This window comes from Burkholderia contaminans (genome assembly GCF_029633825.1).
GTDB lineage: Bacteria > Pseudomonadota > Gammaproteobacteria > Burkholderiales > Burkholderiaceae > Burkholderia > Burkholderia contaminans.
On the sequence record NZ_CP090641.1, the window covers coordinates 2,743,010 to 2,858,352 of the forward strand.

Below are 115,343 nucleotides of genomic sequence, written 5' to 3' on the forward strand. Positions count from 1 at the left end.
GTAGTGCAAATATATTTGGAGTGAATGCCCGTGCTTTGCCGAAACGTGGGCTGCTCGATGCGCGCAAGGGCGCGCAAACAGGAAAACGAAACATGAAAGACCAGGCCGTCATCTCCCCCACGTCCCGCACCACCATCCGCCGCCTGCCGGAACTGGCGAGCCACGATCGCGAGATGCTTCATCGCATCGTGGACGAGGCCTACGTGTGCCACATCGCATTCGGTACGGGTGAGGACACGCACTGTATCCCGACCGCGCACTGGAGACGGGGCGATGACCTCTATATCCACGGGTCGAACGGCAGCCGGATGATCAAGGCATTGGCGGCGGGTGCACAGGCTTCGGTCGCGATGACGTTGCTGGACGGTCTCGTGTTGGCCAGGTCGGCCTTCAACCATTCGATGAATTACCGATCCGCGGTGATCTACGGGCGATTCGAGACGGTGGAGGGCAGTGCGGACAAGCTGGCGGCCCTGGATGCATTGATGGACAAGATCGCGCCCGGTCGCAAGCATGCCGCGCGGCCCGGCAACGAGAAGGAAATCAATGCGACCAGCGTGCTGCGAATTGCGCTTGCGGAAGCAGCGGTAAAAGTCAGCGATTCAATGCCGTCCGACAAGGAAGAAGATCTCGCGCTTGCTGTCTGGACGGGGATCCTGCCGCTGAAGATGACGCGCGGTGCGCCGGTCCCTGCCGAGGGCAACGTGCCGGTACCGGATTATGTCCGGAACTGGGAGGAGTAAGTTGCGCGGCAAGGCCGTGCTGCGTTCGCACGGCAACGAGACGCGTTTTTGCCGGCCGGCAGTGCGAATGCCGCGCTGCCGTCACGGCGTGCATTTCACTCGGTGCGATGCTCATGCGTCTCGTGCGGCGGATGCGACTCCGCAGGGTGCGGATGCGGTGCGGGCGCGTGCTCGGGGGCCGGTTGCCGAGGTTGCGGTGCCGCGTGTTCTCGCGGTTGCGCTTCGTTGTGCGGTGGCGCCTCTTTATGCACTTGCTGCGGAGTCTCGTTGCGTTGCTGCATGGCTTCGCGCTGCCGTTGCTGCTCCGCATCGTGTTGCTGCAACGCCTCGCGCTGCTGTTGCTCCGCTGCGTTGTGTCGCTGCATTTCCTCGCGTTGCTGCTGCTGTACGGCGTTGCGCTGTTGCATCGTGTCGCGTTGCTGCTGAGCCTCGTTGCGCTGTTGCTGCTGCTGGGCGGCTGCACGATTTTCCTGCGCGGTGTGCTCCTGCTGCATTGCCTGCTGCCGCTCCTCGCGCATCGCACCGGGCGCATGTTGTCCCGGTGCTTCGGCATGCAGTTCATTCGCCCGGTTCTGCGCGAACGCGTCCGGCGACGGCCGCGCGCCGGGGCGCGCGTCGTTCGCGCCGAAGTGCGGCATCGTCATCGGCCCGGCGCCCGGGTGTTGCTCCATGGCCTGCCCGCGCATCGGCTCTGCGCCCGGCTGCATCGTGTTGCGTTCGATCGTCGTATTCGTCGTGTTGTTGGTGACGTTGCCGCCGTAGTTGTTCGTGATTCGCGTGTTGCGGATGTTGGTGATGTTGTTGATCACGGTGGTCGACTTCGACACGTACGTGGTGTGGTTGTACACCACCGCGGGGCGCTGCCAGCCGCCATGCCAGCCGGGGCCTTCCGGACGAGGTGCGCCCCAGTTCATGCCCCATGCATGCCAGCCCCAGTCGTGGTGCCCGAAGATCGCGGCGCCGACGGCGATGCCGACGCCGAACGTGATCACGCCGGCGGTAACGATTTCGCCCGTGCTGTATGAAGGCGGCCGGTACACGTAGCCGGGGTAGGCCGAAACCGGCTCGCCGTAGACGACCGTCGGGTTGTACGACGGGACATAGACGACCTCCGGCTGTGCCGATTCGATCTCGATGGCCTGCGCGGGGGGCGGCACGATCGCCGGCCCGGCGTAGACGACGGGCGCATCGGTAGCCGGGGTATAACCGGTCGGTGCGGCCTGCGCGACTTGCGTGACCCGCATCTGGCCGCTCGAGCGGAGATGGCCGGACGTCTGCGCGCGTTGGCGCATCACCTGGATCGCGTTCATCACGTCGGTCGGATCGTTGTAGTACGCCTGGCCGAGCGACGTGGTCCAGGCCGGGTTCGACGCCATCTGCGACAGCACCGCGGGGAACGCGGTCAATGCCTTGACGGACGGATCCCACGGCTGCGTATCGGCGGCGGTTGCGAGTGCCGGTCCCTTCAACGATGGATTCTGCGTGACCCAGTTATTGGCGGCCGTGACCTGGTCCGGGTACGTTGCCCCCGCCAGCACGAGTGCGACGAGCTTGTCGGGGAACAGTGCGATCGGCGCGACCATCTGGTAGAGCTGGTCGGCAGTCGGCGGCGTGTAGGCAATGGGTGCCGACGCGGGCTGCGCCGCCGCGGCCGCGCTCGCGTCGCTGGCCGGAGCGGGGGCGCTGCTGTCGCCGTTCCTGTTGCAGGCCGAGAGGCCGAGCAGCGACACGATGAGGGACGACGCGATCAGCGTTCTGACGGGGCGGTGTGCACGTGTGTTGTTCATGTTGTTCGTTCGGTGTTGTGTCGGCGTTGGCAGGCACGCGGGCCGCGCGACCGGCTTGAGCCCGGTATCGCGACCGTTGTCGCATGCTCCGGGGGCATCGACCGGGGCAGGCGGTGAGGCCGTGTTCGCATGGTGGTCGTTCCGCGACGAATCGATATACCCAGTTAAACGCACGACACGCACGGAAGTTGTCTGCGTGTTGTGTAACAGTGTGTGTGCCTTGCAGTTCGTAAGCGGGCGGTGCTGCCGGGGTAATGAACATGAAAGTTGCTTGCGCAACGATTGCAAGGTCGGTGAGGGCGTCGTCGCACCGGGAACTGCTCCGCGACAGTAAGCGGAACGCAAAAAACCCGCGAAGGCCTTGCGGCCCTCGCGGGTTGCTCAAGCGATCACATCCGGTTCCCTGCATGCGCTGCGGTGCGCATGCGGAACCGGAGCAGTCATCGATCCATCAGCGTGCGAAATCCGACGTGCCCTGGATGAACGTGTTGAGCTTCGAGATGTTCACGCTGCCGAAGCCCGTCGTCGCGTCCCAGCCGGCCTTCGCCTTGTAGCCGTAGGTGCCGCTGCCGTTGTTGCCGGACGTGACGTCGTGCAACAGTGCCGCGTTGCTCGGGAAGTACTTGTAGAAGCTCGACGCGGGAAACCCGAGCGCATTGTTGTTGGCGGACTGCAAGCGCGCCCAGATGCCCGTGAAGATCGGCGCGGCGAGGCTCGTGCCGCCTTCGTTGTTGAGGTAGCCCGAGCCCCACAGCGTGTCGGACGTCTGGCCGTTGACGACGAGAATCGCGCCGGTGCGCAGGTCAGCGTCGAAGCCGACGTCAGGCAGCGCGCGCTTGGTCGATCCCGTGAGGCTCGACGATTGCCAAGCAGGCGCGGCTTCGTACTTGCTGTACCCGCCGCCCGTCGACCACACGGTGCCCGGCTGCCAGCTCGGATCGTTCCAGACGATCTCGCTGTTGTAGGCGTTGGTCGACGTATTGGTGAACAGCGTCGTGCCGCCCACCGCGATCACGTACGGCGACGTTGCCGGCTCGCTCACCGTGTAGGTCGAGCGCGACGGCGTGCCGCTCGCACATTCGTACGCGCCGTGGTCGCCGGCGGATACCGAGAAGGTCTGCCCCTGCGCGACTGCCTGCTTGAAGATGGTGTCGTCGGTGGCCTGCGAGCCGGTGCTGTTCGCGGACGATTCGCACACGCCGAGCGACACGTTGATCACCTTTGCGACGTTGTCGGTTACGGCCTTGTTGTACGCGGCGGTGATCGCCGTGAGCGTCATCGACGGCGCGACGTAGAACACGACCTGCTTCACGCTGCCGCCGGCCGCGCCGACGATCGACTGGCTGTCGAGGTTCCATTCAACGGTGCCGTCGGTGTCGGTGTACGAACTGCCGGACGGGCCCGTCTTCACGATGCTGCTGCTGATCGTGCCGAGGCTGTTGTTTGCGGCGAACGTATTGAGGTCGCTGACCGTCTGCGACAGGTCGCCTTCGGAGATGATGCCGACGGTGGTCTGCGAGGCGGTCGGCGTACCGTCGCCGCCGTAGATCGACGAGAATTCGGTCGGGTTGTGCGGCACCGCCGACGCGCCGGCCGGAATCGCCAGGTTGCTGGTGTTGCCTTGCGGCTGGCTGCCGGCGCCCGTATGCATCAGTTCGACGTTCTGCAGGCCCAGCACCGAACCCACGACGCCGCCGATCGCATTCGGCACCTGCGCGGCGTCGGTATTCGCGTAGACGCTGCGGCCGTTGCGCGTGAAGCGCTTGAGCGTCGTGCGGAACGCGGACTTGATGGTGGCCGCGGTGCCCGACGCGGAAACCAGCAGACGGTTCGGCGCGACCACGATGTTCACGAAGCCTTCCTTGCGCAGATGCGCGACGACCGAGGCGACCTGCTGGTCGGTCGGCGCATATTGCGCCGCGAACTGCGCCGGCGTGAGGAACTGCCGGTAGTGCGGCGAACCAGGCGTATGCAGGTCGTGCAGATACTGGTCGAGTTGCGCCTCGTTGCGCAGGTTCAGCCCGAGCACGATGTCCACCGATTCGCCCGGCGCCATCTCGACGGCTGCTGCTGCAGCGGCGGCCGTGCTCGCGGCGGGCGCCCCGGCCGTACCGGCTTCGCTTTGCTGCACGAGCGGCAGGAAACCCTTGGTGTGCGTTTCCGTCCAGCCGGCCGCAGGCGCGGCGTGGGCGGTCGCCATGCCGAACGATGCGGCGGCTGCGGCGGCGAATGCGAGTTTGACGAAGCGATTGTGCTTTTGATTCTTGTCTGCAACCTGATTCATTTGAATTACCCCTCCGGTTGAACATCGAACAGCACGAACAACAACGGTCGACAGCGGTGCGGGTCATGCACCGCCGAATTCTGTCGCACGCATGCGGATGGCACGGACGCGACAGGGCCTTTCGCCCGATCCGGAAAGGTGTTTTTTCTCCGGGGGCGAAATACGGAAAACGCGGTAACAGGAAGGCTGCGCCTCGACGCGACGCAACTGCGCCGGACGTGACGCGGGCGGGATTGCTAGAGCAACAGTTTCGTTGTCCTGCTCATTTTATTCGGTCCTTCGGCCCGCTGCCGGATGGCAGTCGTCCAATGAGATGCATCGGGATGTTGCATGCGCCGGCGCGCGAACGATACAGCCGGCGGCGAGCACTGCGGTGCGGCGGAAGCGAAAAACGTGGAGCGGAAGCGGGTGCGTCGTGAGCAATTCGTCAGATTGCATCGGACGGTATCAAGAACGAAAGCGAGGTGTCAAACTTTTTTTGATTATATGAAACTAAATTAAAGCGAATATGTGAAATGTTTTTGAAAAGATTGGCGGTGTTTTGTAATATTCGAGGCCGCCAAAGAAAGTAATTCGGAATTCGTTTTGCCGATCGTTTCTGGTTTGATGCGTAATGGGTGCAATTGGCCGATCGGGTTCGAGGCGGGACTCGAATTCCAGGGGCGTGCCGGAGAATGACCAATCAGCGGGCGGCGGCACGCGAAGCATGAAGTCGCGAAGTGTCCGACGTTGCGCATGTCGGCCGAGTCAACGAGGATCGAACCTGACGTGAGTCGCGCCTTTCTTTGCCCGGTATGGAATCGGTCAGCCCGATCCGGGCCGGATCGTGTTCTACCGGCTGCTCGACGAGTTTTTCTGATACCTCGGGGCTCGCGGGTGATGCACGAAACAGATTTTCTGTCCCGCGCATCATCCTTTTTCGTAGTACTCCTGCTTTTCAGGCGAAAATTTTCACGTTCTCTACGTATCTCCTTCGTCAGTCGCGCTCGCGCCCTGTGTAGGCGAAACGGAGGCCGTCGCCGAGCGTGCACTGGAAGACCTGGGCCGGCGCGACCGGCTGATACGTCGTTGGTGAAAGCGAGCGCACCGTCACGGTCGCGCTTTCATCCTGCATGACGCGGTACTGGATCAGCTCCAGCACCGGCGAGCCGCTGGGCTGGACGGTAAGGTGCTGGTTGGCGAATGCGAGCGTATTGCCACCGACTTCCATGAAGTCGCGTATCGCGAAGCCGCCCGATACGGTGGGCACCGTTACCTTCGCTTGAGCCGGCTGCGCGTTCTGGCACTGGGTCGGTGAAAAGATTGCAGTCACGGTCACGCCGGCAAACAGCCGCGTGCGCAACTGTCGATACGAATTGACGTTGTCAGGCTGGGGGCTCGCGGCTGTTGCCGCGAGACTGGTTGCCGCACCCGCGGCAACAAGAACAATGGCGAAGCGATTCAGCATTTTCCTGTCTCCGTGCGATGAAACCACGGGCACGATAGCACGGTGCGCAGGCATTATTCAGACGGTTCGGTCACGGCAGCTACTGCCTCGCACCTGCATGCCGCAGCGCGTCAGCGGCTTCCGTGTTGTCGTGCGACCGCGCGAGCTGCAGCAGCGACTGGCCGCGCCGATCGACATGATTCGGATTCGCGCCACGCGCGACGAGGAGCGGAATCAGGTCGAAACGATTGAACAGCGTGGCGAATCCCAGTGCGGTTTCTCCGGCGCCGTTCGTCTGGTCGATCGGGCATGGCGTGTCGATCAGGCGCCGCGCGATGTCCGGTTCGTTCCTGAAGAGGGCGCCCATCAGCGCCGTGTTGCCGTGACGGTCACCGGTGCACGCGTTGGCGCCGGCCGACAGCAGATAGTCGAGCGCGGCGGGCTGGCCGTCGTAGGACGCGAGTATCACGGCCGTATAGCCGTGGCTGTCGGTGGCGTCGACGGGATAGCCGGCTTCGTGCAATGCGCGCAGGATGTCGACGCGTCCGACACGGGCGGCGTCGAACCAGTCGCCGTCGTAGCGGCGCAGCGCGGCAGGGTCGGCCGGCGAGTATGCCGGCTGGTCGGGAAGGTGTGCGCAACCGGTGATTGCGGCCAGAGCCAGGACCGTTGCGGTCGCGCGGATCGCGTGTGTCAGGCGTTTGGATTGCATGAGGATGTCCTGATGAGGGGAGGGTCGACGTGCGTGGTACAACCCCGCACGTCGACGGCAACCTGAATCGCGGGATCAGTTCTCGCTCAGCTTTGCGGCGAGCGCTTGCACTTGCCCGACGTCGGCGTGAACGGCCTGCGCGAGACGCGTGCCGTAGTCGGCATCGGCCTTGTAGAAGTACGACAGCATCGCGTACTGGTTGTGCGCGTTCGTCACCTTGCCGAGATCACCGGACAGCGCAGTGATCAGGTCGTCCTTGTCCTGCTGCGACAGGCCGCGGTAGTACTCGCCTGCCTGGCGGAACCTCAGCTTCTTGTGGATCGCTTCCTGCTGCGTCGTGCCGTTGAGCGCCGTGCGAACGGATTTGTACTGCGGATCCGGTGCGAGTTCATGCAGCGTGGACGGTTCGTAGTTCACCTCGCCCTTGCGGTCGCCGGCGTTCATCTTGCCGTCCTGGTTGTTGTTGGCCACCGGCACGACGGGCCGGTTGATCGGCAGGTCCATGTAGTTCGCGCCGAGCCGGTACATCTGCGTGTCGGCGTACGCGAACAGCCGGTCCTGCAGCATCCGGTCTTCGGACGGTTCGATGCCGGGCACGAGCCGCGACGGCGCGAACGCCGATTCCTCGGTCGACTGGAAGTAGTTGTCGGGCACGCGGTTCAGCGTCATCGTGCCGATCTTGCGCTCGGGCACACCGGCCCACACCTTCGTGTCGTCCAGCGCATCGAAGTCGAAACGGTTCAGGTCCTGCGGCGTGAGCACCTGCACGTACAGATCCCACTTCGGGAAGTCGCCTTGCTTGAGTGCGCCGTACAGGTCGTTCGTCATCATGTTCCAGTCGCGCCCGATCGATGCGTCGATCTCTTGCGGACGCAGTCCGTGCACGCCTTGCTGGCTTTTCCAGTGGAACTTCACGTAGTGCACGTCGCCGCGCGCATTGACGAACTTGAACGCATGCACCGCGAAGCCGTCCATGTGACGATACGAATCGGGCATGCCCGCATTCGTGTACAGCATCGTCAGCATGTGCGTCGCTTCGGGTGTATGCGCGAAGAAGTCGAATGCGAGGTTTGGATCCTGCACGCCGGTCACGGCGCTCGGCTTGTTCGCGTGAACGAAGTCGGGGAACTTGATGCCGTCGCGAATGAAGAACACGGGCCAGTTGATGCCGACCATGTCCCAGTTGCCCTGTTGCGTATAGAACTTCACCGCGAAACCGCGCGGATCGCGCGCCTGTTCAGGTGAGCCGCGATAGCCCATCACGGTGGAGAAGCGCACGAACACGGGTGTGCGGGTACCGGGCGTGAAGACCTTCGCTTTTGTCAGGTTCGAGATGTCGGCGGTGGGCACGAACTCGCCGAATGCGCCGGTGCCGCGTGCATGCACGACACGTTCAGGAATGCGCTCGCGATCGAAGCGCTGCAGTTTCTCGATGAGTGCGGAGTCTTGCAGGAGTACGGGGCCGGCAGGGCCCGCCGTCTGCGAATTCTCGTTGTCGCCGACGGGGGCACCCGTGTCTCGCGTGAGTTCGGCGGCATGGGGGGACGCGGAAAGTGCAACGCAGATCGCAGCGATTGCGTGTCTCAGCACGCGATGGGAGGATGAGGACATGACGATGGAACTCCTTGAATCCGATCGGTGGTGGGGAAGCCGACTGAATTAGAAGAGATCGTCAGACGATTGGCTAATTGATATTGGATATGTTTCCGATAGCGGCGGCGTCGATGCGGCGTGAGCGCGGCTTTCATCGGCGCAGACGATGAATATTGTTGCGTGCGCAATGGGGTTGTTGCGTCGCGCATCGTGAAGCGGGCCGTGAGCGTCGAACGTGGACGCATTGAAGTCTTGCGATTCGCATATCGAGCGTCGGCGCCGCAACAGCCTCGACCAACCCGGCCGTGCGGCACCGATCAACTCGGCATCAACCCGCGCCCGCTTGCCACCCGAGCCCCAGGTTCTTCTGCAGCGACACGTAGTCCTTGATCAGCTCGGCCTGCCCGGCGATCACGTTCTGTTGCGCGGACAGCGCTTCGCGCTGCGTATCGAGCAGGTCGATCATCGATGCGACGCCCGCGCGATAGCGCTCGTCCATCAGCGCCCGGGAATGCACGGCCGACGTCTGCACCTTGGTGAGCGCAACGACGTGTTCGCGCTGGTGCCCGTAACGCTGTAACGCCGTGTTGGCATCCTGCAGGGCGCCGAGCACCGCCTTCTGATAATTCGCTTCCGCTTCGTCGCGCGACGCTTCGGCCGCGCGCACCGCTCCGCGCGTGCGCCCGAAGTCGAGAATGTTCCATTGCAGATACGGTGCACCGACCCACGTGAAATTCTGCTTGCGGAACAGGTGGCCGGGGTCGGTCGCGCTGAAGCCGAGATCGCCGAGCAGCGTCACCTTCGGGAAATAATCGGCGACGTGCTCGCCGATTTGCGCGTTGCTCGATGCAAGCCGGCGTTCGGCCGCGCGAATGTCGGGGCGCTGCTTCAGCAGCGTGGCCGGATCGCCGATCGCGACGCTGCCGGGCAGTGTCGGCAGCGGCGCGTCCGGTGTCGACAGTGCTGCGTCGAGTGCACCGGGCGCGCGGCCCGTCAGGATCGCGAGCCGGTCGAGCGACTCCGTGACTTGAGCGTCAAGCGGGATCAGCGACGCGCGCGTGGTTTCGACCTGTGTGGTCAGGCGCTCGAGATCCACGTCGGCCGCGACGCCGCGCGCACGGCGCTGCTGCGTGAGTTCGAGCATCCGTTGCTGCAACTCGGCGGTGCGCCGCGACAGCGCAAGCCGCTGCTGCTGGTCGCGCAGGTCGACGTATGCATTCGCGACTTCGGCCGCGATCGACACCTGCGTGTCGGCGAGATCGGCATCGACCGCTTCCGCCTGCGCGGATGCTGCTTCGACCGCGCGGCGCGTGCCGCCGAACAGGTCGATTTCCCAGGTTGCGTCGAAGCCTGCCGAATACAGCTGTAGCGGGCCCGAGCCACCCAGCGACGGCGAGGTGCCGCTCGATTGGCTCGAACCGTTCGACGGCAGCAGCGAACCGAGCGCGCTGACGTCCGGCTCGCGCATGCGGATGGCGGCGACGGTGGCCGACGACTTCGGCAACTGGGCCGCACGTTGTTGCGAGAGCTGCGCGCGCGAGGCGCGCAAGCGGGCCTGCGCCGCGTGCAGATCGGGGTTGTACGCGAGCGCGGCGGTGATCAGGTCGTCGAGCTGGCGATCGTTGAGCGCATGCCACCATGCGCTCGGCGCGGGCGCAGCGGGGTCGACGCCGGAGGCAGGCGCGCGCACGAAGGTCGGCGCATCCGGTGCGGCGGGCGCGCCGCGGTAGTCGGGGCCGACCGTGCAGCCGGCGAGCAGGCACGCGGCCGCGCACAGCGTGAGCGCAGGGCGGCGGGGCAGGGAGAAGGGTTTCATCGCGTAAGACGGTTCAGTGGCCGGACGACATCGGCTGCGGCCCGCGCGGCGTTCTCAGCAGCAGCGCGAGCGGCACGCAGGCGAGCAGCGCGAGGCCCAGCAGATAAAAGGTTTCGGAATAGGTCATCACGACGGCCTGGATCTGGATCTGCTGCGCCAGCTGTCCGAGCGCGCGCATGTTCGAATACGCGAGATCGCCGGTGTGCGAGAACCAGTTGGCCGCGTAGGCCGACAGCCGGTCCTGCCCGATCAGCGAGTTCGCCGTCACCGATTCGCGCAGCGCGGCCGTATGGAAGGTCGTGCGCCGGTCGATCACGGTGCCGATGATCGCGAGCCCGATCGAGCCGCCGAGATTGCGCGCCATGTTGTAGAGCCCGGCTGCATCGCCCGAATCTTCGCGTGCGACGGCCGCCATCGATGCCTGGTTGAGCGGCATCATCGCGAGCATCTGCGCGACGCCGCGGATGAGCTGCGACCAGACGAAATCGTGGCCGACGCTTTGCGCAGTCAGGCTGATGTCGAGCATGCAGCTCAGGCAGAACAGCAGCAGCCCCGAGATCACGAGAATGCGGAAATCGACCTTGCCGAGCAGGCGCGGCAGGATCGGCATCACGAGAAACGCGGGCAGCCCCGACAGCAGCATGATCGCGCCCGCCTGCTCCGCGTTGTAGCCGGCGACGATCGCAAGGAACTGCGGCAGCAGGTAGGACACGCCATACAGCCCGGCACCGACCGCGGACACGATCACGATCACGCTCGCATAGCGCGGGTTGCGCATCAGCGACAACCGCATGATCGGCCGCTTCGCAAAGATCTGCGACAACGCGATCAGGATCATCCCGGCAAGCGACACGACGCTCAGCGTGACGATCATCTGCGATTCGAACCAGCGTTCGCGCTGGCCTTCCTCGAGCACGACGGTGAGCGAGCTCAGGCCGATCGCGAGACCGCAGATCCCGAGCCAGTCCGCGTTCAGGAATGAATGCCATTGCGGGCGGTCCGACGGCAGCCCGAATATCAACAGCGCCATCAGCAACAGGCACACCGGCAGGTTCAGGAAAAAGCACCAGCTCCAGCTCACGTTTTCCGCGAGCCAGCCGCCGAGCACGGGGCCGAACAGCGGCCCGAGCAGGACGATCAGGCCGAACAGCGTCATGCCGACCGGCAACTGCGACAGCGGCAGCCGCGTGCGGATGATGGTTTGCGCCGTCGGGATCAGCGCACCGCCGGTGAAGCCCTGGCCGATCCGACCGGCGATCATCATCGGCAGCGAATGCGACCAGCCGCACATCATCGAGAAGGCAATGAACAACGCGGAGTTCGTCAGCAGGAAATTGCGCAGCCCGAACACGCGCGTGAGCCACGCGGCGAGCGGGATCATCACGATCTCCGACATCAGGTAGCCGGTCGAGATCCACGTGCCTTCGGTGCCGGTCGCGCCGATTTCACCCTGGATCTGCGGCAGCGCGGAGTTCGTGATCGAGATGTCGAGGGTCGCCATCAGCGCGCCGAGCGCGCCGGCCGCGACCGCGATCCAGTCGGTCACGCTCGCGCGGCCTTCGTGCGGCGGCGTGGGCATCGTGGCGGACGGCTCAGCCATGATGCGTCTCGTCGCGGGCCGAGCGCGTATCGACGTCGACCGTCACCGACAGCCCCGGCAGCAGCATGCGCTGCGCGCGGGCGTTCGCGGCGAGGCGAATGCGCACCGGTACGCGCTGGACGATCTTCGTGAAGTTGCCGGTCGCATTCTCGGGCGGCAGCAGCGCGAATTGCGCGCCCGTGCCGGGGGCGAAGCTGTCGACCACGCCGGACAGCGCGCCGTCCGGCAGTGCGTCGACGTGCAGTTCGACGGGCTGGCCGATGCGCATGTTGCCGATCTGCGTTTCCTTGAAGTTCGCGACGAGGTAGATCGCGTCCACGGGCACGACGGTCAGCAGTCGCGTGCCGGGCTGCACGTATTGACCGACGCGCACCGTGCGATCGCCGACGCGGCCGGCGAGGGTGCTGCGCACGATCGTGTTGTCGAGGTCGAGCTGCGCCTGGGCGGCGCTGGCCTGCGCGGCTTCGAGCTGTGCGCGCGCCTGCTGGAGCTGCGCGGTGTACGACGCGATCTGCGTGCGGGCGGCAGCGATCGACGCATTGTTCGCGGCGAATGTCGCGGCCGCCTGATCGCGCGTGCTCTTCAGGTCGGCCACGCGTTCGTGCGTTTCCGCGCCCGTCGCGGCGAGCGGCGCATAGCGCGCGTATTCGTCGCTGGCGTGCTGCGCGTTGATGCGCGACACCTTCGCCTGTGCGTCGGCCTGCTCGAGATTCGCATGCTGCTGGCTGATGTCGGCCTCGGCGCGTGCGATGTCGGCACGGCGCGCGTCGACGGTCGCAAGCGATTGTGCAAGTGCGACCTGGTACTGGCGGACGTCGAGCCGCACGAGCGGGTCGCCGGCTTTCACGGCCTGGTTGTCGCGCACATACACGTCGGTCACGTAGCCAGCGACCTTCGGCGCGGCGGTCATGCTGTCGGCCTGCAGGTACGCGTCGTTGGTGCTTTCGATGAAGCGGCCGACCGTCCACCAGCGGCCGAGCCAGACTGCACCGCCGATGGCCGCGAGCACGGCGACGACGAGCAGGACGCGCCGCTTCGTGCCGTTGCCGTTTCGCGGCGTTGTTCCGTTTTCCTGACGATTTGCTTTCTGTGGCGAGTCTTGCAGCGTCGACATGCTGGCGTCCAATTTATTCCAAGTGGAAGAATTATTCCAGTTGATAAAATTGTGTCAAGTAGAATGTCGATCGATCGAATGACGAGGAAGGCATGAACGAAGCGAAGAAGCTGCGCCGTACGTCGGCGGGCGGCTACGCCCGCGGCGACGAAACGCGCCAGCGGATCATCGAGGCGGCGATCGAACTGTTCGGCGAGCGCGGGTTCGCGGGGGCATCGACACGCGAAATCGCCGCGATGGCGGGCGTGAACGCGCCGGCGCTCCAGTACTACTTCGAGAACAAGGAAGGCGTGTACCGCGCGTGCGTGGAGACGATCGCGGAGAACGGCTGGGAAGTGTTCGCACCGGCAGTCGGCCATGCGTGGGCGATGCTCGACGCGGACGCCGACGTCGACGCGCTGATCGACGCATTCGTCGGGCTGCTGCGTGCGCTCGCAGACCGGATGTTCACGGCGCCGAAGACGATGAACCAGCGGATGTTCTTCGCGCGCGAGCAAGGCGGCCAGGAGCCGGCGAGCGCGAGCGAAATCCTGATGAAGCGCATGCGCAAGCCGCTCAACGACGTGAGTGCCGAGCTGATCGGCCGTATTTCGGGGCGGCCGGCCAACGATCCTGTCACGCGGTTGCGCGCGCTGAGCCTGTTCGGGCAGATCACGGTATTCCACATCGCGCAGCGTTCGGCACTGCAGTTGCTCGAATGGGAGGCATTCGAAGGCGAGCGCGCGGCGCTGCTGACCGACACGATCGCCGAACAGACGCGCGTACTGCTCGAGCAATGGCACGCGCAGCGCGACGTATCGGCTGACGGCCCTCAACGCTCGAAGCGGGGGCAGGGCGCGGCGGAGAAGCGCAGCGCAAAGGCGAAGGCATCGCCGCCCGCCGTGAAAGGCGCCGGGCGCCGGAACAAGCCCGCCGCGCGTTGAGCGCCGCGCGCCGTCGGCACCGGCCGGTCAATCCGGCTTGCGCGCCGGGTCGGCGGGCGACGGCGGCCGGGCCGATGCTTCGGCAGCTTGGCCGTTGTCGCCGCTGCTGCCGTTTGCCTCTTCGACGACAGGCCGCGATCCATCCGCGTATGCAACGACGCTGCGCTGCGGATTGGCGATCCGGATGCCGCGTTCGCGGAACGTCTCCGCGATCCGCCGGTTGAATTCACGCTGCACGCTCCAGCGCGTCGAGTCCGTGCATTGCATCTGTCCGGACAGCACGAGCGTCGCGCCGTCGACCTGGTCGATACCCCAGTAGCTGAAGTCCGACAGGATGCCGTCGCGGTACTTCGGATCGTCGCGCAATGCGGCACCGATCTCCTTCAGCGTCGCGATCGCGCGATCGATGTCCTCGCCGTAGGCAATGCTGATCTTGACGGCCGCGTTGCCGAGCCCGCGATTCGTATTGTTGACGGTCGTCACCGAGCTGAACGGGATCGTGTACAACGACCCGTCGCCGGCGCGCAGCCGCACGGTGCGGATCGACAGGTACTCGACCGTTCCCGACACGCCGGCGAGCGTGACCCAGTCGCCCACCTGCATCGCGTTTTCCATCAGCAGGAAGATCCCGGTGATGAAATCCTGCACGAGCTTCTGCGAGCCGAAGCCGAGCGCGACGCCGAAGATGCTGGCGCCGGCAAGCAACGGGCCGACGTTCACGCCGAGCTGGCTGAGGCCCGTCAGCACGACGACGAGCGCGATCATCACGAACAGCAGCGAGCGCAGCATGGGCAGCAGCGTGCGCAGGCGCGCCGCGCGCATGAGATTGCCTTCGCGCGTCCATCGTTGCAGGCGGCGCTCGATGGCGATGTTCGCGGCTTCCCACACGATGAGCGCGACGATGGCCGCAATCGCGATCGTCACCAGCGCCGACGCGAGCCGGTGGCCGATCGTGCCGGTTTCGAACGCGCGGAAGATCGGCACGCCCCAGATCTGCAGCAGCAGCACGAAGGTCACGATGCCGATCGCGCCCGACACGATCTGGCGCAGCAGCGGGTAGTAGCGGTACGCGTGCGCATGGACGAGCGTGCGATCTTCGTCGCGGCCCTGGAACAGCCGCGCGAGCGCGCCGAACACGACGATCGACACGATCCGCATGCCGATCATCACGGCGATCGAGCGGCCGCCGAGCGTGATCAGCACGCGGTAGCCGTTGTGGACGTCGAGCGCCCACACGAACCACAGGGCCATCACGATGAAGACCGATACGGGCGCCCACGCGTCCGCGAGCGCATTGGCGATCATCGTGAACGACGGGCGATCCTCGCCGGCAGCGCGGATTCGCGCGGCGACCGGCAGGCGGCACCGGAGGATCAGCGCCGAGATCATCAGGTGCCCGATGAGCGCGACGGCTTTCAGCAGCGCGACGTGACCGGCGTCGCTGAGGCCGAAGTTCGCGGCGATCTCGACCGCGGCCGTGCACGCGCCGACCACGATCACGATTCGCGCGATCGAGCGTTGCGCGAAGTCGGCCCATGCGTCGCTGATGTGCAGCAACCGCAACTGCCGCGCATCGGGCTGGAAGAACAGCCGGCTGACGATCGTGACGAGCCGGCAGATCATGTAGATGTCGATCAGCGCTTCGAGCGCGGATTCGATCGGGGTGCTCGTATCGTCGATCACCGACATCGTCAGGCTCGCGACGCCGACGAACACGAGCAGCGGCACGGCACGCAACGCAAGGCTGACGAGCGCGCGCGGCATCCGGTGCAGCAGCGTGGTTTGGCGGCGCGCGTGGCCGCGGCTTTGCGACGACGCGGGCGCGGCGTCGGGAGCGTCGGGAGCGCTCGGCGGGGCGGTCGTGCCCGGTGGCGCGTTGCCGTCATCGAGCGTCGCGGAGCCGGGTGTAACGGACTCGGACTCGGATTCGGGTTCGGGCGTGGTGCGGCGCCACGTGTCGGCGCGCCGAGCGGCCACCGCGGCCAGCGCACGTCGCAGCAGCCGCTTCGCGAACCATTCGACGAGGAGCGCAGGCACGAGCACAGCGATGATGATCCAGAGCGCGTGTGCAAGATCCGCGCGCTCGTCGGCGCGCACCAGCTTGTCATGCCACCAGCTGCCGACCGAGCCGACGTCGAGCAGCGAGTGCAGCGACTCCTTCAGCGCGCCGCCGATTTCGATGGTCCAGCGCGACCCCTGCCGGACGAGCATCGATGCGAGCCCGTTCGAGGTCAGTGCGGCCGGGGTCGCGGTGGCCGACGCGGCGCTGGCTGCCGCTGCATCGCTCGCCGCGATCGCGGGTGCACTCAGCGCACCGACGGCCGCGATCGCACGCAGCGTCGTTTCGACCTGAGCGCGCTCGCGCGGATTTTCGAGCACGTTGAGTGCCTGCTGCGCCTGTTGCGGCGTCAGCGCGGGCGCGGCGCCGGAAGCGGCCGACGCGGCGGTCGGGGCGGGAACGGCCGCATGGGCGGCCGAGACGACGGCGGCCAGCAGCCAGCCGAGGAGGAAATGTCGCATGGAGTAGGCATGCGGGCGCGCATCGGCGCGCGGCCCGCCAGGCTGAACGATGGACGGAAGTTAACATGATTGCGATTGGAACCGAATAGTTCCACCGACGGCCATTCGAATCGGGCATACCCGACGCGGCGCGGGCGTTTGCGGCGCGTTTGCGCAGTCATGTGTCCGACGCAGACTGCAGGTCGTCGGACAGGTTGGGTCGTTTCAATCGTCAGCGCGTAAGGCATTTGTAATGCCTGCTCGTCTGCACCGATGAGCCGCGCACGCGTCGGATCGAATTAATCTGGAATCCTGCGGAATCACGCTCGCTCGTCGTGAAAAACCGGCAGAACGTGTTCCGCGATTTCCTCGATGACTTCGCGCACGGGCCGGTCCGAGCCCGGATTCAGCGTGACGTGATGCGTGCCTGACGCGCGCATATCCCGCAGGATGTCGATCAATGCGCGGCGGCCGGTTGCATAGCCGAGCGGCAATGCGATGGCTGGCGCGTCGGGATCCGCGACGAGATCGAGCCGCATCGACACGCCGAATGCGCGAAAGGCCGGCGATGCGAGCCGGTCGACCGCCGCGCGCCACATCGAATAGCGCGCGCGCTGCGTGTCCGGATCGCGGTGGTACGTCATCCAGCCGATCGAGTGCCGTGCGATCCAGTCGACGCTTTGCCCGCCCGAGCCGACCGCCAGCATCGGCACCGCGTCGGCGCCGCGCGGCAGCAGCGTGAATTCGGGCGCATCGGGCGGCGCTTCGTCGGGCAGGACGCGCGACGGCACGCCGAGCGCGGCAGCGACGACGTCCCAGTGTGCGCGGTAGCGGTCGCGCCGCGTCTGCGCATCGACACCGAACGCCGCATATTCGGGCGGCCGGTCGCCGGAGCCGAGCCCGAGGACGAAGCGGCCGCCCGACAGCGTCGCGACCGACAGCGCGCCTTTCGCGATATGCAGCGGATGACGCAGCGGCAGCACGATCGCGCCGCTGGCGAGCGCGATCCGCCGCGTGCGTGACGCCAGTGCGCCGAGCAGGACCCACGGGTCGAGATGGCCGACCGGATCGGGGTAGTCGGCGCTGTTCAGCGGCACGTCGCGAATCCACAGCGCGCGAAAGCCGTGCATGTCGGCCAGCGCCGCGAGTTCGAGCTGCTCGTCGAAGTCGGCGACGATATGGCCGGTGCGAAGCAGCGGAAGCGTGAGGCCGATCGACAACCGTCCGTCCGAAAAGACACGATGCGCGACATCGGGGCGGGCAGGAGCGGGCGTGGTCATGTCGAGTCCTTGGCGGCGGCGTGAAGCGAACGTGCGACGTTGCGTGTCCGAATGCTAGCGTGTTTGCACGACGGTTGCGCGGCACGGCATGCGCGGTGACCGGTCGACGTCGAGGCAACGCAGGTCATGCGGGCAGCGGGCCGTGCATAATCGGTGCCTTTCGTCATTGAACACAACGAATCCGGATGAACACGCTTCAACGCATGGCGATCGGTCTGGCGGCAAGCGCGATGCTTTTCGCGGTCGCGTCGGACGCGCTCGCGGACGATGCCGAGCGCGCCGCTATCTGCAAGACCGCCGAGCAAACGGGTTACACGGCCGACATCCGCAATTGCCTGGCGCTGAAATACGAAGCGGCCGACAAGCGCTTGAATGCCGTCTACAAGACGAAGATGGCGAACCTGGACGAGCAGGGCAAGGCGAGGTTGCGCAACGACGAGCGCCGCTGGCTCAAGGCGCGGGATGCCGCCTGTGCGGAATCGCGGCAGCCCGATGCGGGCGGCACGCTCGGGCTCGTGGAAGTCGACAGTTGCTTCGTCAACGAAACCGAGCGTCGCATCAGGGCTATCGAAGCCTTTCGTTGAGGTGTCGCGCCGGCCCCGGCACTATCCCACCCGCAGCGTCGTGCCACGCAATGTGAGGCCGAGGCGCGACGCCACGCGTTGTGACGCGCGGTTGTCGCTGTCGGTGCTGTAGAACAGCGTGCGCGTTTGAAGCGACGGCAGGCGCGACCACGCGGCGGTCACCGCCGCCGCGAGGCCGCGCCCCCGAAACGCAGGGGCCGTCGCGAGACCGAGTTCCGCACCGACGTCGGACAGCCGTGCGGCGAACGCGACCGAGGCGACTTCTCCGTCGACGACGGCCGCGCACCACGGCGCCCACAGGTCGGCGACGCTCCGAAACCCCATCGAGAACAGGCCGCCGGGCATCCCGCGTGCGGACAGCGCATGCAGCAGATGCCGGCCCGCGTCACTGTCGCCGTCGATCAGCGCGACGCGTGCGTCGGTGTCGAAATCGAGTGCGTGCGGCAGCGGGTAGACGAGGCCGATGTTCCAGTGCGGAACGGGCGCGAGCAGCGTGAGATAGCGTTCGAGATGCGCGGGTTGCATGCGGCCTGCCAACGGCGGTTCGCTGCTGGTCAGGCGCGCGAGTGCGTCGGCGACAGCGGGAGGCACGTCGGCGCGTACGCCCGCCAGGTTGCCGTCCGCGCATCGGCCGAGCCAGAAGCGGGGAGCGGGCGAGCGGTCGGGATCGTTCTCGCGTTCGATCCGGCGGTCCGGATGCAGGCAAAACAGCGTGCGGTAGTCGATATCCAGCCAGTCGTGTGTGTCGGGCATGCGGTGGGTAGGCGTCTCCAGTCAGGTGGGGGAAGCAGCACGAGGAATGCCGGGGCGGGCCCGCACGTCCATTCGCGCAAACGCGGCACTGTGGGGCGATTGTAAGCCGTTCGGCAATCGCGCGCGGATGCAACGCCGCGCCACCCGCGCGGGCCGGGCCGGCGCCGCGTGACGGCATGCCCGGCCAACGGCAGCCGCCTCGGCCCGCGTTTCAGTTTCGAAACGTTCGCGCTGCTTGCCGGGGCCCGATGCGCGTCGATGGCCCCGTATCGGCCCGCGCGGCCTTGCGGCATGAAGCATGGTGCGCTCCTTGCATATCTGTGCACGCCGTGAGCGCGGTCGCGGACGCAGTCGGTCCGGCGATCGCTTCAGTAGGTCGGACGTATCGGAGACGGGGACAAGAGAATGAAAACAGACCGAATCGCAACGTGTCGTGTTGCAAACATGAATCGTCGACCTGCCGGGCTATTCGCTTCGCCGTTTATCGAGGCGACGTGAGCGCGCGGCTTTCCGTTCCGTCCGAGCAATCGGGTTTGTTCTGAACGACGACGTGCTGGCATGACGCACGAGGCCGACTGGTGCCGGTCGGCCGTCGGGGATGAACCGTGAATGCCTGCGGATGGCCGGCCCGGATCCCGGATCGTCAATCTGCCGCGCGCAACGCGAGTCGTCGCGCGGCGTAGGTGTGTGCGCGCCATACATCGTGGCGGCGCGACCGGGCGAACCGGAATGCGCCGGAAAGCCGGCAGCGCATCGATGCATTCGGCATCGCGGAACACATGGAGTCCAGGGGAAGCGTTCACCAGCCGCAGCAAGGCGGACGCCGCGAAATTGTGCTGTCAGTTGATCCACTACCCCGATGGATCAATTGTTGAAGCGCCCATCGCCGAATGGCGGATGGGCGTCTTTTTTTATGCGCCGGTGTGCGACGCGGGCCATCGGCCCGATCGCGCGGCGTTCTGTATCATGTGCTGGCGTGCCTGGCCGCCCGTGCGGGCGCACGGCTTGCCGGCGCGCCCGATCACGCGTTGCCAACATGAACGACAAAGCTCAGAACGACCCCTCAACCGCCGACGTCGATCCGGCCGCACTCGATGCGCTGCACACGTTCGTCGAGCGTCATCCACGCCTGCTGGTACTCACCGGCGCGGGCATCAGCACCGATTCCGGCATTCCCGGCTATCGCGACCGCAATGGCCAATGGATGCGTTCGCCGCCGATCCAGCTACACGAATTCCTCGGCTCCGATGCCGCGCGGCGGCGCTATTGGGCGCGCAGCATGATCGGCTGGCCCGTCGTCGGCCGCGCGCGGCCGAACGGGTCGCACGTGGCGCTGGCGCGGCTCGGCAACGCGGGACGGATCGAGCGTCTCGTCACGCAGAACGTCGACGGCCTGCACCAGCGCGCGGGCAGCGGCGACGTCATTGAACTGCACGGCGGAATCGACGGCGTCACGTGCCTCGGCTGCGGCGCGCATCATGCGCGCGCGACGATCCAGGTCATGCTCGAGGCCGACAATCCCGAACTGCTGGGCGCGGAGGCCGAGCCGGCCGCGGATGGCGACGCGCACCTCGAATGGGCCGCGCTCGACACGTTCCGCATTCCGGCGTGCCCCGCGTGCGGCGGGCTGCTGAAGCCGGCGGTCGTGTTCTTCGGCGAAAACGTGCCGCGCGAGCGCGTGGCGCTCGCGTCGCAGGCGCTCGAAGCGGCCGATGCGCTGCTGGTCGTCGGCTCGTCGTTGATGGTGTATTCCGGCTACCGCTTCTGCGTGTGGGCGCAGGCACAGAACAAGCCGGTCGCCGCGCTCAATCTCGGCCATACGCGCGCCGATCCAATGCTCACGCTGAAGGTCGAGGCGCGCTGCGCACCCGCGCTCGACGCGCTGACTGCGCGGCTGGGCCTCGCGGGCCACGCACCGGAGCTGGCATCGTGACCGATCCGATCTCTTCTCCCGATCCGTCCGCGCGGCTGTCGGCGCCGGCAGCCGAACGCAATCGCGGGCCGATCCTCGACGTCTTGCGCCGTGTGCTCCCGGCAAGTGGCCGCGTGCTCGAAATCGCGAGCGGCACGGGGCAGCACGCGGTCCACTTCGCGCAGGCGCTGCCGGGCCTGCACTGGCAGCCGAGCGATCCCGATGCGCAGGCGCGGCGCTCGATCGCCGCGTGGGTTGCCCATGCGGGCCTCGCCAACGTTGCCGGGCCGCTCGCGTTCGACGTGCGCGACGCGTCGTGGCCGGTCGACGCGCTCGATGCAATCGTCTGCATCAACATGATCCACATCTCGCCGTGGGCCTGCACCGACGCGCTGTTCGCGGGTGCGTCGCGCCTGCTGAGGCCGGGCGGCGTGCTGTTCCTTTACGGGCCGTATCGCCGCGAGGGCCGGCATACGGCGCCGTCGAACGAGGCGTTCGACCTGCAATTGCGCAGCCGCGACCCGTCGTGGGGCGTGCGCGATCTCGAGACCGTCGTTGCGCTCGGCCTCGATCGCGGGCTCGACTGCATCGAGGTAGTCGAGATGCCGGCGAACAACCTGAGCGTCGTGTTCCGGCGGCTGCCGCACGCGGAGCAATGACACGCAAGCGCGCATCGCCGCCGGGTTTCCACTATCCTTTCGCCTGTGCGCGCGACCCGGTTCGGGTCGCGCCCCGTTTTTTCCGGAGAATTGACTAATGGGCAAACAAGCAATCGGTGTGATCGGGCTCGCGGTGATGGGCCGCAATCTCGCACTCAATATCGAGAGCCGCGGTTACGCGGTGTCGGTGTACAACCGCAGCCGCGAGAAAACCGACGAACTGATCGCCGAATTCCCCGGCCGCAATCTGGTGCCGACCTACACGCTCGAGGAGTTCGTCGCGTCGCTCGAAACGCCGCGCCGGATCCTGATGATGGTGAAGGCCGGCGAGGCGACCGATGCGACGATCGCGTCGCTCAAGCCGCTGCTCGAGAAGGGCGACGTACTGATCGACGGCGGCAATACGCACTTCACCGATACGATCCGCCGCAACCAGGAACTCGCGCAATCGGGCCTGCACTTCATCGGCACCGGCGTGTCGGGTGGCGAAGAGGGCGCGCTGCGCGGCCCGTCGATCATGCCCGGCGGCCAGCGTGACGCATACGACCTCGTCGAGCCGATCCTCAAGCAGATCGCCGCCAAGGCGCCGTCGGACGGCGAGCCGTGCGTCGCCTACATGGGCCCGGACGGTGCAGGCCATTACGTGAAGATGGTCCACAACGGCATCGAATACGGCGACATGCAACTGATCGCCGAAAGCTATGCGGTGCTGAAGGACGTCGCGGGCCTGACCAACGACGAACTCGGCGCGGTGTACACCGAGTGGAACCAGGGCGAGCTCGACAGCTACCTGATGGAGATCACGTCGAAGATCTTCGGCAAGAAGGACGAGGAAACCGGCAAGCACCTGGTCGACGTGATCCTCGATCGCGCCGCGCAGAAGGGCACCGGCAAGTGGACGAGCCAGAATGCACTGGATCTCGGCGTGCCGCTGCCGCTGATCACCGAATCGGTGTTCGCGCGCGTGCTGTCGTCGCTGAAGACCGAGCGCGTCGCGGCCAGCAAGGTCCTGTCGGGCCCGGCCGCCGCGCCGTTCGAAGGCGATCGCGCCGCGTTCGTCGAAGCGGTGCGTCGCGCGCTGTACCTGAGCAAGGTGATCTCGTACGCGCAGGGCTTCGCGCAACTGCGTACGGCGTCGGAAGAGTACGGCTGGAACCTCGATCTCGGGACGATTGCGAAGATCTTCCGTGCGGGCTGCATCATCCGCGCGCGCTTCCTGCAGAAGATCACGGACGCGTATGCGAAGGATTCTGCGCTCGCGAACCTGCTGCTCGATCCGTACTTCAAGGACATCGCCGCGAATTACCAGGCATCGCTGCGCGACGTCGTGGTCGCCGCGGTGAAGGCCGGCGTGCCGGTACCGGCGTTCGCGTCGGCGGTCGCGTACTTCGACAGCTACCGCTCCGAGCGGCTGCCGGCGAACCTCGTGCAGGCGCAGCGGGATTTCTTCGGCGCGCACACGTTCGAGCGTACCGACAAGCCGGGCAGCTTCCACGCGAACTGGTCGTAACGGGCTGGCGGCGGCAACATTGTTGCGAAAATCTATTCTTTGAATAGGGTTTTTCTATCCCGGATGCCGACATTGTTGGCTCCGGGGAAACAGTGTTTTCGTTCTTTCATGGTTTTCCCTAGGTGCTGCCGGGACTAAACTCTGTTCCATCGCTGCAGACATGGTGTGTGCGGCGGAGCAAAAAAATCCCGGAGGTAATCATGAAATCGCTGATCGCAACGTTCGCCGCAGCTGCCGTCCTCGCCGTTCCCGCCGTCTCGTTCGCCCAACAGAACGCGCCCGTCACCCGTGCACAAGTGAAGGCCGATCTGGTCGCCGTCCAACAGGCCGGCTACAAGCTGGGCAGCGACCGTACGAACTACCCGGAAGGCATCCTGGCTGCTGAAGCCCGCCTGAACCCGCAACAGAACGTCGCCGCTGCCGACACGACCGGCTACGGCGCGCAACCGGCCGCTGCGCAAGAATCCGGCGCACCGGCCAAGGCCAAGACCGGCTGGCAAGTCAAGCGCATCGCTGACGACGCCCCGATCTACAAGGGTCGTTAAGGGTTGGGCCGCCCCGGCGGCCTGATCCGGCCCCCGAAGTACGAACAGCCCGCCGTTCCGTCATCCGGAACGGCGGGCTGTTTCCATTGGCGGCGCGCGTGTCGCGCGAGCCGTCAGTTCAGTGCAGTGCGCGCCGGCCGCGCCCGATATCCCGGTACAGCGCTTCGGCCGGTTCCAGCACCTGCAGCCACGTTTCGTCGTAGCCGCTCAGCGTATCGAGCGCATCGCGCAGCCGCTCGATCGCAAGGATCGGCAGCTCGACGCTGTGGCGCGTGGCGCCGGTCATGTGCGCGACGCTCGCCAGCTGGACGAGCGCATCGGCCGCCTCGGCGACGTCGGTCGCGAACAGCAGGTGCCGGTTGAGCAATTCGACCAGGCCGCTGGAACCGGAGAAGTCGTCGGCGTCGAGCTGCACGGAAAGAAACGTCGCGTTGTTCATTGTCATGCTCCTCGTTGTCGTTGGGTCGCGCAGTGCATCACCGAGTATAGGTGGCGATCGAAGGGAAGAATGTGACGGGATCGGTACTGCCCGCGAGGGCGGCACGGCATGCGGACGAGCCGCTTCAGGCCCGCCTGACGGCCCGTGCGGGGGGGCTTGCCGGCCACAGGAGCGCCGGGGCGATGCCGCAAGATTGTTGCCGGATCAGGCGCCTGACGCGGCCTTGACCGCCACAAATGGTATCTTTGCCGATCGGGACACGCGAAAAAGGGGCCGATGAGTCCATTCGCACCAACGTCCCGCTGTGGAAACTGACGGCCGCAAGCGCGGTCGGATACTGATTGGTCCGGCCGTTCGGCCGGACATCGTGCGTCGCGCGCCGGGGGGCGGTGGGCGGCGCAACGACGCAAATCCGGGAGGACCTTTGAGAGAAACTATTCCCATCCACGATGCGCTGACGCGCCGGCTGCCGCAGGCGGTGCTCGTCGCCGCAGCCATCGCGCTGACGGGCTGCACGATGACGCCGTGGACCGACAGCTGGCAGCCTGCACGCCAGCCGGCACCCACGTCGGCCGCGACGCCGGGCGTGATCGCCGGCTATTACCGCGTGAATCCGGGCGATACGCTCGCGGGCGTCGCGAACGCGTACGGGCAGCGCGTCCAGGACGTGGCCAGCTGGAACCACATGGCGCCGACCGATGCCGTGTATCCCGGTCAAGTGCTGCGCGTCGCGCCGCCGCCTGCCGCGACGTCGCTCGGGCAGCCGCCCGCGGCGGCCGCGCAGCCGGGCTCGCTCGCCCGGCCGGCCACCGGTGCCGTGGCGACGCCGTTCTCGGCCGGCAAGACGCGCGGCATCGTGATCGTCGCATCCGGGCCCGACCATTCGGTGCGGGCCGCGGCGGCCGGGCGCGTGGTTTATGCCGGGTCCGGCGTCAAGGCATACGGCCCGCTCGTGATCCTGAAGCATGAGAACGGGCTCATCACGGCCTACGGACACAACGGCAAACTGCTCGTCAACGAGGGCGACGCGGTGCGCCAGGGCCAGCCTGTCGCCGAAATGGGCGCGGACGCGAGCGGCCGCTCGACGTTCGAGTTCGAAGTCCGCCAGAACGGCAAGGTCGTCGATCCGATGAACTTCCTGCCGCGCAACGGCGGCTGACGTCTCTCTTCACCCCGTGTGCGCCGGGCGGCGCACACGCTCCCGCCTTCATCCTTTCCTGAGCGTCACCGCACCGGACTGTCTCGCGTGATTGCCGAGCCAGCGAATACCCATGGCGAGCGCCGCCGCGCCCAGCGCGATCAGCGAACACTGGATCGCGACCGGCAAGTAGCCGTGCGGCCGCGGATCGACGAACGGGTACGGATACCAGTTCTCGAATGAGCCGCGCACGAGCGTATAGCCGAGATAGACGATCGGGAAGCCGAGCCACACGAACGCGCTGCGCCGCGGGATCGGCAGGCGCGGCTCCACATACAGCCAGTCGCACAGCATGACGAGCGGCACGATCCGGTGCAGCACCCAGTTGTTGAACGCCGGCGTGACGTGGCGCAGCGCATCGAGCCGCGCGAGCAGGAGTTCGTAGACGATCGCGGTGATCAATACGTACAGCACCGCGGCGCCGCGCATCGATTCGTAGCGGGCCGAGCCGGGGCGCGCGATGCGCCAGAGCCCGACGGCGAGCATCGCGGCCGCGTAGAGACTGCTCAGTTGCGTGAAGTAGCTGAGGTAGTTGCCGAGATGAAAGCCCGGCAGGTGCCAGTAGTCGGCGACGCTGTGCAGCGTGGTGGATACCGCGAGCAACGCGGCGATCAGCCGATAGGCCGCAACGAAGAACGCCTTGCTCATGATGCCCGCGCGCCGTCGCACCAAAGCTTCATCGTGCCACAGCCGTCCCGGCGCGCGATGCGGATTTTCCATATGGTGCGCTGCACGGCGTGCGTGGCCGATTCGTCGGATATTTGCGCGCGTCGTGCAAAACCGTGCGCCCGTGCAGCTACAATCGGGGCAGTTTTGCCGGGCGCCGGCCGGTGGCCGCATGCGCCCGTCCCCGCATACAACACGAGACGAAGCATGAGAAACATCCTCGCGAAACAGACGCGCTACAGCTCGCCCGCGATCTTCTTCCACTGGGCCGTCTTCCTGCTGGTGGCGCTGGCCTACCTAGCCATCGAAATCCGCGGGCCGAAAGGCAGCGACAGCCGGGTGTTCTGGATGAACGTGCATCTCACCGCGGGCACGCTCGTGCTCGTGCTGTCGGTGCTGCGCGTGCTGTGGCGAGCCGTCAGCCGTGTGCCGCAGGCCATTCCGCAAGCGGCGCTGCTGCGCTGGCTCTCGAAGCTCGCCCATTTCGCGCTCTATTTGTTCATCCTCGCGCAGCCGCTGCTCGGCATCATGATGATCAACCTGGGCGGCAAGCCGGTGTCGCTCGACTGGCTCGGTATATCGTTCACGCTGTTCGGCCCCGACAAGGCGCTGCGGCCGACGATCAAGGAAGCGCACGAACTGATCGGCAACGCGTTCTACTTCGTGATCGGCCTGCACGCGCTGGCCGCGCTTTACCATCATTTCATCCGGCGCGACGACGTGCTGCGGCGCATGGCGCCCTGAGCGGCACGTTCCGGAAGCCTGCAGCAGGCGGGGGCGCATGGTTGTGCTGACAACCATGCGCCCCCGGTTCGTTTACCGTCATCCGCGCTGGCCATCGCGTTGAACATTCTGTAACATCTCGGCTGTTTTTACATTCCGCTTACTCGTTGCCGAGCATGCTGCACCGACATCGTCACCTGACCGCCTGGCTTGGCGTGCTCGCGATCTGGTTTGCGATCGCGGCGCCGCTGGTGTCGCAGTGGCGCGTCGCGCAGGCGGCCACGCCCGACGCGATCGTCTGCAGTACGGAGCATGGGGCGCATCCGTCGCCTGGTGCGGGCCGCATGCACGATCATGCGCTGCATCTCGATGCATGCGGCTACTGCGGCTTCTTCGCGCACAGCCCCGCGATCGGCGGGCCTGCCGCCGCGGCACTCGCTTCCGTTCCCGTCGTTTCCGTTTCCGCCGCCGCGCCGCCTGCCGTCGCGGCGCGCGCCGACCGCTATCCGCGCGCGTACCCGCGCGCCCCGCCCGAGCGCGCCTGACGCGCTGTTTCCGTTCCATTCACCGCCGATATCCGTGCGGCCCGTCGAGGCCGCGTGGAGGGCGTCACTCGGGCTTTCGATCATGACCATTTTCCAGTTGCGTGCGCCGCGGGCGTCACGCAATGCCTGCGCGCGGCGGTTGCCGCGCGTGCTGAAACTCACCGTTCCCGCACTTGCTGTCAGTGCATTGGCTGCGAGCGCTGCGGCTGCCGAAACGACGACGCGCGCGCCCCGCGCGCCGACCGACGAGTCGGCCGCGCCGCTGCCGGCCATCGAAGTCGTCGCATCGCCGCTGTCGACGCCGCTCGTCGTCGTCACGGATCCGAAGACGCCGCGCCAGCCGCTGCCCGCCAGCGACGGCGCGGATTACCTGAAAACGATCCCCGGTTTCACGTCGATCCGCAGCGGCGGCACCAACGGCGATCTCGTGCTGCGCGGGATGTTCGGCTCGCGGCTGAACATCCTCGCGAACGGGATGTCGACGCTCGGCGCATGTCCGGGCCGGATGGATGCGCCGACGTCGTATATCGCACCGGAAAGCTATGACAAGGTCACCGTCGTGAAGGGGCCGCAGACGGTGCTGTACGGTCCCGGCGCGTCGGCCGGCACCGTGATGTTCGAGCGCGTGACGCCCCGCTTCGACAAGCCCGGCATGCGCTTCGAGGGCAGCCTGGTCGGCGGGTCGTTCGGCCGCAACGACCAGAACGTCGACGTGACGGCCGGCACGCCGGACGTCTATGGCCGCGTGACCGCGAACCACGCGCATTCGCAGGACTACAAGGACGGCAACGGCAACACCGTGCCGTCGCAGTGGGACAAATGGAACGCCGATGCGGCGCTCGGCTGGACGCCGGACGACCACACGCGCGTCGAGCTGACCGCCGGCACCGGCGACGGCTATGCGCGCTACGCGGGGCGCGGGATGGACGGCGCGCATTTCCGCCGCGAGACGTTCGGGCTGTCGTTCGACAAGCAGTATCTCGGCGACGTGCTCGACCGGATCGAGGCACGCGTGTACTACAACGAAGCCGATCACGTGATGGACAACTACACGTTACGGCAACCGGATCCGACCAGCAGCATGCCGATGCGGATGGCATCGGAAGTGCGGCGTCGCACGTTGGGCGCGCGCGCGGCCGCGACGTTCCGCTTCGCCGACGACTTCAAGCTCGTGACGGGAGTCGATGCGCAATCGAACCGGCTCGACTCGCGCTCGGCGATGGGGCGGCAGAACTATGGCGACAAGCCGTGGGATGCGCAGGCGACGATGTGGAACGCCGGCGTGTTCGGCGAGCTGACGTGGTATGCGAACGACGTGTCGCGCGTGATCGGCGGTGCGCGCATCGACTATGCGAGCGCGCGCGACAAGCGCGCAACGGCGAGCGGCATGATGAAGAGCAAGCCGAACCCGACCTTCGATGACGATCGCACGCGCGTGCTGCCGAGCGGCTTCCTCCGCTACGAGCGCGATCTCGCGTCGCTGCCCGTCACGTGGTACGCGGGCGTCGGCCATACGGAGCGCTATCCCGACTATTGGGAGCTGTTTTCCGCGAAGCGCGGGCCGGCCGGGTCGGTCAACGCGTTCTCGGCGGTGCAGCCGGAGAAGACCACGCAGCTCGACATCGGCGCGCAATACAAGAGCGAACGGCTCGATGCATGGGTGTCGGCGTATGCGGGTTATGTTCAGGACTTCATCCTGTTCAACTATGCGGCCGGCATGATGGGCCCGACCACGCAGGCAACCAACGTCAACGCACAGATCATGGGTGGCGAAGCGGGCGTCTCGTGGAAACCGGTTTCGCCGCTGCGCGTCGAGACGTCGCTCGCGTATGCGTGGGGGCGCAACGTGGCAACCGGCGATCCGTTGCCGCAGATGCCGCCGCTCGAGGCGCGCATCGGGCTCGAATACACGCGCGGTGCGTGGTCGGCAGGGGGGCTGTGGCGCATCGTTGCGCCGCAGCATCGCTATGCGCTGAACGAGGGCAACGTGGTCGGCAAGGACTTCGGCCCGAGCGCCGGATTCGGTGTGCTCTCGCTGCATGCGCAATACAACGTCAGCAAGACCGTGCAGATCTCGGTCGGCGTCGACAACGTGCTGAACAAGGCCTACACCGAGCACCTGAACCTCGCCGGCAACGCGGGCTTCGGCTATCCGGCGAACTCGCCGGTGATGGAGCCGGGCCGGACCGCATGGTTGCGTGTGAGTGCGAAGCTTTGACGAATCGCGCGTGTGCATTGCAGCATGTGCACGCATGAACGCGGCCCCGCCCGAACGGGCGGGGCGCGTCAACCGATTAGAGAACCGTGTCTAGTCAGGGCGCAAACGTTCGCGACTCGTGATTCACTCCCGCATTCGACGCACACGGTGGTCGCGATGTTGGCGACGCATAGTGCGTGTCGATCCGGCTTCATTCGCACCGGCAGCACAATAATCAGGAGAACATGCATGGCCAATACGATGCGTTCCAGGGTGGTGGCAGGGGCAGTGGCATGCGCGATGAGCATCGCGCCGTTCGCGGGGACGACTGTGGCAATGACGCTCGCGACGACGCACGCGGCGATGGCGGCGACCGCGCCCGCCGATGGCTACGCGGCGACGCGTTATCCGATCATCCTCGTGCACGGGCTGACGGGTACCGACAAGTACGCCGGCGTGCTCGAGTACTGGTACGGGATCCAGGAGGACCTGCAACAGAACGGCGCGACCGTCTACGTCGCGAACCTGTCGGGGTTCCAGAGTGACGACGGCCCGAACGGGCGCGGCGAGCAGTTGCTCGCTTACGTGAAGACGGTGCTCGCGGCGACGGGGGCGACCAAGGTCAATCTTGTCGGCCACAGCCAGGGGGGCCTCACGTCGCGCTATGTTGCGGCCGTCGCGCCCGATCTCGTTGCGTCGGTGACGACGATCGGTACGCCGCATCGCGGCTCCGAATTCGCCGACTTCGTGCAGAACGTGCTGGCATACGACCCGACCGGACTTTCGTCATCGGTGATCGCCGCGTTCGTCAATGTGTTCGGCATCCTGACGAGCAGCAGCCACAACACGAACCAGGACGCGCTCGCCGCGCTGCAGACGCTGACGACCGCACGCGCTGCCACGTACAACCAGAACTATCCGAGTGCGGGCCTGGGTGCGCCCGGCAGTTGCCAGACCGGCGCGCCGACGGAAACCGTCGGCGGCAACACGCACCTGCTGTATTCGTGGGCCGGCACGGCGATCCAGCCGACGCTCTCCGCGTTCGGCGTGACGGGCGCAACGGATACGAGCACCATTCCGGTCGTCGATCCGGCGAACGCGCTCGACCTGTCGACGCTTGCCCTGTTCGGCACGGGTACGGTGATGATCAATCGTAGCTCCGGGCAGAACGACGGGCTCGTGTCGAAGTGCAGTGCGCTGTACGGCAAGGTGCTGAGCACGAGCTACAAGTGGAACCACCTCGACGAGATCAACCAGCTGCTCGGCGTGCGTGGTGCATATGCGGAAGATCCGGTCGCGGTGATCCGCACGCATGCGAACCGGCTGAAGCTGGCGGGCGTGTAATCGATGACGGTACATGAAGGACGCGCGCCGCTGGCGCGGCGCGCCATGATTTATGGTGTCGTGGGGCTGGCGGCGATTGCCGGCGTGGCGATGTGGAGCGGTGCGGGCTGGCATCGCGGGACAGGCGCTGCCGGCGATGCGCCGGATGCGCCGGTGGCAGGCGGATTGGCTGCCGCACCGCCGCAGGCCGCCGTGCCGGCAAGCGCGGGCCTGCCGCCGTCGCTGGCCGGCTCCAGTGCGCCCCGGTTGCCGCTCGATGCCGGCGGCCATCTGGCGAAGTCGCGCGCGGTGCGCGACTTCTTCGACTACTGCCTGACCGCGCAGAGCGACCTGGGCGCGCCCGCGCTCGATGCGTTCGTCGTGCGCGAGATTGCCGCGCAACTCGACGGCACCGTTGCGCAGGCTGAAGCGCTCGACGTATGGCATCGCTATCGCGCCTATCTCGACGCACTCGCGAAACTGCGCGATGCCGGCGCGGTCGACAAGTCCGACCTCGGCGCGCTGCAGCTCGCGCTCGACCAGCGCGCGTCGATTGCATATCGCACGCTCGGTGACTGGAGCCAGCCGTTTTTCGGTGCGGAGCAGTGGCGGCAGCGCTACGACCTCGCGCGACTGAAGATCACGCAGGACCGGACGCTGACGGATGCGCAGAGGGCCGAGCGGCTCGCCGCGCTCGAACAGCAGATGCCGGCCGACGAACGCGCGGCGCAACAACGCATCGACCGGCAGCGGGCGGCGATCGACCAGATCGCGCAATTGCAGAAGAGCGGGGCGACGCCCGATGCGATGCGCGCGCAACTGACACAGACGCTCGGCCCTGAAGCCGCTGCGCGCGTCGCGCAGATGCAGCAGGACGACGCGTCGTGGCAGAGCCGCTATGCGGACTATGCGGCGCAGCGTGCGCAGATCGAGTCGGCGGGCCTGACGCCGCAGGATCGCGACGCGCAGATCGCCGCGTTGCGGCAGCGCGTGTTCACGAAGCCCGGCGAAGCGGTGCGCGCGGCATCGCTCGATCGCGGGGCGGGCAGCGCGCGGTAACGCGGGAGGCGCGGGAGGCGCGGCGCATGAGCGCCGCTATGCCGCGCGCGTGAGGTCCTGCGGCAGGTGTCGCTCGATGGTATTCGCGAGCGTGTCGAACGCAGGGCCGATGCCTTCGTGCGGGACGCACGCATAGCCGAGCAGCAGGCCGCGCCGCGCGGTATCGAGGCTGCTGTAATAGCTGGTGAGCGGGCGCACGATCACGCCCGCATCGAACGCGCTCTGCGTGACCGCGCGATCGTCGCAGGCGTCAGGCAGGCCGAGCACGAGATGCAGGCCCGCCTCGTCGCCCATCACGGGCAGCGCGTCGCCGAAGCGCGTGCGGATCGCGTCGATCATCAGTTGTCGACGCTCGCCGTACAGCGTGCGCATTCGTCTGACGTGCGAAGTCAGGTGGCCGTCCATGATGAATTCGGCGAGCACGGCCTGCTGCATCAGCTGGCCCTCGCGGTACAGCTCCGACAGCCCGGTGCGGAACGTGTCGACCAGGTGCTCGGGCACGACCATGTAGCCCATCCGCAGCCCCGGGAACAGCATCTTGCCGAGGCTGCCGACGTAGATCACGCGGCCGCCGTCGTCGAGCCCCTGCAGCGATGCGAGCGGGCGGCTGCCGTAGCGGAACTCGCTGTCGTAGTCGTCCTCGATGATCCAGCAGCGGTGCTGGCGCGCGTATTCGAGCAGCATCCGGCGTCGCGCAAGGCTCATCACCATCCCGAGCGGGTACTGATGCGACGGCGTGACGAGCACGAGCCGCGGCGGATGCTGCATGTCGCTGGCACGCGGGTCGAGCCCTTCCTGGTCGACCGGCACCGGTGTCAGCGTGAGGCCGGCCGCCTGCAATACGCTGCGCACGCCCCAGTAGCACGGCTCCTCGACCCAGGCGCGATCGCCGATGTCGGACAGCAGCCGCACCGCGAGATCGATCGACTGGTGGATGCCCGTCGTGATGATCACCTGGTCCGGCGAGCATTTGACCGAGCGCGCGACGCGCAGGTAATCGGCGAGCGCCCGCCGCAATGGCCGGTAGCCGCCGCCCGGCGCATAGGTCAGCAGTTCGGGATTCGCTTCCTTCCACAGCCGCGCCTGCAGGCGGCTCCACGTCCGGCTCGGGAATTCCGACACGTCCGGCACACCCGGCATGAACGCGCCCCACTGGCGCCGCGACACGCCCGCATGCTCGATCAGTTGCCGGCCGCGCATCGACAGGCTGCCCTGCGCGTCCGGCAGCGGCGGTTCATCGGCGCTCGACGGCGGCGGCGCGGCGCCCGGCACGAGGATCGCGGCGGCGTCCGGCCGCGTGTCGGCGACATAGGTGCCGCTGCCGGTGGTCGTCAGCACGTAGCCTTCGGCCGTCAGCTGGTCGTACACGTGCAGCACGGTATTGCGCGCGATCGACAGGTCGGCCGCGAGCGTGCGCGAACTCGGCAGCTTTGTTCCTGGCCCCAATTCTCCGGTCAGGATGGCCTGCTGCATCTGCTGCAGCAACTGCCGGTACATCGGCTCGGGCGAGCCGCGGTCGAGGCGGGCAGAGAGCCAGTCGGCGAGGATCACGGTATCCAAAGTGGTCCTACTAGTAATATTGAAATGGTTCCCTATTGTAGAACCGTGGGCGCCGTATAGTGGCTCGCATCTCAAAATCAATTGTCGCGAAGCAAGGGGACAGCCACGATGAAGTCCGATGATGTGATCGTCAGCTTTCGCGGCGTGCGGAAGACCTACGACGGCGAAACGCTGGTCGTCAAATCGCTCGACCTCGATATCCACCGCGGGGAATTCCTGACGCTGCTCGGGCCGTCCGGCTCGGGAAAGACCACCTGCCTGATGATGCTGGCCGGCTTCGAATTCCCGACCGGCGGCGAGATCCGCCTCGACGGCGAGTTGCTGAACAACGTGCCGCCGCACAAGCGCAACATCGGCATGGTGTTCCAGAACTACGCGCTGTTTCCGCACCTGACGGTCGAGCAGAACGTCGCGTACCCGCTGACCGTGCGCAAGCTGCCGGCGGGCGAGCGCGCGGAACGCGTCGCGCATGCGCTGAAGATGGTGCAGATGGAGCGCTTCGCGAAACGCTACCCGGCGCAGTTGTCGGGCGGCCAGCAGCAGCGCATCGCGCTGGCGCGGGCGCTCGTGTTCGAGCCGAAGCTGGTGCTGATGGACGAGCCGCTCGGTGCGCTCGACAAGCAGCTGCGCGAACACATGCAGTACGAACTGAAGGCGCTGCACGAAAAACTCGGCGTGACCTTCGTGTATGTGACGCACGACCAGGGCGAGGCACTGACGATGTCCGATCGCGTCGCCGTGTTCGACAAGGGCATCGTGCAGCAGCTCGACACCGTCGACCGCCTGTACGAATCGCCTTGCAACGAATTCGTCGCGAACTTCATCGGCGACAGCAACCGGCTGCGCGGCACCATCGCGCGCGTCGACGGCGAATTCTGCGAATTCCGGCTCGACGACGGCACGAAACTCGTCGGCCGCCGCATCGGCGATGCAGCCGAGGGGGCGCCGGCCGTCGCGTGCATCCGCCCCGAACGCATGAGCCTCGCCGCGCACGGCGCGAACGGGCACGCGAACGGCGCGGCTGCCAACCAGCTGAGCGGCGAGGCGCGCAGCCTCATCTATTTCGGCGACCACGTGCGCATGCGTTGCGCGCTGCCCGGCCAGGACGAATGCTTCGTGAAGGTGCCGCTCGGTACCGGCGCGCTCGATGCGTTCTCGCCCGGCGCACCGGTCGCGCTCGCGTTCTCGCCCGAACACCTGCGCGTGTTCGCATGAGCCGCGTTTCCCCCGATTTTCCGTAGCACGTCGTCAACAACAACTGCCCACTTCCACCACGAGAGGAGAGGAACCATCATGAACCGAGCACGCATTACCGCACGGCGCACCGCGCTGGCTTTGGCGCTCGCCGTCGTCGGCGCATCGGCATCGGCTGCCGAACTCACGGTCGTCAACTTCGGCGGCGCGAACGGCGACGCACAGAAGGCCGCGTTCAACCAGCCGTTCGAGAAGGCGACCGGCAACAAGGTCACGGCCGTCGAATACAACGGCGAGCAGGCGAAAGTGAAGGCGATGGTCGAGGCGAAGCACGTCAACTGGGACGTGGTCGAAGTCGAATCGGGCGACCTGAACCGCGGCTGCGACGAAGGGCTGTACGAGAAGCTCGACTGGTCGAAGATCGCGAAGAAATCCGACCTGATTCCGGAATCGCCGCAGGTGTGCGGCGTCGGCTTCTTCGTGTGGTCGACGGCGCTGTCGTACAACGCTGACAAGCTGAAATCGGCGCCGACCGGCTGGGCCGATTTCTGGAACGTGAAGAAATTCCCGGGCAAGCGCGGCATGCGCAAGGGTGCACGCTACAACCTCGAATTCGCGCTGATGGCCGACGGCGTCCCGACGAAGGACGTGTACAAGGTGCTCGGCACGAAGGCCGGGCAGGATCGCGCGTTCAAGAAGCTCGACGAGCTGAAGCCGTACATCCAGTGGTGGGAAGCGGGCGCGCAGCCGCCGCAGTTCCTGGTGGCCGGCGACGTCGTGATGTCGACCGCGTACAACGGCCGCATCGACGCCGCGCAGAAGGAAGGCAAGAACCTGAAGGTCGTGTGGAACGGCAGCATCTACGACCTGGACTACTGGGCGATTCCGAAGGGCTCGCCGAACAAGGCGCTGGCCGAGCAGTACATCGCGTACACGCTGACGCCGAAGCCGCAGCAGGGCTACGCGCAGCATATCGCGTACGGCCCGACGAACATCGCGGCGATCAAGTCGCTCGACGCGAAGACGCTCGCGAACCTGCCGAACTCGCCGGCCAACGGCAAGAACGCGGTGCTGGAAGACATCGGCTTCTGGACCGACCACAGCGACGAGCTCGAGCAGCGTTTCGCCGCGTGGGCGACGAAGTAACCGTCATTCAGGCATCCTGATGCAACCCGCCGCGCGACGCGTCGATCGTGTCGCGCGGCCTTCCGCCGGATCGTGCCCGGCCGGAGAGAACCGTTGAATACGATGACGATCGCGCCTTCCTCGCCGTCGAACGCCGCGCTCAAGCGCGAGCTGAAGGCCGCCGAGGCCCGCAAGCGCACGATGGCACTGCTGCTGGTCGCGCCGCTCGCGATTTTCCTGTTGCTGATTTTCGTCGTGCCGATCGGCGCGCTGCTCACGCGCGCGGTGCAGAACCCCGAGATTGCCGCGGCACTGCCGAACACGGTCAGGGCGCTGTCGAGCTGGGACCGCAAGGCGCCGCCGGCCGACGCCGCGTATGTCGCACTCGCGGCCGACATGACGAAGGTGGCCGACAGCGAGGCGATGGGTGCGCTCGCGCGGCGGTTGAACACCGAGATTCCAGGCTATCGCTCGCTCGTCGCGAAGACGGCGCGCGCGATGCCGCTGAAGGGCGACAACGATGCGGCGCTGACACCCGCGCAGACGCGCGACAAGCTGGTCGAGCTCGATTCGCGCTGGGGCGATGCCGCGTACTGGCAGGCGATCGCGAAGAACGGCAGCACATATTCGCCGTTCTACCTGCTCGCCGCGCTCGACCACAAGCAGGACGGCTTCGGTCACGTCGTGCAGGCCGACCCCGACCAGTCGATCTATCTGGCGATCTTCGGCCGCACGTTCGTGATCGGCGTCGCCGTCACGCTGTTCGCGCTGCTGCTCGGCTATCCGCTCGCGTACTGGATCTCGACGCTGTCGGAGCGGCGCGCGAACCTCGTGATGATCCTCGTGCTGATTCCATTCTGGACGTCGGTGCTCGTGCGCGTCGCCGCGTGGATCGTGCTGCTGCAGAGCGAAGGGCTCATCAATACGGCGCTGATCGGCAGCGGGCTGATCTCGCATCCGCTGACGCTGCTGTTCAACCGCGTCGGCGTGTACATCTCGATGACGCACATCCTGCTGCCGTTCATGATCCTGCCGCTGTACAGCGTGATGAAGTCGATCCCGCCGACCTACCAGCGCGCGGCCGTCTCGCTCGGCAGCCACCCGTTCGCCGCGTTCTGGCGCGTGTACGTGCCGCAGACCTATCCGGGTGTCGGCGCGGGCGCGCTGCTCGTGTTCATCCTCGCGATCGGCTACTACATCACGCCCGCGCTGCTCGGCGGGCCGAACGACCAGATGGTCAGCTACTACGTCGCGTACTTCACGAACGTGACGATCAACTGGGGCATGGCGTGCGCGCTCGGCGGGCTGCTGCTCGCGGCGACGCTCGTGCTGTACGCGGTGTACGGGCGCTTCACGCGCACCAACGTGAGCCTCGGCTGAGCGCCGCGTGCAACGATACGGGAAGGGGATTCGAACCATGAAACTCGCCAGGCCGCTGTTCGCGCCGCACATGTCGTTCGTCGAGCGCGCGTGGTACGTCGCATTGCGCGTGCTCGTCGTGCTGACGCTGCTGTACCTGATCCTGCCGGTGCTCGCGATCGTGCCGCTGTCGTTCTCGTCGAGCACGTTCCTCGTCTATCCGATCCCGGGCTTCTCGATGCGTTGGTACGAGAACCTGATCGCATCGGACGAGTGGCGCATGGCCGCGAAGAACAGCTTCATCGTCGCGCCGTCGGCGACCGTCGTCGCGACCGTGCTCGGCACGCTCGCCGCGATCGGTCTCACGAAGGCCGACTTCCGCGGCAAGGGGCTGCTGATGGCCGTGCTGCTGTCGCCGATGATCGTGCCGGTCGTCGTGGTCGGCGTCGGCATGTACCTGTTCTTCGCGCCGCTCGGGCTCGCGAACACCTACACGGGGCTGATCGCCGCGCACGCGGCGCTCGGCGTCCCGTTCGTCGTGACGACGGTGGCCGCGACACTGCAGGGCTTCAACCAGAACCTCGTGCGCGCGAGCCTGTCGCTCGGCGCGAATCCGGTGTCGACGTTCTTCCGCGTGACGCTGCCGGTGATCGCACCGGGCGTGATGTCGGGCGCGCTGTTCGCGTTCGCGACGTCGTTCGACGAAGTCGTCGTCACGCTGTTCCTCGCGGGCGCGGACCAGACGACGCTGCCGCGCCAGATGTTCACGGGCATCCGCGAGAACATCAGCCCGACGATCGCTGCGCTCGCAACGATCCTGATCATCTTCTCGACGAGCCTGCTGCTGGCGCTCGAGTGGCTGCGCGGTCGCAATGCGCGGCGCGCGGTGAGCTGATCCATCACGTTCGGCACGATGCGCCGCCGTGCAGCGGCGCATTTTCTTTCATTTCGCTGACTGACGAGGCGGCCGCCTGCACGTTCGGTGCGGCTCTGCAACAATAACGGGCGCGGCGGCGCGCGTTCCGTGCGGTGCGTCCGGAACGCCGCCGCGAGTCCAATCCGCGACGCGGCGCAACGCGTCGCTCGTCAGCCGAGCCTCATCTTGTCCGAATTCGCTTCCCCCGCCGGCGCGCATGAGCCGGCCGTCAACTGGCGTGCGATGTCCGCCGTGCTGCTGGCCGTCGCGCTCGCGACGCTCGACACCGCGATCGCGAACACCGCGCTGCCCGCGATCGCCGCCGACCTGCATGCGTCGCCGGCCGCGTCCGTATGGATCATCAACGCGTACCAGCTCGCGATGGTCGCGACGCTGCTGCCGCTCGCGTCGCTCGGCGACATCGTCGGCCACAAGCGGGTGTACGTCGCAGGGCTCGCGGTGTTCACGCTCGCGTCGCTCGGTTGCTCGCTCGCATCGACGCTGCCGATGCTGACGGTCGCGCGGATCGTGCAGGGCTTCGGCGCGAGCGCGATCATGAGCGTCAACGTCGCGCTGATCCGCGGCCTGTTTCCCGCGCACCGGCTCGGGCGCGGCGTCGGCTTCAACGCGCTTGTGGTCGGCGTGTCGTTCGCGGTGGGGCCGACCATCGCGTCGCTGATCCTGTCGGTCGCCGCATGGCCGTGGCTGTTCGCGGTGAACGTGCCGCTCGGCGTGTTCGCGCTTGCCGTGGCGATTCCGTCGCTGCCGCAGACGGCGCGCGGCAAGCATGTGTTCGATCCGGTCGCCGCGCTGTTCAACGTGATCACGTTTGCGTCGCTGATCTTCGCGCTCGGCGAATTCGCGCAGCGCGGGCCGCTTTCCATCGTGTTCGCGGCGGCGGCGGTCGCGCTCATCTTCGGCTGGCTGCTGATCCGCCGTCAGGCCGGGCACCCGGCGCCGATGCTGCCGGTCGACCTGTTTCGCCGGCCGGTATTCACGCTGTCCGCGCTGACCGCCGTGTGCGCGTTCGCCGCGCAGGGGCTCGCGTTCGTGTCGCTGCCGTTCTATTTCGAAACCGTCCTGCATCGCAACGCGGTCGAGACGGGGTTCCTGATGACGCCGTGGTCGGCGATCGTCGCGCTCGCCGCGCCGATCGCGGGGCGCTTGTCGGATCGCTATCCGCCGGGCCTGCTCGGGGCGATCGGTCTGGCATTGCTGAGCGCGGGTATGGTGTCGCTCGCCGCGTTGCCGGCGGCGCCGGGCGTCATCGACATCGGCTGGCGGATGATGCTGTGCGGCGCGGGCTTCGGTTTCTTCCAGTCGCCGAACCTGAAGGCGCTGATGTCGAGCGCGCCGCCCGAGCGCAGCGGCGGCGCGAGCGGGATCATCGCGACCGCACGGCTGATCGGGCAGGCGACGGGCGCGGCGCTCGTCGCATTGTCGTTCGGGATCGCGGGGCGCCACGGGCCGACGCTCGCGTTGATGCTCGGTGCGGGTTTCGCCGGAGCGGCGAGCGTCGCGAGTGGGTTGCGGCTGTTTGCGCCGTCGCATCGCGCGGGCGTGCCGGCCGCGTCGGAACGCGTGAAGGAGCCGGCTGCGGAGTAGGAGAGACAAGCCGGCGCGCGGCGACCACCGCCGCGCGCCGGCCTTCACGCTTCGCTCAGAACCCGCCCGACTTGATCAGCTGGTTGAGGTTCGCGATGTTCAGGCTGCCGAAGCCGGTCGTGTAATCCCAGCCGGTGCCTGCGTTGTAGCCATACCCCTGATAGCCGTTGTTCCCCGACACCACGTCGTAGCGCACGAGCGACGGATGCGACGGAATGTCCGCATAGAAGTTACCGGCCGGGAAACCGAGGCCCGTGCCGTTCGCCGCGAGCAGGCGCGCCCAGAAACCCGTGAAGATCGGCGCGGCAAGGCTCGTGCCGCCGATCTGCTGCAACTGGCCGTAGTTGTAGATGTACGCGCCGGTGCTTTGCGCGGCGTCGAACGCGACGTCCGGCAACTGGCGGTTGCTGCCCGACTGCCACGACGGCGCGGGCAGGATCGTGCTGACGCCGCCGCCCGTCGCCCACAGCTTGCCGTTGCCGTCGAGCCCTTCGTTCCACACCGTCTCGTTCGAGAACGCGCCCGACGACGTCGTGTAGAGCGTCGTGCCGCCGATCGCGAGCACGTGCGGCGACGATGCCGGCCACGATACGGTGTAGTTCGAGCCGTCCGGATAGCCGCGGTTGTTGCACTCGTACACGCCTTCGTCGCCCGACGAAACGGAGAACGTCTGGCCTTGCGCCGCGGCGGTCGTGAAGATCTGCTCCTCGGCGTCGATCGTGCCGTCCGCGTTCGCATCGGTCTCGCACCAGCCGAGCGACACGTTGATCACCTTCGCGGTGTTGTCCGACACGGCGCGGTTGAACGCCTGCGTGAGGCCCGTGTTGCCGCTCGCATTGAGGTCGGCCATGTAGAACACGAGCTTGCCGACCTGGCCGCCGGCCGAGCCGACGATCGACTGGCTGTCGAGATCCCACTCGCCCTGGCCGTCCTGGTCGTCGGTGTAGCTGCCGCCCGAGCCGTTGGTCTTGATGGTCTGCGTCGTGACCGCGCCGTAGCCGTTGCTCGACGTGAACTGCTTCAGGTCCTGCAGCGTCTGCGACACGCCGCCGATCGTGATGATGCCGACGGTCACGCCGGCCGCGGTCGGCACGCCGGTCGCGTTGTAGAGGCCCGGGAATTCCTTCGGATAGTGGCCGGTCGCCGTGCCGGCCGCGAGCGCTTGCGGCTTCGACACATTGCCGATGCGCAGCAGCGGCCGCGCCCGTGCGACGCTCTGCAGCCCGAGCACCGAGCCGACGACGTCGCCGAGCGCGCGCGGCACCTGCGCAGTCGACGTGTTCGCGAAGCCCGAGCGACCCGCGTACTCGAAGTGCACGAGCGACGTGTTGAACGCGGTCTTCACCGTGGCGGCCGTGCCGCTGGCGGAAACCAGCAGGCGGTTCGGCGCAACCTCGACGTTCACGAAGCCGCTCTTGTGCAGATAGTCGACGACCGACTTGACCTGCGCATCGGTCGGCGCGTAGTTGGCGAGGAACTGCTCGTGCGTGAGGTACTGGCGGTAATGCGCGCTGCCGGGCCGGTTCACGTCGCGCGCCAGTTGCTTGAGCTGCGCGGCGTTGCGCAGCTTCAGGCTGACGACGACGTTGGTCGTTTCACCGCCTGCCAGTTCGAGCGACGGCGCCGCACTGCGCGCCATCAACTGCGGGCCGGTCAGAAAGGCCTTCGTATGCGTATCGACCCAATCCGTCGTCGCATGCGCCGCGGCGGCGGCGAACACGAACGGTGCCACGCACGCGAGGCGGCGGGGCGACGGAAGGGGAAGGGCAAACCAGGTGTTCCTTTTCATCGGGAGTCCTTTTTTAGGAGAGGCGACGTTACTGGAACCCCCGGCCCTTGTGGGGCCGCGAGCGGTGACGAGCGTAGGGCGTCGGTGTCGTTCGGGTAGCTGCCATTTTCCACAGCTGTCAGTTCTGACATCGGCGCGTGCGGATGCAGGCGGGTTGCCGGAAGCGCGTGCGATGGTGAGCACAGCGAACGGAACCGGTTCGCGGCACGACAGCGCGGCCACGCGCGACGTTCGCACGCACGAGTTGCTCGTCGCGGCATCGAAACGTGCGCGATCACGGAGCGGATCGCCGCGTGAGCGCATCGCGCGCGACCAGTCGTTGTTGCGTGCCGCGTCGCACTATGTGGTCAAACGCAGCGACCCGGCAGGAACGGATGCGCGTGTGCACAAGAAAGGGGTCGGTCGATCGCAAACGTTTCCCGAACTGTGGAACGGTGCTTCCGGCAGTCTTGCGGGTGTCTTTCGGATCGCATGCGGCATTTGCGGATTAGAGGAAAGGCTCGAATTCGGGGGCATGGACACCCCGGCGAGGCGGACAGCCGGCCCGCGCAAGTTCGCGCGGCGTCGTTCGCGAAATTCCGCCTTGACGCGTGTCGATCAGCGGATATGCTTTAATCCATAACCATCGGGTTATGGATTTTGGACGATATGCAGAACGCTCACGACATGCTTTTCCGGACGCTTGCCGATCCGACGCGCCGCGCGCTTTTCGAGCGGCTGTGCGAGGAGGGCGAGCTGACGGTAGCCGCGCTGACGGCCCATGCGGGCGTCTCGCAGCCGGCCGTGTCGAAGCACCTCGGTGTCCTGAAGCAGGCCGGGCTCGTGAATGACCGTCACGAAGGCCGGCAGACGCACTACAGCGCGCAGCCTCAAGCGCTGGCCCCGTTGATCGACTGGACGAGCCAGATGGCCGGCTTCTGGCAGAACCGGTTCGATGCCCTCGAAGATCTTCTGAAAAGGATGGATCAGTAATGAACCAGGCCACTACCGAAACGCGCTCCGTCGTCGTCGAACGGGAACTGCCTCATCCGCCGGAGAAGATCTGGCGCGCGCTCACGCAGCCGCACCTGATCGAGGCGTGGCTGATGAAGAGCGACTTCGAGCCCGTCGCGAGCCGCGCCTTCAGCTTCCGCGCGGACTGGGGCTCGGTCGACTGCACGGTGCTGGCGATCGAACCGCCGCGCACGCTGTCCTACACGTGGGCCGCGTACGGCCTCGAAAGCGTCGTCACGTGGACGCTTACGCCGACGGCGGCCGGTACGCACCTGCGCATGGAGCAGGTCGGCTTCCGCGCGGGTCAGGAACAGGCGTACCGCGGCGCGCAGCATGGCTGGGTCCGGTTCTTCGAGTCGCTCGAACAGGTGCTGGCGCGCCCGGACGAAGGCACGGAGGCCCGCGCATGAGCACAACGGACCTCACGCCGTCGGCGCGCATCGACGCGCTGATTGCCGGCATCGCCGACTGGCGCGGCAAGACCTTCGCCGATCTGCGCCAGACCATCCTCGCGTCCGACGACGGCATCGTCGAGGAATGGAAATGGATGGGCAGCCCCGTGTGGGAATGCGACGGGATGATCGCGGTCGCGAACGCGCACAAGGGCAAGGTGAAGCTGACCTTCATGCACGGCGCGCAGCTCCCTGATCCCGACAAGCTGTTCAACGACGGCCTCGACGGCAATGCGCGACGCGCGATCGATTTTTTCGAAGGCGACCGGATCGACAAGCGGGCGTTGAAGAACCTCGTGCGCGCGGCGATCGAATACAACCGCACGCATCTGAAGAAGAACGCGCGGCGAGCGGGCCCAGGCACGAAGGCGCGGGCCGGCAAGGCAGCATGACGCGCCGCACGACCGGTCACGCGGCGTAGCGCAGGCAAAAAAATGCCCGACACGAGGTCGGGCATCCAAATCGGCCGCAACCGCCCGCGAGGCGGCTGCGGCACCTGCAAGGTGCAGGGCTTACGCTGCGAGCAGCGAGCGCAGCACGAACGGCAGGATCCCGCCGTGCTTGTAGTAGTCGACTTCGATCGGCGTATCGATGCGCAGCAGCACCTGCACGCGCTGCGATTCGCCGTTCTTGCGGTGGATCACGAGCGTGACGTCCTGCTGCGGCTTGAAGTCGTCGCCGAGGCCTTCGATGTCGTACGTTTCTTCACCGGTGATGCCGAGCGACTGGACGCTGTCCGAGCCCTTGAACTGCAGCGGCAGCACGCCCATGCCGACCAGGTTCGAGCGGTGGATGCGCTCGAAGCTGCGTGCGATCACGGCCTTCACGCCGAGCAGTTGCGTGCCCTTCGCGGCCCAGTCGCGCGACGAGCCCGTGCCGTACTCTTCGCCCGCGAACACGACGGTCGGCGTGTCGGCTGCGACGTACTGCATCGCCGCGTCGTAGATCGACTGCTGTTCGCCGCTCGGCTGGTGGATCGTCAGGCCGCCTTCGACGCGCGTGCCGTCTGCCTTCGCCGGGATCATCAGGTTCTTGATCCGGACGTTCGCGAACGTGCCGCGCATCATCACGTCGTGGTTGCCGCGGCGCGAGCCGTAGCTGTTGAAGTCGGCCTTCTGCACTCCGTTCTCCTTCAGCCACTTGCCGGCCGGCGAGTCTTCCTTGATCGAGCCTGCCGGGCTGATGTGGTCGGTCGTGACCGAGTCACCGAAGATACCCAGTGCGCGCGCGCCCTTGACCGTCGGGATCGATGCAGCCGGTTCCATCGAGAAGTCGTTGCCGAAGAACGGCGGCTCGGCGATGTACGTCGACTTCGGCCAGTCGTAGACCTGGCCCGATTCGCCCTCGATCTTGCTCCAGAGGTCGCCCTTCTTGGTCAGCTTCGAGTAGTTGTCCTCGAACTTCTTCGGGTCGAGCGCGAACTTGAGCAGCGCGTGGATTTCTTCGCTCGTCGGCCAGATGTCGCCGAGGTAGATGTCGCGGCCGCCCTTGCCCTTGCCGACCGGCTCGGTCATCAGGTCGCGCGTGATGTTGCCGGCGATCGCGTAGGCGACGACCAGCGGCGGCGACGCGAGGAAGTTCGCGCGGATGTTCGGGTGGATACGTGCTTCGAAGTTACGGTTGCCCGACAGCACGGCCGCCGCGACGATGTCGTTCTTCGTGATCGCTTCGTTCAGCTCCGGCGTCAGGTCGCCCGCGTTGCCGATACAGGTCGTGCAGCCGTAGGCCGCGACTTCGAAACCGAGCTTCGACAGGTAGGGCAGCAGGCCCGTCTTCGTCAGGTACTCGGTGACGATGCGCGATCCCGGCGCGAGCGAGGTCTTGATCTTCGGATCGACCGTGAGGCCGGCCTCGACCGCCTTCTTCGCGAGCAGGCCGGCGGCCAGCAGCACGCTCGGGTTCGACGTGTTCGTGCACGACGTGATCGCGGCGATCAGGATGTCGCCGTTCTTCACGTCGACGCCGTTGCTCGTCGTGTATTGCGCGCCGAGGTCTTCCGCCTTCTTCGCGAAGCCGTTTTCCGCGACCGGCTTCGAGAACAGGTCGGTGAACGTCGACTTGACGTGGCCGATCTCGATGCGGTCCTGCGGGCGCTTCGGGCCGGCCAGCGACGGCGCGACCGTCGTCAGATCGAGCGTGACGACCTTCGTGTAGTCGATGTCGCCGGCCTTCGGGATGCCGAACAGCTTCTGCGCCTTGAAGTAGTTTTCGAACGCGGCGATTTCGGCCTTCGTGCGGCCCGTGCCTTCGAAGTACTCGATCGTCTTTTCGTCGACCGGGAAGAAGCCCATCGTCGCACCGTATTCCGGCGCCATGTTGCCGATCGTCGCGCGGTCCGGCAGCGACAGAGACTTCGTGCCTTCGCCGAAGAATTCGACGAACTTGCCGACGACCTTCTCCTTGCGCAGCATTTCGGTGATCGTCAGCACCAGGTCGGTGGCCGTCACGCCTTCGCGCAGCTTGCCCTTCAGCTCGACGCCGACGACGTCCGGCGTCAGGAAGTACACCGGCTGACCGAGCATGCCGGCTTCAGCCTCGATGCCGCCCACGCCCCAGCCGACCACGCCGATGCCGTTGATCATCGTCGTGTGGCTGTCCGTGCCGACGAGGGTGTCCGGGTAGTACACGGTGTCGCCGCCGTCCGCCTTCTTGTGGACGCCGCGCGCGAGGTATTCCAGGTTCACCTGGTGGACGATGCCCACGCCCGGCGGCACGACCTTGAACGTGTCGAACGCCTGCATGCCCCACTTCATGAACTGGTAGCGCTCGTTGTTGCGCTGGAATTCCAGTTTCATGTTCAGGTCGAGCGCGTCCTTTTGGCGGAAGTAGTCGATCTGCACCGAGTGGTCGACGACGAGATCGACCGGGACCAGCGGCTCGATCTTCTTCGGGTTCTTGCCCGTGCGCTCGGCGACGCCGCGCATGGCCGCGATGTCGGCGAGCAGCGGCACGCCCGTGAAGTCCTGCAGCACGACGCGCGACACGACGAACGGAATCTCGTCGACGCGCTTGTCGTTCGGCTTCCAGTTCGCGAGCTGCTGGATGTGCTCTTCGGTGATCTTCTTGCCGTCGTAGTTGCGCAGCACGGACTCGAGGACGATACGGATCGACACCGGCAGGCGTTCGATCTTCGTCTTCAGTTCCTTGCCGAGCTGCGGCAGCGAGTAGAACTTGCCTTTGCCGGAACCGCTGTCGAATTCCTTGAGGGTCTTGTGGAGATTGTGGGCCATGGTGATTTTCCTGGGTTTAAGGCTAGGAAACTACGTGTCCTGTAGATGACGGCTATATCACATACAAGTCGACGTACTCATCGACCGGCATCGCTTCGAGCTTTGCCTGGTCCAGCGACACGTCGAGAATCGCTTGTTGCTGCTTGGCCGGAAAGCGGCGGGCAAGGTTGGTCCTGAACTTCTCGACCAGGAGCGGGACGCCTTCCGTCCGGCGCCGCCGATGGCCGAGCGGGTATTCGACCGCCACCTCGGCAAGCTTCGACCCGTCCGTGAACTCGATCGTCAGCGCATTCGCGATCGAGCGCTTGTCCGGGTCGTGATAATCCTTCGTGAACTGCGGATCCTCGACGCACACGGTTTTCGCGCGCAACGCGTCGATGCGGGGATCGGCGGCGGCCGAATCTTCGTAGTCGGCCGCGGTCAGCCGGCCGAACAGCAGCGGCACGGCGACCATGTACTGGATGCAGTGGTCGCGGTCGGCCGGATTGGCGAGCGGGCCCTGCTTGTCGATGATGCGGATCGCGGCCGCGTGCGTGCGGATCGTGATCCGGCTGATGTCGTCCGTCGTGCGGCCCGCGGCGGCGAGCTGCGCGTGCAGCTGCAGCGCGGCCTCGGCGGCCGTTTGCGCGTGAAATTCCGCGGGGAACGCGATCTTGAACAGCACGTTTTCCATCACGTACGTGCCGTACGGGCGCTGGAAGCGGAATGGCTTGCCGTCGAACAGCACGTCGTAGAAGCCCCAGGTCCTGGCCGTGAGCGCCGACGGGTAGCCCATTTCACCCGTTTTCGCGATCAGCGCGAGGCGCACCGCGCGGGACGTGGCGTCGCCGGCCGCCCATGACTTGCGCGAGCCCGTGTTCGGCGCGTGGCGGTAGGTGCGCAGCGCGTGACCGTCGATGAACGCGTTGGATACCGCGTTGACCAGCTCGTCGCGCGTGAGCCCGAGCAGCCGGCCGACGACGGCGGTAGACGCGACCTTCACGAGCAGCACGTGGTCGAGCCCGACCGCATTGAACGAATTCTCGAGCGCGAGGCAGCCCTGGATCTCGTGGGCCTGGATCATCGCGACCAGCACGTCGCGCACCGTGAGCGGCTTCCGGCCGGCCGCGCGGGCCGTGCGGGAGAGCCAGTCGGCCGTCGCCAGGATCCCGCCGAGATTGTCGGACGGATGACCCCATTCGGCGGCGAGCCAGGTGTCGTTGAAGTCCAGCCAGCGGATCATCGCGCCGATGCCGAAGGCGGCCTGGACGGGATCGAGCTGGAAGGACGTGCCGGGCACCTTCGCGCCGTTCGGCACGATCGTGCCGGGCACGACGGGGCCGAGCAGCTTGGTGCAGGCAGGGTAGGACAGCGCCTCGAGTCCGCATCCGAGCGTGTCGATCAGGCAATGACGCGCCGTCTCCAGCGCGAGCGCGCTGTCGATGCCGGCATTCAGCACGTAGTCGACGATATCGACGAGTACCGTATCCGGAGCAGGGCGGACGTTGGAGACCGGGGCGGACATCGAGGGGCCGATGGGAACGCGCTTAGTTCGTTGCCGGCTTCAGCTCGTTCGACTGCGTCGGTGCCGGCGTGCCTTGCGCCATTTCCGGCGTCACGCATTCGTCCGCGAGGCGTTCGCCGCCGTTCGCGTCGGAGAACAGCATCGCCTTGGTCGGGATCACGACCAGCTTGAAGCCTGCTGCCGGATCGTAGAACGTGTCGGCGCCCGTCGTCGTGGCCTGACGCGGCAGCTTGTAGTTCTTCTTCGCCCAGTGAACCGTGACGACCTGGTCGCGCTTCATGTCACCGGCGAGATCGAACGACAGGCCTTCCTTGCAGGACCACTTGACCGCGCCGTCCGGTACCGGATCGACCTTGGCTGCTGCGCGTGCCTGCGCCTTCTTGCTGCGCGGGATGATGCGCTTGGCCGGCGCCGGGCGCTTGGCCGTTGCCTTCTTCGCGGTCGTGGTGGCCGTACCCTGGGCGAACGCGCTCGGAGCCGACACCAGCATCGTGGCGGACAAGGCGCCGATAGCGGTAGCGATCAGGAGTTTCTTCATGGAGTCAGAACCTTTCGATAATCAGTTGACAAGGGCCGGCAATCGAAACTGCCGGCCGGTTTGAAACTGCACGCGCCCCGAAAGCGCGCAGCGGCCGCTATTTTCACCTATTTGGCCGCGTGTATATCAGGTTTTCGGGCTCCGTTACGTTTTTTGTCGTTTCGCAAACCTCTATCCGGTTCGCGCGTCGTCGAATGCATGAAACTCGTGTATCGGCCGGCGGCGCGCGCTTACGGCACGCTGCCCTCGGCGGCGGGGCCGAACAGCGGCGCGGCCTCGGCCGGCACGGGCTGGCCGGTGGCCCGTGCGCGGCGCAGCACCGACCAGTAATAGCGGTAACTCGCGCGATCGTGCAGCGTATCACCATGGCGTGTCGGGCCCCAGTCGGCGGCCTGCGCGGCCAGCAGGATCTCGGCGGCCAGCGCGACCTCGTCGGTGCGCGGCGCGAATGCGTCGACGATCGGGCGGATCTGCGCGGGGTGGATGCTCCACATCCGCGTGAACGCGAATTCGTCGCGCGCGCGGCGTGCATCGCCGGCGACGACGCCCATGTCGCGCACCTCGGTCGTCACGTTGTGCGACGGTGTCTTGCCGTGCGCGTGGCAGGCCGCGGCGATTTCCAGCTTCGCGCGGCGCACGAGCGGATGCTCGAACTGGCCGGGCGAGCGCATCGCGGAATCGGGAATCGCGCCATGGTGCGCGGAGACGAAATCCATCAGCCCGAAGCTCAGCGTGCCGACCGTCGGCAGCGCGGCGAGGGCGGCCGCCTGCGCGAGCGCGCCGTGCGTCTCGACGAGTACGTCGACGGGAATCGGCTGCGCGATGCCGAGCTCGCGGCGCGTGCCTTCGATGAACGCGGTCATTTCGGCGGCATCGGCGGCGCTCGCGATCTTCGGGAGCGTGATGTAGGCGGGGGCACGCGATGTGCGCAGCACGATGCGCACGTCGTCGCGCCAGTGCGGATGGGAAAAATCGTGGATGCGGACGCCGACACGGCCGAAGCGGTTCTCGTCGCTGCCGAGCAGTTCGGTGACGAGTGCCGCGTGCGCGGCTTCCTGGCCGACGGCGGCGCCGTCTTCGCAGTCGAGCGTGATGTCGAACACGGGGCCCAGCTCGGCCTGCAGCGCGAGTGACTTGCGCATCAGCTTTTCGCTGCCCGCGTAGTGATCGCAGCAGGGCAGGATCGCGGGCGGGGACGCCCCGTCGTACAGCACTTGTGCGGGAGTGAGCGCGGCCATCTCGTCTACGTCAGGGAAGCGGGTCAACGTGGAGAAAATCGGATTCGGGCGCGTTCTGGGCCGGTGCGCGGCGGGCGCGGGGCGGCAAAACGAGCGCGGATCGGATCGGTCGGCCGGGCCGGCGGCATGCCGGCCCGGGCCGAAACCGGGCTGCCCGAGGGCCGCCCGGCGAGGTGCGATATGCTTAGTTCTTCAGCAGGTGGGCGACGCCATCGCGCTCTTCGAGCAGCTCGGCCAGTGTGCCGTCCATCTTCTCGCGCGAGAACGCGTCGATTTCCAGGCCTTCGACGCGCTTGTATTCGCCGTTTTCGCAAACGACCGGCACGCCGTAGATGATGTCTTCGGGGATGCCGTACGAGCCGTCCGACGGGATGCCCATCGTGACCCACTTGCCGTTCGTGCCGAGGACCCAGTCACGCACGTGGTCGATCGCTGCGTTCGCGGCCGACGCTGCCGACGACAGGCCGCGCGCTTCGATGATCGCCGCGCCGCGCTTGCCGACGGTCGGGATGAACGTGTCGCGGTTCCACACGTCGTCGTTGATCAGCTTCAGCAGCGATTCGCCTTCGGCGGTCGCGAAGCGGAAGTCGGGGTACATCGTCGGCGAGTGGTTGCCCCACACGGCGAGCTTCTCGATCGATGCGACCGGCTTGCCCGACTTCGCCGCGAGTTGCGACAGCGCGCGGTTGTGGTCGAGGCGCAGCATGGCCGTGAAGTTCTTCTTCGGCAGATCCGGTGCCGACTTCATCGCGATGTAGGCGTTCGTGTTCGCCGGGTTGCCGACGACCAGCACCTTCACGTCGCGGCTCGCGACTTCGTTCAGCGCAGCGCCCTGGACCGTGAAGATTTCTGCGTTTGCCGACAGCAGGTCCTTGCGCTCCATGCCCTTCGAGCGCGGACGTGCGCCGACCAGCAGTGCGACGTCGGCATCCTTGAATGCGACCTTCGGATCGTCGGTGATCACGACGCCCGCGAGCAGCGGGAACGCGCAATCGTCGAGTTCCATCACGACGCCTTTGACGGCGGCTTGGGCTTGCGGGAGGTCGAGCAGTTGCAGGATGACCGGCTGGTCCTTGCCGAGCAGGTCGCCGTTCGCGATGCGGAACAGCAGGGAGTAAGCGATTTGACCTGCGGCGCCGGTGACGGCAACGCGCTTTGCGGGCTTAGCCATTGAAAATCTCCAGGACGGGTGAAGCGTTGGACACTCGCGAAAACGCCATTTTATGCGCGTTGTGCTGAGTGTTGCATTGAAGCAGGGCGGAGGACTCGCGATGGCAGACGCGGTGAACCTGGAGACGGCCGTGGCACGTAGCCGGGGACGCGCTTTTGCACCCGCGAACCCTTGCTCGACCCGGAGTGTAGGAGCCGTCCGGCTCAAAGTCAAACGGTATCATATGTCTTATATAAGACAGATGTTTTGCGGAAATTGAGTGGACTTAAAAGTGCGGTTTGTGATGAAATGCGCGCCATGACATCGAACCAGGCGAATACCGCGAATCAGACCGGCGCAGGCGGCCCAGGGCAGCCGGGCGCGAGCGATCCCGCACCCTCGCCTGCGGCTGCTCCGTCGCCGACGTTCAGCCCGTTATACCAGCAGATTAAGTCATTGATCACGCAAAGTCTCGAAACCGGTGAGTGGAAGCCGGGCGAGATCATCCCGAGCGAGGTGGAGCTCGCGGCCCGCTACAAGGTCAGCCAGGGCACCGTCCGCAAGGCGATCGACGAGCTGGCCGCCGAAAACCTCGTGGTCCGGCGGCAGGGCAAGGGTACTTTTGTTGCAACGCACAATGAAGATCGCGCGCAGTTTCGCTTCCTGCGGCTGCTGGCCGACGACGGTGCCGAGCATCCGCACGTGAGCCGCCTGCTCGAATGCCGCCGCCTGCGTGCGCCGGCCGAGATCGCGCGGCAGCTCGACCTGAAGCCGGCCGATCCCGTCGTGCAGGTGCGCCGCCTGCTGGAGTTCGAGAACGAAGTGACGGTGCTCGACGAGATCTGGCTGCCGGGCGCGATGTTCCGCGGGCTCACGTTCGAGCGGCTGAGCGAGTACAAGGGGCCGCTCTACGCGATGTTCGAGACGGAGTTCGGCACGCGGATGATCCGCGCGACGGAAAAGATCCGCGCGGTGGCGGCGGAGCCGGCGGTGGCCGACCTGCTGCACGTGCCGGCAGGTTTCCCTTTGCTGTCGGTCGAGCGCGTGTCCTATACATACGGAGACCGGCCGGTGGAAGTGCGTCGCGGCTGGTATGTCACAACCGGGTACTACTATCAGAATGACTTGAGTTGACGGTGTATCGGCTCAAGCCGAGTGCGTTCGCGTTCCCCACGTTCGCGAAGCACGTTTCGGGCCGCCTTTGTTCTTGTTCGCGCAACTATCCAGAGCAGACTTTCGCTGCAGCGCGATATAAAAAGGCGCTAAAATCGCGGATTAGTGTGACAACATAGTAGGGGTCTAGCATGACTGATGCAGTAAGAAAGCCGAGGCCGGAATACCGGAACATCGGAATCGGCGACATCACGTTGAAATATCGCATGCCCGCGGCGGCGATATTGTCGATTCTCCATCGAGTCAGCGGCGCGCTGCTGTTCTTGTTCCTGCCGTTCCTGCTGTTCCTCTTCGACCAGAGCCTCACGTCCGAGCTCAGCTTCGAAGTCTTCAAGGCTTTCCTCTCCAACATCATCGTCAAGCTGATCGTCCTCGCACTGTCGTGGGCCTTCTTCCACCATTTCTGCGCCGGCATTCGCCACCTGCTGATGGACGTCAACCACGACGCCGTCTCGAAGGAAGGCGGCAAGCGGACGGCAATCGTCGTCTTTGTCGTCTCGATCGCGCTGACGATCGCCATGGCACTCAAACTGTTCGGAGCATTCTAAGAAAATGGCAGCCAATAACCGAATCGGCTCGAAGCGCCTCGCCGTCGGCGCACACTACGGCCTGCGCGACTGGCTTGCGCAGCGCATCACCGCCACGATCATGGCGGTCTACACGGTCATTCTGCTCGTCCTGTTCTTCGGCGCGCACGATTTTTCGTACGAAGGCTGGGCATCGATCTTCGCCGCGCAATGGATGAAGCTCGCGACCTTCGTGATGCTGCTTTCCCTCTTCTACCACGCATGGGTCGGCGTGCGCGACATCTGGATGGACTACGTGAAGCCCGTCGGTGTGCGCCTGCTGCTGCAATCGCTGACCATCGTCTGGCTGCTCGCATGTGCGGGCTACGCCGCGCAGATTCTCTGGAGAGTGTAAAGAATGGCTGCAATCAAAACTTCCCTCCCGCGCCGCAAGTTTGACGTCGTGATCGTCGGCGCAGGCGGCTCCGGCTTGCGCGCGGCGCTGCAACTGTCGCGCGCGGGCCTGTCGGTCGGCGTGCTGTCGAAGGTGTTCCCGACCCGTTCGCACACGGTGGCCGCGCAGGGCGGTATCGGCGCGTCGCTCGGCAACATGAGCGAAGACAACTGGCACTACCACTTCTACGACACGATCAAGGGTTCCGACTGGCTCGGCGACCAGGACGCGATCGAGTTCATGTGCCGCGAAGCGCCGAACGTCGTGTACGAACTCGAGCACTTCGGCATGCCGTTCGACCGTAACGCGGACGGCACGATCTACCAGCGCCCGTTCGGCGGCCACACCGCGAACTACGGCGAGAAGCCGGTCCAGCGCGCCTGCGCGGCCGCCGACCGTACCGGTCATGCGCTGCTGCACACGCTGTACCAGCAGAACGTCGAAGCGAAGACGCAGTTCTTCGTCGAATGGATGGCGCTCGACCTGATCCGCGACGCGGAAGGCGACGTGCTCGGCGTGACGGCCCTCGAGATGGAGACGGGCGACGTCTACATCATGGAAGGCAAGACGACGCTGTTCGCGACGGGGGGCGCAGGCCGGATCTTCGCGGCATCGACCAACGCGTTCATCAACACCGGCGACGGCCTCGGCATGGCGGCGCGTTCGGGCATCGCGCTGCAGGACATGGAGTTCTGGCAGTTCCACCCGACCGGCGTGGCCGGCGCGGGCGTGCTGATCACCGAAGGCGTGCGCGGCGAAGGCGGTATCCTGCGCAACGCGAACGGCGAGCGCTTCATGGAGCGCTATGCACCGACGCTGAAGGATCTGGCGCCGCGTGACTTCGTGTCGCGTTCGATGGACCAGGAAATCAAGGAAGGCCGCGGCGTGGGTCCGAACAAGGATCACGTGCTGCTCGACCTGTCGCACATCGGCGCCGAGACGATCATGAAGCGTCTGCCGTCGATCCGCGAAATCGCGCTGAAGTTCGCGAACGTCGACGCGATCAAGGAGCCGATCCCGGTCGTCCCGACGATCCACTACCAGATGGGCGGCATCCCGACCAACATCCACGGTCAGGTCGTCGGCACGACGCGCGGCGGTCACAAGGATCCGGTCAACGGTTTCTACGCAGTGGGCGAATGCTCGTGCGTGTCCGTGCACGGCGCGAACCGCCTCGGCACGAACTCGCTGCTGGACCTCGTGGTGTTCGGCCGTGCGGCCGGCAACCACATCGTCGAGCACGTGAAGAACCAGAAGGAACACAAGCCGCTGCCGGCCGATGCAGGCGAATTCTCGCTGGCACGCCTGGCGAAGCTCGACAAGTCGACCTCGGGTGAATACACGCAGGACGTCGCGAACGACATCCGCTCGACGATGCAGAAGCACGCAGGCGTGTTCCGCACGTCGGAACTGCTGAAGGAAGGCGTCGACCAGATGGCCGGCCTGAAGGCACGCGTGGAAAACATCCACCTGAAGGACAAGTCGAAGGTGTTCAACACCGCGCGCGTCGAAGCGCTCGAGCTGGAGAACCTGATCGAAGTTGCTCGCGCAACGATGGTGTCGGCGGAAGCTCGCAAGGAAAGCCGTGGCGCACACGCCCACAGCGACTACGAACACCGCGACGACGAGAACTGGCTGCGCCACACGCTGTGGTACAGCGAAGGCGATCGCCTCGACTACAAGCCGGTTCAAATGAAGCCGCTGACGGTCGAATCCGTGCCGCCGAAGCCGCGCACGTTCTAAGCCGAGTCAAAGGAATCCGAAATGGCAAAACGCATTTTTGAAGTCTACCGCTACGATCCGGACAAGGACGCAGCGCCGCGCATGCAGACGTACGAGCTGGAGCTCGAGCACGAGCGCATGCTGCTCGACGCACTGGTCAAGCTGAAGGCCGTGGACGAGACGCTGTCGTTCCGCCGTTCGTGCCGTGAAGGCGTGTGCGGTTCGGACGCGATGAACATCAACGGCAAGAACGGTCTCGCGTGCCTGACGAACCTGAACGACCTGCCGCAGAAGATCGTGCTGCGTCCGCTGCCGGGCCTGCCCGTCGTGCGTGACCTGATCGTCGACATGACGCACTTCTTCAACCAGTACCACTCGATCAAGCCGTACCTGATCAACGACGCGCCGCCGCCGGAGAAGGAACGCCTCCAGTCGCCGGAAGAGCGCGACGAGCTCGACGGCGTGTACGAGTGCATTCTGTGTGCGAGCTGCTCGACGTCGTGCCCGAGCTTCTGGTGGAACCCGGACAAGTTCGTCGGCCCGGCCGGCCTGCTGCAGGCTTACCGCTTCATCGCGGACAGCCGCGACACGGCTACCGGCGAGCGTCTCGACAACCTGGAAGACCCGTACCGTCTGTTCCGTTGCCATACGATCATGAACTGCGTCGACGTTTGCCCGAAGGGCCTGAACCCGACGAAGGCGATCGGCAAGATCAAGGAACTGATGGTTCGCCGCGCTGTTTAAGGTCGAGATGAGCGATTCGCATCAATCCGACCCGCACCGTCGCGCACGCCTCCGCTGGCGTGCGCGGCGGGGTCTGCTGGAGAACGACATCATTTTCGAGCGTTTCTTCAGCAGATACGAGCATGACCTCACCGATGCAGACGTAGGCGCGTTGTCGCGCCTGCTCGATCTGAGCGACAACGACCTGATGGACTTGCTCCTCGCGCGCAAGGAACCAGAAGGCGACCTAGACAGCCCGGATATTCACCGGCTGTTGGAGATGCTGCGCAACGTGTAACGCCAACGCGTAACACGCTGTGCCCGTTATCGAATCCCGTTTCTTTATTTCGATTGAGGATGTGCCATGACTCCGTCTGATGTTAAAGCCACGCTATCGTTCAGCGACAACTCGCCGAGCGTCGAACTGCCGATCTACAAGGGCACGATGGGCCCGGACGTGATCGACATCCGCAAGCTGTACGGCCAGACCGGCAAGTTCACGTACGACCCGGGCTTCATGTCGACGGCAGCTTGTAATTCGGCGATCACGTACATCGACGGCGACAAGGGCGAGCTGCTGTACCGCGGCTACCCGATCGACAACCTCGCGCAAAACGCGGATTTCCTCGAAAGCTGCTACCTGCTGCTGAAGGGCGAGCTGCCGAACGCAGCGCAAAAGAAGGAGTTCGTCGACACCGTCACGAAGCACACGATGGTGCACGAGCAGATGCACTTCTTCTTCCGTGGCTTCCGTCGCGACGCACACCCGATGGCGATCCTCGTCGCCGCAGTCGGCGCGCTGTCGGCGTTCTACCACGATTCGCTCGACATCAACGATCCGCGTCACCGTGAAGTGTCGGCGATCCGCATGATCGCGAAGCTGCCGACGCTCGTCGCGATGGCGTACAAGTACAGCATCGGCCAGCCGTTCGTGTATCCGAAGAACTCGCTGTCGTACAGCGCGAACTTCATGCACATGATGTTCTCGAACCCGTGCGAAGAGTACAAGGTCAACGACGTGCTCGTTCGCGCACTCGACCGTATCCTGATCCTGCACGCCGACCACGAACAGAACGCATCGACGTCGACCGTCCGTCTGGCCGGCTCGTCGGGCGCGAACCCGTTCGCGTGTATCGCTGCCGGTATCGCCTGTCTGTGGGGCCCGGCGCACGGTGGTGCGAACGAAGCCGCGCTGAACATGCTCGAGCAGATCGGTTCGCCGGACAACATCCCCGAATTCATCAAGCAGGTGAAGGACAAGAATTCGGGCGTGAAGCTGATGGGCTTCGGTCACCGCGTGTACAAGAACTACGACCCGCGTGCGAAGCTGATGCGCGAAACGTGCTACGAAGTGCTGAACGAACTGGGCCTGCACGACGACCCGCTGTTCAAGCTCGCGATGCAGCTCGAGAAGATCGCGCTGGAAGACGAATACTTCGTGTCGCGCAAGCTGTACCCGAACGTCGACTTCTACTCGGGCATCGTCCAGCGCGCGCTGGGCATCCCGACGTCGATGTTCACGTGTATCTTCGCGATGGCACGTACGGTCGGCTGGATCGCACAGTGGAACGAAATGATCGGCGATCCGGAACAGAAGATCGGCCGTCCGCGTCAGCTGTTCATCGGCGATACGCCGCGCGAAGCGAAGCCGCTCGACGCACGTTAAGTCGTGCGCGGCGCGAACGGCCGGCAGGCCGCTCGCGTCAGGCGATCGCAACGCCACGACACCCCGACGGGTCATCCCGTCGGGGTGTTTTCATTTGTGCGGCCGAACTTCGCTCGGGCCCGCGCGGCGTTCCAGCGACGGCGGGCGCGTGTCGAGTGCGGGCGCGTCGTGATCGGGCGCGTGGCCGTGCTGCACGAAGAATTGCCGGTATGCGCCGGGCGTCATCCCGCGTGCGGCGAGGAACTGGCGATTGAAGTTCGCGGCATTCGGAATGCCGCAGCGCGCAGCCACGGTCGCGATCGGCCAGTCGGTGCCGACGAGATGACGGCACGCGTGCGCGAGCCGCAGCCGCTGCACGTAGCGGCCGACGCTTTCGCCAAGGTGCCGGACAAACAGGCGCTGCAAGGTGCGTTCGGACATGTGCGCGGTGGCGGCGAGCGCGTCGATGCGCAACGGTTCGTGGAAGTGCCGGTCGATCGCGTCGAGCACGCGGTCGAGGCGTTCGGCTTCGGGGGCGGCGACGTTGGCGGGCGGTGTCGTACCGTCGGCCCGGTCGTATGCATGCGCGGTGGCGAGCGGTTCACCGCCGGCTTCCGCGAGATCGGCGAGCGTGTCGAGTGCGGCCGCGAGCCGTGTGCGTGGCGACGGATCGAGCAACTGCGGCAGCCGTGCGCGCATCGCACGGGCCGCGTCGGTGTCGAAGCGCAGGCCCGGTGAGGCACGCCGCAGCAGCGAGCGCAGCGCTGCGTATTCGGGGCAACAGTCGGCCAGACGCCGCGCCCAGTCGCCGTCGAACCAGATGACGAGCGCGACTTCGGGGGCATCGCGATCGATGCGTGCATTCGACGACCAGGTATGCGGCAGGTTGGGCGGCACGAGCACCAGGTCATCGTCCGCGTAGTGCGCGACGTGATCGCCGATGAAGCGCCGGCCACGGCTGTTGAGCGTCAGCGTCAGCTCGTATTCGGGATGGCGATGCCATTCGAATGGAATGCGCGCGAGCTGACGGTGATATATGCGGATCGAACAGCCGGAGGCGAACGTCACGTGCTCGTACTGCGGTTTCATCGCGGCCTCCGGAGGGAGCCGGCATCGCGCCGTGGCATGATCGTGAGCGATCGTCACGAAGGAGCGATGCCATGTTTTCACATGTTTGCGTGGGGGTGACCGATACTTCGCGCGCCTACGATTTCTACGCGCCGCTGTTCGCGGAACTCGGGCTGCGCCTGAAATTCCGCGAGCCGGACGGCTGGTCGGGCTGGATGCCGGCCGACGCCGACCGGCCGCTGTTCTTCTTCGGCCACCCGCTCGACGGCCGCGCGCCCGAACCGGGCAATGGCCACACGATCGCGTTCGATGCGCCGACCCGCGCACACGTCGATCGCTGCCACGCGCTCGCGCTGCGTCATGGCGGCACCTGCGAAGGGCCGCCGGGCCTGCGGCCGCACTATCACCGCGACTACTACGGCGCGTATTTCCACGATCCGGACGGCAACAAGCTGTGCGTGGTCTGCCATCGCCCGGCGTGACCTACGGTTGTCAGGATTGTATCGACAGTTGGCCGGATAGTGGTAATCGAGGTCGCGTGCCGGCCGTACGCTGACAGCACATCACGACACCTGTCAGCGAGGAGACCACGATGCAACTGACGATTGACGACCTGCCTGCCGCGATTCGCGACGCGAAAAGGGCGCTGCGCGCCGACCTGCCCGGTTATGCGGCCACGTTTCGCGAGCTGGAGGGCGATATCGCGCGGCAGGTCGACGTGATTCGCCGTGCGCATGCGCATGGTCGTGACGTCATTCCGGTGGTGCCGTTCGCGGACATAGCGGGCGGGACGGTCGATCCGCGCGCGATCGCCGCGATCCGCACGCATGGCGCGGTCGTGATCCGTGGCGTGTTCGACCCCCGGCAGGCGCGCGACTGGAACGACGAGATCGGTGCCTACCTGGACGCGAACCGCTTCACCGACCGGTTGCACGCACGTGCCGAGGACCGCTATTTCGGCAACCTCGCGTCGGGCAAGCCGCAGATCTACGGCGTCTACTGGTCGAAGCCGCAGGTGGCTGCGCGCCAGTCACCGGCACTGACCCGGGCGCGCGTGTTCCTGAACCGCCTGTGGCGGCACGCGGACGGCGGCCGCACGCACTTCGATCCCGACCAGGTGCCGGCCTATGCGGACCGGATTCGCCGCCGCCCGCCCGGCTCGACGTCGCTCGGGCTGTCACCGCATGTCGACGGCGGTTCGGTCGAACGCTGGCTTGGCGCGAATTTCCGGCAGGTCTACCGTCACGTGCTGGCCGGCCGCTGGCGCGACTACGACCCGTTCGATGCGGCGTTCCGTCCCGATGTCGAGGAGATTCCGTCGCCGGCCGTGTGCTCGATGTTCCGCACGTTCCAGGGCTGGACCGCACTGACGCCGCAGGGGCCCGGCGACGGTACGCTGCAGTTGATCCCGGTTGCGAACGCGATGGCCTACGTCGTCCTGCGGGCGCTGCAGGACGACGTGGCCGACGACGACCTGTGCGGCGCGCGCCCGGGCCGCGCGCTGTCGATCCGGCCCGAATGGCACGCGCTGCTGCTCGACGCGCTGGTGCCGATCCCGCACATGGAGCCGGGCGACGCGGTGTTCTGGCACGGCGACGTCGTGCACGCGGTCGAGGATGCGCACCGCGGCAGCGGCGACAGCAACGTGATGTACATCGCGGCCGCGCCCGGTTGCGCGAAGAACGACGCGTACCTGCAGCGCCAGCGCGCTGCGTTCCTGCGCGGCGAGAGCCCGCCCGATTTCCCGGCCGATCATTTCGAGGTCGAATTCGACGGGCGCGGCGGGGAGGGCGATCTCACGGCGCTCGGCCGTTCGCAGATGGGGTTCGGGGCGGGCGTATAGCAAGCGCACCGCACGTGAAAGCGGCGGGTCGCCGGGCGGCGAACGGCGGGCTGCCGAATCCGCTGCGTGACGCGTGCAATTCGACGCAATCGGCTGTCGGCGCAGCCGAAATCGACGCGAATTGCGCAATTTGGCTTCCGATAATGGTCCGGACACAACGCAGCCGCCCCGTGTGAAGCACGGGTGTGGCGCTGACCATGGAGGAGTCGATGCAATTCACGCAAGCGATCGTTCGCCGTCCCGCGCCGTCCTGTGGCGCGGGCCTGACCACGGCCGAACTCGGCGCGCCCGATTACGACAAGACGCTCACCCAGTTCCACGCATACTGCGAAGCGCTGCGCATGCTCGGCGTCGCGCTGACCGAACTGCCGCCGCTGGAGGCCTTTCCCGATTCGCACTTCGTGGAGGACACCGCGGTCGTGACGCCCGAATTCGCGGTGATCACGCGCCCTGGTGCGCCGGCGCGGCGGGGCGAGACGGTGCATATCGAAGCGGCGCTGGCCGCGCATCGCGACCTGCTGCCGATGCAGGACGGCCGTCTCGACGGCGGCGACGTGATGCAGGTCGGCAAGCGCTTCTACATCGGCCTGACGGGCCGCACCGACGCCGATGGTATCGCCGCATTCGAATCGCTCGTGTCGCGCTACGACTATTCGGTCGTCGCGGTGCCGGTGGGCGCCGGCCTGCATCTCAAGTCGGTCGTCAACGCGCTCGGCGACGACACGCTGCTCGTGACCGAAGCGCTGGCCGCGCATCCGGCCTTCGCCGACTATCGCCGGATCGCGATCTCGGCCGCCGACGAATACGCGGGCAACACGCTGCGCGTGAACGGCACGCTGATCACCCCGGCCGGCTACCCGCGCGTGCACGACGCGATCGCGTCGCTCGGGTTGCCGCTGCACGTGATCGATACGAGCGAGTTCCGCAAGATGGACGGCGGCCTGACCTGCCTGTCGCTGCGGTTCTAGCCGATTGGCGCGCGGCCGCTTCGGCCGGATAATGTGGCCCCCGCGCGGAACAGGAGACGTTCCGCGCACCAGCCACGACCCGACCGGAGCGAACGCGGATGACCGACAAGAAGATGCAGCTCGACAAGATCGATCTCCGGATCCTCGACATCCTGCGCACCGACGGGCGGATTTCCTACCGGAAGCTGTCCGAGCTCGTGAACCTCACGCCGCGGCCGTGCCAGGCGCGCGTGGAGCGGCTCGAGGCGCTTGGGGTGATCGAAGGGTACCGCGCGGTGATCAAGGCGCCGCGCGCGACCAAGCCGATCGTCGTGATCGCGCAGGTCACGCTGGCCGACCACGGGCGTTCGCAGGCGCCGTTCGAGGACGACATGCGAGCGAATCCGGCCGTGCTCGATTGCTGGCTCGTCAGCGGCACGTTCGATTTTCTCGTGCGGCTCGCGTGCGAGGATCTCGACGAGTACCGGCGAATCGCGAACGCATGGCTGGAAAGCCCGCGTTTCCGGATCGAGAAGATCGTGACGACGGCCGAACTGCAGGCGATCAAGCGCAGCATCGTGTGATGCGGCCGGCCGGGGCAGGCCGGTTTCGACGCGAATGACCGGGGCTAACGATCTGCATTCCGAATCAAATCGTCAGGCTCCAATCGAACCAGGATGAACACTATGGATGCTTTGCAAGCGGCGGCGGAGACGGCCGCACCGTCCGGAACGACGCTCAAGCGGCGTCTGCAGGGCCGCCACATCGCGATGATCGCGATCGGCGGCTCGATCGGCACGGGGTTGTTCGTCGCGTCGGGTGCGTCGGTCGCGCAGGCGGGGCCGGGCGGGGCAATCGCCGCGTATATCGCGATCGGGATGATGGTGTACTTCGTCGTCACGGGCCTGGGCGAGATGGCCGCGCTGATGCCGGTATCGGGCTCGTTCGCGATCTACGGCGAGAAGTACGTCGACGAAGGCTTCGGCGTCGCGCTCGGCTGGACCTACTGGTACAGCTGGGCCGTGACGATCGCGATCGAGCTGGTCGCCGCGCAGATCGTGATGCGCTACTGGTTTCCGACCATACCCGGCATCTGGTGGGGCGCGGGTTTCCTCGTGCTGATCTTCCTGCTGAATACGCTGTCGGTGCGCGGCTTCGGCGAATCCGAATACTGGTTCTCGCTGATCAAGGTCGTCACCGTGGTCGCGTTCATCGCGGCCGGGCTGCTGATCGCTGCGGGCCTGATCGGGAACGGGCATCCGGTCGGCTTGCGCAACTTCACGACGGGCGATGCGCCGTTCGTCGGCGGGGTGCACGCGATGATGAGCGTCGCGCTGATCGCGGGCTTCTCGTTTCTCGGCACCGAGCTGGTCGGGATCACGGCAGGCGAATCGGAAAACCCGCGCAAGACGATCCCGCGTGCGGTGAAGCAGATCTTCTGGCGGATCATGCTGTTCTACGTGTTCGCGATCTTCGTGATCGGGCTGCTGGTGCCGTACACGGATCCGAACCTGCTGAAGAGCGACGTGACCGACATCGGCGTGAGCCCGTTCACACTGGTGTTCAGCCACGCGGGATTCCGGCTCGCGGCCGGCGCGATGAATCTCGTGATCCTGACGGCCGTGCTGTCGGCCGGCAATTCCGGGACTTACGCGGCCACGCGGATGCTGTACAACCTCGCCGCGGAAGGGCGCGCGCCGGCGATGTTCGCGACGTTGTCGCCGGGCGGCGTGCCGCGCAACGCGCTGTACGCGACGATGGCCGTCGGCGGGCTGTGCTTCCTCACGTCGCTGACCAACAACCAGAGCATCTATCTGTGGCTGCTGAATACGGTCGGCATCACCGGCTTCATCGCGTGGCTCGGCATCGCGGTCTGCCATTACCGGTTCCGCAAAGGGTTCCTGAAGCAGGGCTACCGGCTCGATCAGCTGCCGTACCGCGCGAAATGGTTCCCGTTCGGGCCGCTGTTCGCGATCGCGATCTGCATCGTGATTTCGCTCGGGCAGGATTACCAGGCGTTCTTCGCGGCCCGCATCGACTGGATGGAAGTGCTGTCGATCTACGTGTGGATTCCGCTGTTCGTCGCGATCTGGTGGGCGTATCGCCGTGCGCGCAAGAGTCGGCTCGTGCGCTACGAGGAGATGGACATCGGGCCGTGGCTGACGCGTTCGGTCGAGGCCGTCGATGCAGCGGCCACGCAGCACGGGCAGTCGCACTGACTGCCTGGTATCGAAAGCGCGGTAACGCGGGCCGGCCGTGTCGTACGGCCGGCGCCGATGCGGCGGCGGCCGTGCACGAAGCGGCACGGATGCCGTTCGCCGCTACTTGTCCAGCTCCGGATAGTGCCGGAAGATACCCATGTCGTTGAACGGAATGCGACGTTCCGACTCGAGATAGCGCGCGACAGGCGGATGCAGCGCAACGCGATCATGCAGTGCAACCAGCGCCGCGATCTTCCGCTCCGCACGCTTCATCGCTTTCGGAAACGCGTAGCGCAGGCCCTCGATCAACTGGAACATCGACAGGTCCGCATAGCTGAGTGCGTTGCCGGCGAGGTAGCCGCTCTTGTGCGGATTCTGGTCGAGTACGCGCTCGAAGTAACCGAGGAATTTCGGCAGCCGGTTTTCCAGGAAATCGGCCGCACGCTCGGCGGCTTCCGCCTGCTGATCCTCATAGTAGAGGCCGCTTGCGATCGGATGATGCGTGTCGTGGATCTCGGTGACGAAATCGGCGACGGTCAACTGAAGCTGGTGCACCCACAGCCGGCCGGCTTCGTCGTCGGGCGTGAGCCCGAGCCGCGCGCCGAGAAACAGCAGGATGTTCGCGGTCTGCCCGACGACGACGTCGCCGGCCTTCAGGAACGGCGGCGCGAACGGCACGCATTCCGCCTTCGTGCTGTCCATCATGCGCATCATTGCCGGCACACCCATGCCGCGCCCCGATTCACGTGCGACGTCGACATAGTCGGCTTCGGCCGCTTCGAGTGCGAGCCGCACGTACTCGCCTCGGCCCTGGATCTCGGGCCAGTAATACAGTTCGTATCGCATGCTGTTTTCCCGTTCGTTGAACCGGCTGCCACCGGCATCGTGACGACCGGGCGGCCACGCGTCGCGGGCCACCCGCTGCGAATAGACAGTCTAGGCGATCGCAGGAAAAGTGCCGCGTGCGTCGTGCGTTACGCGCCGCGCTCGCCGCCTTCGGGGCCGTAGAAGAACACCCACGTCGAGAAGTCGTCGGAGAAGCCGACGAAGCGGTGCGCAGCGTGTGCCGGGACGAACAGTACGTCACCGGCCGCGACTTCGCATTCGCGGCCGTCGACGACGAAGCGCGACGTGCCCGTGGCGATCGCGTAGACCTCGTCGCGCGTATGCGGCTTCTGCTTGTCGTCGATGCTTGGCCGGTACAGCTCGACGTCGAGCGTACCGTGGCGAAACAGCGTCGTGAACAGCGTGCCTTCATCGTCGAGGCGGGCGAGCGATTCGTTCAGACCGAGCTTCATGGTGAGGGCTCCGGATCCGGATCGTGGGGGCTACGTCAGGCGTTGCGCCATCGTATCTCGAAATCGGGAGCGCGATGTTCTGCGCCCGACGAGGCGGGCGAATCACGTCGCTCGCCACCGATGAAACAGTGCACGCACACGCTCGCCATGGATGAAACGCATGTGTCCATCGATGAAACAGCGTGACGATCGTCCGTATTCGATCGACAGGTTCACCGCGATTTAATAAACGCCCACTACGATCGCGCATCGTCAATCGACCGATATGCAGCGATTCGATTCGAGCGTCGACCCTGCCATCCATCGCTCAACCGCGCGACGCGTCAGGTTGTCGTTTCCCGTGAACCCGCGACTTGCAACGTCGTGACCGGCTGCCGGCGTTGCTCGCATCATTTCGTATTTCTCATGAATCGAAACCCGTCGGCTTCTTTACGCAGGAAAATTCTTGCTGCCGCACCCGCGGTTGCCGTGGCGCCGTTGCTGAGTGCATGCGGCGGTGACGACGTCACGTCGGCGCCCGTCACCGATGCGGCGCTGGCCGCGCAGATGTCCTCGAAGCTCAATGCGCAGCTCGGCGACGCGGCGACGGTCAATGCGATCGTGCCGGCGCTGACCGACGTCGGCTTCACGTGGGACCGGCCGACCGTGCCGGCCGCGCAGGTCGGCGCGATCGTCGCGTACAGCTTCGGCAATCGCCCGAATGCGGCAAGCGGCAACACGTCGAGCACCGGCGGCAACCAGACCGCGCTGCCCGACCCGGGGCCCGTCAACGAAGCGCTCTCGGATGCCGTGTACCGGATTCGCCAGTTGAAACCGGTGAAGGTGTACGCGCAATGGGAGATCGCGCGCTTTCTCGTGTCGAAGTACGGGATGGGAGCCGACGTGCTGTCGTCGATCGAGCCGGTGATCGCGAGCGATGGCTCGATCGTGTACCTGAGCACGGCCGGCGTCGCGGCCGTGGCCGTGTCGCGCGCGGGCGGCGCGGCGGCAATGGGCACCGTCGCGGTGGTCGGCCATCGCGACCATGCGAAGCGCTGCATCCAGACCTCGCAGCAGGCGGGCATGAAGGCCGCCGCGGTGGCCGAGGTGTCGCTGCCGACGATATACGACCCGCAATCGGGCCAGCCGTGGACGCGCAATCGCAGCCTCTATCTCGTGCACGACATGTATGCGCAGATGCTTGGCCGCGCGGTGACCGCGACGATGCAGGCGTTCCCGAAGGGCTGACGCCTTCCGCTCCTCACTCGAATCTCATGACCATGACGACCCGCCGCCATTTCCTGGCTTCCACTTCGTTGCTCGCCGCCTCGTGTGCATCCGTTGCCCCGGCTTTCGCGAGCGATGCCCCCGTTTCCGATGCGGAATTGCAGCGCCAGATGCTCGGCAAGCTGACGAACGAACTGAACGATCGCGCGACCGCCGCCGACGAAACCGGCTACCTGTTCGACACGTTTTTCTCGTGGACGCCGCCGACCGTCGACGCTGCCGGCATCAACACGATTGCCGCGTTCAGCTTCGGCAGTCGTGCCGCGACATCCGGCGCCACGCCGGTGCCTGGCCCCGTGAACGAGGCGATTGCCGACGCCGTGTTCCAGCTTCGACAGAAGGTCCCGGCTTCGATCTACGCGCAGCAGGAAGTCGCGAGCGTGCTCGCATCGAAGTACGGGCTGACGGCCGGCGTGACGTCGATCGCGACACCGGCCCTTGCTGCCGGCAGCCCGATACCGACACCGGATGGCGTGGCCGCCGCGATCGTCAGGCAGGCAGGCTCGGCCGCGGCGCCAGGGAAGGTCGGCATCGTCACGCACGCGGATCAGGCGTCGATGGCCGTGCGCGTGTCGACGGCGGCAGGGATGCAGGCCGCCGTGCCGGCCGGTCTCGCGCTGCCGTCGCTCTACGACACGTCGGCGCTGATGCCGGCCATGCGACGGCGCGATCTTTACCTGATGTGCAACGCGGGCGTGCAGCTCGGCATGCTGCGCCTCGCCCTGATCGATCGCGAGTACCCGAACGGCTGACATCGCGACGCATCGGCGCACGCGATCCGGGCGACACGATCCGCGATTCGCCATCGCGCCGCGCCGGATCGTGCGTGCGCCGTTTGCCGGGTAATGCCGATACAGGTATTGGGACTACCAGCCAAACCACTGTTTTTAATGGGTTTTTTCGCGTCCGGCCTGAGCCGTGACGCGTTCTGCGTGGCATAATCGACCACATCCGCAAGGCTTGTAGTCACAACGACCCCGCATACCCATGGCACAGACTCTCTACGACAAATTGTGGAACACCCACGTGGTCCACACCGAGGAAGACGGCACGACTCTGCTCTACATCGACCGTCAGCTGCTGCATGAAGTCACGAGCCCGCAGGCGTTCGAAGGGCTGAAGATGGCGCAGCGTCCGGTGTGGCGCATCAGCGCGAACCTGGCCGTGTCGGACCACAACGTGCCGACCACCGATCGCAGCCACGGCATCGCCGATCCCGTCTCGAAGCTGCAGGTCGACACGCTCGACGCGAACTGCGATGCGTTCGGCATCACGCAGTTCAAGATGAACGACGTGCGCCAGGGCATCGTCCACATCATCGGGCCGGAGCAGGGCGCGACGCTGCCGGGCATGACGATCGTGTGCGGCGATTCGCATACGTCGACGCACGGCGCATTCGGTGCGCTCGCGCACGGCATCGGCACGTCGGAAGTCGAGCACGTGCTCGCCACGCAAACCCTGCTGCAGAAGAAGAGCAAGAACATGCTCGTGAAGGTCGAGGGCACGCTGCCGCGCGGTTGTACCGCGAAGGACATCGTGCTCGCGATCATCGGCAAGATCGGCACGGCCGGCGGCACGGGCTACGCGATCGAATTCGGCGGCTCGACCATTCGCGCGCTGACGATGGAAGGCCGCATGACCGTCTGCAACATGGCGATCGAGGCCGGCGCGCGCGCAGGCATGGTTGCGGTGGACGACACGACGATCGACTACCTGAAGGGCCGCCCGTTCGTGCCGACCGGCGCGGAATGGGATCAGGCCGTCGAATACTGGCGCCAGTTCAAGTCGGACGACGGCGCGCAGTTCGACCGCGTGGTCGAACTGAACGCCGCCGAGATCGTCCCGCAGGTCACGTGGGGCACGTCGCCGGAAATGGTCACGTCGATCGACGGCCGCGTGCCCGATCCCGAGCGCGAGAAGGATCCGGTCAAGCGCGACGCGATGGAGCGCGCGCTGGCGTACATGGCGCTCGAGCCGAACACGCCGATCGAATCGATCAAGGTCGACAAGATCTTCATCGGCTCGTGCACGAATGCACGTATCGAAGACATCCGCGCGGCCGCCTATGTCGTGAAGAAGCTGAACCGTCGTGTCGCGTCGAACGTGCGGCTCGCGATGGTCGTGCCGGGCTCGGGCCTCGTGAAGGCGCAGGCCGAGCGCGAAGGGCTCGACAAGGTGTTCACCGATGCGGGCTTCGAATGGCGTGAGCCGGGCTGCTCGATGTGCCTCGCGATGAACGCCGACCGGCTGGAGCCGGGCGAGCGCTGCGCGTCGACGTCGAACCGCAACTTCGAAGGCCGTCAGGGCGCGGGCGGTCGCACGCACCTCGTGAGCCCCGCGATGGCGGCGGCCGCGGCGATCGAAGGTCACTTCGTCGACATTCGCCAGCTGGGGTAACGCATGACGGCATCGAAAGTCATTGCGCGGCGGGTTGCCGCGCTGGCGCTGGCGGGGCTGGTTTTCGGCCTCGCGGGCTGCAATACCGTCCGAGGCTTCGGCCAGGACGTCAACGCCGCCGGCAACGCGCTTCAGCGCGCCGCGGACTGACGCCGCCGACCGAGAATTTGCGATGGGCGCCGGCTGGACGCCGGCCCTTCAACCGGATAGACGGATCATGGAAAAATTCACTGTGCATACCGGCGTCGTGGCGCCGCTCGATCGCGAGAACGTCGACACCGACGCGATCATCCCGAAGCAGTTCCTGAAGTCGATCAAGCGCACGGGCTTCGGTCCGAACGCGTTCGACGAATGGCGTTATCTCGATCATGGCGAGCCGGGCCAGGACAACTCGAAGCGTCCGCTGAATCCCGATTTCGTGCTGAACCAGCCGCGCTACCAGGGTGCATCCGTGCTGCTCGCGCGCAAGAACTTCGGCTGCGGCAGCTCGCGCGAGCACGCACCGTGGGCGCTGCAGCAGTACGGCTTCCGCGCGATCATCGCGCCGAGCTTCGCTGACATTTTCTTCAACAACTGCTACAAGAACGGCCTGCTGCCGATCGTGCTGACCGAGCAGCAGGTCGATCACCTGTTCAACGAGACGGTCGCGTTCAACGGCTTCGAGGTGACGGTCGACCTCGACGCGCAAGTCGTGCGCACGGGCGACGGCCGCGAGTATCCGTTCGAGATCGCCGCGTTCCGCAAGTACTGCCTGCTGAACGGCTTCGACGACATCGGCCTCACGCTGCGCCACGCGGACAAGATCCGCCAGTTCGAAGCCGAGCGCCTCGTGAAGCAGCCGTGGCTCAACACCAAGCTGGTCGGCTGAGATCGCCTTTCGGGCGGGCGCGCCGGCGGCGCGTTCGCCGGCCTGCCTCCAAAAAAACCTACCCAGTCAGGAATTTCGCATGAAGATTGCAGTGCTGCCCGGCGACGGCATCGGTCCGGAAATCGTCAATGAAGCCGTGAAGGTGCTGAACGCACTCGACGAGAAGTTCGAACTCGAACAGGCGCCGGTCGGCGGCGCGGGCTACGAGGCGAGCGGCCATCCGCTGCCCGACGCGACGCTGAAGCTCGCGAAGGAAGCCGATGCGATCCTGTTCGGCGCCGTGGGCGACTGGAAGTACGACTCGCTCGAGCGCGCGCTGCGCCCCGAGCAGGCGATCCTCGGGCTGCGCAAGCACCTCGAGCTGTTCGCGAACTTCCGCCCGGCAATCTGCTATCCGCAGCTCGTCGATGCGTCGCCGCTGAAGCCCGAGCTGGTCGCGGGCCTCGACATCCTGATCGTGCGCGAACTGAACGGCGACATCTACTTCGGCCAGCCGCGCGGCGTGCGCGCTGCACCGGACGGCCTGTTTGCCGGCGAGCGCGAAGGCTTCGACACGATGCGCTATTCGGAACCGGAAGTGCGCCGCATCGCGCACGTCGCGTTCCAGGCGGCCCGCAAGCGCGCGAAGAAGCTGCTGTCGGTCGACAAGGCGAACGTGCTCGAGACGTCGCAGTTCTGGCGCGACATCATGATCGACGTGTCGAAGGAATACGCGGACGTCGAGCTGTCGCACATGTACGTCGACAACGCGGCGATGCAGCTCGCGAAGGCGCCGAAGCAGTTCGACGTGATCGTCACGGGCAACATGTTCGGCGACATCCTGTCGGATGAAGCGTCGATGCTGACGGGCTCGATCGGCATGCTGCCGTCGGCGTCGCTCGACAAGAACAACAAGGGCCTGTACGAACCGTCGCACGGTTCGGCGCCGGACATCGCGGGCAAGGGCATCGCGAACCCGCTGGCGACGATCCTGTCGGCCGCGATGATGCTGCGCTACTCGCTGAATCGCGCGGAGCAGGCCGATCGCATCGAGCGCGCGGTGAAAACGGTGCTCGAACAGGGCTACCGCACGGGCGACATCGCGACGCCGGGCTGCCGGCAGGTGGGCACGACGGCGATGGGCGACGCGGTGGTCGCGGCGCTGTAACGCAATCATTTAGAAAGGGTGCGAACAGGCCGCGAAATCGGCCGGTTCGCATGCGGTTGGCCGTTGTGCGGGCCACCGGCTTTGTGTAGACTCGAACGATGGCGCATCTTTCCCTGATCTCCCCGGTCTTGAAACTCCACGGCAACACAGCCCGTGTGGGTGCGCGCGCCATCGTCATCACGAAAACCATTACCACGAAAACGATCATTAAACGCTGATCGTCCGTCGTGCCCGCCTATTTCCCCGCGCGGTCACATCGGGGACGGAAATGGCGGGGAAGCTCCATCAAAGGGTTAGTCATGAACGTAGGTCTCGTAGGTTGGCGCGGCATGGTCGGCAGCGTCCTGATGCAGCGCATGCAGGAAGAGGGCGATTTCGACCTGATCGAACCGGTGTTTTTCAGCACCAGCAACACGGGCGGCAAAGCGCCGTCGTTCGCGAAAAACGAGACTACGCTCAAGGACGCGACCAACGTCGACGAGCTGAAGAAGTGCGACGTGATCATCACGTGCCAGGGCGGCGATTACACGAACGACGTGTTCCCGAAGCTGCGCGCGGCCGGCTGGAACGGCTACTGGATCGATGCGGCATCGTCGCTGCGGATGAAGGACGACGCGGTCATCATCCTCGATCCGGTCAACCTCGACGTGATCAAGGACGCGCTCGTCAAGGGCACGAAGAACTTCATCGGCGGCAACTGCACGGTCAGCCTGATGCTGATGGCGCTCGGCGGCCTGTTCCGCGAGAACCTCGTCGACTGGATGACGGCGATGACCTACCAGGCCGCATCGGGCGCGGGCGCGCAGAACATGCGCGAGCTGCTGTCGCAGATGGGCACGCTGAACGGCGCGGTGAAGGAGCAGCTCGCCGATCCGGCTTCCGCGATCCTCGACATCGACCGCCGCGTGCTGGCCGCGATGAACAGCGATGCGATGCCGACGAGCAACTTCGGCGTGCCGCTCGCCGGTTCGCTGATCCCGTGGATCGACAAGGATCTCGGCAACGGGATGTCGAAGGAAGAGTGGAAGGGCGGCGCGGAAACCAACAAGATCCTCGGCAAGCCGGCCATGGGCGAGCCGGGTTCGATCCCGGTCGACGGCCTGTGCGTGCGGATCGGCGCAATGCGCTGCCACTCGCAGGCGCTGACGATCAAGCTGAACAAGGACGTGCCGCTCGACGAGATCAACGGCATCCTCGCATCGGCGAACGACTGGGTGAAGGTCGTACCGAACGAGCGTGAAGCGTCGATGCGCGACCTGTCGCCGGCGAACGTCACGGGCACGCTGACGGTGCCGGTCGGCCGCCTGCGCAAGCTCGCGATGGGCGGTGAATACCTGTCGGCATTCACGGTCGGCGACCAGCTGCTGTGGGGCGCGGCCGAGCCGCTGCGCCGCATGTTGCGCATCCTGCTCGACAAGTAAGCTGCATGACCGGCCCGCGAGATGCGGGCCGCGGTGCACGAGATTGCGCGCCGCGTCGGCCTTGGATATCAAGGCTGGCGCGGCGCGTTTTTCATGTGCGGGTCAGCGCATGTTCAGGAGCGTCTGGTCGACGGCCTGCTGCGTCTTGATCGTCTGCGCGTTCGCCTGGTAATCGCGCTGCGCCTTGATCAGGTTCACGAGCTCGGTCGTCAGGTCGACGTTCGAGTTTTCCAGCGCGCTCCCCTGCAGCGTGCCGTGGTTCGTGCTGCCCGGCGCGGAGATCTGCGGCACGCCCGACGCGGCGGTTTCCACATACTGGTTGCCGCCGATGTTCACGAGCCCGTTCGGGTTGTTGAAGTTCGCGAGCGCGATCAGGCCGAGCAACGCGCTTTGGCCGTTCGAGTAATTGCCGGTGAGCTTGCCGTCGGCGCCGATCGAGAACGTCGTCAGCGTGCCGCTCGCGAAGCCGTCCTGCGCAAGGTTGTTCACGCCGCTTTTCCCGCCGAACTGCGTCGTGCCGGTCAGGTCGAGCGTCAGGTTCTGCGGATTGGCGGCGCCCGACGCGTTGGGGATCGAGAACGAGAACTGCCCGAGGCTCGGCGTCGGCTGGCCGGTTGCGGCCGACGTCGTCGAGCTGATCCGGCCCGATGCGTCGAACGTGACGGTGCCGAGATTCGTCGGCGTCTGGCCCTGCACGCCCGCATAGGCCTGCCAGGTGCCGGCCGCGTTCTTCGTGAAATACATCGAGACCTGTTGCGCACCGCCGAGCGTGTCGTACACCTGGATCGACGAATTGTAGTTGTACGTAGTGTTGTCGCCCGCGTTGAACGGCGTCTTGGCCGGCGCCTTGTCCTGCGAGTTCAGGTTGAACTGGCCGGTGATCTTCGTCGTCGCCTGCGGCGCGATGTTGGTGGTCGGCGCTTGCAGCGGCACGGTCGCCGCGGTGTTGATGGCGCCGCCCGGGCCGGCCGCATAGCCCATCAGGTTGCGGTTCTGCGCGTCGACGATGGCGCCGTTCTTGTCGCGGTGGAATACACCGTCACGCGAGTACGTCGTCACGCCGTTGTTCGACATCTGGAAGAAACCATTGCCGTTGATCGCGATGTCGAGTGACGACTTCGTCGTGTTGATCGTCCCCTGGCCGAATTGTTGCTGCACCGACGTGAGCCGCGTGCCGATGCCGATCTGCGTGTTGGTCGACGTCGCGACCGAATTTGCGTACATGTCGGCGAAGTTCGCGCGACCCTGCTTGAAGCCAACCGTGTTTGCGTTCGCGATGTTGTTGCCGATCACGTCGAGATGGTTCGCCGCGCCGGCCAACCCGCTCAAACCCTGTTGATAGCCCATGTTCGATCCCCGTAACGAGCTGGTGAGTAAATGCAGTCGTGCGACTGCGGGATGCCTCCCTGGCACCTCACGGCGTCAGCCAGCCCGACCGCGTTCCCGCTTTTACGGCGGGTGCGAGCGCGATGGTCGAACTGCGCCGATTCTTGTTTGAAGACGATCCTAGCGACGGCAATTATTCGATCTGTGTAATCTTGTGTAATTTAATTGAATTGCTGTCGAAATGATCGATTTCGTATGAGTAATGAGGCGGGGGTGAGGCTGGAAAGCCTTATGGGGCGGGGGCTTGACGGAGGGGATGCGCAATTCGACGATCAGAGGGGAGAATTGGCCTCTTATCGATCAATTGAAATTCATTTGAATGGGGTGATGGCCGAATGGATTTATTTTGATTGGCGCTTGTTAATCCAATAACGGCAGGCGGCGCGAATTATTGAGGAAACGCACCTGATATCCCGGCCGTGGTTCTGTGTCGAACCCCCGGGTTGTGCGAGCCGCATCGTCGAGTGAGCAAGGGCACGTGGGATGCGTTCGGCAGGCGATGCGGCCGGTCGGTTTTTCATCCGATACAGGTGCGTGCCCGGTCGATCGCGGGCGTGGGTCGCAGCGTGCGCAGCCGGACACCCACCGCGGCTCGACCGCGGGATGCCCCGACGCGCGAACGCAATCGGTTGCACCCGCCGGCGATGAATTCGGCCCGAACCTGATCACGTGAAGTAAACTATGCGGTTACGACGCACAGACCCGCCGAAAGCGTCGCGTTCCACGCGACGCTTTTGCATTTCTGCGGCAACTTTATTGATGCTTTCAACCGCGAATCCGAGCCGCGCCCGCGCGCGGCGATAGAGCCAACGATGTCCCGAATTTCCTTGTTTCCGCGTCAGTCCCGTCTGTCGCGCGCCGTGCGTGGCGCGCTGGCGATCCTGGCGCTCGGCGCAACCGCATCGGCCTGGGCGGCCGGCACCGGCGAACTGCCGGCGTCCGCTGCCGACGGCGCAGTGCCGCTTACCGTGACGGTCCAGCCGGGCCAGTCGCTGAACGACATCGCGAAGGCGGCCACGCAGTCACGCGATCCCGGGGTGCTCGCGCGCGCCGGTCGCGCGCTGTTCGACGCCAATCCGCAGGCGTTCATGAAGCACGACGCGAGCCGCCTGAAAGTCGGCGCGACGTTGACCGTGCCGGCGCTCGATGCGACCGGCGCGGCAGTCGTGCCGGCCGCTGCATCCGCAGCGTCCGCGGCGTCCGGTGCAGTGGCCGCGTCCGCACCCGCTGCCGCATCGGGCGGCACGGCAGTCGCGCAGCATGGTGCGTCCGCGCCGCATCCGGGGTCGACCGTGCAATCCGCGCCGGTGGCGCCGCCCGCGCATGCGGCGCCGGTCAGCGGTGCGAGCGCAGCGACGACGGCCGCCGGCGCGGCGGCATCGGTCGGTGCTTCGGCTGCCCACGGCGCATCGGCTGTCGAAAGCATGCAGCCGGCGGCACCCGTTGCCGGTGCAAGCGGTCCGCATGTGTGGAGCGGCGCGATCCAGTCGGTGCCGTCGTCCGCGAGCGGTGCCGTGATCCCGCCTGCGTCGGGCAGCCAGGTTCCCGGCATGAACGAACCGGCCGGCGCGACACCTGCCACGAGTGCGTCGCAGCCGCGGCCGTCGAGCCTGCAGCAACTGCTGGCGCTGAAGAATCGCGTGCTGATGGAACTGCAGAAGCACGGGATCGGCAAGCCGGCCACGACGAACGAGGTCACGCCGGCTCCGGCGCCGGCACCTGTCGCGCCGCGTCCGGCCGCGAACGATGCGGGCGCGTCCGCAACTGCGCCGACGACAGGCGAAGCGGCATCCGGCGTTGCTGCCAGCGCAGTGCAGCCGGCATCGGCATCGGTATCGGCGCCCGCGCAACCGGCCGCGCCGGTGGTGGCGCCTGCACGCAGTCACGAGCAGATCGACTGGCGTCCGGCCGCGGTGGCCGGTGCGGCCGTGATCGTCCTCGCGGCAGGTTTCGCGTGGCGCAAGCGCAGGAAGAGCCGACGCACGGACGATGCGGGTACGGACACGGCGGCTACCGCTGCGGCTGCAGGGGGTATTGCGGCTGCCACTGCGCAAGCCGAAGCCGCGCCGTCCGTCGAACCGGAACTGCCGATCCGGCCCGAGATGCCGGTTGCGCGCGATGCCGCTTCCGACTTGAACCTTGCCGTGGCGACTGCCGCAGCGGCGGAACCGGTCGAGATGCCGGCTACGGATGTATCGCCGGCACCGGAAGTGACGGCGGCGCATGTCGAGCAGCCTGAGTTGCCGATCGCACACGCCGCAGTACCGCCCGTGAGCGAGGCGGCTCCGATTTCGCGCGATGCCGAGCCGGTCGAAAAGGTCGCGGCCGAAGCGCACGCCGACACGCACGCCGAAAAGCCGGCCGAAACGTCGTCGGTGACGCCGATCGAGATGTCGGCGGAGCCACGGGTAGCGATGCCGACGGAGACGCCGGCCGCACCCGCGGCCACCGAAGCGCAGCACGCGGCGCTGATGCAGAACGCGATCAGCGCGCTCAGCAGCCTCGACATGCCGTTGCCGCCGCGCACGCCGGACGAGCCGTCGCTGACGGCGGACGAGCCGGCTGCGCAAGCAGGGCAGTCCGACACCGATAAAATCGCAACTAACGGTCAAGTCGCCCACCGCCTCCCGGTTGGCTCGATCGATCCGGCCCCGGAACATCCGGCCGACCAGGACGACGAGTTCGATTGGGATCCGGACGCGGCGACGCCGGCGAGCCAGGCGGGCAGCCCGTTCGCGACGTCGTCGCTGCCGCCGCTCGGCGGCGCGCAGTTCGGCGCGCTGAAGCTCGATTTCGATCTCGACCTGCCGTCCGCGCCGGGTGCTGCGTTGCCGGCGCTGACGCCGGAGGAACTCGCCCGCATCGCGCGCAACAAGCTCGACCTCGCGTCCGAGTACGTCGAACTGGGCGACCTGTCCGGTGCGCGGACGCTGCTGCAGGAAGTGGTCGACGCGAACGACGCCGCGACGCGCGACGATGCGCGCGCGCTGCTCGCGAAACTGGCGGACGAGGCGTGATGCGGATCGCGCTCGGCATCCAGTACGACGGCGCGGCGTTCTGCGGCTGGCAGGCGCAGCCCCACGGCAAGACCGTGCAGGATCGGCTCGAGCACGCACTGGCCGAGTTCGCGCGCGTGCCGCTGCATACGACGGTGGCCGGTCGGACCGACACGGGCGTGCACGGGCTCGGGCAGGTCGTGCACTTCGATACCGACCTCGATCGCGAGGTTTTCTCGTGGGTGCGCGGCACCAATGCGTTCCTGCCGCCGACCGTCGCGGTGCAATGGGCGAAGCCGATGCCGGACACGTTCCACGCGCGTTTCTCGGCGTTCGAGCGCACCTATTACTACACGCTGTACGTGCATCCCGTGCGCTCGCCGATGCTGGCGGGGCGCGCGGGCTGGATCCATACGCCGCTCGACGACGACGCGATGCGCGCCGCCGCCGCGCACCTGATCGGCGAGCATGACTTCTCGTCGTTCCGGTCGTCGGAATGCCAGTCGAAGACGCCGGTCAAACACCTGTATCAGATCGACGTGCGGCGCGTGGGCCATTTCATCCATTTCCGGTTCCGCGCGAACGCGTTCCTGCACCACATGGTGCGCAACCTGATGGGCTGCCTCGTCGCGGTCGGTCGCGGCCGTTATCCGGCCGACTGGCTCGCTGACGTGCTGGCCGGGCGCGACCGCAAGCTTGCGGCGCCCACGTTCATGGCCGACGGGCTGTACCTCGCCCACGTCGGCTACCCGGCGGAATTCGCCGTACCGCCCGCGCAGCTCGGCAGTGTGCCGTGGAGCAGCGTCTGGGCCGATCTGGACCCGCAATCATGACGGATCACGCCGTGTCTCCCCCGAATCCCGCCTCGGCCGGCCTGCCGCCGCGCACCCGCATCAAGCTGTGCGGGTTGTCGCGTCCCGAGGACGTGCTGCACGCGGCGGCGCTCGGCGCCGATGCGATCGGCCTCGTGTTCTATCCGAAGAGCCCGCGCGCGGTGTCGATCGCGCAGGCGGCGGAGCTTGCACGCCTCGCGCCGCCGTTCGTGTCGGTGGTCGGGCTGTTCGTGAACGCGACCGAAGCCGAGATCGAGGCCGTGGTGCGCGACGTGCCGCTCACGCTGCTGCAGTTCCATGGCGACGAGACGCCCGAGCAGTGCGATGCGCTCGGCCGCGCGGCGCGCCTGCCGTGGCTGCGCGCGGTGCGCGTGGGCCCCTCGACGCAATCGGCCGATTTGGTAGAATCGGGTCTTCATTATTCGAAAGCGCGCGGCCTCCTGTTCGACACCCTGGTGCCGGATTACGGTGGTAGCGGCAAGGTCTTCGATTGGTCTCTTATTCCCGCAGAGCTCGCGCATCGGGCCGTTTTGAGTGGTGGCTTGAGCGCGCAAAACGTCGGTGATGCGATCCGCCAGTTGCGCCCGTTTGCTGTCGATGTCTCGAGTGGCATCGAAGTGGAGGGCGCGAAGGGCGTGAAGGATCACGCCCGGATGGCGGCGTTCGTACGCGCGGTGCGCGAAGCGGACGCCGGGTGATGCAAGCCGGTGCGGCCCGACAAGCGGGGCGCGCCGACCGATCGAGAGAGACACCATGTACAACCTTCCTGATGATCGCGGCCATTTCGGCCCGTATGGCGGCACGTTCGTCGCCGAGACGCTGATTCACGCGCTGGACGAACTGCGCGCGGCATATGAAAAATTCCAGAACGATCCCGATTTCGTCGCCGAATTCGAGCGCGAACTGAAGCATTTCGTCGGCCGCCCGTCGCCGATCTATCACGCACAACGCTGGAGCGAGACGCTCGGCGGCGCGCAGATCTACCTGAAGCGCGAAGACCTGAACCACACCGGCGCGCACAAGATCAACAACGTGATCGGCCAGGCGCTGCTCGCGAAGCGCATGGGCAAGAAGCGCGTGATCGCCGAGACGGGCGCCGGCCAGCACGGCGTCGCGACTGCGACGATCTGCGCGCGCTTCGGGATGGAATGCGTCGTCTACATGGGTTCGGAAGACGTGCGCCGCCAGGCTGCGAACGTCTACCGGATGAAGCTGCTCGGCGCGACGGTCGTGCCGGTCGAATCGGGTTCGCGCACGCTGAAGGACGCGCTGAACGAAGCGATGCGCGACTGGGTCACGAACATCGAGAGCACGTTCTACATCATCGGCACGGTCGCGGGCCCGCACCCGTACCCGATGATGGTGCGCGACTTCCAGCGCGTGATCGGCGACGAGTGCAAGGTGCAGATGCCCGAGCTCGCAGGCCGGCAGCCTGACGCCGTGATCGCCTGCGTGGGCGGCGGTTCGAACGCGATGGGCATCTTCTATCCGTACATCGACGACACCTCGGTGCAGCTGATCGGCGTCGAAGCAGCCGGCGACGGCATCGACACGGGCCATCACGCGGCGTCGCTGATCGCGGGCAGCCCGGGCGTGCTGCACGGCAACCGGACCTACCTGCTGCAGGACGACAACGGCCAGATCATCGAGACGCACTCGGTGTCGGCGGGCCTCGACTATCCGGGCGTCGGCCCCGAGCACGCGTGGCTGAAGGACAGCGGCCGTGCGCAGTACGTCGGCATCACCGACGAGGAAGCGCTGAAGGCGTTCCACGACTGTTGCCGGATCGAGGGGATCATTCCCGCGCTCGAGTCGAGCCACGCGATCGCGTATGGCGTGAAGCTCGCGCCGACGTTGCCGAAGGACAAGATCCTGCTCGTCAACCTGTCGGGCCGCGGCGACAAGGACATGCACACGGTCGCCGAGCGATCGGGCATCGAGCTCTGACCCCGACCGATGCGTGACCTGATCGAAGAACCGGGCGGCGGCGCCGCGAGCGAGGCGGGGGCGGTTCAGCCTGCCGCTGCCGAGCCGCGCGCTCTGCCGTCCGGTATCGAACTGCATAACCGCGATTTCCTGACCCATGCCGCGCACCTGCCGGACGCGTCGATCGACCTGATCGTCGCCGATCCGCCGTACGGGCTCGGCAAGGACTACGGCAACGACTCGGACAAGCGTTCGGGCGACGACTTTCTCGCGTGGACGCGCGGGTGGCTCGAGCTCGCGATTCCGAAGCTGAAGCCGAGCGGGTCGATGTACATCTTCTGCACGTGGCAGTACGCGCCGGAAATCTTCAGTTTCCTGAAGACGCAACTCACGATGGTCAACGAGATCATTTGGGACCGGCGCGTGCCGAGCATGGGCGGCACGACGCGCCGTTTCACGTCGGTGCACGACAACATCGGCTTTTTCGCGGTTTCCAAGTCGTATTACTTCGATCTCGATCCGGTCCGCATCCCGTACGACGCCGATACGAAGAAGGCCCGCTCGCGCAAGCTGTTCGAAGGCAGCAAGTGGCTGGAGATGGGCTACAACCCGAAGGACGTCTGGTCGGTCTCGCGCCTGCACCGGCAGCACGCGGAGCGCGTCGATCATCCGACCCAGAAGCCGCTGGAAATCATCGAGCGGATGGTGCTCGCAAGCTGCCCGCCGGGCGGCCGCGTGCTCGATCCGTTCATGGGCAGCGGCACGACCGCGGTGGCCTGCGCACGGCAGGGGCGCGACTTCGTCGGCTACGAGATCAACGAAAGCTATTGTGCGATCGCGCACGAGCGCGTGAACGCGCTCGCCGCGCCGGCGTGCGCGTGAATCGCGCCGCCGCATCGCCGAATGCATTTAGGAAAATTGCCATGTCCCGTATTCAGCAGACCTTCGCCGCGCTCGCCGAACAAGGCCGTAAGGGCCTGATCCCGTTCATCACGGCCGGCGATCCCGACCCCGCGAAAACCGTCGAATTCATGCACGCGCTCGCCGAAGGCGGCGCAGACGTGATCGAACTCGGCGTGCCGTTCTCGGACCCGATGGCCGACGGCCCCGTGATCCAGCGCTCGTCGGAACGCGCGCTCGCACGCGGCGTCACGCTCAAGAGCGTGCTCGCCGACGTGAAGCGCTTTCGCGAAACCGACCCCAAAACTCCCGTCGTGCTGATGGGCTATGCGAACCCGATCGAGCGGATGGGCGTCGACACGTTCGCGGCCGAAGCACAGGCGGCCGGGGTGGACGGCGTGCTGGTGGTCGACTATCCGCCGGAAGAGGCGGGCGTGTTCGCCGAGAAAATGCGCGCTGCGCAGATCGATCCGATCTTCCTGCTCGCGCCCACGTCGACCGACGAACGCATCGCCGACGTCGGCAAGATCGCGAGCGGCTACGTGTATTACGTGTCGCTCAAGGGCGTGACCGGCGCAGGAAATCTGGATGTTTCGAGCATTGCGGGTAAAATCCCGGCCATCAAGTCGCGCGTGCCGGTTCCGGTGGGCGTCGGCTTCGGTATCCGCGACGCCGAAACGGCGCGCGCGGTGGCCGAGGTGTCGGACGCCGTCGTGATCGGCAGCCGCCTCGTGCAGTTGCTCGAAACCGCTGCGCCGGAAGGCGCCGCGGCCGCGCTGAAGACTTTCATCGCCGAGCTGCGTGCCGCCCTGGACGGCGCGGGCAAGACGGCGCGATAAACACAACACAGGAAGCGGGAACGGGCCGGTTGGCCCGCCCCGCCACGGAACAGGAAACCATACGATGAGCTGGCTCGACAAACTGTTGCCGCCGAAGATCAAGCAGACCGACCCGAAAAGCCGCAAGGGCATTCCGGAAGGCCTGTGGGTCAAGTGCCCGTCCTGCGAGGCCGTGCTGTACCGCAACGACGTGGACGCGAACCTGCACGTGTGCCCGAAGTGCGACCACCACATGCGCATCGGTGCGCGCGAGCGCCTCGACGGGCTGCTCGATCCGGAAGGCCGCTACGAGATCGGCCAGGAAATCGTGCCGGTCGACACGCTGAAGTTCAAGGACAGCCGCAAGTACCCCGATCGTCTGAAGGAAGCGATGGACGATACGGGCGAAACCGACGCGATGGTCGTGATGGGCGGTGCGATCCACACGCTGCCGGTGGTCGCAGCCTGCTTCGAGTTCTCGTTCATGGGCGGCTCGATGGGCTCGGTGGTGGGCGAGCGCTTCGTCCGCGGCGCGCAGAACGCGCTGGAACAGCAGGTGCCGTTCATCTGCTTTACCGCTTCGGGCGGTGCCCGGATGCAGGAAAGCCTGCTGTCGCTGATGCAGATGGCGAAAACCACCGCGATGCTGACCAAGCTGGCCGAAGCGAAGCTGCCGTTCATCTCGGTGCTGACCGACCCGACGATGGGTGGCGTGTCGGCGAGCTTCGCCTTCCTCGGTGACGTCGTGATCGCCGAACCGAAGGCGCTGATCGGCTTCGCCGGCCCGCGCGTGATCGAGCAGACGGTTCGCGAGAAGCTGCCGGAAGGCTTCCAGCGCGCCGAATTCCTGCTGAAGACGGGTGCGATCGACATGATCGTCGACCGTCGCAAGATGCGCGACGAGATCGCGCAGCTACTCGCGCTGCTGCAGCGGCAACCGGCCGACGCGCTGGCCTGACGGGCGCGAGGTTGTGAACACTGCGCGTCGCCTGGCTTCAGCGTCAGGCGGCGCGCTTCGTTTTTTGGCGTAGTGGCGGCACCGATCTAGATTTGAACCGATGAGCACTTTTCCCACTCTCGACGCGTGGCTTTCGCATCTCGAACGCGCGCACCCGGTCGGCATCGACATGGGCCTGACCCGCATCGGGCAGGTCAAGGCGGCGTTGCAGCTCGAATTCGCGTGCCCCGTCATCACCGTCGGCGGCACGAACGGCAAGGGCTCGACCTGCGCGTTCCTCGAGACGATCCTCGTGCGCGCCGGCTACAAGGTCGGCTGCCACACGTCGCCGCACCTGCTCGAATTCAACGAGCGCGCGCGCGTGAACGGGCAGAACGTCACCGATGACGAGCTGCTGCCGCACTTCGAGGCCGTCGAAGCCGCGCGCACGTCGTTGGCCGAGCCGGTGTCGCTCACGTACTTCGAATTCACGACGCTCGCGATCCTGCACCTGTTCGCGTCGCGCGGGCTCGACGCGGTGATCCTCGAAGTCGGCCTCGGCGGCCGGCTCGATGCGGTGAACATCATCGATACCGATTGCGCGATCGTCACGAGCATCGACATCGACCACACCGAATACCTCGGCGACACGCGCGAGAAGATCGCGTTCGAGAAGGCCGGGATCTTCCGCTCGGGCAAGCCGGCGATCTGCGGCGATCCTGCCGCACCGCAAACGCTGATCGACCACGCCGAAGCGATCGGCGCCGACCTGTGGCTGGTCGGCCGCGATTTCCGTTACGAGGCGCAGGCAGGCGCGGAGCGCCAGCAGTGGAGCTACCTCGGCCGCGAGAAGCGCTATCCGGCGCTTGCGTATCCGGCGCTGCGCGGGGCGAATCAGCTGATCAATGCATCGGCCGCGCTCGCCGCGCTCGAGGCGCTGCGCCCGGTGCTGCCGGTGTCCGCGCAGGACATCCGGCTCGGCCTCGCGAACGTCGAGCTGCCGGGGCGCTTCCAGGTGCTGCCCGGCAAGCCGGCGATCGTGCTCGACGTCGCGCACAACCCGCATGCGTCGGCCGTGCTCGAGCAGAACCTCGGCAACATGGGCTTCTTCCCGTACACGTACGCGGTATTCGGCGCGATGCACGACAAGGACATCGACGGCGTGCTGCAGCACCTGAAGGGCGAGATCGACCACTGGTGCGTGACCGACCTGCCGCTGCCGCGCGCGGCCTCCGCGGAGCAGCTCGAAGCCGCGCTGCGCAAGGCCGGCGTGGAGGAGGGGCCCGATTCGAGCGTCACGCGTTACACGTCGCCTGCCGAAGCGTTTCGCGATGCACTAAAAAGAGCATCCGAGAATGATAGAATCGTGGTTTTCGGCAGTTTCCATACGGTTGCCGGCGTGCTGGCCTACCGTAAATCGCAGCAACACTGACTGACGGGCAGTTTCGGACTCAGCCATTCATGGGAATTTTCTCGTTCGGCAAAAAAGACGACGACGCGCCCCCGCGGCGCGGCGGTCGCACCGGGACCTCCCGGAACGTGCGCACGGAGCGCACCACTGAACGCGTCGAGCGACGCTCGCGCCGCACCGAGCGTCCGGAATCGGACGCACTGCTCCTCGATCCGACCCTTCCAGAAAAGCAACGCGCGCGCCGTCGCCTCGTCGGCGCGATCGCGCTCGTCGTCGCCGCCGTGATCGTGCTGCCGATGGTGCTCGACTCGCACCCGAAGCCGGTCACGGACGACATCGCAATCGACATTCCGAACCGGCCCGCGCACCAGGCGGTCGCATCGCGTGACGATGACGCCTCCGACGTACAGGCAGGCGTCGCGCACGACGAACCGCCGGCATCCGATGTGGCCGTTGCGGCCGCACCGGCGCCCGCACCGAAGCAGGCCGACAAGCCGGCCGCGAAGCCCGATACCACGACCACGGCAGGTGTGACGCCGCCGAAGCCCGCGCCGAAACCGGCTGCCCCCGTGGCGAAACCGGCTGCGCCGAAGCCTGCGCCCGCGGCCGTCGCGAATACCGACGCCGCCAGCCCGGACACCAGCGATGCTTCGTCGCCGTCGTCGCCGGCCGGTGCGCGTTTCGCGGTGCAGCTCGGGTCGTTCAAGGACGACGCGACAGCCCGTTCGTGGGCCACCAAGTTGAAATCGGCGGGCGTGCCCGCATATGTCGAGCATCGCAAGCAGGCAGACGGCAGCACGGCTACACTGTTGCGTGCAGGCCCGTTCGCGGATCGTGCGGCGGCTTCCGCCGCGATCGCGAAGGTGCGCGAAGCCGGTCTGACGCAGTAACGCGCGATGCTGACGGCTTTCGACTACGCTGTATTGGCGGTGATCGCGTTGTCTGCGCTGCGTGGCGCGTGGCGCGGCTTCGTGTCCGAGATTTTCGGGCTGATCGGCTGGATCGCGGCGATCGTGATCGCGGGCCGCTACGTCGGACTGGTCGTGCCGTATATTCCGGCGAACTGGCCGGGCGGTGCGCTGACGCAGTGGGTAATCGCTTTCGCGCTGGTCGTGATCGGCGTGGTGCTGGTCGCCGGCGTGGCGAACGCGCTGCTGTCGCGGATCGCGCAGGCGAGTGGCCTGGGCGGCGTTGACCGCTCGCTGGGCATGATGTTCGGGCTCGTCCGCGGCTGCGTGCTGGTGGTGCTGCTGGTCGCGGCGGCCGGGCTGACCGAACTGCCCAAACAGGATTTCTGGCGCAATGCGCTATTGCGTCCTTTTGCCGAACAGGGCGTGCACGAGCTGAAGCAGCTCCTGCCCGACGGCATGGCCCAGTACGTACGCGTGTGACGACGCGGCCGGGCAGGACGGAACCGATTTTGTCATTCTGAAGGACATGCCATGTGCGGCATCGTAGGCGTTATCTCCCAATCCCCCGTCAACCAGCTGATCTATGACAGCCTGTTGCTGCTGCAGCATCGCGGTCAGGACGCGGCGGGCATCGCGACGGCGGACGGCAGCAATTTCCACATGTACAAGGCGAACGGCATGGTGCGCGACGTGTTCCGCACGCGCAACATGCGCAGCCTGCCCGGCACCTACGGCATCGGCCAGGTGCGCTACCCGACCGCCGGCTCGGCGTCGAGCGAAGCCGAGGCGCAGCCGTTCTACGTGAACGCGCCGTTCGGGATCATCCTCGCGCACAACGGCAACCTGACGAACTGGCAGCAACTGAAGGACGAGATGTTCCGGATCGACCGCCGGCACATCAACACCAATTCCGACAGCGAAGTGCTGCTCAACGTGTTCGCACACGAGCTGCAACTGTCGACCACGGGCCTCGAGCTCGATCCGGCATCGGTGTTCAAGGCCGTCTCGGGCGTGCATCGCCGGCTGCAGGGCTCGTACGCGATCGTGTCGCTGATCGCCGGCTACGGCCTGCTCGCGTTCCGCGATCCGTTCGGCATTCGCCCGCTGTGCATCGGCAAGCTCGAGACCGAGCACGGCACCGAGTGGATGGTCGCGTCGGAGTCGGTGGCGGTCGAAGGCATCGGTTTCGAATTCGTGCGTGACCTGGAGCCGGGCGAAGCGATCTTCATCGACAAGGCCGGCAATTTCCACAGCCAGCAGTGCGCGGAGAACCCGACGCTGAATCCGTGCATGTTCGAATACGTGTATCTGGCCCGTCCGGATTCATGCCTCGACGGCGTGCCGGTCTACAACGTGCGCCTGCGCATGGGCGACTATCTTGCCGAGAAGATCAAGCGCGAGCTGCCGAACGTGCCGATCGACGTCGTGATGCCGATTCCCGATTCGTCGCGCCCGGCCGCAATGCAGGTCGCCGCGAAGCTCGGCGTCGAGTATCGCGAAGGCTTCTTCAAGAACCGCTACGTCGGCCGTACCTTCATCATGCCGGGCCAGGCCGTGCGCAAGAAGTCGGTGCGCCAGAAGCTCAATGCGATGAGCATCGAGTTCAAGGACAAGAACGTGCTGATCGTCGACGATTCGATCGTGCGCGGCACGACCTCGCATGAAATCGTGCAGATGGCGCGCGATGCGGGCGCGAAGTCGGTGATCTTCGCGTCGGCTGCGCCGCCCGTGAAGTTCCCGAACGTGTACGGCATCGACATGCCGACGCGCGGCGAGCTCGTCGCGCATGGTCGCACCGACGAAGAAGTCGCGAAGATCATCGGCGCCGACCACCTGATCTATCAGGACGTCGACGATCTGCGCCGCGCGGTGCGCGACATCAACCCGAAGCTCGAACGCTTCGAGGCGTCGTGCTTCGACGGCAACTACATCACCGGCGCCGTGACGCCCGAGTACCTCGATGCGATCGAGCGTGCACGTCTCGCACCGGCATCGCAGGCCGATCGCGACACGGCGGGCGACACCGAACGCTCGCAGATGAACCTGCAGCTGTCGGTCGAGTGACACCGGCGCACGCTTTTGACGAAGCGTGATAGGATGTGGCCTTGCGTCGATTTGATATCAGCTTGCGGACGCGGGGCGACTTCCCAAAACAGCTAAAGCGAAGGCCGGTGGCAACCGGCCCGAGTCGATCGCTGTCGTACCGCACCGAAGCCCGCTGATGCCGACGCATAGCGGGCTTTTTGTTTTGGCCTGGTTTTGACTGGGTTCGCGCCATGCGCGCGGCCATCGAATACGGAAAACGGAACATGGACGACTCCCTCAACTTCGACACGCTTGCCGTGCGCGCGGGCACGCTGCGCAGCGACTTCAACGAGCACTCGGAAGCGCTGTTCCTCACGTCGAGCTTCTGCTTCCAGAGCGCGGCCGATGCGGCCGAGCGCTTCGCGAATTCGGAAGACTACTTCACCTATTCGCGCTTCACGAACCCGACCGTCACCATGTTCCAGGAGCGTCTCGCGGCGCTCGAGGGCGGCGAAGCCTGCATCGCGACGGCGTCGGGCATGGCCGCGATCATGTCGGTCGTGATGGCCGCGCTGCAAGCCGGCGACCACCTCGTCAGCTCGCGCAGCCTGTTCGGCTCGACGCTCGGGATGTTCTCGCAGATCTTCAGCAAGTTCGGGATCACGACGACCTTCGTCGACCCGACCGACCTGAACGCATGGAAGGAAGCCGTGCGCCCGGAAACGAAGATGTTCTTCCTCGAGACGCCGTCGAATCCGCTGACCGAACTCGCCGACATCGAGGCGATCGGCAAGATCGCGAAGGCATCGAACGCGCTGTTCGTCGTCGACAACTGTTTCTGCAGCCCGGTGCTGCAGCAGCCGCTCAAGCTCGGCGCGGATGTCGTGATGCACTCGGCGACGAAATTCCTCGACGGCCAGGGCCGCGTGCTCGGCGGCGCACTGGTCGGCTCGAAGGAATTCATCATGGGCAAGGTGTTCCCGTTCGTGCGCAGCGCGGGCCCGACGCTGTCGGCGTTCAACGCGTGGGTGCTGCTGAAGGGGATGGAGACGCTGTCGCTGCGCGTCGAGAAGCAGTCGGCAAACGCGCTGGAGATCGCGCGCTGGCTCGATTCGCATCCGGCCGTCGCGCGCGTGTTTCACCCGGGCCTCGAGTCGCACCCGCAGCACGAACTCGCGAAGCGTCAGCAGAAGGCGGGCGGGTCGATCCTGTCGTTCGAGCTGAAGGGCGACACGCCCGAGCAGCAGCGCGCGAATGCATGGCGCGTGATCGACAACACGAAGCTGATCTCGATCACCGGCAACCTCGGCGACACGCGGTCGACCATTACCCATCCGGCGACGACCACGCACGCCCGCATCACGCCCGAAGCGCGCGCGGCAGCAGGGATCAGCGAAGGGCTGATCCGGTTGTCGGTCGGCCTCGAAGACGCGGGCGACCTGCGCAAGGATCTCGCGCGCGGCCTCGAAGGCTGAGCGCGGCGACCGTTTTCAAGGTCGACATGACGACGGGCCGCTCGACAGAGCGGCCCGTTTTTCTTTTCAGGCTGGCGATGAACGCGCGCGCCTGCTTCAGCCGGCGTGCCCGTGCGGCGTGTCGCGCATCGCCTCCATCATCCATCGCAGCGTTTCGTCGAGCGGCGTGACGGGCAGCTCGCCCACCACGCGCCGCAGCTTGTCGCGCGACCCGCTCAGGCTCTTCACCTCGTTGTGCCGCACGAAACGCGGATCGATCGTCACGTCGATCACGTAACCGGCGATGCGCGACAGCATCGCGAGCACTTCCTTCAGCGAATATGCGCGCTCCGAGCAGACGTTGAACGTCTCGCCGGCCGGCGCGGCCTCGACCAGCTTCAGGTACGCGGCCGTCACGTCGCGCACGTCGGAGAAGTCGCGGCTCACGTCGAGATTGCCGAGCGAGATGCGCGGTGCGCTGCGCGCGTAGTGTGCGACGAGCTTCGGCAGCAGGTATGCATCGCTCTGGCCGACGCCCGTGTAGTTGAACGGCCGCGCGATCACGATCGGCAACCGGTCGGCCCACAGCTTCGCCGCGTATTCCATCGCGAGCTTGCTGACCGCGTAGTCGTTCGCCGGGGCCGGGCCGACGGTTTCGTCGAGTACGCCGGCCGTCGAATTGCCGTAGATATTCGCGCTGCTGGCGAGCAGCACGGCCGACGGGCGGCGGTCGAGGCCCGCGAGCGCGGCCAGCAGGTTGCGCGTGCCGACGATGTTGACCGCGTAAGTCTGCGACGGCTCGTCCTGCGCGACGTGCGCGCGGGCCGCGAGATGCACGACCGCAGCGGGCCGCGCGTCGGCAGCCGCTGCACGCATCGCATCCGCATCGAGCAGGTCGACGGGCAGCAGCGTGCAGTTCGCGAATACCGGGTCGTCGGACGGCGACGAACCGGGCGCGACCGTGCCCCAGACATCATAGCCGGCCGCCTGCAGGCGTTCGGCCATGTAGCGGCCGGTGAAGCCCGTCAGGCCCGTGACGAATGCACGGCGCGACGGGTGTCCGGCTTCAGAACGTGTCATGGTGTTGATTCCGCGTCAAATCCGCCTCGACCATCATCTGGCAAAGTTGTTCGAGCGTCGTTTTCGGTTCCCAGCCGAGCTTGGCTTTGGCCTTGTCGGCGCAGCCGATCAGCAGGTCGACCTCGGCAGGGCGGTAGAACTTCGGATTCACTTCCACGAGCACGTTGCCGGTCGACGCGTCGAGGCCGCGTTCCTGTTCACCCTTGCCGCTCCATTCGATCTGATAGCCGGCCGCCGCAAATGCCATCCGCACGAAGTCGCGCACGGTTTCGGTCCGGTTGGTTGCCAGGACATAGGTATCGGGTTCGTCGGCCTGCAGCATGCGCCACATGCCTTCGACGTACTCGAGCGCAAAGCCCCAGTCGCGCTTCGCATCGAGGTTACCGAGCTCGAGGCGGGTCGCCTTGCCGAGCTTGATCTTCGCGATGGTGTCGGTGATCTTGCGCGTGACGAACTCGCGGCCGCGCAGCGGCGATTCGTGGTTGAACAGGATGCCGCTGCTGCCGAACAGGCCGTACGACTCGCGGTAGTTCACCGTCATCCAGTGCGCGTAAAGCTTCGCGACGCCGTACGGGCTGCGCGGATAGAACGAGGTCGCTTCCGTTTGCGGAATCGACTGCACCTTGCCGAACATCTCGGACGTCGATGCCTGGTAGAAGCGCGTCTTCGGGCTCACGACGCGGATCGCCTCGAGCAGGTTCAGCGGACCCAGGCCCGTCACTTCGGCGGTCGTCGCCGGCTGGTCGAACGACACGCCGACGAAGCTCTGCGCGGCGAGGTTGTACAGCTCGTCGGGCTGCGTGCGTTCGAGCAGGCGCAGGCTCGAGCCGGCGTCGGTCAGGTCGTGCTCGACGAGCGTGAGGTTCGGGTGCGTGTCGACGCCGAGCTCGGCGATGCGCCAGAAATTCACCGAGCTGGTACGGCGGTAGGTGCCGGTGACCTCGTAGCCCTTGTCGAGCAGCAGCTTGGTCAGGTAGGCGCCGTCTTGCCCCGAGATCCCGGTGATGATGGCCTTCTTGCGAGTTTGGCTCATGACGTTGTCCTGGTAGAAACGATGGAGATGAAATTCAGGCGGTCGTGCCGGCCGCGGCCGGCAGCGCGCGGCGTGCGGGGCCGCGCGTCAGGCGCCGTTCGAAGCCGTACCAGCTCAGGGTCGCGTACGCGAGCGTGATCGCGAGCGCCAGCGCGGCCGTGACGAAGCGGTTCAGGTGCAGCGGCCACAGCGCGTACAGCACGCTGAGGTGGATCAGGTACACGGTGTAGCTGACGGTGCCCACGTAGACGAGCATCGGGTTCGTCAGCACGCGCTGCACGAGGCCGCGGCCGCGCAGGGCGATCACGACGATCGACGTGCACAGCAGCAGCGAGATGCTGTAGAGCGCCGCATTCGACAGCGGCGTGTTCGCGGCGCGAAAGCGCGGGAACGACAGGTGCAGCCAGCCGAGGATCGCGAGCGATACGAGCGCGCCGACGATCGCGAGCGGATAGAACGGCTCGAGCGCGCGCCGGTCGCGGCGCAGCACGATGGCGAGCAGCGCGCCGGCGGCGAGCAGGTCCATGCGGAACGGCGTCAGGTAGTAGATCGGCCAGAACGAGTCGAACCACGGCGTCGCGATCGCGCGCAGCACGGGGGCCGCGACGATCAGCGCGGCGGCGACCCACAGCAGCGCGCGCTCCGAGCACCACAGCACGACGAACGGCCAGAAGATGTAGAACTGCTCCTCGACCGCGAGCGACCACAGCACGTTCAGGCTGTCATGGCCGATGCTGCCGAGCGACAGCCCGATGTTGGTCGAGAAGAACGCGAACCACGGCCAGTGCGGCAGCCAGCCCGCGCCGAACAGGATCGTCGACACCACCAGCAAGAGCACGTACGGCGGCAGGATGCGCCGCACGCGGCGCGCGTAGAAGTGGCTGAAGTACGACTGCCCGCGTGCCTTGCGATCGAGCAGGATGCCGGTGATCAGCAGCCCGCTCAGCACGAAGAACAGGTCGACGCCCATCCAGAGCGGCGCCTTCAGCGCGTGCTGCAGGAACACGGCGCCCACCGCGATCGCGCGCAGCCCGTCGAGCTGCACGATGCGGCCGTGTTGCGGCGGGGTGAGATCCGCGGGTCGCGAGATGCCCGTCATCGAGCCGCTCCTTCGCGACGCGCGGCGTGAGCCGGCGCGTGTCGCACATCCGATGCGTAAACGTGAACGTAATGCATGCCATTAAATGAAATATCGAATCGAAATCGATTCTAGGGAAAAGAAATCGGCAAAAAAACGCGCGTCATTTATCTGACGCCAAACATTCGAATGGCGATTGTTTCTGTCGCGGGATGAAAGGTCGACGCCCGGACGGCCCCGTCAGGCGGTGGAAGGCGGCATTTTCTACGGAATGGGAAACGAAAGGCGGTCGTTATTGCCGCTTTCGGGCGCCTTTTTGACTTTGTTCCGGTTCGATATTTCAGGCGGAAACATCCCCAAATATTTCCAAATTTCTTGTGATTATTTTTGCTTGTAACCTGCATCGCGACGTTTGAAACCCATTTGGCGACAGGGTGCGCCGGCGGCAGTCCTTGCGGCGGCCCGGTCGCTGTTGCATCAAGTCTGGAGAAGCGTATTGCGACGTCTGATTCTGGTAGGCATGACGGTATGCGCGACGCTGCTGACGAGCGCCGCACCGGCCGAAACCGTGTTGCCCGCGACCACGTCGTGGATCGGCAATACGTTCGGCTATGGCGACGGCAGCTGGACGCAGATCGACATCCGCGCGATCGCGGTGACGCCTGAAGGCAAGGTGTATACGAATGCGCCGTGGGACGAGAGCGGGGCCGAAGCCAGCGTCTACCAGGACGGGAAGATGCTCGGCTTCGCCGGCGGCACGCACGGCTGGGGCAACCTCGGCGGCAGCGCGATCGCCGTGAACAGCAAGTACGCATACGTCGCGATCGGTGTCGGCAACGAGCGCGGCCACCTGCAGTCGCCCGGCATCTGGCCGGACAAGGGCAAGCAGTGGTTCGGCATCTCGCGCCGCACGATCGGCGACCTGAAGCAGCCCGCGCCGTTCCGCGCGGCGCCGCAGGTCGCGCCGGGCGGGCGCGCGGACCCCGGCCGCGCGCGGATGGCCGCGAGCTTCATGGTGATGAACGAGGTGGCGGCGCCCGCGCGCTCGGAGGTGGGCGAGCAGAAGGCGGAAGTCGGCGGCCTCGCGGCCGACGACAAGACGCTGTTCGCGACGAATCCGTCGCGCGATGCGGTGGACGTGTACGACGCGGAGACGATGCAGCAGAAGGGCACGTGGAGCGCGCACGAGCCGGGCCGCATCGCGCTCGCGGGCGACGGCACGCTGTGGCTGCTCACGGATACGCTCAACGGGCCCGCGCATCTCGTGCACGTGCGTGCGGACGGCCGCAAGCTCGACGACGCGCCCGCGCTGCCGGAAGGCACCGACGCGGTGGACGTGGCCGTCGACGCGAAAGGGCGCGTGCTCGTCGCGGACAACGGGCCGCGCCAGCAGATCCTGATCTTCTCGAAAGGCGGCAAGGGCTATGCGCAGTCGGGCACGCTCGGCGAGCGCGGCGGCATCTTCGCGGGCCCGGTGCCGGGCCGGCCGGGGCCGCAGCGTTTCAACGGGCTGACGGGCGTCGGCGTCGACCGCGCGGGCAACATCTATGTGTCGATGAACGGCATCGGGCCGCGCCACGACACGATCGGCGCAGGGCTCGGCGCGGTGCTCGAAAGCTACACGCCGGACGGCAAGCAGCGCTGGCAGGTGCAGGGGCTCCTGTTCGTCGATGGCGCGTGGCTCGACCCGGCGCGGCCGAACAGCGTGTACACGGGCAACAAGCGCTTCGAGCTCGACCTGTCGAAGCCGCCGGGCCAGGACTGGAAATACGTCGGCTTCCTGTCGAACCGCTTCAAGTATCCGGACGATCCCGTGTTCCACACGGACCAGTATCCCGGCATGCCGTTCGCACGGCGCCTCGACGGCCGCACGTTCCTGTACCTGACCGACATGTACGCCGATCACCTGAAGATCTACCGCTTCGACGCGAAGCGCGACGGCGAGGTCGCGATTCCGTCCGGCCTGATCGCGGGCCGTGCGCGACCGGTCGACAAGGTGCCGAACAAGCCGCCGGGCGGCGACTGGCTGTGGCGCGACGCGAACGGCAACGGCCGGATCGATGCCGACGAGGCCGAGATCAACACGACGGCCAAGGCGAGGGCGGGCGGCTGGGGCTGGTGGGTCGACACGAAAGGCGACATCTGGCGCACCAGCGACGTGCGCGGGATCCACCGCTTCCAGTACGGCGGCATCGACAAGGCCGGCAACCCGATCTACTCGTACGACAAGGTCACGACCTATCCGATGCCGCAGCCGTTCACGCAGCTGCGCCGTGCGATCTACGAGCCGCAGACCGACACGCTGTACGTGACCGGCTACACGGCCGACGCACCGCCGCAGCCGGGCATCAACAAGGAAGTGGGGCGCGTGCTGATCCGCTTCGACAAGTGGTCGACGGGCTCGCCGGTCGTGCGCTATCAGGTCGCGCTGCCGTGGCAGCTCGACGCGAAGCCGATCTTCGACCTGATCGGGCTCACGGCCGAGGGCCGCTACCTGTTCGGGGTGGAGCCGGTCGGCAAGATCCACGTGTACGACAAGGAAACCGGCAAGGAAGTGGGCGTGATGAGCCCGGGCGCCGAGGTCGGCAAGGCATCCGGCTGGGTCGACGTGCCGTTCGGCATCAGCGCGTTCCGGCGCGAGAACGGCGAGTACCTCGTGTTCGTCGAGGAAGACGCACGCGGCAAGGTGCTGATGTATCGCTGGAAACCGTGACGGGCGACGTCACACAAGGCAGAAGCATGGACAAAGGCATACTCAAGAACGTTTCGATCAACTTCATCGGGCTGATCCTGCCGACCTTCGTGTCGCTGGTGACGGTGCCCGCCTATATCCACGCGCTCGGCGTCGAACGCTACGGCGTCGTCAGCCTCGTGTGGACGCTGATCGGCTATTTCGGGATCCTCGATCTCGGGATGAGCATGGCCGCGCAGAACCATATCTCGAAGGCGCTCGCGAGCGGCAATGCCGACGAGAGCGCGCGCGTGTTCTGGAGCGCGTTCTGGCTGAATCTCGGCACCGGCATCGTCGGCGGGCTGCTGATCTATTTCGGCGCGTTCGTCTACACCGCGTACTTCACGAAGGTGTCGGCGGCGATGCAGCACGAGGTGTATCTCGCGCTGCCGTGGCTCGCGCTCGCGATTCCGCTGGCGAACGTGTCGTGGGTATTCGCCGGCGCGATCAACGGCGCCGAACGGTTCGGCGTGTTCAATACGAACCAGACGATTGGCACGTTCCTGTTCCAGCTGCTGCCGCTCGGCGCCGCGTGGTGGATCGCGCCGAACCTGCAGACGGTGCTCGCCGCGGCGGTCGTCGCGCGGCTGGTCGCGGCGGTGATGCTCGGCCACGCCAGCATCAAGGTGCTCGGAATCCGGCGCATCGATCCGCCGCAGTGGGGCACCGCGAAAGGGCTGTTCAACTTCGGCGGCTGGATGCTGATCGCGAGCACGACGAGCATGATCGCCGACACGCTCGACCGCGTGATGCTCGGCGCCGGGATGGGCGCGAAGTTCGTCACTTACTACACGGTGCCGCAGAACCTCGTCACGCGCCTGAACATGCTGCCGAACGCGCTCGTGCGCACGCTGTTCCCGCGCCTGTCGGCCGTGGGCCGCGACCATGCGGACACGCTCGCGCGCCAGTCGCTCGAATTCCTGAACGGCGTGTTCACGCCGGTCGGCATCGTCGCGATCTTCGCGCTCGCGCCGTTCCTCACGCTGTGGGTCGGCGCGGATCTCGCCGCGCATTCGGCGCCGGTCGGCCGCGTGCTGGTGATCAGCGTGTGGCTCGTCGGCCAGGCGAGCGTCACGCGAATCCTGATCCAGTCGCAGGTCAACCCGGCCCGCGCGGCGTTCGCCGGGCTCGTCGAGATGCCGTTCTTCGTCGGCGGCCTGTGGTTCGGCATTCATCACTTCGGGCTGATCGGCGCGGCGGTCGTGGTCGCGGCGCGCGCGCTCGTCGACTACGGCGTGCTGTTGTACCTGTCGGCGATCCGGATGCGCGCGATCGTGCTCGACATGCTCGCGCACCTCGCCTTCCTGCTCGCGAGCCTGTTTCTCGCGCAGGCGTGGCCGGGGCTCGTCGAGTCGATCGGCATGTGCGCGGTCGTGCTGGTGCTGAACGTCGCGTGGTCGCTCACGATGACGCCGGGGCTGCGTGCGCTCGTGCGCGACCTGTTTGTCCGTCTCAATGCGAGGAGAACCGCTTGACGTCCTCCCCCGACTAACGGCGGGAGATTCCCACACCTGGCGATGCACGTCCGCATCGGAGAATGTTCAAAGCAGCGTTGGTATCACGATCATGCAAGACACCACAGTCACTACAGGCCCACTCTCTTATTCGCAGTCCCGCGATACCTTTCGGCCGCGTCGTGCTGTCTTTCGATCCGCACGCCGAACAGGACTGGGTAGAACCGCTTTCGTCGACTTCCTCGAACGTGGCTCCGTGCGCGATCGCCTTGTAGCGGAGCTTGTTTCGGAAGGACGACCAGGACGCGTCGTAGACGCTGTTCGCCATCCTGGTTCTGGCGAGCTTGGCAGCCGACACGTTGCCGACCGCGATGTAATCGAAACGCCGCACCAGATCGAGCGCGAGCTTGTTCTGGAAATCGGCACGGGCATTCGCGACCTTGGCGTGCAGCTTCGCGATATGCCGTTTGTGTTTTCGCGCCCGTTGCGCTTTCGCGAGCTTCTCGGCCGCGCGTCGACCGAACCGATCGTTAGGCAGCTTCTCGCCGGTCGAAAGTGTGACGAAGTCTTTCAGTCCGAGATCGATACCGACGCCGGACCGGATCGGGCGAGCCTGAACATCGGGCATGTCGACCACGATGTTGAGAAACCAGTTGCCGCGCGCATCCTGCGCAAAGTTGGTCCCGTCCTTGATCTTGCCTTCGGGAAGCGCCCGGCTGTTGAACACGCGAAACGTGTTGCCAGCGAAACGGAACGCGTCACCCTCACGCTTCAGGTCACGGCCCTTCAGCGGCACCCAGCCCAGCGATTTCTTGCCGCGATAACGCAGGTAAGGCCGACGGTGTTGGCTGCGCGACTTCGCGTATTGCTCGCACGTTGCGTTGACGGTGCCCGAGTGGATGCCGAGTTCCTTGCTGCTACCGGTCGTCAACACGTTCAGGTCGAAACCCGTCGGCCACTTCTTGCGCCACTTGAGCGCGTGCTTTTGCGTGTCGTTGCAGAAGTTCCAGACGTAGTTCACCGCATGGCTTTGCTTGTTAAGCAGTCCGTTGAGCGACTTAACCCGGTAGCGATAGACAAGGATCATGCCGGCCATCCTAGCCTGCAGACCAAGCTGGCTGTCAAGGACACACCTGTCCTCCCCGCCGTCAATGGCACCGTTTCTTGGAGCGACTGATGAATCGCGATCTGGCGGAACACGCCGTGTTGAATCTCGCCACCGCCGATGCGGCCGTGGCCGAAGTGGGCGATGCCGCCGCGCTGCGCCGGTCCGTGCCGGCCGAACGTGCCGGCGCGCGCCATGCATCGCGCGCGCTGCGTGTGGCGATCGTCCACGACTGGCTCGTCACCTATGCGGGCGCCGAGCGCGTGCTTGAGCAGATCGTCGCGTGCTTTCCCGACGCGGACCTGTTCAGCCTCGTCGACTTCCTCGACGATCGCGCGTTCGTGCGCGGCAAGCCGGTGACGACGTCGTTCATCCAGAAGCTGCCGTTCGCGCGCACCAAGTACCGCAGCTACCTGCCGCTGATGCCGCTCGCGATCGAGCAACTCGACGTGTCCGAGTACGACCTGGTGATCTCGAGCAGCCACGCGGTCGCGAAGGGCGTGCTGACGGGGCCGGACCAGGTGCACATCAGCTACGTGCATTCGCCGATCCGCTATGCATGGGATCTCCAGCACCAGTACCTGGAACAGTCGAACCTCACGCATGGGCCTAAATCGCTGCTCGCGCGGATGATCCTGCATTACATCCGCAACTGGGACACGCGCACCGCGAACGCGGTGGACGGTTTCGTCGCGAACTCCGCGTTCATCGCCCGGCGTATCAAGAAGGTCTACCATCGCGACGCGGCGGTGATCTTCCCGCCGGTCGACGTCGACGCGTTTTCGCTGAACGCGGAGAAGGAGGATTTCTACCTGACCGCGTCGCGGATGGTGCCGTACAAGAAGATCGACCTGATCGTCGAGGCGTTTTCGCGCACGCCGGAGCGCAAGCTCGTCGTGATCGGCGATGGCCCCGAGATGCAGAAGATCCGCGCGAAGGCCGGCCCGAACGTCGAGATCATGGGCTACCAGCCGTTCGCAGTGCTGCACGACCGGATGCGGCGCGCGAAGGCGTTCGTGTTCGCGGCCGAGGAGGATTTCGGGATCTCGGTGGTCGAGGCGCAGGCGTGCGGCACGCCGGTGATCGCGTACGGCAAGGGCGGCGCGCTCGAAACCGTGCTCGACCCGCAATCGGACCTGAATCCGACCGGGCTCTTTTTCGACGAACAGACGCCGCACGCGATCGTCGCGGCGGTCGACGATTTCGAGCGTGCGCCGCAGCGCTTCACGCCGACTGCCTGCCGCACGAATGCGGAGCGGTTTTCCGCCGATACGTTCCGGCGGCGCTTTCTCGACTATGTGGAAGCCGCGTTGCCCGGCTCGACCGCGCAGCGTGGTACGGCCATCGCGCCGATGCCGGTCGCGCGCGGCCCGGCGACGCTCGTGCTCGACCAGAGTGGCGTGCTCGGCGGCGCCGAGCTGTCGCTGCTCGAGATCATGAAGCACATGCGTGCGAACGCCGACGTACTGCTGTTCGACGACGGCCCGTTCCGCGCGGCGCTCGACGAGATCGGCGCGCGCGTCGACGTGGTCGACCAGGGGGCGCTCGCGGGCGTGCGCAAGCAGGGCGGCGTGTCGCTGGGCGCGGTGAAGCAGCTCGTGCGGCTGGTGCGCGATGTCGCGCGCCGCGCACGCCGTGCCGAAGTGATCTATGCGAACACGCAGCGCGCGATGGTGGTCGCCGCGCTGGCCGGGCGGCTCGCGCGCAAGCCGGTGGTGTGGCACCTGCGCGACATCGTCAGCACCGACCATTTCGGCAGCAAGCAGTTGCTGGCGATCAAGTATTGCTCACGGCTCGGCGTCACGCGCGTGATCGCGAATTCCGACGCATCCGCGCAGGCGTTCCGCACGCTGACGGGCTTCACGCCGCAGCACGTCGACGTCGTGTTCAACGGCATTTCGGCCGAGCCGTTCGATGCGCTGGAAGGTGTCAGCCAGGCCGCGCTGCGCACGCGCCTCGGGTTGCCCGAAAACGCGTGGCTCGTCGGTTCGTTCAGCCGGCTCGCGCGCTGGAAGGGGCAGCACGTGCTGCTGGAAGCCGCCGTGCGGCATCCCGACATGCACGTGGTGCTGGTCGGCGCGCCACTGTTCGGCGAGGACGAATACGCGGCGCAGCTGCACGAATACGTCGCGCGGCACGGGATGGACGAGCGCGTGCATTTCCTCGGGTTCCAGCGCGACGTGGCGGCCTGCATGACGGCGGTCGACGTCGTCGCGCACACGTCGATCACGCCGGAGCCGTTCGGGCGCGTGATCGTCGAGGGGATGCTCGCGCGCCGGCCGGTCGTCGCGGCTCGCGCGGGCGGCGTCGTCGAGATCATCGAGGACGGCGACAACGGGCTGCTCTGCGCGCCGGGCGATGCGGCCGCGCTGGCCGATGCGCTGGATACGCTGAAGCGCGACGGCGCGCTGCGCGAGCGGCTCGTCGCGAGCGGGCGCGCGACGGCGGTGCGCCGGTTCGGCACCGAAACCTACGTGGAGCGGGTCGAGAAAATTCTCGCGGATACGGCGAAGGCCGCGAAGGCGAAGAAGCGGTAAGCGGCGCAAGCCGGCGGGAAGCGAGCCCTCATGCGGCGGTGTGCTGCGTGGGGGCTTTGTTTTTCAGCGCCGGGGGCCTTTTGCCGGGCGGGTGGTGGGCAGGTTGTCGTGCGTTGTGCGGGACGTGTGCTTGGCCGGTCGTCGATTGGGAGGGAATAGTTGGCGAGGCGAGAAGGTGACGCCAGAAGGTCGCGCCCAGGCGGTCCCCGGTGAAAGTCGGTCGAGGGCGGCTCAGGCGGGCCGTAGCGCGGCCCGACACCGGCAGGCTACCCACGGATGCCAACCCGGCATGCCTGGCGCGCTCAGGCCATGAAAAAGCCCCCGCGCAGCGTACCGCCTCGCGAGGGCTCAGGAAAGCCTGCCGGTCCGGTCAAACGGCCCGTTCGGGCGCCGGCGTAACGACCCGAGCAGGGCGAGCGGGCTTGAAGCTGGCCGACCACGTCATCGCGGGCCGTTCGAACATCCGGTAGAACACATACGCGACCGGGATCGCGATGGCCATGAACGCGAACGACGGCCAGATCGACAGCTGCAGCTCGGAATGGAACAGCACCGAGCCGAGGCAGACGAACAGCGGCAGGTGGATCAGGTACAGCGAGTAGCTGAAGTCGCCGAACCAGCTCAGCACGCGCAGCGGCGGCGTCGGGCGCGGCGGACGGGCGAGCGCGCGGTACAGGAAGCACGCGAAGCCGGCCGACCACAGCTGGAATGCGCCGTACTGGCCGAAATGGAACGCGCCGCAGCCGGCGGCCAGCAACACGGCGGCCGCGCCGTACCACGCGCGTGACGGCACGGTGGCCGCGCCGCGTGCCGGCTGTGCGCGCACGTCGGCGATCCACGCGCCGATCGTCCAGGACAGCCAGTACGACGTGAAGAACTGCAGGTCGTGCCGTTCGAGCAGCCACGCCGACGCGACGTTGACGAGCGCAACCGCGGCCACGACCGCCGGCATGCCGATGCGCCGGCGGACCGCGAACAGCAGCGGGTAGATCGCATAGAACTGCACTTCGAGCGACAGCGTCCACAGTGCGCCGTTCGACCCGTACGTGTAGCCGGCGACGCCCTGCAGCGAGAACAGGTTCACGAGGAACGCGACGAGGCCGACGTCGCGGATCTTGTGGCTGACGGGCTCGATCTGCAGGCTGACCGAGTCGAGTGCGAGCGTAAACAGCAGCGCGGCGAGCAGCACCGGGTAGATGCGCGCGAACCGGCGCACCCAGAAGTTCGGCGCGTCGAGCCGGTACGCGGGATCGGCCGTGAGCTTGAGGGCCGCGTTGCGATGGATGCAGTAGCCGCTGATCACGAAGAAGATCGGCACGCCGGCGGAGCCCCACGCGAACGGGAAGGTCAGGTAGCCGGCGATCGCGCTCGGGGTGAGCGCGTGGCCGTAAGCCTGATGGAAGCTCTGCATGCCGACCCAGACGACCTGGCGGCAGTGGAAATAGGCGACGAGCAGCGCCGCGAAGCCGCGCATCGCGTCGATTACGTGTTCCTTGTGATCGGCGACGGGCGGCGCGGTCAGAGACGATCCGCTGAAAGCTTGCATGCGATTCGATTCCTTGCGACGGATGGGCGGGAAGTTTCATCCAATCGTAATGCGCAAGAATTCGATCAATGAATAAAAAAATCTCGCCGGGAAATATCGGAATTCCACATCATGGTTTTATCGCGTTCGGAAAGCGGTTCCGCGAGGCGGGTCAATTATTTACCGATTTTTTTCTGATAGTTTGAAGCTCCAGTTGATTGATGCAAGGAGCGGCAAGATGGACATGCATTGGATCGCGAGCGCTGCAGTACTGCTGGTCATGGCCGTGCTGTCGGCGTACCGTGAGGCGCTGAAGAACGAACCGATTCGCCCGGGTCTCGAACGGGGCGGCGTGCCCTATATCGAGGAATTCGAATCGTAAGAATTTGTATCTGGAAAATCGGTAATTTGTTTCTGCCTCGGCACTCGGTTCGGCAATATCGACCGGGTTGAAAGGATTATATTTTTTCCGGAATCATTGGGCAATCAGTCCATATCGAAAATGAGCGGAGTCGAATTGGCCGTACCGTCGATTCTCGATATGCCGTTCGGAACACAATCGCGCCGGGTCGCGGGTCGACGCGGCGCAGTCAACGCAATCAGGATGCGAACATGTTGAAAGTCACCAAGGCCGTGTTCCCCGTCGCCGGTCTCGGCACGCGGTTCCTTCCGGCAACGAAGGCGAGCCCGAAGGAAATGTTGCCCGTCGTCGACAAGCCGCTGATCCAGTACGCGGTCGAGGAAGCGATCAACGCAGGTATCACCGAGATGATTTTCGTCACCGGGCGCAGCAAGCGCGCGATCGAGGATCACTTCGACAAGTCCTACGAGATCGAGGCCGAACTCGAGGCGCGCGGCAAGGAAAAGCTGCTCGAACTGGTGCGCGGCATCAAGCCGAGCCACGTGAACTGCTTCTACGTGCGCCAGCCGGAAGCGCTCGGCCTCGGCCACGCGGTGCTGTGTGCCGAGAAGCTGGTGCATGGCGAGCCGTTCGCGGTGATCCTCGCCGACGACCTGCTGCACGGCGAACAACCGGTGCTCAAGCAGCTCGTCGACGTGTTCGACCACTATCACAGCTCGGTGATCGGGGTCGAGACGATCGCGCGCGACGACAGCCGCTCGTACGGCGTCGTCGAAGGCCGCGAATGGGAAGAGGACATCATCAAGCTGTCGGGCATCATCGAGAAGCCCGCGCCGGAAGACGCGCCGTCGAATCTCGGCGTGGTCGGCCGCTACGTGTTCATGCCGACGATCTTCGATCACCTGCGCAAGCTCAAGCCGGGCGCCGGCGGCGAGCTGCAGCTGACCGATGCGGTCCAGTCGCTGCTCGCGAACGAGCAGGTGCTCGCGTATCGCTACTACGGCACGCGCTTCGATTGCGGCAGCAAGATCGGCTATCTCAAGGCCACCGTCGAACTCGCGCTCCAGCATCCGGAAGTGAGCCGCGAATTCGAGGCCTACCTGCGTACCTGCTTGCCCGCGCTGGCTGCTGTCGCCTAAGCAGCCGCGCGCTCCGTCGTTTCAGGTGGTGGTTGTTCCGTTGGCCCCGGCCGCTCGCGCGCCGGGGCTTAATAGGATGGTCAGCCCGATCCTCACTCAGTGGACTACGCTGAGTGAGGATTTTGTCCTTCTGGAGGGCCATCATGGACACGGTATCGCTGATCGGAATCGATCTCGGCAAGCACTGCTTCCACCTGCATGGACAGGATGCGTCAGGCAGGATGGTGTTCCGTAAAAAGCTCACGCGTAGCCAGATGTTCACGCTGCTGGGCAATTTTCCGCGTTGCATTGTGGTCATGGAGGCCTGCGCCGGTGCTCACTGGATCGCACGTCGACTTCAAGCGCTGGGCCATGAGGCCAAGCTGATTTCTCCGCAATTCGTCAAACCGTTCCGGCAAGGCAACAAGAACGATTTCGCGGACGCCCAGGCGATCTGCGAAGCAGCCGCTCGTTCGAGCATGCGTTTCGTGAGCCCGCACAACGAAGCCCAGCAAATCGTTTCAGCCTTGCACCGTGTGCGCGAGCGGCTGGTGCGTGACCGCACCGGCACGATCAATCAGATTCATGCGTTTCTGTTGGAGTTCGGTATCAGCTTGCCGCGCGGCATGGCAGTGATCCGGCGACTGCCTGCCGTGCTCGAGGCAGAATCGTTGCCGCCGAGGCTGGTGGTCGTGCTCGAACGTTTGCAGGCGCACTTCAAGTATCTGGACGAGCAGATCCACCAGCTCGAACGTGAGTTGCTTACCCAGCTACACGAGGATGAACGCAGTGAACGACTGCTCGAGATTCCGGCATTGGCCCGATGACCGCCAGCGTGTTGATGTCTGAGTTGGGCGATGCCCAGCAATATGGCTCAGCAAGGCAGTTTGCAGCTTCGGTTGGTCTGGTGCCGCGGCAGTACAGCACCGGCGGCAAACCAACGCTACTGGGCATCAGCAAGCGTGGCGACAAGGAACTGCGACGATTGCTGGTGCAATGTGCGCGGGCCATCATGCAGCGCATCGAGCACCGCACGGATGCATTGGGCGTCTGGATTCGCAGCCTGTTGGCGCGGCGACACTCGAACGTGGTGGCCTGTGCCCTGGCCAACAAACTGGCGAGGATCGCCTGGGCCATCCTCGCCAAAGGGACACACTACCGGAGCATCGAGGCTGTTCCCTCAGTCTGACGCTTCCTATCGCTTACGGCTTCAGTTTCAGTAGTCACCTCTGGTTTTGCGACGCGAGATACGTGAAGGCATAAACGACTCAACGGCCGGGCAAGTAACCTGACACAAAAAACAGCACCTCAATGCTGTGGGCTTTTTGAGGTTTGCCCGGCGCGGCTCCCATCATGGGGCGGGATCTTTCCCATCCGCGACCCCGGATAGATTCGAGCAAGTCCACTTTAGGTCAACACTGCCTCGCTTGCAAAAATCGGGCTGACCATAGATTTTTGCGTGTGCGGGTGCGCCAGTGCACGATCGCGGTGCGTGCCGTCGGGACGTGTGTGGTTGCGGATCGGCTTCAGGATCGGGGCTGCGTGCGGGGCGGGGCGCGCCGACGAGCACGGACGTCACGGCTGAAACCGGTGCCGCGGCGGGCGCCCGGATGACAGGATCGGCGGTTCGATCGCGCGATGCACGTCGATGTTCGTGACCGCATCGGTTTTGCCGGCGCCGGTCGATGCCGCGATCGCTGGGGTGTTGAGCGTCAGCTCCGGGGCGGGGCTTGAAGCGCCGTTTCTTCGCTCAACGTGCAGCGCTCAACGTGCCGACGTGCTTGGCCGCGCGACGAAATGCCGGGCCAGCATCGCGGCGACCGGCTTCTTGAAATCGAGCAGCCGCTTTTCGAGATAGCGCCAGGACAGGTGCGCGAGCAGCACGGCGAGCGCGAACTGCAGCAGTTCGGGCAGCGTGTCGCGGACGATTTCAGGTATGCCCACGTGCGCGACGTGCGCGGGCAGTACGCCGAAACGCGCCGGAATCAGGTTGTGGAACAGGTAGAAGCCGTAGCTGATCGTGCCGAGATAGGCGAGCGGCGCCCAGTCGAGCAGCGCCACGACCGGATGCTCGGGTTCGCTGACGATCCACAGCAGCAGCGCGCCGAGCGATGCGGACAGGCCGAGATCCGCGAGCCCCGCGATCGTGTCGGGCAAGCTCGTGCATGCAGGCAGCACGAGGAAGAACACGACGCCGGCCGCGCCGAGCCAGCCGGGCGGAATGCGGCGCACGGCGGCCGCACCGCGATCGGCGAGCGCCATCGCGCCGACGCCGCCGAGCGCGATCAGCGCGAAATTCCACGGGGAAAACGCGTAGATCAGCACCGGCGACGCGTCGCACAGGTAGAGCGCGAGATGCGCGAGCGCGCACAGTACGATGGCCGCGATGCCGAGCGCGACGTGTCGCGCGGCGGGCACCGCGAGCAGCGCGAGCGGCGCGATCAGATAGAACTGCTGTTCAACCGCGAGGCTCCAGAAGTGCGACGTGGAGCCCGGCCAGCCGTCCTTGACGACACCGATCCAGTAATTCGACAGGAACGCCGCGTGCCAAGCGAGCCCGAGATTGACGCCGCGCTGGTAGAACAGCGCATGCGCGATCGCGAGCGCGGCGAGCAGCAGGTAATAGACGGGAAAGATCCGCAGCGCGCGCTTCGCGAGAAACAGCGCGAGCGCGTGGCGGCGCGTCATGGTGCCGCGCTCGACCGCCTCGCGGTTGCGATGCAGCTCGCCGACGATCAGGAATCCGCTGATGAGGAAAAACGTCCACACGCCAAGCTTGCCGACGTCGACGGCAAGGACGTGGCCCTTGTGGGACAGGAAAACGAGGATGACGGCGAGGGCTCGCAGGCCGTCGAGTCCTTTGACGTATCTGGCTTCGCGCATGGAGGCATCCGGGCATTGAGCGAGCCCAGTATAGGTGCGCAAATATCGAACGTAATTCGCATTCGGGTGCCTACGTGAAGGGGTTTTTTGATGCTGGAGCGTCGATGAAATCGGTCGCATGCAAAAAAACCTGCGGGAAACCCCGCGAAAACGCATAAAAGTACTGCACGAAGCGTCAAGGCGCTTGTAGAATCCGGCGTTGAAGCGCGCGCGTTGCACGCTTCGTGTATCCAACGACCACACCTGGTAGGAGAAACATGGCGACTTCCGCAAAAAAGGTGGCCAAGAAGGCTGCCGCACCCGCCACCAAGAAAGTGGCTGCCAAAAAGGCTGCGCCCGCGAAGAAAGTAGTGGCTAAGAAGGTTGTCGCGAAGGCGGCACCGGCCGCTCCGACGCCGCTGAAGGACAAGTTCACGAAGGCATCGCTCGCAACGCACATCGCTGAGCGCGCAGCTGTCGAAGTGAAGGCGGTCAAGGCAGTGCTCGTCGCACTCGAGAACGTCGTGCTGGGCTCGGTCCACAAGAAGGGCGCGGGCGAGTTCACGCTGCCGGGTCTGCTGAAGATCACGGCGCAAGTCGTGCCGGCGAAGAAGAAGCGCTTCGGCAAGGATCCGTTCACGGGCGAAGAGCGCTGGTTCCCGGCGAAGCCGGCCAGCGTGCGCGTGAAGGCACGTGCGCTGAAGAAGCTGAAGGACGCAGCGGCGTAATGCCGAGCAGCGGTTGCCGAATGCATGTCGGCAACCGCTGCGATGTCCGACGATCCCCGTACGCGAAAGCGTACGGGGATTTTTATTGCGCTGCGCAAATCGCGAAGCAAAGAAGCGGCGAAATGGCGGAAGGTCCGGTTCGACGCGTGACGCACGACGGAAGACGCGCCGCGCACGCGCGATGACGAACGGCAATCCTCCGCGCGCTTGCAGCAGATCCGCTGCTGCCTGTCGCGCGCGCTGTGCCGGTCGCGTGCGCATCGGGAGGCGCACGCATCGTGACTGAATGCATTCCCGACGAAATCGCAGCCCAGGTCACCGCCGCGTGCGACACGATCGAGCGGCATCTCGGCGCGACGCTCACGGCGATCCACCTGTTCGGATCGGCGCTCGACGGCGGACTGAAGCCGCGCAGCGATGTCGACCTGCTGGTGACGGTGTCGGCCCGGCTCGGCGAATCGACGCGGCGCGCATTGATGCTCGACCTGCTCGCCGTGTCGGCGCCGCTCGGTCGCGCCGGCGGCATGCGTGCACTGGAAGTGACCGTCGTTGCGCACGATGAAGTGGTGCCGTGGCGTCATCCGGCGCGTCGCGAACTGCAGTTCGGCGAGTGGCTGCGTCACGACCTCGAGGCCGGCATTGTCGAACCGGCGCTCGTCGATCACGATCTGGCGATCCTGTTGACGAAGGTGCGGCAGCACAGCGTCGTGCTGGCCGGCCTGCCGGCGGCGACGCTGCTCGAGCCGGTGCCGGCACGGGATTTTGTCGCCGCGCTGCGGGCGACGGTTGCGCAGTGGAATGCCGAACCGGACTGGCGCGGCGACGAGTGCAACGTGGTGCTCGCGCTCGCGCGCATCTGGTACAGCGCCGCGACCGGCAGGATCGCGCCCAAGGACGTCGCTGCCGCATGGGTGCTGGAGCGTCTGCCGGACACGTACCGGCCGGTTGTAGCGGCTGCGCGCGCCGCCTATCTCGACGGCGAGGACGATGCGGCGATCCTGTCGGGCGAACCCCTCGCGGCATTCATCGGCTACGCGCGGCGAACGGCCGAATCGATGCTGTCGACGTAGCGGAAGATGCCGCACGCGTGGCCGGCCTTGGGGGCGACGCCGATGAAGATCATCGGCATTGGCGTGGCAGTCGCACGCGCATGCGGTCGAGCCGGAAGCCGGCCGGCGACCCGGCGCGTCGTCGCGCATGCGCCGTGCGACGTGCTTCGTCAGCCCGCCGTACCCGCGTACGCGGCTTTCAGCGCGGCATCGTCGAGCTTGATCATCTGCATCATCGCGGCGGCCACGCGCGTGGCCTTGACCGTGTCCCGGTCCGACATCATCGGGATCAGCGTTTCCGGAACGATCTGCCACGACACGCCGTAGCGGTCTCGCAGCCAGCCGCAGGCGTCGGCCGTGCCGCCGTTGTCGAGCAGGGCGTTCCAGTAGCGGTCGAGTTCCGCCTGGTCGGCGCAGCTGACCAGCAGCGAGATTGAATGGTTGAACGTGTCGGTGCGCGGGTGGCTCATCGCGAAGAACGGCTGTCCGAACAGCTCGAACTCGACCATCCGCGTGCCGTCGGTGCCGGGCACCGCCGTGACGCGCACGATGCGCGAATCCGGAAAGATGCCAGCATACAAGGCCGCGGCTTCTTCTGCTTCCGCCGCGTACCAGAGGAAAGGCGTGATCTTCTGAATCGTCATGGCGTATCTCCTGTGTGAATGGGGCGATGCGCGAACCGCGTGCCGCCATCGAGACGACGGACGACGGTTGCCGAAATCGACACGCGTCGGCACATTGCGATCGCACCGGTCGAGCGGTGCCGGCAGTGCGGAGGGTAGTCGCTCGGCGCACGGATGGCGACCGGCGCGGCGATTCGCAAACGGTGTTCCCGGCGCTTTGCAGCCGCCAGGTGCCGCCGCCGGCCGGCCGGTGTGCATCGGGGCCCGGCTTCCGGATGCCGGCCCGTGCGGGCGCTCCCGGCACGCGGGAGACGGACGAAAAAAAGCCAGCCGCGGCCGAAACCGGGGCTGGCTTTCCAGGTCGGCGGCAAGGCGTCGGAGACGCCCTGCACGCCGGAAACGTACTTCTTAGAACTTGTGACGCAGGCCGAGAGCGACGATTTCCTGCGAGCTCTTGCCGGCGATGCCGTACGAGCCGACCGAAGCTTGCGCATCGGTGCCGTCGGCGTTCTTGCCGCTTGCGTGCTGATATGCGCCAACCAGGTACACGTCGGTGCGCTTCGACAGCGAGTAGTCCGCGCCGAGCGAAACCTGATGGTACTTGGCGTTGTTGTCGCCGCTACCCTTCGTGTAGATGTAGCCGACGCCCAGCAGCAGCGGTGCCGATGCCTGGTACGTGACGAAGCCGCGGCCCGTGTTGTACTTCTGGTTCGTACCGAACGCCGAAGCGCCGTCAGCCTTGTACTGGGCGTTGCTGTAGCCGGCACCGACCGTCACCGGGCCGAATGCGTACTGGGCTGCCACTTGCGCGATGCCGATCGACGTCGACGACACGAACGCGTTGTTGATGAAGGTCGTGCCCGAGTCGCCGTCGAAGATTGCGTCGGACGTACCGGTCCACGTACCGCGCTTGCCGGCCGTGAGTGCTGCCGCGTTGTTCGCGTGGAAGTAACCCGCAGCCACGCCGAGCGGGCCGTTGTTGTAGGCTGCCGCTGCCGCCCACGTCTGACCCTTGCCGGTCGAGCCGGCGACACCGCCGAGTGCGTACAGCGCTTCGACTTGCAGGCCTGCCCAGACCGGCGACGTGTACTTGATCGCGTTGCTGACGCGCAGGCTGTTGTCGTTGTTGTCGACGTCGCCCGGCGTGGCGAACACGCTGCCGAAGTAGTTGTCAGCCGTGACTGCCTGGACCAGGTCGACGAGCGGGTCGTACTGGCGACCCAGCGTCAGCGTACCGTACTGGTCGCTTTGCAGGCCGACGAATGCTTGACGGCCGAACATGCGGCCACCCTGGCCCAGCGTGCCCGATGCCGAGTTGAAGCCGTTTTCCAACTGGAAGATCGCCTTCAGGCCGCCACCGAGGTCTTCGGAACCCTTCAGGCCGAAGCGGCTGCCTTGCAGGTTGCCGCTACCCATCGACCACGAATTGTTACCTTGACCGGCGTTACCGTGAACGTACGTGATCGACGTGTCGATCACGCCGTAGAGCGTCACGCTCGACTGCGCTTGAGCAGCACCAGCGGCGCCCAGCAGGGCGAGCGAGAGGGTCGAGAGAGCAAGTTTCTTCATCGTTGAGTTTCTCCACGCAAGTGATTCATCGTTATTTGTTGCGGATTGGAGAATAGCTCAGTGCCATACACGCAAGAAAGCTTAAAAAATAAAGTGTCTCGAAAAGGTAACAGCGCGAAAAAGTCCATATATATCAAGCACATCAGCGACTGTTCCTGTTTTTGAAATAGTTGACAATTGCTGCGCCGCGATTGTTTCAATAGTTGATGCGCATGTCGGCAGATCCCCTCTTTCAGCCTGTTGCAGCAGGGAAACGAGGGTGTGCAAACGTTTGCGGTTGCAGTGGCGTGCACGCCGACGTATCAAGCGCGCGTTGACGCCGCACGAATGCGCGGCGGACTCAGGGGTTGCAAAGGGGCGGGCGGGTATGCCGGGCGCGCGCGATCGATGCGCGCCCGGTTGCAGACGGCGGGTAAATCAGTCGTCGCGCGGGCGATGGTCGGCGCGGCCAGGTTGAGCAACGCGAGCGGCCGCGGCCGGCGCTGAATCCTCGGCCGGCCGATGCGCGTTGCCGCGGGCTGCCGCGAATTCCGCGCCGAGCAGCAGCACGATCGCGGAGAAGTACAGCCACATCAGCAGGACCGCGAACGATCCGGCCGCGCCGAACGCGCTCGCGGTGCCCGCATGCGCGAGATACAGCGCGAACAGCTTCTTGCCGCCGGAGAACAGGATCGCGGACACGATGCCGCCGATCGCGGCGTCGCGCCACGCGACGCGCGCATCGGGCAGGAACTTCATCAACGACGCGAACGCGCCCGCGAGCACGGCGATGCCGACGAAGAACTGCACGAGGTTCGTGACGATCACATACGGCGAATCCCCCAGCAGCCAGGTGCCGACGAACGTGATCGCGGTGTCGAGCACGAGCGACACGATCAGCAGGAACGCGACGCCGAGCACCAGCCCGAACGAGATCAGCCGCACGCGCACGAGCCCGAGCATGCTCGACCAGCGGTTCTCGGTGGCCGGCCAGATCACGCTGAGCGCGGCGCTGAGCGACGCGAAGGTGGCCGACGCGCCGATCGCGAGCGCGGCGAACGAGATCAGGGTTGCCAGGCCGCCGCGCTCGCCCGCGCGGTGCGCGTTCTGCACGATCGTCTGGATGCTGGCCGCCGCGTCGTCGCCGATCAGCTGGTGGGCCTGTTCGAACACCTGGCCGCGCGCGGCATCGTCGCCGTAGAACCAGCCGGCCACGGCGATCACCATCACGAGCATCGGCGCGAGCGAGAACGCGGAGAAAAAGGCGATGCCCGCGGCCATCGCGGAGCAGCGGTCGGACGAGAAGCGCTTGAACGCGGTGAGGGCCCAGTTGGCCTGTTCTTGCGCGAGACGGGTGGCTTCGGAGGTGATCTGTCGTTTCATGACGGGTCGGTGGCGCGCGGAACGCGGATCATCGTTGGTAATCAGACAATTCAGTATTGATCCGAGGATTCGAACATAGTTGCGCGAACTGTCTATAATTCCTTTCAGTTTCCTCACCCCCACAATAACGCCGAGACCAGCCATGCTACAAATGTCCCGGCGCCAGTTCCTGAAGGTGACGGCTACGTCGCTTGCCGGATCGAGTCTAGCCCTGATGGGCTTCTCTCCATCCGAAGCGCTTGCCGAAGTCCGACAGTACAAGCTGGCGCGCACAGTCGAAACGCGCAACACCTGTCCTTACTGTTCAGTAGGTTGCGGCATCCTGATGTACAGCCTCGGAGACGGCGCGAAAAACGCCCAGCCGAGCATCGTCCACATCGAAGGCGATCCCGACCATCCGGTCAATCGCGGCACGCTGTGCCCGAAGGGCGCGAGCCTGATCGACTTCATCCACAGCCCGAACCGCCTGACGCACCCCGAGTATCGTGCGCCCGGCTCGGACAAGTGGGAACCGATTTCGTGGAATGACGCGCTCGACCGCATCGCGAAGCTGATGAAGGCCGATCGCGACGCGAACTTCGTCGAGACGGCGGAAGACGGTGCGAAGGTCAACCGATGGCTGACCACCGGCATGCTGGCCGCGTCGGCGGGCAGCAACGAAGTCGGCTACCTGACGCACAAGACCATCCGCAGTCTCGGGATGCTCGCATTCGACAATCAGGCGCGTGTCTGACATGGCCCGACGGTGGCAGGTCTTGCCCCGACGTTTGGCCGTGGAGCGATGACGAACCATTGGGTCGACATCAAGAACGCGGATGTGATTCTCGTGATGGGCGGCAATGCAGCCGAAGCCCATCCGTGCGGTTTCAAGTGGGTAACGGAGGCGAAGGCGCACCGCAAGGCGCGGCTGATCGTCGTCGACCCGCGCTTCACGCGTACGGCCTCGGTGGCCGACTACTACGCGCCGATCCGCACCGGCACCGACATCGTCTTCCTGGGCGGCGTCATCAACTATCTGCTGACGAACGACAAGATCCAGCATGAGTACGTGAAGAACTACACGGACTTCTCGTTCATCGTGCGCGAGGATTTCGCGTTCAACGACGGCATCTATTCCGGCTATGACGCGGAGAAACACGCGTACCCGGACAAGTCGAGCTGGGACTACGAGCGCGGCGACGACGGCTTCGTGAAGGTCGACCCGACGCTGCAGCATCCGCGTTGCGTGTACAACCTGCTGAAGCAGCACTACGCGCGCTATACGCCGGACATGGTCCAGCAGACGTGCGGCACGCCGAAGGAGAAATTCCTGAAGGTGTGCGAGATGCTCGCGACCACGGCCGTTCCCGGCCGCGCCGGCACGGTGCTGTACGCGCTCGGCTGGACGCACCACTCGATCGGCGCGCAGATCATCCGCACCGGCGCGATGGTGCAGCTGCTGCTCGGCAACATCGGCATCGCCGGCGGCGGGATGAACGCGCTGCGCGGGCACTCGAACATCCAGGGGTTGACCGACCTCGGGCTGATGTCGAACCTGCTGCCGGGCTACATGACGCTGCCGATGCAGGCCGAGCAGGATTTCGACGGCTACATCAAGAAGCGCGTGCAGCTGCCGCTGCGGCCGAACCAGTTGAGCTACTGGAAGAACTACAAGGCCTTCCACGTGAGCTTCATGAAGTCCTGGTGGGGCGACGCGGCGACCGCCGAGAACAACTGGGGCTACGACTACCTGCCGAAGCTCGACAAGCAGTACGACCTGCTGCAGGTGATCGAGCTGATGAATGCCGGCAAGATGAACGGCTACATCTGCCAGGGCTTCAACCCGCTTGCGGCGTCGCCGTCGAAGGTGAAGACGGCGGCCGGCCTCGCGAAGCTGAAGTGGCTCGTGATCATGGATCCGCTCGCGACCGAAACCTCCGAGTTCTGGAAGCATCACGGCGACTACAACGACGTCGATTCGTCGAAGATCCAGACCGAGGTGTTCCGTCTGCCGACCACGTGCTTCGCGGAGGAAAACGGTTCGCTCGTGAGTTCGAGCCGCGTGCTGCAATGGCACTGGAAGGGCGCGGAGCCGCCGGGCGAGGCACGCAGCGACCTCGAGATCATGTCGGGGCTGTTCCTGCGCATGCGCAAGATGTACCAGACGGACGGCGGCAAGTACCCGGATCCGATCGTCAACCTGACCTGGCCGTACGCGAACCCGGAAAGCCCGACGCCCGAAGAGCTCGCGATGGAGTTCAACGGAAAGGCGCTCGCCGATCTGCCCGATCCGAAGGATCCGGCCAAGACGCTCGTGAAGAAGGGCGAGCAGCTGGCCGCGTTCGCGCAGTTGAAGGACGACGGCACGACCGCGAGTGGCTGCTGGATCTTCTGTGGTGCCTGGACGCAGGCCGGCAACCAGATGGGGCGGCGCGACAACTCCGACCCGACCGGCATCGGCCAGACGCTGAACTGGGCGTGGGCGTGGCCGGCGAACCGGCGGATCCTGTACAACCGCGCGTCGTGCGACGTCGCCGGCAAGCCGTTCGACCCGACCCGCAAGCTGATCGGCTGGAACGGCAGCGCGTGGAAGGGGGCCGACATTCCCGACTTCAAGGCGGACGAATCGCCCGAAAACGGGATGGGGCCGTTCATCATGAACCCGGAAGGCGTCGCGCGCTTCTTCGCCCGGGCGGGGATGAACGAAGGTCCGTTCCCCGAGCACTACGAGCCGTTCGAGACACCGCTCGACGCGAACCCGCTGCACCCGAACAACCCGCAGGCGCTGAACAACCCGGCTGCCCGCGTGTTCCCGGACGACCGCGCGTCGTTCGGCAAGGTGGCGGATTTCCCGCACGTGGCGACGACGTACCGGCTGACCGAGCACTTCCACTACTGGACCAAGCATGCGCGGCTGAACTCGATCATCCAGCCCGAGCAATTCGTCGAGATCGGCGAAGACCTCGCGAAGGAAGTCGGCGTCGCGCATGGCGAGCGCGTGAAGGTGTCGTCCAAGCGCGGCTACATCATCGCGGTCGCCCTCGTCACGAAGCGGATCAAGCCGCTGACGGTCGACGGCAAGAAGGTCCAGACGGTCGGCGTGCCGTTGCACTGGGGCTTCAAGGGTCTGACGAAGCCCGGCTATCTCGCCAATACCCTGACTCCGTCCGTGGGTGACGGCAACTCCTATACACCGGAATTCAAGTCGTTCCTGGTGAAGGTCGAAAAGGCGTAAGGGGAAAGAGATGGCATTGCAATCGCTGGATATCAAGCGCGTCTCGGCCACCACGACGCCACCGCCCACGGTGCGCGAACCGGTGACCGGGAGTGTCGCCAAGCTGATCGACGTATCGAAGTGCATCGGCTGCAAGGCATGCCAGACGGCATGCATGGAGTGGAACGACCTGCGTGACGAGGTCGGCACCAACGTCGGCGTGTACGACAACCCGGCCGACCTGAGCGAGCATTCGTGGACGGTCATGCGGTTCTCCGAATACGAGAACCCGGCCGGTGACCTCGAGTGGCTGATCCGCAAGGACGGCTGCATGCACTGCGAGGATCCGGGCTGCCTGAAGGCGTGTCCGTCCCCGGGCGCGATCGTGCAGTACAACAACGGGATCGTCGATTTCCACGAGGAGAACTGCATCGGTTGCGGCTATTGCGTGACCGGCTGCCCGTTCAACGTTCCGCGGATCTCGAAGAAGGATCATCGCGCGTACAAGTGCACGCTCTGTTCCGACCGCGTCGCGGTCGGCCAGGAACCGGCCTGCGTGAAGACCTGCCCGACGGGCGCGATCGTGTTCGGCACCAAGGAGGACATGAAGCAGCACGCGGCCGAGCGGATCGAGGACCTGAAGGAGCGCGGCTTCGAGCATGCGGGGCTGTACGACCCGCAGGGCGTCGGCGGCACGCACGTGATGTACGTGCTGCACCACGCGGACAAGCCGTCGCTGTACCACGGGCTGCCCGACAACCCGTCGATCAGCCCGATGGTGAAGCTGTGGAAGGGCATCGCGAAGCCGCTCGCGGTGGCCGGCATCGCGCTGACGGCGCTCGCCGGGTTCTTCCACTATGTCCGGGTCGGTCCGAACGAGGTGAGCGACGAAGAGGAAAAGGCCGCGCAAGACGAGGCGCGACGCATCAAGGAGGACGCGAAATGAAACACGACGACCCCAACCTGATCGTCCGCTACTCGGCGAACGAGCGCACGAACCACTGGATCACCGCGATCACGTTCGTGCTGCTCGCATTGTCCGGGCTCGCGCTGTTTCATCCGTCGATGTTCTGGCTGACCGCGCTGTTCGGCGGCGGCCAGTGGACGCGGATCCTGCATCCGTTCGTCGGCCTCGTGATGTTCGTGTCGTTCGCGATCCTTGTGGTGCGCTTCTGGCACCACAACGCGCTCGACGCGGACGATCGCCAGTGGCTCAAGCAGATCGGCGACGTGCTGACCAACCAGGAAGACAAGCTGCCGCCTGTCGGGCGCTATAACGCCGGGCAGAAGCTGCTATTCTTTACGCTGGTCGCGTGCCTGCTGCTGCTCCTGCTGTCGGGAGTCGTGATCTGGCGGCGCTACTTCTCGTTCTACTTCCCGATCGGGGTGATCCGCGCGGCCGCTGTCGTGCATGCCGTGGCGGCCTTCGTGCTGATCGCGAGCATCATCGTGCACATTTACGCGGCGTTGTGGGTGAAGGGCTCGATCGGCGCGATGGTGCGCGGCACCGTCACGCTGGGCTGGGCTCGCAAGCATCACCCGAAGTGGTTCCGTGAAAGCGTGAAATAACGCACCGGAGCGGGGCGGCTCGCCGATCGCGGCGGGCTGCTCCGTCAGCCGTCGGAACCGCCTGAAGCGCCGACCTGTCGGCGCTTGTTTGGGGTCTGTTTGCGCATGGAACGCGCATGCGAATGCCCGAAATCGCTCGCAGGGCAAGGAGTGAGGAGCGCCGTTTGGCCGAGCCAAACAAGAGACGAACGACGCCGCCATGTGGGCGATTTCGGGCATTCCCGTGGACTATATTTTTAAATTTGGGGTTGCCACGAGACGGGCCGCTCGCTGCGTTGCGCTCCTTGCGAATACGTCAGTATTCGCGGCGTCGCGCGTCTTGCGAGCGGCCCGTCTCGTGGCAACGCATGCGCGTTCCATGCGCAAACAGACCCCTTGGAAGACATATCTGTGACACAACGCATTCTCGAACCGACCGAGATCTCGACACTCGATCATTCGGCCATCCCGCGCTTTCGCCTGCCGGAGCGCGCCACCGCGTTCTCGGCGCGCGCCGCGCGGCTGCGCAAGCTGGCCGACCTGAACCCGATCAGCGGCTACCTGCGGCTGATGGCCACCGTCGCCGATGCGCAGCACGCGACGCTGCAAACGCTCGAACTGCCGCTGCCGTCGAAGGAAGCGATCGCGCGTGCGCAGGAGCATTCGATGCCGCTCGTGCCGGCGCTCGACGGCGAGCGCGATCCGCGCTGGCGCGCCGTGCTGTACGAACTGCTCGACCGCGTCGAAGGCGCCGGGCTCGTCAACCCGCAGCTCGCGAAGCTGCTCGACCGGCTGCGCCTGATGGCGCCCGCCGAACTCGACGCGCAAGCCGACGCGATCCTCGCACTGCGTTTCGCCGAAGTCGACCCGGCTACCGCGCCGTTCCTGATGGCCGCGCTACAGGTCGTCTGGACGGACCTCGCCAGCCGCATTCCGCCGGCCGACGTCCCGTATCTCGACCAGCCGGGGCTGTGCCCGGTGTGCGGCACGCATCCGGTCGCGAGCGTCGTGAGGGTGGGCGGCCAGTACCAGGGCTACCGTTTCCTGCAATGCGGGCTGTGCACGACCGAGTGGCACATGGTGCGCACGAAGTGCTCGCACTGCGATTCGACGAAAGGCATCGCGTATCACGGGATCGAGGGCGGCAGCGAAGCCGTCAAGGCCGAATCGTGCGACGAGTGCAAGACCTATCGCAAGATCGGCTATCAGGACAAGGACTACGAGTTCGAGCCGCTGGCGGACGATCTCGCGAGTCTCACGCTCGACCTGCTGATGAACGAGGCCGGCTACCAGCGCAGTTCACCGAACCCGCTGCTGTGGCCGGATGTCTCGCGGGACGCCAATTGACGGCACGGGCCGGCGCGGTGCGCGAGCACCGGCGCCGGCCCGCTGCGAAGCATGAGACTGGAGCCACCACGACGTGACCGAACCCGGTTTGAATGAATTGAATGCGGTGCTTGCGCGCGTACCGTCTGTCGAGCGCGTGCTGTCGTCGGCGCCGCTGCAACCGCTGCTCGCCGACTATGGCCGCACGCGCGTGCTGAACGCCGTGCGTGCCGAGCTCGAGC

Annotated in this window: 98 protein-coding genes and 1 pseudogene (1 of these 99 cut by a window edge); 66 read left to right on the forward strand and 33 right to left on the reverse strand. The window is 66.0% G+C overall.

Going from position 1 to position 115,343, the window contains the following annotated elements:
• The first annotated feature begins 92 nt into the window (after positions 1-92).
• On the forward strand, positions 93-743 hold the full coding sequence (locus tag LXE91_RS30015; RefSeq protein ID WP_039358148.1) for a pyridoxamine 5'-phosphate oxidase family protein: 651 nt from the start codon (positions 93-95) through the stop codon (positions 741-743).
• 95 nt (positions 744-838) lie between these two features.
• Here the strand turns inward: LXE91_RS30015 and LXE91_RS30020 are convergent, their stop codons facing one another.
• The 8 genes from LXE91_RS30020 to LXE91_RS30055 all read right to left on the reverse strand — a co-directional run bounded on the left by LXE91_RS30020 (position 839) and on the right by LXE91_RS30055 (position 13,075).
• A complete protein-coding gene (locus LXE91_RS30020) occupies positions 839-2,530 on the reverse strand; it encodes a DUF3300 domain-containing protein (RefSeq protein WP_039358150.1) in 1,692 nt (563 codons plus the stop codon).
• 451 nt (positions 2,531-2,981) lie between these two features.
• Positions 2,982-4,814: a S53 family peptidase gene (locus tag LXE91_RS30025; protein WP_039358153.1), complete on the reverse strand. Its 1,833-nt coding sequence runs from the start codon at positions 4,812-4,814 to the stop codon at positions 2,982-2,984.
• A 976-nt stretch (positions 4,815-5,790) separates the two neighbouring features.
• Complete coding sequence (locus tag LXE91_RS30030; RefSeq protein ID WP_039358156.1) at positions 5,791-6,261, reverse strand: VirK family protein; 471 nt, start codon at positions 6,259-6,261, stop codon at positions 5,791-5,793.
• A 79-nt stretch (positions 6,262-6,340) separates the two neighbouring features.
• Positions 6,341-6,952 carry an ankyrin repeat domain-containing protein gene (locus tag LXE91_RS30035; RefSeq protein ID WP_039358159.1) on the reverse strand — a complete coding sequence of 204 codons (612 nt, stop codon included), beginning with the start codon at positions 6,950-6,952 and terminating at the stop codon, positions 6,341-6,343.
• A 75-nt stretch (positions 6,953-7,027) separates the two neighbouring features.
• On the reverse strand, positions 7,028-8,563 hold the full coding sequence (locus LXE91_RS30040; protein ID WP_039358161.1) for a catalase: 1,536 nt from the start codon (positions 8,561-8,563) through the stop codon (positions 7,028-7,030).
• A gap of 310 nt (positions 8,564-8,873) precedes the next feature.
• Positions 8,874-10,361 (reverse strand): efflux transporter outer membrane subunit, encoded by a 1,488-nt coding sequence (locus LXE91_RS30045; RefSeq protein ID WP_039358164.1) that lies wholly within the window; start codon positions 10,359-10,361, stop codon positions 8,874-8,876.
• A 13-nt stretch (positions 10,362-10,374) separates the two neighbouring features.
• Positions 10,375-11,961 carry an MDR family MFS transporter gene (locus LXE91_RS30050; RefSeq protein ID WP_039358167.1) on the reverse strand — a complete coding sequence of 529 codons (1,587 nt, stop codon included), beginning with the start codon at positions 11,959-11,961 and terminating at the stop codon, positions 10,375-10,377.
• Positions 11,954-13,075, reverse strand: coding sequence for an HlyD family secretion protein (locus LXE91_RS30055; protein ID WP_039358170.1), 1,122 nt, complete (start codon positions 13,073-13,075; stop codon positions 11,954-11,956). Before LXE91_RS30055 ends, LXE91_RS30050 begins: the two co-directional genes overlap by 8 nt.
• A 92-nt stretch (positions 13,076-13,167) precedes the next feature.
• Between LXE91_RS30055 and LXE91_RS30060 the strand changes: the two genes are divergently transcribed.
• The gene (locus LXE91_RS30060) at positions 13,168-13,998 is read left to right on the forward strand and encodes a CerR family C-terminal domain-containing protein (protein ID WP_039358173.1); all 831 of its coding nucleotides are present in this window, start codon (positions 13,168-13,170) and stop codon (positions 13,996-13,998) included.
• Positions 13,999-14,025: 27 nt separating this feature from the next.
• Here LXE91_RS30060 and LXE91_RS30065 read toward each other — a convergent pair whose 3' ends face one another.
• Together LXE91_RS30065 and LXE91_RS30070 are read right to left on the reverse strand one after the other, a co-directional pair.
• Positions 14,026-16,518, reverse strand: a complete 2,493-nt coding sequence (locus LXE91_RS30065) for a mechanosensitive ion channel domain-containing protein (protein ID WP_278068142.1) — start codon at positions 16,516-16,518, stop codon at positions 14,026-14,028.
• A gap of 299 nt (positions 16,519-16,817) precedes the next feature.
• Complete coding sequence (locus tag LXE91_RS30070) at positions 16,818-17,777, reverse strand: LLM class oxidoreductase (RefSeq protein WP_039358178.1); 960 nt, start codon at positions 17,775-17,777, stop codon at positions 16,818-16,820.
• A gap of 185 nt (positions 17,778-17,962) precedes the next feature.
• On the opposite strand from LXE91_RS30070, the gene LXE91_RS30075 reads away from it, so the two are divergent.
• Positions 17,963-18,361 (forward strand): lysozyme inhibitor LprI family protein, encoded by a 399-nt coding sequence (locus tag LXE91_RS30075; RefSeq protein WP_052760180.1) that lies wholly within the window; start codon positions 17,963-17,965, stop codon positions 18,359-18,361.
• Between the two features lie 21 nt (positions 18,362-18,382).
• On the opposite strand, the gene LXE91_RS30080 is transcribed toward LXE91_RS30075, so the two are convergent.
• Complete coding sequence (locus tag LXE91_RS30080; RefSeq protein WP_039358181.1) at positions 18,383-19,114, reverse strand: GNAT family N-acetyltransferase; 732 nt, start codon at positions 19,112-19,114, stop codon at positions 18,383-18,385.
• A 1,036-nt stretch (positions 19,115-20,150) separates the two neighbouring features.
• Between LXE91_RS30080 and LXE91_RS30085 the strand changes: the two genes are divergently transcribed.
• From LXE91_RS30085 to LXE91_RS30100, 4 genes are all read left to right on the forward strand, one after another.
• On the forward strand, positions 20,151-21,047 hold the full coding sequence (locus tag LXE91_RS30085; RefSeq protein WP_039358184.1) for an NAD-dependent protein deacetylase: 897 nt from the start codon (positions 20,151-20,153) through the stop codon (positions 21,045-21,047).
• Positions 21,044-21,685 (forward strand): DUF938 domain-containing protein, encoded by a 642-nt coding sequence (locus tag LXE91_RS30090; protein ID WP_039358187.1) that lies wholly within the window; start codon positions 21,044-21,046, stop codon positions 21,683-21,685. The genes LXE91_RS30085 and LXE91_RS30090 overlap by 4 nt, the downstream gene beginning before the upstream one ends.
• A 97-nt stretch (positions 21,686-21,782) precedes the next feature.
• Positions 21,783-23,195, forward strand: coding sequence for an NADP-dependent phosphogluconate dehydrogenase (gene gndA, locus LXE91_RS30095; RefSeq protein ID WP_039358189.1), 1,413 nt, complete (start codon positions 21,783-21,785; stop codon positions 23,193-23,195).
• Between the two features lie 200 nt (positions 23,196-23,395).
• Positions 23,396-23,740, forward strand: coding sequence for a DUF4148 domain-containing protein (locus LXE91_RS30100; RefSeq protein ID WP_039358191.1), 345 nt, complete (start codon positions 23,396-23,398; stop codon positions 23,738-23,740).
• Between the two features lie 118 nt (positions 23,741-23,858).
• Here the strand turns inward: LXE91_RS30100 and LXE91_RS30105 are convergent, their stop codons facing one another.
• Positions 23,859-24,179 (reverse strand): hypothetical protein, encoded by a 321-nt coding sequence (locus LXE91_RS30105; RefSeq protein WP_039358194.1) that lies wholly within the window; start codon positions 24,177-24,179, stop codon positions 23,859-23,861.
• Between the two features lie 424 nt (positions 24,180-24,603).
• Between LXE91_RS30105 and LXE91_RS30110 the strand changes: the two genes are divergently transcribed.
• Positions 24,604-25,338, forward strand: coding sequence for a peptidoglycan DD-metalloendopeptidase family protein (locus tag LXE91_RS30110; RefSeq protein WP_278068143.1), 735 nt, complete (start codon positions 24,604-24,606; stop codon positions 25,336-25,338).
• A 48-nt stretch (positions 25,339-25,386) separates the two neighbouring features.
• Here the strand turns inward: LXE91_RS30110 and LXE91_RS30115 are convergent, their stop codons facing one another.
• Positions 25,387-26,025, reverse strand: coding sequence for a Pr6Pr family membrane protein (locus tag LXE91_RS30115; RefSeq protein WP_039358356.1), 639 nt, complete (start codon positions 26,023-26,025; stop codon positions 25,387-25,389).
• A gap of 225 nt (positions 26,026-26,250) precedes the next feature.
• On the opposite strand from LXE91_RS30115, the gene LXE91_RS30120 reads away from it, so the two are divergent.
• The 5 genes from LXE91_RS30120 to LXE91_RS30140 all read left to right on the forward strand — a co-directional run bounded on the left by LXE91_RS30120 (position 26,251) and on the right by LXE91_RS30140 (position 31,890).
• Positions 26,251-26,787: a cytochrome b gene (locus LXE91_RS30120; RefSeq protein WP_039358198.1), complete on the forward strand. Its 537-nt coding sequence runs from the start codon at positions 26,251-26,253 to the stop codon at positions 26,785-26,787.
• A gap of 155 nt (positions 26,788-26,942) precedes the next feature.
• Complete coding sequence (locus LXE91_RS30125; RefSeq protein WP_039358201.1) at positions 26,943-27,311, forward strand: DUF2946 domain-containing protein; 369 nt, start codon at positions 26,943-26,945, stop codon at positions 27,309-27,311.
• Between the two features lie 82 nt (positions 27,312-27,393).
• Positions 27,394-29,529 carry a TonB-dependent copper receptor gene (locus tag LXE91_RS30130; RefSeq protein ID WP_039358203.1) on the forward strand — a complete coding sequence of 712 codons (2,136 nt, stop codon included), beginning with the start codon at positions 27,394-27,396 and terminating at the stop codon, positions 29,527-29,529.
• A gap of 228 nt (positions 29,530-29,757) precedes the next feature.
• Positions 29,758-30,852 (forward strand): triacylglycerol lipase, encoded by a 1,095-nt coding sequence (locus tag LXE91_RS30135; protein ID WP_039358205.1) that lies wholly within the window; start codon positions 29,758-29,760, stop codon positions 30,850-30,852.
• 3 nt (positions 30,853-30,855) lie between these two features.
• Complete coding sequence (locus LXE91_RS30140) at positions 30,856-31,890, forward strand: lipase secretion chaperone (protein WP_039358208.1); 1,035 nt, start codon at positions 30,856-30,858, stop codon at positions 31,888-31,890.
• 36 nt (positions 31,891-31,926) lie between these two features.
• Here LXE91_RS30140 and pdxR read toward each other — a convergent pair whose 3' ends face one another.
• Positions 31,927-33,450 carry a MocR-like pyridoxine biosynthesis transcription factor PdxR gene (gene pdxR / locus LXE91_RS30145; RefSeq protein WP_039358212.1) on the reverse strand — a complete coding sequence of 508 codons (1,524 nt, stop codon included), beginning with the start codon at positions 33,448-33,450 and terminating at the stop codon, positions 31,927-31,929.
• Positions 33,451-33,558: 108 nt separating this feature from the next.
• On the opposite strand from pdxR, the gene LXE91_RS30150 reads away from it, so the two are divergent.
• The 5 genes from LXE91_RS30150 (at position 33,559) to LXE91_RS30170 (ending at position 39,649) form a co-directional block, all read left to right on the forward strand.
• Positions 33,559-34,665: an ABC transporter ATP-binding protein gene (locus LXE91_RS30150; protein ID WP_039358214.1), complete on the forward strand. Its 1,107-nt coding sequence runs from the start codon at positions 33,559-33,561 to the stop codon at positions 34,663-34,665.
• Between the two features lie 78 nt (positions 34,666-34,743).
• Entirely contained in the window at positions 34,744-35,790 is a 1,047-nt protein-coding gene (locus LXE91_RS30155; RefSeq protein WP_039358217.1) for an ABC transporter substrate-binding protein, read from the forward strand.
• Positions 35,791-35,892: 102 nt separating this feature from the next.
• Positions 35,893-37,149, forward strand: coding sequence for an ABC transporter permease (locus LXE91_RS30160; RefSeq protein WP_039358220.1), 1,257 nt, complete (start codon positions 35,893-35,895; stop codon positions 37,147-37,149).
• A 37-nt stretch (positions 37,150-37,186) separates the two neighbouring features.
• Positions 37,187-38,023 (forward strand): ABC transporter permease, encoded by an 837-nt coding sequence (locus LXE91_RS30165; RefSeq protein WP_027791109.1) that lies wholly within the window; start codon positions 37,187-37,189, stop codon positions 38,021-38,023.
• Positions 38,024-38,230: 207 nt separating this feature from the next.
• Positions 38,231-39,649: an MFS transporter gene (locus LXE91_RS30170; protein WP_039358359.1), complete on the forward strand. Its 1,419-nt coding sequence runs from the start codon at positions 38,231-38,233 to the stop codon at positions 39,647-39,649.
• A 55-nt stretch (positions 39,650-39,704) separates the two neighbouring features.
• Here the strand turns inward: LXE91_RS30170 and LXE91_RS30175 are convergent, their stop codons facing one another.
• Positions 39,705-41,438, reverse strand: coding sequence for a S53 family peptidase (locus LXE91_RS30175; protein WP_039358222.1), 1,734 nt, complete (start codon positions 41,436-41,438; stop codon positions 39,705-39,707).
• Between the two features lie 172 nt (positions 41,439-41,610).
• Here LXE91_RS30175 and LXE91_RS30180 point away from each other — a divergent pair, with 172 nt between their 5' ends.
• Genes LXE91_RS30180 through LXE91_RS30195 form a run of 4 tightly spaced genes read left to right on the forward strand, consistent with a single transcriptional unit; the run spans position 41,611 to position 43,275 of the window.
• Complete coding sequence (locus LXE91_RS30180) at positions 41,611-42,060, forward strand: hypothetical protein (RefSeq protein WP_135370720.1); 450 nt, start codon at positions 41,611-41,613, stop codon at positions 42,058-42,060.
• Positions 42,061-42,086: 26 nt separating this feature from the next.
• The gene (locus LXE91_RS30185; RefSeq protein ID WP_034180131.1) at positions 42,087-42,410 is read left to right on the forward strand and encodes an ArsR/SmtB family transcription factor; all 324 of its coding nucleotides are present in this window, start codon (positions 42,087-42,089) and stop codon (positions 42,408-42,410) included.
• The gene (locus LXE91_RS30190) at positions 42,410-42,841 is read left to right on the forward strand and encodes an SRPBCC family protein (protein ID WP_039358231.1); all 432 of its coding nucleotides are present in this window, start codon (positions 42,410-42,412) and stop codon (positions 42,839-42,841) included. The genes LXE91_RS30185 and LXE91_RS30190 overlap by 1 nt, the downstream gene beginning before the upstream one ends.
• Positions 42,838-43,275, forward strand: coding sequence for a DUF1801 domain-containing protein (locus LXE91_RS30195; RefSeq protein WP_039358232.1), 438 nt, complete (start codon positions 42,838-42,840; stop codon positions 43,273-43,275). Before LXE91_RS30190 ends, LXE91_RS30195 begins: the two co-directional genes overlap by 4 nt.
• Before the next feature lie 120 nt (positions 43,276-43,395).
• Here LXE91_RS30195 and acnA read toward each other — a convergent pair whose 3' ends face one another.
• From acnA to LXE91_RS30220, 5 genes are all read right to left on the reverse strand, one after another.
• Positions 43,396-46,113: an aconitate hydratase AcnA gene (gene acnA / locus LXE91_RS30200; RefSeq protein ID WP_039358234.1), complete on the reverse strand. Its 2,718-nt coding sequence runs from the start codon at positions 46,111-46,113 to the stop codon at positions 43,396-43,398.
• Positions 46,114-46,165: 52 nt separating this feature from the next.
• Positions 46,166-47,617: a bifunctional 2-methylcitrate dehydratase/aconitate hydratase gene (locus LXE91_RS30205; RefSeq protein ID WP_039358237.1), complete on the reverse strand. Its 1,452-nt coding sequence runs from the start codon at positions 47,615-47,617 to the stop codon at positions 46,166-46,168.
• Positions 47,618-47,639: 22 nt separating this feature from the next.
• Entirely contained in the window at positions 47,640-48,155 is a 516-nt protein-coding gene (locus tag LXE91_RS30210) for a hypothetical protein (RefSeq protein WP_034185790.1), read from the reverse strand.
• Positions 48,156-48,385: 230 nt separating this feature from the next.
• On the reverse strand, positions 48,386-49,393 hold the full coding sequence (locus tag LXE91_RS30215) for an HpcH/HpaI aldolase/citrate lyase family protein (protein WP_039358242.1): 1,008 nt from the start codon (positions 49,391-49,393) through the stop codon (positions 48,386-48,388).
• Positions 49,394-49,577: 184 nt separating this feature from the next.
• Positions 49,578-50,564 carry a malate dehydrogenase gene (locus LXE91_RS30220; protein ID WP_006754984.1) on the reverse strand — a complete coding sequence of 329 codons (987 nt, stop codon included), beginning with the start codon at positions 50,562-50,564 and terminating at the stop codon, positions 49,578-49,580.
• Between the two features lie 288 nt (positions 50,565-50,852).
• Between LXE91_RS30220 and LXE91_RS30225 the strand changes: the two genes are divergently transcribed.
• From LXE91_RS30225 to gltA, 7 genes are all read left to right on the forward strand, one after another.
• Positions 50,853-51,677: a GntR family transcriptional regulator gene (locus tag LXE91_RS30225; protein WP_039358249.1), complete on the forward strand. Its 825-nt coding sequence runs from the start codon at positions 50,853-50,855 to the stop codon at positions 51,675-51,677.
• 170 nt (positions 51,678-51,847) lie between these two features.
• Positions 51,848-52,264, forward strand: a complete 417-nt coding sequence (gene sdhC, locus LXE91_RS30230; RefSeq protein WP_039358252.1) for a succinate dehydrogenase, cytochrome b556 subunit — start codon at positions 51,848-51,850, stop codon at positions 52,262-52,264.
• Between the two features lie 4 nt (positions 52,265-52,268).
• Positions 52,269-52,637 (forward strand): succinate dehydrogenase, hydrophobic membrane anchor protein, encoded by a 369-nt coding sequence (gene sdhD / locus LXE91_RS30235; protein ID WP_046544091.1) that lies wholly within the window; start codon positions 52,269-52,271, stop codon positions 52,635-52,637.
• Positions 52,638-52,640: 3 nt separating this feature from the next.
• Complete coding sequence (gene sdhA, locus LXE91_RS30240; RefSeq protein ID WP_039358255.1) at positions 52,641-54,419, forward strand: succinate dehydrogenase flavoprotein subunit; 1,779 nt, start codon at positions 52,641-52,643, stop codon at positions 54,417-54,419.
• Between the two features lie 21 nt (positions 54,420-54,440).
• Positions 54,441-55,142, forward strand: coding sequence for a succinate dehydrogenase iron-sulfur subunit (locus LXE91_RS30245; protein WP_011355743.1), 702 nt, complete (start codon positions 54,441-54,443; stop codon positions 55,140-55,142).
• A gap of 7 nt (positions 55,143-55,149) precedes the next feature.
• Positions 55,150-55,419 (forward strand): FAD assembly factor SdhE, encoded by a 270-nt coding sequence (locus LXE91_RS30250; protein ID WP_039358259.1) that lies wholly within the window; start codon positions 55,150-55,152, stop codon positions 55,417-55,419.
• A gap of 66 nt (positions 55,420-55,485) precedes the next feature.
• Positions 55,486-56,787 carry a citrate synthase gene (gene gltA, locus LXE91_RS30255; protein ID WP_039358262.1) on the forward strand — a complete coding sequence of 434 codons (1,302 nt, stop codon included), beginning with the start codon at positions 55,486-55,488 and terminating at the stop codon, positions 56,785-56,787.
• Positions 56,788-56,877: 90 nt separating this feature from the next.
• Here gltA and LXE91_RS30260 read toward each other — a convergent pair whose 3' ends face one another.
• Entirely contained in the window at positions 56,878-57,855 is a 978-nt protein-coding gene (locus LXE91_RS30260) for a helix-turn-helix domain-containing protein (RefSeq protein WP_039358265.1), read from the reverse strand.
• 71 nt (positions 57,856-57,926) lie between these two features.
• Between LXE91_RS30260 and LXE91_RS30265 the strand changes: the two genes are divergently transcribed.
• The 5 genes from LXE91_RS30265 (at position 57,927) to LXE91_RS30285 (ending at position 62,843) form a co-directional block, all read left to right on the forward strand.
• A complete protein-coding gene (locus tag LXE91_RS30265) occupies positions 57,927-58,316 on the forward strand; it encodes a VOC family protein (RefSeq protein ID WP_039358268.1) in 390 nt (129 codons plus the stop codon).
• Positions 58,317-58,426: 110 nt separating this feature from the next.
• On the forward strand, positions 58,427-59,677 hold the full coding sequence (locus LXE91_RS30270; RefSeq protein WP_039358270.1) for a DUF1479 domain-containing protein: 1,251 nt from the start codon (positions 58,427-58,429) through the stop codon (positions 59,675-59,677).
• A 209-nt stretch (positions 59,678-59,886) separates the two neighbouring features.
• Complete coding sequence (locus LXE91_RS30275; RefSeq protein WP_039358362.1) at positions 59,887-60,645, forward strand: dimethylarginine dimethylaminohydrolase family protein; 759 nt, start codon at positions 59,887-59,889, stop codon at positions 60,643-60,645.
• Between the two features lie 98 nt (positions 60,646-60,743).
• The gene (locus tag LXE91_RS30280) at positions 60,744-61,208 is read left to right on the forward strand and encodes an Lrp/AsnC family transcriptional regulator (protein ID WP_039358272.1); all 465 of its coding nucleotides are present in this window, start codon (positions 60,744-60,746) and stop codon (positions 61,206-61,208) included.
• A gap of 102 nt (positions 61,209-61,310) precedes the next feature.
• On the forward strand, positions 61,311-62,843 hold the full coding sequence (locus tag LXE91_RS30285) for an amino acid permease (RefSeq protein WP_039358275.1): 1,533 nt from the start codon (positions 61,311-61,313) through the stop codon (positions 62,841-62,843).
• Positions 62,844-62,945: 102 nt separating this feature from the next.
• Here the strand turns inward: LXE91_RS30285 and LXE91_RS30290 are convergent, their stop codons facing one another.
• Together LXE91_RS30290 and LXE91_RS30295 are read right to left on the reverse strand one after the other, a co-directional pair.
• Positions 62,946-63,671, reverse strand: coding sequence for a glutathione S-transferase (locus tag LXE91_RS30290; protein ID WP_039358278.1), 726 nt, complete (start codon positions 63,669-63,671; stop codon positions 62,946-62,948).
• Between the two features lie 128 nt (positions 63,672-63,799).
• Entirely contained in the window at positions 63,800-64,123 is a 324-nt protein-coding gene (locus tag LXE91_RS30295) for a cupin domain-containing protein (protein WP_039358280.1), read from the reverse strand.
• A 405-nt stretch (positions 64,124-64,528) separates the two neighbouring features.
• Here LXE91_RS30295 and LXE91_RS30300 point away from each other — a divergent pair, with 405 nt between their 5' ends.
• The 7 genes from LXE91_RS30300 (at position 64,529) to asd (ending at position 71,222) form a co-directional block, all read left to right on the forward strand.
• Positions 64,529-65,350, forward strand: coding sequence for a hypothetical protein (locus LXE91_RS30300; protein ID WP_039358282.1), 822 nt, complete (start codon positions 64,529-64,531; stop codon positions 65,348-65,350).
• A gap of 32 nt (positions 65,351-65,382) precedes the next feature.
• The gene (locus LXE91_RS30305) at positions 65,383-66,141 is read left to right on the forward strand and encodes a Tat pathway signal protein (protein ID WP_039358364.1); all 759 of its coding nucleotides are present in this window, start codon (positions 65,383-65,385) and stop codon (positions 66,139-66,141) included.
• 235 nt (positions 66,142-66,376) lie between these two features.
• A complete protein-coding gene (gene leuC / locus LXE91_RS30310) occupies positions 66,377-67,786 on the forward strand; it encodes a 3-isopropylmalate dehydratase large subunit (RefSeq protein ID WP_039358286.1) in 1,410 nt (469 codons plus the stop codon).
• Positions 67,787-67,789: 3 nt separating this feature from the next.
• Positions 67,790-67,936 carry an entericidin A/B family lipoprotein gene (locus LXE91_RS30315; RefSeq protein WP_039358289.1) on the forward strand — a complete coding sequence of 49 codons (147 nt, stop codon included), beginning with the start codon at positions 67,790-67,792 and terminating at the stop codon, positions 67,934-67,936.
• A 67-nt stretch (positions 67,937-68,003) separates the two neighbouring features.
• Positions 68,004-68,654 carry a 3-isopropylmalate dehydratase small subunit gene (gene leuD, locus LXE91_RS30320; protein ID WP_039358292.1) on the forward strand — a complete coding sequence of 217 codons (651 nt, stop codon included), beginning with the start codon at positions 68,004-68,006 and terminating at the stop codon, positions 68,652-68,654.
• Positions 68,655-68,733: 79 nt separating this feature from the next.
• Positions 68,734-69,801 (forward strand): 3-isopropylmalate dehydrogenase, encoded by a 1,068-nt coding sequence (gene leuB / locus LXE91_RS30325; protein ID WP_039358295.1) that lies wholly within the window; start codon positions 68,734-68,736, stop codon positions 69,799-69,801.
• Between the two features lie 299 nt (positions 69,802-70,100).
• Positions 70,101-71,222: an aspartate-semialdehyde dehydrogenase gene (gene asd, locus LXE91_RS30330; protein WP_027791140.1), complete on the forward strand. Its 1,122-nt coding sequence runs from the start codon at positions 70,101-70,103 to the stop codon at positions 71,220-71,222.
• A 102-nt stretch (positions 71,223-71,324) separates the two neighbouring features.
• Here asd and flgE read toward each other — a convergent pair whose 3' ends face one another.
• Positions 71,325-72,569, reverse strand: coding sequence for a flagellar hook protein FlgE (gene flgE / locus LXE91_RS30335; protein WP_039358297.1), 1,245 nt, complete (start codon positions 72,567-72,569; stop codon positions 71,325-71,327).
• Between the two features lie 851 nt (positions 72,570-73,420).
• Here flgE and LXE91_RS30340 point away from each other — a divergent pair.
• From LXE91_RS30340 to LXE91_RS30395, 12 genes are all read left to right on the forward strand, one after another.
• A complete protein-coding gene (locus LXE91_RS30340) occupies positions 73,421-75,625 on the forward strand; it encodes a FimV/HubP family polar landmark protein (protein ID WP_039358299.1) in 2,205 nt (734 codons plus the stop codon).
• Entirely contained in the window at positions 75,625-76,437 is an 813-nt protein-coding gene (gene truA, locus LXE91_RS30345; protein WP_039358302.1) for a tRNA pseudouridine(38-40) synthase TruA, read from the forward strand. Before LXE91_RS30340 ends, truA begins: the two co-directional genes overlap by 1 nt.
• Positions 76,434-77,135: a phosphoribosylanthranilate isomerase gene (locus LXE91_RS30350; RefSeq protein WP_039358305.1), complete on the forward strand. Its 702-nt coding sequence runs from the start codon at positions 76,434-76,436 to the stop codon at positions 77,133-77,135. Before truA ends, LXE91_RS30350 begins: the two co-directional genes overlap by 4 nt.
• A gap of 55 nt (positions 77,136-77,190) precedes the next feature.
• Positions 77,191-78,384 (forward strand): tryptophan synthase subunit beta, encoded by a 1,194-nt coding sequence (gene trpB / locus LXE91_RS30355; protein ID WP_039358309.1) that lies wholly within the window; start codon positions 77,191-77,193, stop codon positions 78,382-78,384.
• A 9-nt stretch (positions 78,385-78,393) separates the two neighbouring features.
• Positions 78,394-79,245, forward strand: a complete 852-nt coding sequence (locus tag LXE91_RS30360) for a DNA-methyltransferase (RefSeq protein ID WP_039358312.1) — start codon at positions 78,394-78,396, stop codon at positions 79,243-79,245.
• Between the two features lie 41 nt (positions 79,246-79,286).
• Positions 79,287-80,102, forward strand: coding sequence for a tryptophan synthase subunit alpha (trpA, locus tag LXE91_RS30365; protein ID WP_039358314.1), 816 nt, complete (start codon positions 79,287-79,289; stop codon positions 80,100-80,102).
• 64 nt (positions 80,103-80,166) lie between these two features.
• Positions 80,167-81,039: an acetyl-CoA carboxylase, carboxyltransferase subunit beta gene (gene accD, locus LXE91_RS30370; protein ID WP_039358317.1), complete on the forward strand. Its 873-nt coding sequence runs from the start codon at positions 80,167-80,169 to the stop codon at positions 81,037-81,039.
• A 100-nt stretch (positions 81,040-81,139) separates the two neighbouring features.
• Complete coding sequence (folC, locus tag LXE91_RS30375; protein WP_039358319.1) at positions 81,140-82,450, forward strand: bifunctional tetrahydrofolate synthase/dihydrofolate synthase; 1,311 nt, start codon at positions 81,140-81,142, stop codon at positions 82,448-82,450.
• A 29-nt stretch (positions 82,451-82,479) separates the two neighbouring features.
• On the forward strand, positions 82,480-83,319 hold the full coding sequence (locus LXE91_RS30380) for an SPOR domain-containing protein (protein WP_039358321.1): 840 nt from the start codon (positions 82,480-82,482) through the stop codon (positions 83,317-83,319).
• A 6-nt stretch (positions 83,320-83,325) separates the two neighbouring features.
• Positions 83,326-83,820, forward strand: coding sequence for a CvpA family protein (locus LXE91_RS30385; RefSeq protein ID WP_039358324.1), 495 nt, complete (start codon positions 83,326-83,328; stop codon positions 83,818-83,820).
• A 51-nt stretch (positions 83,821-83,871) separates the two neighbouring features.
• A complete protein-coding gene (gene purF, locus LXE91_RS30390) occupies positions 83,872-85,404 on the forward strand; it encodes an amidophosphoribosyltransferase (protein ID WP_039358327.1) in 1,533 nt (510 codons plus the stop codon).
• A 245-nt stretch (positions 85,405-85,649) separates the two neighbouring features.
• Positions 85,650-86,840 (forward strand): O-succinylhomoserine sulfhydrylase, encoded by a 1,191-nt coding sequence (locus LXE91_RS30395; RefSeq protein ID WP_039358331.1) that lies wholly within the window; start codon positions 85,650-85,652, stop codon positions 86,838-86,840.
• Positions 86,841-86,936: 96 nt separating this feature from the next.
• Here the strand turns inward: LXE91_RS30395 and LXE91_RS30400 are convergent, their stop codons facing one another.
• From LXE91_RS30400 to LXE91_RS30410, 3 genes are read right to left on the reverse strand one after another with little or no spacing between them, the layout of a single operon-like run.
• Complete coding sequence (locus LXE91_RS30400) at positions 86,937-87,899, reverse strand: NAD-dependent epimerase/dehydratase family protein (protein ID WP_039358333.1); 963 nt, start codon at positions 87,897-87,899, stop codon at positions 86,937-86,939.
• On the reverse strand, positions 87,886-88,932 hold the full coding sequence (gene gmd, locus LXE91_RS30405) for a GDP-mannose 4,6-dehydratase (RefSeq protein ID WP_039358336.1): 1,047 nt from the start codon (positions 88,930-88,932) through the stop codon (positions 87,886-87,888). Before gmd ends, LXE91_RS30400 begins: the two co-directional genes overlap by 14 nt.
• Positions 88,933-88,966: 34 nt before the next feature.
• Positions 88,967-90,031, reverse strand: coding sequence for an acyltransferase family protein (locus LXE91_RS30410; protein WP_039358339.1), 1,065 nt, complete (start codon positions 90,029-90,031; stop codon positions 88,967-88,969).
• Between the two features lie 499 nt (positions 90,032-90,530).
• Here LXE91_RS30410 and LXE91_RS30415 point away from each other — a divergent pair, with 499 nt between their 5' ends.
• Positions 90,531-92,723: an NHL repeat-containing protein gene (locus LXE91_RS30415; RefSeq protein WP_039358341.1), complete on the forward strand. Its 2,193-nt coding sequence runs from the start codon at positions 90,531-90,533 to the stop codon at positions 92,721-92,723.
• 26 nt (positions 92,724-92,749) lie between these two features.
• Positions 92,750-94,216: an oligosaccharide flippase family protein gene (locus LXE91_RS30420; protein ID WP_039358344.1), complete on the forward strand. Its 1,467-nt coding sequence runs from the start codon at positions 92,750-92,752 to the stop codon at positions 94,214-94,216.
• A gap of 13 nt (positions 94,217-94,229) precedes the next feature.
• Here LXE91_RS30420 and LXE91_RS30425 read toward each other — a convergent pair whose 3' ends face one another.
• Positions 94,230-95,282: an RNA-guided endonuclease InsQ/TnpB family protein gene (locus LXE91_RS30425; protein WP_039358366.1), complete on the reverse strand. Its 1,053-nt coding sequence runs from the start codon at positions 95,280-95,282 to the stop codon at positions 94,230-94,232.
• A gap of 89 nt (positions 95,283-95,371) precedes the next feature.
• Between LXE91_RS30425 and LXE91_RS30430 the strand changes: the two genes are divergently transcribed.
• Positions 95,372-97,837, forward strand: a complete 2,466-nt coding sequence (locus tag LXE91_RS30430; protein WP_039358346.1) for a glycosyltransferase family 4 protein — start codon at positions 95,372-95,374, stop codon at positions 97,835-97,837.
• A 370-nt stretch (positions 97,838-98,207) separates the two neighbouring features.
• Here LXE91_RS30430 and LXE91_RS30435 read toward each other — a convergent pair whose 3' ends face one another.
• The gene (locus LXE91_RS30435) at positions 98,208-99,383 is read right to left on the reverse strand and encodes an acyltransferase family protein (protein ID WP_039358348.1); all 1,176 of its coding nucleotides are present in this window, start codon (positions 99,381-99,383) and stop codon (positions 98,208-98,210) included.
• Positions 99,384-99,600: 217 nt separating this feature from the next.
• Here LXE91_RS30435 and LXE91_RS30440 point away from each other — a divergent pair, with 217 nt between their 5' ends.
• From LXE91_RS30440 to LXE91_RS30450, 3 genes and pseudogenes are all read left to right on the forward strand, one after another.
• The gene (locus LXE91_RS30440; protein ID WP_006479318.1) at positions 99,601-99,744 is read left to right on the forward strand and encodes a hypothetical protein; all 144 of its coding nucleotides are present in this window, start codon (positions 99,601-99,603) and stop codon (positions 99,742-99,744) included.
• 230 nt (positions 99,745-99,974) lie between these two features.
• On the forward strand, positions 99,975-100,862 hold the full coding sequence (galU, locus tag LXE91_RS30445) for a UTP--glucose-1-phosphate uridylyltransferase GalU (RefSeq protein WP_021162860.1): 888 nt from the start codon (positions 99,975-99,977) through the stop codon (positions 100,860-100,862).
• A gap of 143 nt (positions 100,863-101,005) precedes the next feature.
• Positions 101,006-102,030: pseudogene (locus LXE91_RS30450) on the forward strand (IS110 family RNA-guided transposase).
• Between the two features lie 575 nt (positions 102,031-102,605).
• Here LXE91_RS30450 and LXE91_RS30455 read toward each other — a convergent pair.
• Positions 102,606-103,724: an acyltransferase family protein gene (locus tag LXE91_RS30455; protein ID WP_039370278.1), complete on the reverse strand. Its 1,119-nt coding sequence runs from the start codon at positions 103,722-103,724 to the stop codon at positions 102,606-102,608.
• 257 nt (positions 103,725-103,981) lie between these two features.
• On the opposite strand from LXE91_RS30455, the gene LXE91_RS30460 reads away from it, so the two are divergent.
• Together LXE91_RS30460 and LXE91_RS30465 are read left to right on the forward strand one after the other, a co-directional pair.
• On the forward strand, positions 103,982-104,431 hold the full coding sequence (locus tag LXE91_RS30460; RefSeq protein ID WP_011355701.1) for an HU family DNA-binding protein: 450 nt from the start codon (positions 103,982-103,984) through the stop codon (positions 104,429-104,431).
• Between the two features lie 278 nt (positions 104,432-104,709).
• Positions 104,710-105,501: an AadA family aminoglycoside 3''-O-nucleotidyltransferase gene (locus tag LXE91_RS30465; protein ID WP_039370308.1), complete on the forward strand. Its 792-nt coding sequence runs from the start codon at positions 104,710-104,712 to the stop codon at positions 105,499-105,501.
• A 149-nt stretch (positions 105,502-105,650) separates the two neighbouring features.
• Here the strand turns inward: LXE91_RS30465 and LXE91_RS30470 are convergent, their stop codons facing one another.
• The 3 genes from LXE91_RS30470 to LXE91_RS30480 all read right to left on the reverse strand — a co-directional run bounded on the left by LXE91_RS30470 (position 105,651) and on the right by LXE91_RS30480 (position 109,034).
• Entirely contained in the window at positions 105,651-106,124 is a 474-nt protein-coding gene (locus tag LXE91_RS30470) for a VOC family protein (RefSeq protein ID WP_039370275.1), read from the reverse strand.
• A 387-nt stretch (positions 106,125-106,511) separates the two neighbouring features.
• A complete protein-coding gene (locus LXE91_RS30475; RefSeq protein ID WP_039370272.1) occupies positions 106,512-107,672 on the reverse strand; it encodes a porin in 1,161 nt (386 codons plus the stop codon).
• A 417-nt stretch (positions 107,673-108,089) separates the two neighbouring features.
• A complete protein-coding gene (locus LXE91_RS30480) occupies positions 108,090-109,034 on the reverse strand; it encodes a YihY/virulence factor BrkB family protein (protein ID WP_039370270.1) in 945 nt (314 codons plus the stop codon).
• A gap of 142 nt (positions 109,035-109,176) precedes the next feature.
• On the opposite strand from LXE91_RS30480, the gene fdnG reads away from it, so the two are divergent.
• From fdnG to selA, 5 genes are all read left to right on the forward strand, one after another.
• A complete protein-coding gene (gene fdnG / locus LXE91_RS30485) occupies positions 109,177-112,248 on the forward strand; it encodes a formate dehydrogenase-N subunit alpha (protein ID WP_083264170.1) in 3,072 nt (1,023 codons plus the stop codon).
• A 10-nt stretch (positions 112,249-112,258) separates the two neighbouring features.
• Positions 112,259-113,173 (forward strand): formate dehydrogenase subunit beta, encoded by a 915-nt coding sequence (gene fdxH, locus LXE91_RS30490; RefSeq protein ID WP_039370264.1) that lies wholly within the window; start codon positions 112,259-112,261, stop codon positions 113,171-113,173.
• Positions 113,170-113,796 (forward strand): formate dehydrogenase subunit gamma, encoded by a 627-nt coding sequence (locus LXE91_RS30495; RefSeq protein ID WP_039370262.1) that lies wholly within the window; start codon positions 113,170-113,172, stop codon positions 113,794-113,796. Before fdxH ends, LXE91_RS30495 begins: the two co-directional genes overlap by 4 nt.
• A 390-nt stretch (positions 113,797-114,186) precedes the next feature.
• Positions 114,187-115,122 carry a formate dehydrogenase accessory protein FdhE gene (fdhE, locus tag LXE91_RS30500; RefSeq protein ID WP_172625571.1) on the forward strand — a complete coding sequence of 312 codons (936 nt, stop codon included), beginning with the start codon at positions 114,187-114,189 and terminating at the stop codon, positions 115,120-115,122.
• Positions 115,123-115,195: 73 nt separating this feature from the next.
• Positions 115,196-115,343, forward strand: partial view of an L-seryl-tRNA(Sec) selenium transferase gene (selA, locus tag LXE91_RS30505; RefSeq protein ID WP_039370259.1) — the start only. It continues 1,292 nt past the right edge of the window; only the first 148 of its 1,440 coding nucleotides appear in the window; its start codon is at positions 115,196-115,198; its stop codon lies beyond the right edge, outside the window.

Excerpts from the sequence above, each read along its gene's own strand:
- LXE91_RS30475 (WP_039370272.1), bottom strand. The coding sequence starts at position 107,672 with ATGAAGAAACTTGCTCTCTCGACCCTCTCGCTCGCCCTGCTGGGCGCC.
- LXE91_RS30280 (WP_039358272.1), top strand. The coding sequence starts at position 60,744 with ATGACCGACAAGAAGATGCAGCTCGACAAGATCGATCTCCGGATCCTC.
- LXE91_RS30125 (WP_039358201.1), top strand. The coding sequence starts at position 26,943 with ATGCTGCACCGACATCGTCACCTGACCGCCTGGCTTGGCGTGCTCGCG.
- flgE (WP_039358297.1), bottom strand. The coding sequence starts at position 72,569 with ATGGGCTATCAACAGGGTTTGAGCGGGTTGGCCGGCGCGGCGAACCAT.
- LXE91_RS30350 (WP_039358305.1), top strand. The coding sequence starts at position 76,434 with ATGACGGATCACGCCGTGTCTCCCCCGAATCCCGCCTCGGCCGGCCTG.
- LXE91_RS30300 (WP_039358282.1), top strand. The coding sequence starts at position 64,529 with ATGAATCGAAACCCGTCGGCTTCTTTACGCAGGAAAATTCTTGCTGCC.
- LXE91_RS30135 (WP_039358205.1), top strand. The coding sequence starts at position 29,758 with ATGGCCAATACGATGCGTTCCAGGGTGGTGGCAGGGGCAGTGGCATGC.
- LXE91_RS30100 (WP_039358191.1), top strand. The coding sequence starts at position 23,396 with ATGAAATCGCTGATCGCAACGTTCGCCGCAGCTGCCGTCCTCGCCGTT.
- leuC (WP_039358286.1), top strand. The coding sequence starts at position 66,377 with ATGGCACAGACTCTCTACGACAAATTGTGGAACACCCACGTGGTCCAC.
- LXE91_RS30085 (WP_039358184.1), top strand. The coding sequence starts at position 20,151 with ATGAACGACAAAGCTCAGAACGACCCCTCAACCGCCGACGTCGATCCG.
- LXE91_RS30150 (WP_039358214.1), top strand. The coding sequence starts at position 33,559 with ATGAAGTCCGATGATGTGATCGTCAGCTTTCGCGGCGTGCGGAAGACC.
- purF (WP_039358327.1), top strand. The coding sequence starts at position 83,872 with ATGTGCGGCATCGTAGGCGTTATCTCCCAATCCCCCGTCAACCAGCTG.
- LXE91_RS30015 (WP_039358148.1), top strand. The coding sequence starts at position 93 with ATGAAAGACCAGGCCGTCATCTCCCCCACGTCCCGCACCACCATCCGC.
- LXE91_RS30290 (WP_039358278.1), bottom strand. The coding sequence starts at position 63,671 with ATGCGATACGAACTGTATTACTGGCCCGAGATCCAGGGCCGAGGCGAG.
- LXE91_RS30245 (WP_011355743.1), top strand. The coding sequence starts at position 54,441 with ATGGCAAAACGCATTTTTGAAGTCTACCGCTACGATCCGGACAAGGAC.
- LXE91_RS30195 (WP_039358232.1), top strand. The coding sequence starts at position 42,838 with ATGAGCACAACGGACCTCACGCCGTCGGCGCGCATCGACGCGCTGATT.
- LXE91_RS30035 (WP_039358159.1), bottom strand. The coding sequence starts at position 6,952 with ATGCAATCCAAACGCCTGACACACGCGATCCGCGCGACCGCAACGGTC.
- LXE91_RS30065 (WP_278068142.1), bottom strand. The coding sequence starts at position 16,518 with ATGCGACATTTCCTCCTCGGCTGGCTGCTGGCCGCCGTCGTCTCGGCC.
- LXE91_RS30155 (WP_039358217.1), top strand. The coding sequence starts at position 34,744 with ATGAACCGAGCACGCATTACCGCACGGCGCACCGCGCTGGCTTTGGCG.
- trpB (WP_039358309.1), top strand. The coding sequence starts at position 77,191 with ATGTACAACCTTCCTGATGATCGCGGCCATTTCGGCCCGTATGGCGGC.
- LXE91_RS30140 (WP_039358208.1), top strand. The coding sequence starts at position 30,856 with ATGACGGTACATGAAGGACGCGCGCCGCTGGCGCGGCGCGCCATGATT.
- LXE91_RS30185 (WP_034180131.1), top strand. The coding sequence starts at position 42,087 with ATGCAGAACGCTCACGACATGCTTTTCCGGACGCTTGCCGATCCGACG.
- acnA (WP_039358234.1), bottom strand. The coding sequence starts at position 46,113 with ATGGCCCACAATCTCCACAAGACCCTCAAGGAATTCGACAGCGGTTCC.
- LXE91_RS30275 (WP_039358362.1), top strand. The coding sequence starts at position 59,887 with ATGCAATTCACGCAAGCGATCGTTCGCCGTCCCGCGCCGTCCTGTGGC.
- LXE91_RS30025 (WP_039358153.1), bottom strand. The coding sequence starts at position 4,814 with ATGAATCAGGTTGCAGACAAGAATCAAAAGCACAATCGCTTCGTCAAA.
- accD (WP_039358317.1), top strand. The coding sequence starts at position 80,167 with ATGAGCTGGCTCGACAAACTGTTGCCGCCGAAGATCAAGCAGACCGAC.
- gndA (WP_039358189.1), top strand. The coding sequence starts at position 21,783 with ATGGGCAAACAAGCAATCGGTGTGATCGGGCTCGCGGTGATGGGCCGC.
- trpA (WP_039358314.1), top strand. The coding sequence starts at position 79,287 with ATGTCCCGTATTCAGCAGACCTTCGCCGCGCTCGCCGAACAAGGCCGT.
- LXE91_RS30455 (WP_039370278.1), bottom strand. The coding sequence starts at position 103,724 with ATGCGCGAAGCCAGATACGTCAAAGGACTCGACGGCCTGCGAGCCCTC.
- LXE91_RS30220 (WP_006754984.1), bottom strand. The coding sequence starts at position 50,564 with ATGGCTAAGCCCGCAAAGCGCGTTGCCGTCACCGGCGCCGCAGGTCAA.
- LXE91_RS30470 (WP_039370275.1), bottom strand. The coding sequence starts at position 106,124 with ATGACGATTCAGAAGATCACGCCTTTCCTCTGGTACGCGGCGGAAGCA.
- LXE91_RS30425 (WP_039358366.1), bottom strand. The coding sequence starts at position 95,282 with ATGATCCTTGTCTATCGCTACCGGGTTAAGTCGCTCAACGGACTGCTT.
- LXE91_RS30205 (WP_039358237.1), bottom strand. The coding sequence starts at position 47,617 with ATGTCCGCCCCGGTCTCCAACGTCCGCCCTGCTCCGGATACGGTACTC.
- LXE91_RS30285 (WP_039358275.1), top strand. The coding sequence starts at position 61,311 with ATGGATGCTTTGCAAGCGGCGGCGGAGACGGCCGCACCGTCCGGAACG.
- LXE91_RS30265 (WP_039358268.1), top strand. The coding sequence starts at position 57,927 with ATGTTTTCACATGTTTGCGTGGGGGTGACCGATACTTCGCGCGCCTAC.
- LXE91_RS30305 (WP_039358364.1), top strand. The coding sequence starts at position 65,383 with ATGACGACCCGCCGCCATTTCCTGGCTTCCACTTCGTTGCTCGCCGCC.
- folC (WP_039358319.1), top strand. The coding sequence starts at position 81,140 with ATGAGCACTTTTCCCACTCTCGACGCGTGGCTTTCGCATCTCGAACGC.
- LXE91_RS30030 (WP_039358156.1), bottom strand. The coding sequence starts at position 6,261 with ATGCTGAATCGCTTCGCCATTGTTCTTGTTGCCGCGGGTGCGGCAACC.
- LXE91_RS30495 (WP_039370262.1), top strand. The coding sequence starts at position 113,170 with ATGAAACACGACGACCCCAACCTGATCGTCCGCTACTCGGCGAACGAG.
- fdxH (WP_039370264.1), top strand. The coding sequence starts at position 112,259 with ATGGCATTGCAATCGCTGGATATCAAGCGCGTCTCGGCCACCACGACG.
- LXE91_RS30400 (WP_039358333.1), bottom strand. The coding sequence starts at position 87,899 with ATGACACGTTCTGAAGCCGGACACCCGTCGCGCCGTGCATTCGTCACG.
- LXE91_RS30340 (WP_039358299.1), top strand. The coding sequence starts at position 73,421 with ATGTCCCGAATTTCCTTGTTTCCGCGTCAGTCCCGTCTGTCGCGCGCC.
- LXE91_RS30050 (WP_039358167.1), bottom strand. The coding sequence starts at position 11,961 with ATGGCTGAGCCGTCCGCCACGATGCCCACGCCGCCGCACGAAGGCCGC.
- LXE91_RS30020 (WP_039358150.1), bottom strand. The coding sequence starts at position 2,530 with ATGAACAACACACGTGCACACCGCCCCGTCAGAACGCTGATCGCGTCG.
- LXE91_RS30180 (WP_135370720.1), top strand. The coding sequence starts at position 41,611 with ATGGTGAGCACAGCGAACGGAACCGGTTCGCGGCACGACAGCGCGGCC.
- LXE91_RS30415 (WP_039358341.1), top strand. The coding sequence starts at position 90,531 with ATGACGGTATGCGCGACGCTGCTGACGAGCGCCGCACCGGCCGAAACC.
- LXE91_RS30430 (WP_039358346.1), top strand. The coding sequence starts at position 95,372 with ATGAATCGCGATCTGGCGGAACACGCCGTGTTGAATCTCGCCACCGCC.
- LXE91_RS30040 (WP_039358161.1), bottom strand. The coding sequence starts at position 8,563 with ATGTCCTCATCCTCCCATCGCGTGCTGAGACACGCAATCGCTGCGATC.
- LXE91_RS30175 (WP_039358222.1), bottom strand. The coding sequence starts at position 41,438 with ATGAAAAGGAACACCTGGTTTGCCCTTCCCCTTCCGTCGCCCCGCCGC.
- LXE91_RS30385 (WP_039358324.1), top strand. The coding sequence starts at position 83,326 with ATGCTGACGGCTTTCGACTACGCTGTATTGGCGGTGATCGCGTTGTCT.
- gmd (WP_039358336.1), bottom strand. The coding sequence starts at position 88,932 with ATGAGCCAAACTCGCAAGAAGGCCATCATCACCGGGATCTCGGGGCAA.
- LXE91_RS30360 (WP_039358312.1), top strand. The coding sequence starts at position 78,394 with ATGCGTGACCTGATCGAAGAACCGGGCGGCGGCGCCGCGAGCGAGGCG.
- LXE91_RS30380 (WP_039358321.1), top strand. The coding sequence starts at position 82,480 with ATGGGAATTTTCTCGTTCGGCAAAAAAGACGACGACGCGCCCCCGCGG.
- LXE91_RS30080 (WP_039358181.1), bottom strand. The coding sequence starts at position 19,114 with ATGCCCGACACACACGACTGGCTGGATATCGACTACCGCACGCTGTTT.
- LXE91_RS30250 (WP_039358259.1), top strand. The coding sequence starts at position 55,150 with ATGAGCGATTCGCATCAATCCGACCCGCACCGTCGCGCACGCCTCCGC.
- LXE91_RS30210 (WP_034185790.1), bottom strand. The coding sequence starts at position 48,155 with ATGAAGAAACTCCTGATCGCTACCGCTATCGGCGCCTTGTCCGCCACG.
- truA (WP_039358302.1), top strand. The coding sequence starts at position 75,625 with ATGCGGATCGCGCTCGGCATCCAGTACGACGGCGCGGCGTTCTGCGGC.
- leuD (WP_039358292.1), top strand. The coding sequence starts at position 68,004 with ATGGAAAAATTCACTGTGCATACCGGCGTCGTGGCGCCGCTCGATCGC.
- LXE91_RS30435 (WP_039358348.1), bottom strand. The coding sequence starts at position 99,383 with ATGCAAGCTTTCAGCGGATCGTCTCTGACCGCGCCGCCCGTCGCCGAT.
- LXE91_RS30060 (WP_039358173.1), top strand. The coding sequence starts at position 13,168 with ATGAACGAAGCGAAGAAGCTGCGCCGTACGTCGGCGGGCGGCTACGCC.
- LXE91_RS30295 (WP_039358280.1), bottom strand. The coding sequence starts at position 64,123 with ATGAAGCTCGGTCTGAACGAATCGCTCGCCCGCCTCGACGATGAAGGC.
- LXE91_RS30120 (WP_039358198.1), top strand. The coding sequence starts at position 26,251 with ATGAGAAACATCCTCGCGAAACAGACGCGCTACAGCTCGCCCGCGATC.
- sdhC (WP_039358252.1), top strand. The coding sequence starts at position 51,848 with ATGACTGATGCAGTAAGAAAGCCGAGGCCGGAATACCGGAACATCGGA.
- galU (WP_021162860.1), top strand. The coding sequence starts at position 99,975 with ATGTTGAAAGTCACCAAGGCCGTGTTCCCCGTCGCCGGTCTCGGCACG.
- LXE91_RS30105 (WP_039358194.1), bottom strand. The coding sequence starts at position 24,179 with ATGAACAACGCGACGTTTCTTTCCGTGCAGCTCGACGCCGACGACTTC.
- LXE91_RS30070 (WP_039358178.1), bottom strand. The coding sequence starts at position 17,777 with ATGACCACGCCCGCTCCTGCCCGCCCCGATGTCGCGCATCGTGTCTTT.
- gltA (WP_039358262.1), top strand. The coding sequence starts at position 55,486 with ATGACTCCGTCTGATGTTAAAGCCACGCTATCGTTCAGCGACAACTCG.
- LXE91_RS30440 (WP_006479318.1), top strand. The coding sequence starts at position 99,601 with ATGGACATGCATTGGATCGCGAGCGCTGCAGTACTGCTGGTCATGGCC.
- sdhD (WP_046544091.1), top strand. The coding sequence starts at position 52,269 with ATGGCAGCCAATAACCGAATCGGCTCGAAGCGCCTCGCCGTCGGCGCA.
- LXE91_RS30130 (WP_039358203.1), top strand. The coding sequence starts at position 27,394 with ATGACCATTTTCCAGTTGCGTGCGCCGCGGGCGTCACGCAATGCCTGC.
- asd (WP_027791140.1), top strand. The coding sequence starts at position 70,101 with ATGAACGTAGGTCTCGTAGGTTGGCGCGGCATGGTCGGCAGCGTCCTG.
- sdhA (WP_039358255.1), top strand. The coding sequence starts at position 52,641 with ATGGCTGCAATCAAAACTTCCCTCCCGCGCCGCAAGTTTGACGTCGTG.
- LXE91_RS30260 (WP_039358265.1), bottom strand. The coding sequence starts at position 57,855 with ATGAAACCGCAGTACGAGCACGTGACGTTCGCCTCCGGCTGTTCGATC.
- LXE91_RS30395 (WP_039358331.1), top strand. The coding sequence starts at position 85,650 with ATGGACGACTCCCTCAACTTCGACACGCTTGCCGTGCGCGCGGGCACG.
- LXE91_RS30055 (WP_039358170.1), bottom strand. The coding sequence starts at position 13,075 with ATGTCGACGCTGCAAGACTCGCCACAGAAAGCAAATCGTCAGGAAAAC.
- LXE91_RS30315 (WP_039358289.1), top strand. The coding sequence starts at position 67,790 with ATGACGGCATCGAAAGTCATTGCGCGGCGGGTTGCCGCGCTGGCGCTG.
- LXE91_RS30225 (WP_039358249.1), top strand. The coding sequence starts at position 50,853 with ATGCGCGCCATGACATCGAACCAGGCGAATACCGCGAATCAGACCGGC.
- LXE91_RS30115 (WP_039358356.1), bottom strand. The coding sequence starts at position 26,025 with ATGAGCAAGGCGTTCTTCGTTGCGGCCTATCGGCTGATCGCCGCGTTG.
- LXE91_RS30460 (WP_011355701.1), top strand. The coding sequence starts at position 103,982 with ATGGCGACTTCCGCAAAAAAGGTGGCCAAGAAGGCTGCCGCACCCGCC.
- LXE91_RS30160 (WP_039358220.1), top strand. The coding sequence starts at position 35,893 with ATGACGATCGCGCCTTCCTCGCCGTCGAACGCCGCGCTCAAGCGCGAG.
- LXE91_RS30165 (WP_027791109.1), top strand. The coding sequence starts at position 37,187 with ATGAAACTCGCCAGGCCGCTGTTCGCGCCGCACATGTCGTTCGTCGAG.
- LXE91_RS30410 (WP_039358339.1), bottom strand. The coding sequence starts at position 90,031 with ATGACGGGCATCTCGCGACCCGCGGATCTCACCCCGCCGCAACACGGC.
- LXE91_RS30420 (WP_039358344.1), top strand. The coding sequence starts at position 92,750 with ATGGACAAAGGCATACTCAAGAACGTTTCGATCAACTTCATCGGGCTG.
- LXE91_RS30215 (WP_039358242.1), bottom strand. The coding sequence starts at position 49,393 with ATGGCCGCGCTCACTCCCGCACAAGTGCTGTACGACGGGGCGTCCCCG.
- LXE91_RS30075 (WP_052760180.1), top strand. The coding sequence starts at position 17,963 with ATGAACACGCTTCAACGCATGGCGATCGGTCTGGCGGCAAGCGCGATG.
- LXE91_RS30190 (WP_039358231.1), top strand. The coding sequence starts at position 42,410 with ATGAACCAGGCCACTACCGAAACGCGCTCCGTCGTCGTCGAACGGGAA.
- LXE91_RS30480 (WP_039370270.1), bottom strand. The coding sequence starts at position 109,034 with ATGAAACGACAGATCACCTCCGAAGCCACCCGTCTCGCGCAAGAACAG.
- LXE91_RS30045 (WP_039358164.1), bottom strand. The coding sequence starts at position 10,361 with ATGAAACCCTTCTCCCTGCCCCGCCGCCCTGCGCTCACGCTGTGCGCG.
- leuB (WP_039358295.1), top strand. The coding sequence starts at position 68,734 with ATGAAGATTGCAGTGCTGCCCGGCGACGGCATCGGTCCGGAAATCGTC.
- LXE91_RS30270 (WP_039358270.1), top strand. The coding sequence starts at position 58,427 with ATGCAACTGACGATTGACGACCTGCCTGCCGCGATTCGCGACGCGAAA.